At 61.2% G+C, this 111,168-nt stretch carries 111 protein-coding genes and 3 pseudogenes (1 of these 114 cut by a window edge); 57 read left to right on the top strand and 57 right to left on the bottom strand.

Annotation, left to right across the window (positions count from 1 at the left end):
• The 12 genes from fliD to NR164_RS13860 form a co-directional block, all read left to right on the top strand.
• Window positions 1-1,106: the 3' portion of a flagellar filament capping protein FliD gene (gene fliD, locus NR164_RS13915; protein WP_256822864.1), read on the top strand. It extends 301 nt beyond the left edge of the window; only the last 1,106 of its 1,407 coding nucleotides appear in the window; its start codon lies beyond the left edge, outside the window; its stop codon occupies window positions 1,104-1,106.
• A 23-nt stretch (window positions 1,107-1,129) separates the two neighbouring features.
• A complete protein-coding gene (gene fliS, locus NR164_RS13910; RefSeq protein ID WP_046382130.1) occupies window positions 1,130-1,531 on the top strand; it encodes a flagellar export chaperone FliS in 402 nt (133 codons plus the stop codon).
• A 2-nt stretch (window positions 1,532-1,533) separates the two neighbouring features.
• Window positions 1,534-1,905, top strand: coding sequence for a flagellar protein FliT (gene fliT / locus NR164_RS13905; protein WP_046382129.1), 372 nt, complete (start codon window positions 1,534-1,536; stop codon window positions 1,903-1,905).
• Window positions 1,906-2,235: 330 nt separating this feature from the next.
• Window positions 2,236-2,571, top strand: a complete 336-nt coding sequence (gene flhD, locus NR164_RS13900) for a flagellar transcriptional regulator FlhD (protein ID WP_046382128.1) — start codon at window positions 2,236-2,238, stop codon at window positions 2,569-2,571.
• Between the two features lie 3 nt (window positions 2,572-2,574).
• Window positions 2,575-3,126, top strand: a complete 552-nt coding sequence (gene flhC, locus NR164_RS13895; protein ID WP_046382127.1) for a flagellar transcriptional regulator FlhC — start codon at window positions 2,575-2,577, stop codon at window positions 3,124-3,126.
• A 609-nt stretch (window positions 3,127-3,735) separates the two neighbouring features.
• On the top strand, window positions 3,736-4,608 hold the full coding sequence (gene motA / locus NR164_RS13890) for a flagellar motor stator protein MotA (protein WP_256822863.1): 873 nt from the start codon (window positions 3,736-3,738) through the stop codon (window positions 4,606-4,608).
• A gap of 2 nt (window positions 4,609-4,610) precedes the next feature.
• Window positions 4,611-5,465 (top strand): flagellar motor protein MotB, encoded by an 855-nt coding sequence (motB, locus tag NR164_RS13885; RefSeq protein ID WP_046382125.1) that lies wholly within the window; start codon window positions 4,611-4,613, stop codon window positions 5,463-5,465.
• Window positions 5,466-5,567: 102 nt separating this feature from the next.
• Window positions 5,568-6,737, top strand: coding sequence for a flagellar biosynthesis protein FlhB (gene flhB / locus NR164_RS13880; protein ID WP_046382124.1), 1,170 nt, complete (start codon window positions 5,568-5,570; stop codon window positions 6,735-6,737).
• Window positions 6,734-8,830: a flagellar biosynthesis protein FlhA gene (gene flhA, locus NR164_RS13875; protein WP_079444662.1), complete on the top strand. Its 2,097-nt coding sequence runs from the start codon at window positions 6,734-6,736 to the stop codon at window positions 8,828-8,830. The genes flhB and flhA overlap by 4 nt, the downstream gene beginning before the upstream one ends.
• The gene (locus NR164_RS13870; RefSeq protein ID WP_256822862.1) at window positions 8,827-10,647 is read left to right on the top strand and encodes a flagellar biosynthesis protein FlhF; all 1,821 of its coding nucleotides are present in this window, start codon (window positions 8,827-8,829) and stop codon (window positions 10,645-10,647) included. The genes flhA and NR164_RS13870 overlap by 4 nt, the downstream gene beginning before the upstream one ends.
• Window positions 10,648-10,649: 2 nt before the next feature.
• On the top strand, window positions 10,650-11,117 hold the full coding sequence (locus tag NR164_RS13865) for a hypothetical protein (RefSeq protein WP_256822861.1): 468 nt from the start codon (window positions 10,650-10,652) through the stop codon (window positions 11,115-11,117).
• 100 nt (window positions 11,118-11,217) lie between these two features.
• The gene (locus NR164_RS13860) at window positions 11,218-11,910 is read left to right on the top strand and encodes an RNA polymerase sigma factor FliA (RefSeq protein ID WP_046382120.1); all 693 of its coding nucleotides are present in this window, start codon (window positions 11,218-11,220) and stop codon (window positions 11,908-11,910) included.
• Window positions 11,911-11,985: 75 nt separating this feature from the next.
• On the opposite strand, the gene NR164_RS13855 is transcribed toward NR164_RS13860, so the two are convergent.
• A complete protein-coding gene (locus NR164_RS13855) occupies window positions 11,986-15,354 on the bottom strand; it encodes a tetratricopeptide repeat protein (RefSeq protein WP_256822860.1) in 3,369 nt (1,122 codons plus the stop codon).
• Window positions 15,355-15,526: 172 nt separating this feature from the next.
• On the bottom strand, window positions 15,527-16,579 hold the full coding sequence (locus tag NR164_RS13850) for a FliC/FljB family flagellin (protein WP_079444666.1): 1,053 nt from the start codon (window positions 16,577-16,579) through the stop codon (window positions 15,527-15,529).
• 241 nt (window positions 16,580-16,820) lie between these two features.
• Between NR164_RS13850 and NR164_RS13845 the strand changes: the two genes are divergently transcribed.
• The 3 genes from NR164_RS13845 (at window position 16,821) to NR164_RS13835 (ending at window position 18,815) form a co-directional block, all read left to right on the top strand.
• Entirely contained in the window at window positions 16,821-17,645 is an 825-nt protein-coding gene (locus NR164_RS13845; RefSeq protein ID WP_046382118.1) for a motility protein A, read from the top strand.
• A complete protein-coding gene (locus tag NR164_RS13840) occupies window positions 17,642-18,412 on the top strand; it encodes an OmpA family protein (protein ID WP_256822859.1) in 771 nt (256 codons plus the stop codon). Before NR164_RS13845 ends, NR164_RS13840 begins: the two co-directional genes overlap by 4 nt.
• A gap of 73 nt (window positions 18,413-18,485) precedes the next feature.
• Window positions 18,486-18,815: a hypothetical protein gene (locus tag NR164_RS13835; protein WP_169881805.1), complete on the top strand. Its 330-nt coding sequence runs from the start codon at window positions 18,486-18,488 to the stop codon at window positions 18,813-18,815.
• 44 nt (window positions 18,816-18,859) lie between these two features.
• On the opposite strand, the gene NR164_RS13830 is transcribed toward NR164_RS13835, so the two are convergent.
• Complete coding sequence (locus tag NR164_RS13830; RefSeq protein WP_046382117.1) at window positions 18,860-19,495, bottom strand: LysE family translocator; 636 nt, start codon at window positions 19,493-19,495, stop codon at window positions 18,860-18,862.
• A gap of 166 nt (window positions 19,496-19,661) precedes the next feature.
• Here NR164_RS13830 and NR164_RS13825 point away from each other — a divergent pair, with 166 nt between their 5' ends.
• Window positions 19,662-20,033, top strand: coding sequence for a PH domain-containing protein (locus NR164_RS13825; protein ID WP_017846739.1), 372 nt, complete (start codon window positions 19,662-19,664; stop codon window positions 20,031-20,033).
• Window positions 20,034-20,233: 200 nt separating this feature from the next.
• On the top strand, window positions 20,234-20,746 hold the full coding sequence (locus tag NR164_RS13820; protein ID WP_079444668.1) for a type VI secretion system amidase effector protein Tae4: 513 nt from the start codon (window positions 20,234-20,236) through the stop codon (window positions 20,744-20,746).
• Between the two features lie 411 nt (window positions 20,747-21,157).
• On the opposite strand, the gene NR164_RS13810 is transcribed toward NR164_RS13820, so the two are convergent.
• Window positions 21,158-21,535, bottom strand: a complete 378-nt coding sequence (locus NR164_RS13810; RefSeq protein ID WP_201021521.1) for a cytochrome c family protein — start codon at window positions 21,533-21,535, stop codon at window positions 21,158-21,160.
• A gap of 42 nt (window positions 21,536-21,577) precedes the next feature.
• Window positions 21,578-21,919 carry a demethoxyubiquinone hydroxylase family protein gene (locus tag NR164_RS13805; protein ID WP_231589867.1) on the bottom strand — a complete coding sequence of 114 codons (342 nt, stop codon included), beginning with the start codon at window positions 21,917-21,919 and terminating at the stop codon, window positions 21,578-21,580.
• 181 nt (window positions 21,920-22,100) lie between these two features.
• Here NR164_RS13805 and NR164_RS13800 point away from each other — a divergent pair, with 181 nt between their 5' ends.
• The 5 genes from NR164_RS13800 (at window position 22,101) to NR164_RS13780 (ending at window position 27,429) form a co-directional block, all read left to right on the top strand.
• Window positions 22,101-22,481, top strand: a complete 381-nt coding sequence (locus NR164_RS13800; RefSeq protein ID WP_046382115.1) for a response regulator — start codon at window positions 22,101-22,103, stop codon at window positions 22,479-22,481.
• 204 nt (window positions 22,482-22,685) lie between these two features.
• The gene (locus NR164_RS13795; RefSeq protein ID WP_046382114.1) at window positions 22,686-22,880 is read left to right on the top strand and encodes a hypothetical protein; all 195 of its coding nucleotides are present in this window, start codon (window positions 22,686-22,688) and stop codon (window positions 22,878-22,880) included.
• A 123-nt stretch (window positions 22,881-23,003) separates the two neighbouring features.
• Entirely contained in the window at window positions 23,004-24,899 is a 1,896-nt protein-coding gene (locus tag NR164_RS13790) for an alkaline phosphatase D family protein (protein WP_256822858.1), read from the top strand.
• Window positions 24,900-25,033: 134 nt separating this feature from the next.
• Window positions 25,034-26,035 (top strand): diguanylate cyclase domain-containing protein, encoded by a 1,002-nt coding sequence (locus NR164_RS13785; protein WP_256822857.1) that lies wholly within the window; start codon window positions 25,034-25,036, stop codon window positions 26,033-26,035.
• A 143-nt stretch (window positions 26,036-26,178) separates the two neighbouring features.
• On the top strand, window positions 26,179-27,429 hold the full coding sequence (locus tag NR164_RS13780) for an aspartate aminotransferase family protein (RefSeq protein WP_046382111.1): 1,251 nt from the start codon (window positions 26,179-26,181) through the stop codon (window positions 27,427-27,429).
• Here NR164_RS13780 and NR164_RS13775 read toward each other — a convergent pair.
• On the bottom strand, window positions 27,426-29,450 hold the full coding sequence (locus NR164_RS13775) for a c-type cytochrome (RefSeq protein WP_126588800.1): 2,025 nt from the start codon (window positions 29,448-29,450) through the stop codon (window positions 27,426-27,428). The genes NR164_RS13780 and NR164_RS13775 overlap by 4 nt on opposite strands.
• Before the next feature lie 229 nt (window positions 29,451-29,679).
• Here NR164_RS13775 and NR164_RS13770 point away from each other — a divergent pair, with 229 nt between their 5' ends.
• The 3 genes from NR164_RS13770 (at window position 29,680) to NR164_RS13760 (ending at window position 30,966) form a co-directional block, all read left to right on the top strand.
• Complete coding sequence (locus tag NR164_RS13770; RefSeq protein ID WP_227778728.1) at window positions 29,680-29,913, top strand: type II toxin-antitoxin system Phd/YefM family antitoxin; 234 nt, start codon at window positions 29,680-29,682, stop codon at window positions 29,911-29,913.
• Window positions 29,880-29,957 (top strand): type II toxin-antitoxin system YoeB family toxin, encoded by a 78-nt coding sequence (locus NR164_RS13765; protein WP_141123716.1) that lies wholly within the window; start codon window positions 29,880-29,882, stop codon window positions 29,955-29,957. Before NR164_RS13770 ends, NR164_RS13765 begins: the two co-directional genes overlap by 34 nt.
• Window positions 29,958-30,249: 292 nt before the next feature.
• The gene (locus NR164_RS13760; protein ID WP_046382109.1) at window positions 30,250-30,966 is read left to right on the top strand and encodes a hypothetical protein; all 717 of its coding nucleotides are present in this window, start codon (window positions 30,250-30,252) and stop codon (window positions 30,964-30,966) included.
• Window positions 30,967-31,025: 59 nt separating this feature from the next.
• On the opposite strand, the gene NR164_RS13755 is transcribed toward NR164_RS13760, so the two are convergent.
• The 6 genes from NR164_RS13755 to cyoA form a co-directional block, all read right to left on the bottom strand.
• Window positions 31,026-32,120 (bottom strand): pyridoxal phosphate-dependent aminotransferase, encoded by a 1,095-nt coding sequence (locus NR164_RS13755; RefSeq protein WP_256822856.1) that lies wholly within the window; start codon window positions 32,118-32,120, stop codon window positions 31,026-31,028.
• 148 nt (window positions 32,121-32,268) lie between these two features.
• A complete protein-coding gene (gene cyoE / locus NR164_RS13750; RefSeq protein ID WP_017846726.1) occupies window positions 32,269-33,156 on the bottom strand; it encodes a heme o synthase in 888 nt (295 codons plus the stop codon).
• A gap of 11 nt (window positions 33,157-33,167) precedes the next feature.
• Window positions 33,168-33,503: a cytochrome o ubiquinol oxidase subunit IV gene (cyoD, locus tag NR164_RS13745; protein ID WP_017846725.1), complete on the bottom strand. Its 336-nt coding sequence runs from the start codon at window positions 33,501-33,503 to the stop codon at window positions 33,168-33,170.
• On the bottom strand, window positions 33,503-34,129 hold the full coding sequence (locus NR164_RS13740) for a cytochrome o ubiquinol oxidase subunit III (RefSeq protein WP_017846724.1): 627 nt from the start codon (window positions 34,127-34,129) through the stop codon (window positions 33,503-33,505). Before NR164_RS13740 ends, cyoD begins: the two co-directional genes overlap by 1 nt.
• 3 nt (window positions 34,130-34,132) lie before the next feature.
• Complete coding sequence (gene cyoB / locus NR164_RS13735) at window positions 34,133-36,151, bottom strand: cytochrome o ubiquinol oxidase subunit I (protein ID WP_046382107.1); 2,019 nt, start codon at window positions 36,149-36,151, stop codon at window positions 34,133-34,135.
• A gap of 3 nt (window positions 36,152-36,154) precedes the next feature.
• Complete coding sequence (gene cyoA / locus NR164_RS13730) at window positions 36,155-37,096, bottom strand: ubiquinol oxidase subunit II (RefSeq protein WP_026139992.1); 942 nt, start codon at window positions 37,094-37,096, stop codon at window positions 36,155-36,157.
• A gap of 27 nt (window positions 37,097-37,123) precedes the next feature.
• Here cyoA and NR164_RS30380 point away from each other — a divergent pair.
• Window positions 37,124-37,413: pseudogene (locus NR164_RS30380) on the top strand (hypothetical protein).
• Between the two features lie 473 nt (window positions 37,414-37,886).
• Here the strand turns inward: NR164_RS30380 and NR164_RS13725 are convergent.
• A complete protein-coding gene (locus tag NR164_RS13725; protein ID WP_017846721.1) occupies window positions 37,887-38,393 on the bottom strand; it encodes a disulfide bond formation protein B in 507 nt (168 codons plus the stop codon).
• A gap of 412 nt (window positions 38,394-38,805) precedes the next feature.
• Window positions 38,806-39,987 (bottom strand): NO-inducible flavohemoprotein, encoded by a 1,182-nt coding sequence (gene hmpA, locus NR164_RS13720; protein WP_046382105.1) that lies wholly within the window; start codon window positions 39,985-39,987, stop codon window positions 38,806-38,808.
• A 146-nt stretch (window positions 39,988-40,133) separates the two neighbouring features.
• On the opposite strand from hmpA, the gene norR reads away from it, so the two are divergent.
• Window positions 40,134-41,678 (top strand): nitric oxide reductase transcriptional regulator NorR, encoded by a 1,545-nt coding sequence (gene norR, locus NR164_RS13715; protein WP_057005278.1) that lies wholly within the window; start codon window positions 40,134-40,136, stop codon window positions 41,676-41,678.
• Window positions 41,679-41,873: 195 nt separating this feature from the next.
• On the opposite strand, the gene NR164_RS13710 is transcribed toward norR, so the two are convergent.
• On the bottom strand, window positions 41,874-42,785 hold the full coding sequence (locus NR164_RS13710; RefSeq protein WP_057005279.1) for a DMT family transporter: 912 nt from the start codon (window positions 42,783-42,785) through the stop codon (window positions 41,874-41,876).
• A gap of 138 nt (window positions 42,786-42,923) precedes the next feature.
• On the opposite strand from NR164_RS13710, the gene NR164_RS13705 reads away from it, so the two are divergent.
• Window positions 42,924-43,799: a helix-turn-helix domain-containing protein gene (locus NR164_RS13705; RefSeq protein WP_108524580.1), complete on the top strand. Its 876-nt coding sequence runs from the start codon at window positions 42,924-42,926 to the stop codon at window positions 43,797-43,799.
• Here the strand turns inward: NR164_RS13705 and NR164_RS13700 are convergent.
• The 8 genes from NR164_RS13700 to NR164_RS13665 all read right to left on the bottom strand — a co-directional run bounded on the left by NR164_RS13700 (window position 43,796) and on the right by NR164_RS13665 (window position 54,115).
• On the bottom strand, window positions 43,796-46,303 hold the full coding sequence (locus NR164_RS13700) for a LuxR C-terminal-related transcriptional regulator (RefSeq protein ID WP_256822855.1): 2,508 nt from the start codon (window positions 46,301-46,303) through the stop codon (window positions 43,796-43,798). The two genes, NR164_RS13705 and NR164_RS13700, sit on opposite strands and share 4 nt — an antisense overlap.
• Before the next feature lie 226 nt (window positions 46,304-46,529).
• The gene (locus NR164_RS13695; protein ID WP_046382101.1) at window positions 46,530-47,888 is read right to left on the bottom strand and encodes a DUF1329 domain-containing protein; all 1,359 of its coding nucleotides are present in this window, start codon (window positions 47,886-47,888) and stop codon (window positions 46,530-46,532) included.
• Window positions 47,889-47,914: 26 nt separating this feature from the next.
• Window positions 47,915-49,705, bottom strand: a complete 1,791-nt coding sequence (locus tag NR164_RS13690; protein ID WP_177033826.1) for a DUF1302 domain-containing protein — start codon at window positions 49,703-49,705, stop codon at window positions 47,915-47,917.
• Between the two features lie 483 nt (window positions 49,706-50,188).
• The gene (locus tag NR164_RS13685) at window positions 50,189-51,100 is read right to left on the bottom strand and encodes an SDR family oxidoreductase (RefSeq protein WP_017847774.1); all 912 of its coding nucleotides are present in this window, start codon (window positions 51,098-51,100) and stop codon (window positions 50,189-50,191) included.
• A gap of 118 nt (window positions 51,101-51,218) precedes the next feature.
• Window positions 51,219-52,121, bottom strand: coding sequence for an alpha/beta fold hydrolase (locus NR164_RS13680; protein WP_057005282.1), 903 nt, complete (start codon window positions 52,119-52,121; stop codon window positions 51,219-51,221).
• A complete protein-coding gene (locus tag NR164_RS13675) occupies window positions 52,121-52,903 on the bottom strand; it encodes a class II aldolase/adducin family protein (protein WP_057005283.1) in 783 nt (260 codons plus the stop codon). Before NR164_RS13675 ends, NR164_RS13680 begins: the two co-directional genes overlap by 1 nt.
• Before the next feature lie 149 nt (window positions 52,904-53,052).
• Window positions 53,053-53,739: an LrgB family protein gene (locus NR164_RS13670; protein WP_017847771.1), complete on the bottom strand. Its 687-nt coding sequence runs from the start codon at window positions 53,737-53,739 to the stop codon at window positions 53,053-53,055.
• Window positions 53,729-54,115, bottom strand: coding sequence for a CidA/LrgA family protein (locus NR164_RS13665; RefSeq protein WP_046385176.1), 387 nt, complete (start codon window positions 54,113-54,115; stop codon window positions 53,729-53,731). Before NR164_RS13665 ends, NR164_RS13670 begins: the two co-directional genes overlap by 11 nt.
• A gap of 98 nt (window positions 54,116-54,213) precedes the next feature.
• On the opposite strand from NR164_RS13665, the gene NR164_RS13660 reads away from it, so the two are divergent.
• A complete protein-coding gene (locus tag NR164_RS13660) occupies window positions 54,214-55,110 on the top strand; it encodes a LysR family transcriptional regulator (RefSeq protein WP_017847769.1) in 897 nt (298 codons plus the stop codon).
• On the opposite strand, the gene NR164_RS13655 is transcribed toward NR164_RS13660, so the two are convergent.
• Complete coding sequence (locus NR164_RS13655; protein WP_017847768.1) at window positions 55,091-55,546, bottom strand: flavodoxin; 456 nt, start codon at window positions 55,544-55,546, stop codon at window positions 55,091-55,093. The genes NR164_RS13660 and NR164_RS13655 overlap by 20 nt on opposite strands.
• A 129-nt stretch (window positions 55,547-55,675) precedes the next feature.
• Here NR164_RS13655 and NR164_RS13650 point away from each other — a divergent pair, with 129 nt between their 5' ends.
• Together NR164_RS13650 and NR164_RS13645 are read left to right on the top strand one after the other, a co-directional pair.
• Window positions 55,676-56,143, top strand: a complete 468-nt coding sequence (locus tag NR164_RS13650) for a PAS domain S-box protein (RefSeq protein WP_256822854.1) — start codon at window positions 55,676-55,678, stop codon at window positions 56,141-56,143.
• Between the two features lie 60 nt (window positions 56,144-56,203).
• A complete protein-coding gene (locus NR164_RS13645; protein ID WP_017847766.1) occupies window positions 56,204-56,809 on the top strand; it encodes a hypothetical protein in 606 nt (201 codons plus the stop codon).
• A 3-nt stretch (window positions 56,810-56,812) separates the two neighbouring features.
• On the opposite strand, the gene NR164_RS13640 is transcribed toward NR164_RS13645, so the two are convergent.
• Entirely contained in the window at window positions 56,813-57,772 is a 960-nt protein-coding gene (locus NR164_RS13640; RefSeq protein ID WP_177033829.1) for a MerR family transcriptional regulator, read from the bottom strand.
• Between the two features lie 217 nt (window positions 57,773-57,989).
• On the opposite strand from NR164_RS13640, the gene NR164_RS13635 reads away from it, so the two are divergent.
• The 6 genes from NR164_RS13635 to NR164_RS13610 are packed head-to-tail and all read left to right on the top strand — an operon-like array spanning window position 57,990 to window position 60,922.
• Window positions 57,990-58,550, top strand: coding sequence for an antibiotic biosynthesis monooxygenase (locus NR164_RS13635; protein ID WP_046382095.1), 561 nt, complete (start codon window positions 57,990-57,992; stop codon window positions 58,548-58,550).
• Between the two features lie 56 nt (window positions 58,551-58,606).
• Window positions 58,607-59,317: a dihydromonapterin reductase gene (gene folM, locus NR164_RS13630; protein WP_079444682.1), complete on the top strand. Its 711-nt coding sequence runs from the start codon at window positions 58,607-58,609 to the stop codon at window positions 59,315-59,317.
• Window positions 59,318-59,337: 20 nt separating this feature from the next.
• The gene (gene folE, locus NR164_RS13625) at window positions 59,338-59,898 is read left to right on the top strand and encodes a GTP cyclohydrolase I FolE (protein ID WP_017847762.1); all 561 of its coding nucleotides are present in this window, start codon (window positions 59,338-59,340) and stop codon (window positions 59,896-59,898) included.
• 2 nt (window positions 59,899-59,900) lie between these two features.
• The gene (folX, locus tag NR164_RS13620; protein ID WP_026140129.1) at window positions 59,901-60,272 is read left to right on the top strand and encodes a dihydroneopterin triphosphate 2'-epimerase; all 372 of its coding nucleotides are present in this window, start codon (window positions 59,901-59,903) and stop codon (window positions 60,270-60,272) included.
• Window positions 60,273-60,294: 22 nt separating this feature from the next.
• Entirely contained in the window at window positions 60,295-60,591 is a 297-nt protein-coding gene (locus tag NR164_RS13615; protein ID WP_017847760.1) for a DUF1244 domain-containing protein, read from the top strand.
• A complete protein-coding gene (locus NR164_RS13610; protein WP_017847759.1) occupies window positions 60,584-60,922 on the top strand; it encodes a HopJ type III effector protein in 339 nt (112 codons plus the stop codon). Before NR164_RS13615 ends, NR164_RS13610 begins: the two co-directional genes overlap by 8 nt.
• 209 nt (window positions 60,923-61,131) lie before the next feature.
• On the opposite strand, the gene trxB is transcribed toward NR164_RS13610, so the two are convergent.
• A complete protein-coding gene (gene trxB, locus NR164_RS13605) occupies window positions 61,132-62,088 on the bottom strand; it encodes a thioredoxin-disulfide reductase (protein WP_017847758.1) in 957 nt (318 codons plus the stop codon).
• 292 nt (window positions 62,089-62,380) lie between these two features.
• On the opposite strand from trxB, the gene cysZ reads away from it, so the two are divergent.
• From cysZ to NR164_RS13585, 4 genes are all read left to right on the top strand, one after another.
• A complete protein-coding gene (gene cysZ / locus NR164_RS13600; RefSeq protein WP_017847757.1) occupies window positions 62,381-63,136 on the top strand; it encodes a sulfate transporter CysZ in 756 nt (251 codons plus the stop codon).
• Window positions 63,137-63,757: 621 nt separating this feature from the next.
• A complete protein-coding gene (locus NR164_RS13595; protein ID WP_017847755.1) occupies window positions 63,758-64,936 on the top strand; it encodes a glycosyltransferase family 1 protein in 1,179 nt (392 codons plus the stop codon).
• Window positions 64,937-65,200: 264 nt separating this feature from the next.
• Window positions 65,201-65,722, top strand: coding sequence for a hypothetical protein (locus NR164_RS13590; protein ID WP_079444683.1), 522 nt, complete (start codon window positions 65,201-65,203; stop codon window positions 65,720-65,722).
• 241 nt (window positions 65,723-65,963) lie between these two features.
• Complete coding sequence (locus tag NR164_RS13585) at window positions 65,964-66,143, top strand: hypothetical protein (protein ID WP_032804636.1); 180 nt, start codon at window positions 65,964-65,966, stop codon at window positions 66,141-66,143.
• A 49-nt stretch (window positions 66,144-66,192) separates the two neighbouring features.
• On the opposite strand, the gene NR164_RS13580 is transcribed toward NR164_RS13585, so the two are convergent.
• The 7 genes from NR164_RS13580 to rplU form a co-directional block, all read right to left on the bottom strand.
• A complete protein-coding gene (locus NR164_RS13580) occupies window positions 66,193-67,296 on the bottom strand; it encodes an NADH:flavin oxidoreductase (RefSeq protein WP_017847753.1) in 1,104 nt (367 codons plus the stop codon).
• 219 nt (window positions 67,297-67,515) lie between these two features.
• Complete coding sequence (locus NR164_RS13575) at window positions 67,516-67,998, bottom strand: glutathione peroxidase (RefSeq protein ID WP_017847752.1); 483 nt, start codon at window positions 67,996-67,998, stop codon at window positions 67,516-67,518.
• 101 nt (window positions 67,999-68,099) lie between these two features.
• Window positions 68,100-68,564 (bottom strand): CreA family protein, encoded by a 465-nt coding sequence (locus tag NR164_RS13570; RefSeq protein WP_017847751.1) that lies wholly within the window; start codon window positions 68,562-68,564, stop codon window positions 68,100-68,102.
• 16 nt (window positions 68,565-68,580) lie between these two features.
• On the bottom strand, window positions 68,581-69,699 hold the full coding sequence (gene proB, locus NR164_RS13565; protein WP_057005288.1) for a glutamate 5-kinase: 1,119 nt from the start codon (window positions 69,697-69,699) through the stop codon (window positions 68,581-68,583).
• A 139-nt stretch (window positions 69,700-69,838) separates the two neighbouring features.
• Window positions 69,839-71,062, bottom strand: a complete 1,224-nt coding sequence (cgtA, locus tag NR164_RS13560; RefSeq protein ID WP_017847749.1) for an Obg family GTPase CgtA — start codon at window positions 71,060-71,062, stop codon at window positions 69,839-69,841.
• Window positions 71,063-71,255: 193 nt separating this feature from the next.
• Window positions 71,256-71,531, bottom strand: coding sequence for a 50S ribosomal protein L27 (gene rpmA, locus NR164_RS13555; protein WP_007901871.1), 276 nt, complete (start codon window positions 71,529-71,531; stop codon window positions 71,256-71,258).
• 34 nt (window positions 71,532-71,565) lie between these two features.
• Window positions 71,566-71,880 carry a 50S ribosomal protein L21 gene (rplU, locus tag NR164_RS13550; RefSeq protein WP_017847748.1) on the bottom strand — a complete coding sequence of 105 codons (315 nt, stop codon included), beginning with the start codon at window positions 71,878-71,880 and terminating at the stop codon, window positions 71,566-71,568.
• 239 nt (window positions 71,881-72,119) lie between these two features.
• On the opposite strand from rplU, the gene NR164_RS13545 reads away from it, so the two are divergent.
• From NR164_RS13545 to NR164_RS13535, 3 genes are all read left to right on the top strand, one after another.
• Entirely contained in the window at window positions 72,120-73,088 is a 969-nt protein-coding gene (locus NR164_RS13545; RefSeq protein ID WP_017847747.1) for a polyprenyl synthetase family protein, read from the top strand.
• 196 nt (window positions 73,089-73,284) lie between these two features.
• Window positions 73,285-73,626 carry a zinc ribbon domain-containing protein YjdM gene (locus tag NR164_RS13540; RefSeq protein WP_017847746.1) on the top strand — a complete coding sequence of 114 codons (342 nt, stop codon included), beginning with the start codon at window positions 73,285-73,287 and terminating at the stop codon, window positions 73,624-73,626.
• A 158-nt stretch (window positions 73,627-73,784) separates the two neighbouring features.
• On the top strand, window positions 73,785-74,042 hold the full coding sequence (locus NR164_RS13535) for a hypothetical protein (RefSeq protein ID WP_003194088.1): 258 nt from the start codon (window positions 73,785-73,787) through the stop codon (window positions 74,040-74,042).
• Between the two features lie 135 nt (window positions 74,043-74,177).
• Here the strand turns inward: NR164_RS13535 and NR164_RS13530 are convergent, their stop codons facing one another.
• Window positions 74,178-74,795: an FKBP-type peptidyl-prolyl cis-trans isomerase gene (locus NR164_RS13530; RefSeq protein ID WP_017847745.1), complete on the bottom strand. Its 618-nt coding sequence runs from the start codon at window positions 74,793-74,795 to the stop codon at window positions 74,178-74,180.
• A gap of 84 nt (window positions 74,796-74,879) precedes the next feature.
• On the opposite strand from NR164_RS13530, the pseudogene NR164_RS30560 reads away from it, so the two are divergent.
• Together NR164_RS30560 and NR164_RS30555 are read left to right on the top strand one after the other, a co-directional pair.
• Window positions 74,880-76,139 (top strand): annotated as a pseudogene (locus tag NR164_RS30560) (methyl-accepting chemotaxis protein); the annotation flags it as partial.
• Window positions 76,131-76,994: a methyl-accepting chemotaxis protein gene (locus NR164_RS30555; RefSeq protein ID WP_372340286.1), complete on the top strand. Its 864-nt coding sequence runs from the start codon at window positions 76,131-76,133 to the stop codon at window positions 76,992-76,994. The pseudogene NR164_RS30560 and the gene NR164_RS30555, both read left to right, overlap by 9 nt.
• 605 nt (window positions 76,995-77,599) lie before the next feature.
• Here the strand turns inward: NR164_RS30555 and NR164_RS13520 are convergent.
• From NR164_RS13520 to NR164_RS13505, 4 genes are read right to left on the bottom strand one after another with little or no spacing between them, the layout of a single operon-like run.
• Window positions 77,600-77,968: a glyoxalase superfamily protein gene (locus tag NR164_RS13520; RefSeq protein ID WP_017847743.1), complete on the bottom strand. Its 369-nt coding sequence runs from the start codon at window positions 77,966-77,968 to the stop codon at window positions 77,600-77,602.
• A gap of 29 nt (window positions 77,969-77,997) precedes the next feature.
• Window positions 77,998-79,461: an amidohydrolase family protein gene (locus NR164_RS13515; RefSeq protein WP_128192591.1), complete on the bottom strand. Its 1,464-nt coding sequence runs from the start codon at window positions 79,459-79,461 to the stop codon at window positions 77,998-78,000.
• 1 nt (window position 79,462) lies between these two features.
• Window positions 79,463-80,323, bottom strand: coding sequence for a MurR/RpiR family transcriptional regulator (locus NR164_RS13510; RefSeq protein WP_057005291.1), 861 nt, complete (start codon window positions 80,321-80,323; stop codon window positions 79,463-79,465).
• A 12-nt stretch (window positions 80,324-80,335) separates the two neighbouring features.
• Entirely contained in the window at window positions 80,336-81,685 is a 1,350-nt protein-coding gene (locus NR164_RS13505) for a gluconate:H+ symporter (protein WP_198718519.1), read from the bottom strand.
• Between the two features lie 248 nt (window positions 81,686-81,933).
• Between NR164_RS13505 and NR164_RS13500 the strand changes: the two genes are divergently transcribed.
• Window positions 81,934-82,314 (top strand): lysozyme inhibitor LprI family protein, encoded by a 381-nt coding sequence (locus tag NR164_RS13500; protein WP_201021530.1) that lies wholly within the window; start codon window positions 81,934-81,936, stop codon window positions 82,312-82,314.
• Between the two features lie 132 nt (window positions 82,315-82,446).
• Here NR164_RS13500 and NR164_RS13495 read toward each other — a convergent pair whose 3' ends face one another.
• The 5 genes from NR164_RS13495 to NR164_RS13475 all read right to left on the bottom strand — a co-directional run bounded on the left by NR164_RS13495 (window position 82,447) and on the right by NR164_RS13475 (window position 87,510).
• Entirely contained in the window at window positions 82,447-83,892 is a 1,446-nt protein-coding gene (locus NR164_RS13495) for a SulP family inorganic anion transporter (RefSeq protein WP_079444687.1), read from the bottom strand.
• Between the two features lie 215 nt (window positions 83,893-84,107).
• On the bottom strand, window positions 84,108-85,001 hold the full coding sequence (locus NR164_RS13490) for an NAD-dependent epimerase/dehydratase family protein (RefSeq protein ID WP_046382083.1): 894 nt from the start codon (window positions 84,999-85,001) through the stop codon (window positions 84,108-84,110).
• Window positions 85,002-85,104: 103 nt separating this feature from the next.
• Window positions 85,105-86,001, bottom strand: a complete 897-nt coding sequence (locus NR164_RS13485; RefSeq protein WP_017847736.1) for a LysR family transcriptional regulator — start codon at window positions 85,999-86,001, stop codon at window positions 85,105-85,107.
• Window positions 86,002-86,031: 30 nt separating this feature from the next.
• A complete protein-coding gene (locus NR164_RS13480) occupies window positions 86,032-86,622 on the bottom strand; it encodes an NAD(P)H-dependent oxidoreductase (protein WP_046382082.1) in 591 nt (196 codons plus the stop codon).
• A gap of 123 nt (window positions 86,623-86,745) precedes the next feature.
• A complete protein-coding gene (locus NR164_RS13475; protein ID WP_108524598.1) occupies window positions 86,746-87,510 on the bottom strand; it encodes a sulfite exporter TauE/SafE family protein in 765 nt (254 codons plus the stop codon).
• A gap of 184 nt (window positions 87,511-87,694) precedes the next feature.
• On the opposite strand from NR164_RS13475, the gene NR164_RS13470 reads away from it, so the two are divergent.
• Window positions 87,695-88,591 carry a LysR substrate-binding domain-containing protein gene (locus tag NR164_RS13470; protein ID WP_256822852.1) on the top strand — a complete coding sequence of 299 codons (897 nt, stop codon included), beginning with the start codon at window positions 87,695-87,697 and terminating at the stop codon, window positions 88,589-88,591.
• On the opposite strand, the gene NR164_RS13465 is transcribed toward NR164_RS13470, so the two are convergent.
• Entirely contained in the window at window positions 88,537-89,943 is a 1,407-nt protein-coding gene (locus tag NR164_RS13465) for an amino acid permease (protein ID WP_046488211.1), read from the bottom strand. The two genes, NR164_RS13470 and NR164_RS13465, sit on opposite strands and share 55 nt — an antisense overlap.
• A gap of 392 nt (window positions 89,944-90,335) precedes the next feature.
• A complete protein-coding gene (gene kynU, locus NR164_RS13460) occupies window positions 90,336-91,586 on the bottom strand; it encodes a kynureninase (protein WP_017849465.1) in 1,251 nt (416 codons plus the stop codon).
• A 144-nt stretch (window positions 91,587-91,730) separates the two neighbouring features.
• Between kynU and NR164_RS13455 the strand changes: the two genes are divergently transcribed.
• Window positions 91,731-92,204 (top strand): Lrp/AsnC family transcriptional regulator, encoded by a 474-nt coding sequence (locus tag NR164_RS13455; RefSeq protein ID WP_017849466.1) that lies wholly within the window; start codon window positions 91,731-91,733, stop codon window positions 92,202-92,204.
• A gap of 127 nt (window positions 92,205-92,331) precedes the next feature.
• Here NR164_RS13455 and catA read toward each other — a convergent pair whose 3' ends face one another.
• Genes catA through NR164_RS13440 form a run of 3 tightly spaced genes read right to left on the bottom strand, consistent with a single transcriptional unit; the run spans window position 92,332 to window position 94,733 of the window.
• Window positions 92,332-93,261 (bottom strand): catechol 1,2-dioxygenase, encoded by a 930-nt coding sequence (gene catA, locus NR164_RS13450; RefSeq protein ID WP_256822851.1) that lies wholly within the window; start codon window positions 93,259-93,261, stop codon window positions 92,332-92,334.
• Window positions 93,262-93,302: 41 nt separating this feature from the next.
• Window positions 93,303-93,593: a muconolactone Delta-isomerase gene (gene catC, locus NR164_RS13445; protein ID WP_017849468.1), complete on the bottom strand. Its 291-nt coding sequence runs from the start codon at window positions 93,591-93,593 to the stop codon at window positions 93,303-93,305.
• 12 nt (window positions 93,594-93,605) lie between these two features.
• Window positions 93,606-94,733 carry a muconate cycloisomerase family protein gene (locus tag NR164_RS13440; RefSeq protein ID WP_256822850.1) on the bottom strand — a complete coding sequence of 376 codons (1,128 nt, stop codon included), beginning with the start codon at window positions 94,731-94,733 and terminating at the stop codon, window positions 93,606-93,608.
• A 114-nt stretch (window positions 94,734-94,847) separates the two neighbouring features.
• Between NR164_RS13440 and NR164_RS13435 the strand changes: the two genes are divergently transcribed.
• Window positions 94,848-95,723 carry a LysR family transcriptional regulator gene (locus NR164_RS13435; protein WP_017849470.1) on the top strand — a complete coding sequence of 292 codons (876 nt, stop codon included), beginning with the start codon at window positions 94,848-94,850 and terminating at the stop codon, window positions 95,721-95,723.
• A 133-nt stretch (window positions 95,724-95,856) separates the two neighbouring features.
• On the opposite strand, the gene NR164_RS13430 is transcribed toward NR164_RS13435, so the two are convergent.
• Window positions 95,857-96,849 carry a helix-turn-helix domain-containing protein gene (locus tag NR164_RS13430; protein ID WP_046382074.1) on the bottom strand — a complete coding sequence of 331 codons (993 nt, stop codon included), beginning with the start codon at window positions 96,847-96,849 and terminating at the stop codon, window positions 95,857-95,859.
• A 312-nt stretch (window positions 96,850-97,161) separates the two neighbouring features.
• Here NR164_RS13430 and antA point away from each other — a divergent pair, with 312 nt between their 5' ends.
• The 4 genes from antA to NR164_RS13410 all read left to right on the top strand — a co-directional run bounded on the left by antA (window position 97,162) and on the right by NR164_RS13410 (window position 101,680).
• Window positions 97,162-98,553 carry an anthranilate 1,2-dioxygenase large subunit gene (gene antA / locus NR164_RS13425; protein WP_046382073.1) on the top strand — a complete coding sequence of 464 codons (1,392 nt, stop codon included), beginning with the start codon at window positions 97,162-97,164 and terminating at the stop codon, window positions 98,551-98,553.
• Window positions 98,553-99,044: an anthranilate 1,2-dioxygenase small subunit gene (gene antB / locus NR164_RS13420; protein WP_017849473.1), complete on the top strand. Its 492-nt coding sequence runs from the start codon at window positions 98,553-98,555 to the stop codon at window positions 99,042-99,044. Before antA ends, antB begins: the two co-directional genes overlap by 1 nt.
• A gap of 151 nt (window positions 99,045-99,195) precedes the next feature.
• Window positions 99,196-100,203, top strand: a complete 1,008-nt coding sequence (gene antC / locus NR164_RS13415; RefSeq protein ID WP_046488223.1) for an anthranilate 1,2-dioxygenase electron transfer component AntC — start codon at window positions 99,196-99,198, stop codon at window positions 100,201-100,203.
• A 73-nt stretch (window positions 100,204-100,276) separates the two neighbouring features.
• A complete protein-coding gene (locus tag NR164_RS13410; RefSeq protein ID WP_057005300.1) occupies window positions 100,277-101,680 on the top strand; it encodes an amino acid permease in 1,404 nt (467 codons plus the stop codon).
• An 82-nt stretch (window positions 101,681-101,762) separates the two neighbouring features.
• On the opposite strand, the gene kynA is transcribed toward NR164_RS13410, so the two are convergent.
• Window positions 101,763-102,620: a tryptophan 2,3-dioxygenase gene (gene kynA, locus NR164_RS13405; protein ID WP_046382070.1), complete on the bottom strand. Its 858-nt coding sequence runs from the start codon at window positions 102,618-102,620 to the stop codon at window positions 101,763-101,765.
• Complete coding sequence (gene kynB, locus NR164_RS13400; RefSeq protein WP_256822849.1) at window positions 102,617-103,267, bottom strand: arylformamidase; 651 nt, start codon at window positions 103,265-103,267, stop codon at window positions 102,617-102,619. Before kynB ends, kynA begins: the two co-directional genes overlap by 4 nt.
• A 302-nt stretch (window positions 103,268-103,569) precedes the next feature.
• On the opposite strand from kynB, the gene NR164_RS13395 reads away from it, so the two are divergent.
• Window positions 103,570-103,914, top strand: coding sequence for a cupin domain-containing protein (locus NR164_RS13395; RefSeq protein ID WP_010566207.1), 345 nt, complete (start codon window positions 103,570-103,572; stop codon window positions 103,912-103,914).
• A gap of 50 nt (window positions 103,915-103,964) precedes the next feature.
• Here NR164_RS13395 and mmsB read toward each other — a convergent pair whose 3' ends face one another.
• Together mmsB and NR164_RS13385 are read right to left on the bottom strand one after the other, a co-directional pair.
• The gene (mmsB, locus tag NR164_RS13390) at window positions 103,965-104,852 is read right to left on the bottom strand and encodes a 3-hydroxyisobutyrate dehydrogenase (protein ID WP_256822848.1); all 888 of its coding nucleotides are present in this window, start codon (window positions 104,850-104,852) and stop codon (window positions 103,965-103,967) included.
• A gap of 15 nt (window positions 104,853-104,867) precedes the next feature.
• Entirely contained in the window at window positions 104,868-106,385 is a 1,518-nt protein-coding gene (locus tag NR164_RS13385; RefSeq protein ID WP_057005303.1) for a CoA-acylating methylmalonate-semialdehyde dehydrogenase, read from the bottom strand.
• 131 nt (window positions 106,386-106,516) lie between these two features.
• On the opposite strand from NR164_RS13385, the gene NR164_RS13380 reads away from it, so the two are divergent.
• Window positions 106,517-107,467 (top strand): LysR family transcriptional regulator, encoded by a 951-nt coding sequence (locus tag NR164_RS13380; RefSeq protein WP_017849482.1) that lies wholly within the window; start codon window positions 106,517-106,519, stop codon window positions 107,465-107,467.
• Window positions 107,468-107,671: 204 nt separating this feature from the next.
• Here the strand turns inward: NR164_RS13380 and hxsC are convergent, their stop codons facing one another.
• The 4 genes from hxsC to hxsA2 are packed head-to-tail and all read right to left on the bottom strand — an operon-like array spanning window position 107,672 to window position 110,865.
• Window positions 107,672-108,835, bottom strand: coding sequence for a His-Xaa-Ser system radical SAM maturase HxsC (gene hxsC / locus NR164_RS13375; RefSeq protein ID WP_256822847.1), 1,164 nt, complete (start codon window positions 108,833-108,835; stop codon window positions 107,672-107,674).
• Window positions 108,829-110,286 (bottom strand): His-Xaa-Ser system radical SAM maturase HxsB, encoded by a 1,458-nt coding sequence (hxsB, locus tag NR164_RS13370; RefSeq protein WP_201021542.1) that lies wholly within the window; start codon window positions 110,284-110,286, stop codon window positions 108,829-108,831. Before hxsB ends, hxsC begins: the two co-directional genes overlap by 7 nt.
• A complete protein-coding gene (gene hxsD / locus NR164_RS13365) occupies window positions 110,279-110,581 on the bottom strand; it encodes a His-Xaa-Ser system protein HxsD (protein ID WP_256822846.1) in 303 nt (100 codons plus the stop codon). Before hxsD ends, hxsB begins: the two co-directional genes overlap by 8 nt.
• Window positions 110,581-110,865, bottom strand: a complete 285-nt coding sequence (gene hxsA2, locus NR164_RS30550) for a His-Xaa-Ser repeat protein HxsA2 (protein WP_350339034.1) — start codon at window positions 110,863-110,865, stop codon at window positions 110,581-110,583. Before hxsA2 ends, hxsD begins: the two co-directional genes overlap by 1 nt.
• Before the next feature lie 194 nt (window positions 110,866-111,059).
• On the opposite strand from hxsA2, the pseudogene NR164_RS13360 reads away from it, so the two are divergent.
• A pseudogene (locus NR164_RS13360) lies at window positions 111,060-111,168 on the top strand (LysR family transcriptional regulator); the annotation flags it as partial.

The raw sequence follows: 111,168 nt of genomic DNA, 5'->3' as shown, positions 1-111,168 counted from the left end.
AAGCCGGCACCTATAAACTGGAAGTCACCCAACTGGCCCAAGCCCAAAGCCTGAGCACCAGCGGTGTCGCCAGCAAGACCACCGCCCTGGGCACCGGCACCCTGACCCTGCAAGTGGGCACGGCGGACGCGGTGTCGATTACCCTGGACAGCAGCAACAACACCCTTGAAGGCATTCGTACCGCCATCAACGCCTCGGGGGCCGGCGTGACCGCCTCGATCGTCAACGATGGCAGCGACACGCCGTACCGCCTGGTGCTGACCTCTAACAGCACCGGCACCGAATCGGCAATGACCGTGACCTACACCGGCACCGACAGCACCGACCAGGCGTCCAGCCTGCTCGGCTACGACGGCAGCAGCGGCAACATGACCCAGACCGTGAAAGCGCTGGACGCCGAGCTGACCCTCAACGGCATCTCGATCACCAGCCAAAGCAACACCGTGGAGGGCGCACTGCAGGGCGTCACGCTGAACCTGTCCGCCACCAGCAGCTCGCAGACCCTGACGATTTCCCAGGACACCGACGCGATCTACGACGCCATCTCCACATTCGTCACCGCCTACAACAGCTACGTTTCCAGCGTGGATACCCTCACTGCCTACAATGCCGATTCCGACACCGCAGGCGAGTTGCTGGGCGACTCGACCCCCCGCCGCATCAGCACAGAATTGAGCAGCGACCTGTACACCGCCATTGGCAGCGGCACCTTCAGCTATCTGTCGCAATTGGGTATTTCCCTGGAGGTCGATGGCACTCTGCTGGTTGACGAAGACACCCTGACCAGCGCCATCACCGACAACATCGACGCCGTGTCGGAGTTCTTTATCGGTAGCGACGGCACCTCCGGCTTCATTGGCCAAATGACGGACGACCTCGACAACTACCTGGACGAAGACAGCGGCCTGATCGTCGCCAGGACCGACAGCCTGGAATCCAAACTGGTGCAACTTGAAGAGCGCTATGTCGAAAAGCAGGCGCTGATCGACTCCGAGATGGCGCGCTGGACCGACGAGTTCACCCAACTCGACACCTTGATCTCGTCGCTCAACTCCACGTCCGATTACCTGACGACCCAGTTCGATGCGCTTAACAGCGACGATTGACGACCACACCCGGAGCAAATCAGATGAGTTCCCTTCGAGACGCGAATGCCTACGCCAAGGTTGGCGTAGAAAGCGGCATTTTGGCGGCCTCCCCTCACCAAAGAATCGTGATGCTCTTCGACAGTTACCAGGCTTCGATCCGTATCGCGCGCCTGCATATGCAGGCCGGCCATACCGCCGAAAAAGGCAAGGCCATCACCAAGGCAATCAATATCGTCAGCCAGGGTTTACGCGCTTCGCTGGACCTTGAACAAGGAGGTGACATCGCCGTGCAACTGGACCAACTCTACGACTACGTGGTTCGTGTGCTGCTTCGCGCAAACCTGAACAATGATGAGACCGCACTGACCACGGCCGCCACGTTACTGGAAAACGTCGCCGCCGCCTGGCTGGCCATCGGTTCGCACATCGAGGAAGAGCGGTAGACATGATGCAAGCACAACTGATCGCCGCTTATGAACAACTGCTCGAACAATCCCAACGCCTGCTCGAATACGCCAAAAAAGCCGATTGGGACGGCATCTTCGCGTTGAAGTCCCAGGGGCTGATCGACGCCGCTTACTTACGCCGCGCGCAGGACCAAGTTGATCTTGATGCAAGCGGTCAGCAATACAAGCTTGAACTACTCAGCCAGATCCTGGCGCTGGAAGAACAAGTAAATTGGTTTTTGCATGCGCGACAAAATGATTTGGGCGAGTTGATGCAGATCAACCGCAAAAAGAGCAATTTAAACACGGCCTACCGAGCCTCATCCAACCAAGTGATACCAATAAGCCATTATTTGTATCGAAAAAAATAACAAATACTTACACGCTGTATCTACGCGAGACACATAATTATGAAACTATCGACTATGTACAGTAAAGTACTGAAAACAGACAAGAAATAACATTCCTCAGTCTGTTATCGTACAAATTACTTGATACTTTAGAAAAAATTAAAAAATTCGGTATTCACGGCCTGTGAGCACATGGCCGGGAGCATGGATAACCGAGTAGCGCTACAACCAGGCATTCGTTGTACAACTATAAAAGCCTGACTTTAGTACTTGTCGATTTGCAGCACTGTCTGCCAGAGGTCGCGCCATTAGGTGTGCCGAACTGTAGTACCCAACGGGAGGGGTGGAAAGTTGCCAAATACCAACACTGAGCTTGAAGACATCCAGGACCTGAATCTTTCGTATTTATTACTGGCCCAAAACCTATTGCGCAAAGACCGTGAGATCGCGATTTTTCGCCTGAAACTCAGCGAACAAATGGCTGACCTGCTGACCAAACTCAGCAGCAAGCAAATGACCCAACTGGCGCGAGTCAACCAGTTGATTTGTCGTCCGGTGTTCGAAGAGACCGATCGGCTATCCCGGGTGCTGGGTAACGCGCGCGAACTGGGCATGGTGGAAATTCATTCCGCACTGCTGATGGCCGCCGCCGACCGCACGGGCGATTTGCGCATCGGGGAAGGCTGATCCATGTCAGACAAAAGCCTTGTCACCGAAATGCAGCAAGTGCAACTGGCAATCGAACTGATTGAACTGGGCGCACGGCTGCAGGTGCTGGAAACGGAAACGTCGCTGAGCCGAGGTCGATTGATCCGGCTCTACAAGGAAGTTCGCGGCGCCTCACCCCCCAAAGGCATGCTGCCCTTCTCCACCGACTGGTTCGTGACATGGCTGCCGAACATTCACTCGTCGCTGTTCTACGGTATCTATCGCAGCTTGATGGAAATCAGTGGGCACCGTATCGACGCCTTCGTCAAAGCCTATCGCCTGTACCTGGAACAGGTGGGTGACCAGGAAGGAGAACTGGTGCTGGGACTTACCCGCGCCTGGACCCTGGTGCGTTTTTTTGAAAGCGACATGCTTGAACTGATCCGCTGCTCGTGCTGCTCCGGCGAATTCGTCGCCCATTCACACGCACCGGCGCAGCAGTATGTGTGTGGGATTTGCCAGCCGCCTTCGCGGGCGGGCAAGACCTTGAAGCGCCGGGATATCGACGCACAACTGCTGATACGCAAGGCTTAAGTCGAACCGGATCAAATGTGGGAGGGGGCTTGCTCCTGATGAGGGACTGTCAGTCAGTCATTGTTTGGCTGATCCCCCCATCGGGGGCAAGCCCCCTCCCACATTTGATCCGGTTGTTCTTTAGAGGTATTTGAACAGGGACATCTTCAATACCCTTCATGCATTACCGGGTCGACAACCTGCCCAGCCCTTGAGCTGTAAACCCAATCCAATGTGGGAGGGGGCTCGCCCCCGATGAGGGAGTGTCAGTCAGTCATTGTTTGGCTGATCCCCCCCATCGGGGGCAAGCCCCCTCCCACATTTGATCCGGTTGTTCTTTAGAGGTATTTGAACAGGGACATCTTCAATACCCTTCATGCATTACCGGGTCGACAACCTGCCCAGCCCTTGAGCTGTAAACCCAATCCAATGTGGGAGGGGGCTTGCCCCCGATGAGGGAGTGTCAGTCAGTCATTGTTTGGCTGATCCACCCCCATCGGGGCAAGCCCCCTTCCACATTGGATCTGTGGCGTTTTCAATTTCACCGTCTGCAAAAACCCCCTCAATTCGTCCCTCGCCATTGCCGATATTCAGCAAGTCATCCATTGCTTGAATCTAAGGAACGACCACGTGCTCATCGTATCCGGGCTTATCGTTGTACTGTTATCGGTGTTCGGTGGCTTTGTCCTGTCCGGCGGCGCCCTTGGCCCGCTGTATCAACCCACCGAGTTACTGATGATTGCCGGGGCCGGTGTCGGTGCGTTCATTGCCGCCAATAACGACAAGGCCATCCGGGCCACGCTCACCGCCGTGTCACGTTTCAAGCGCAGCGCCAAATACGACAAAACCTTGTACCTGGAATTGATGGCCATGCTCTATGCCTTGCTGAGCAAGGCCCGCCGCGAAGGCATGCTCGCCCTGGAACGGGATATCGAAGAACCCGCGCAAAGCCCGATTTTCGCCCAATACCCACGACTGATCGCTGACCCGCTGATCATCCTGTTCATCACCGATTACCTGCGCCTGTTGGTCAGCAGCGCCATGCAGGCCCATGAACTTGACGAGCTGATGCTGCACGAGATCGAAGGCTTCGAACACGAAGCCCACTTGCCTGCCGATGCCCTCTACAAAGTCAGCGACGCCCTGCCGGCCTTCGGCATCGTCGCGGCGGTGATGGGTGTGGTCAAAGCCTTGAGCGCGGTAAACGTCGGCCCGGACTTGATGGGCCAGATGATCGCTCATGCCTTGGTCGGTACGTTCCTGGGCATTTACCTGGCCTATGGGTTGGTCGCCCCCCTGGCCAGCCGCATCGACCGGCAAGCCGCCGAATCCGCCAAGATGCTGCAATGCATCCGCGTCACGCTGCTGGCCAGCGTGCAGGGCATGCCGCCGCAGTTGGCCGTGGAGTTCGGCCGCAAGGCGCTGCACACCAGCGAACGCCCTGGTGCCCTTGAGCTGGAAACTTATGTGCGCAGCGGCAGCGGCCAGCCGGGAATCGACTGAGCATGAGCGATCAACCGATCATCATCCGGCGTAAAAAAGCCGCCCGGCACGCCCACCATGGCGGCGCCTGGAAGATCGCCTTCGCCGACTTCATGACCGCGCTGATGGCACTGTTCCTGGTGCTGTGGGTACTGTCCAATGCCAGCAAAAACGACAAGGACGCGATTGCCGAGTACTTCAGCACGCCGTTGTTGGTGGCCATGAGCAAAGGCGATCGCAGCACGTCCAGCACCAGCGCGATCCCCGGCGGCGGGCCTGACCAACGCTTCTCCGAAGGCGAGCGCGCGCGCCAGACGACGCGCCCTTCGCCGCTTTCCGGTGATGAGCGGCGTCACCTGGAATCCCTCAAGCAGCGGCTGAACAACGCCGTGGATCGCGACCCGCAATTGCGCGAACTCAAGCAGCAGATCGCGATAGAACTGAGCCCCGAAGGCCTGCGCGTGCAGTTGATCGATACCGACAAGCGCCCGATGTTCGAGCTGGGCAGTGCCAACGTCGCGCCGTACCTGAGCAAGCTGCTCAAGACGTTCGCCCCGGTGCTCAACGAATTGCCCAACCGCATTCAAATCAGCGGGCATACCGACAGCCACCCCTACCCCGGCGGCGATGCCGGCTACAACAATTGGGACCTGTCCGCCGACCGCGCCAAGGCCTCGCGCCAGGAGCTGGTGGCCGGCGGCCTGGACTCCAACAAGCTGCTGCGCGTTTCCGGCATGGCCGACCGCATCCGCTTCCACGGCGCCGGCCCCTACGATGCCGCCAATCGCCGCATCGAAATCATCGTGCTCGACAACCGCGTGGCCGAACGCATCCTGTCCCAGGATGAATACGCGCCAGAGGAACCATCCGCTCATTAACGCGCGATTGTGCCGGGTGTTCGTGCGATCGGCGGCCCGGGCGCCTGCACACAATAGCGGCTTTGACAGGTCGCGCGGGTTGCCGCAGGCGCCCGGAGAGCCATGGCCGAGACCAGCAGAGAAGACAAGACCGAAGCGGCAACGCCGCGACGGATCGAAAAGGCCCGCGAAGAAGGCCAGGTTGCACGTTCCCGTGAAATGAACACCTTCGTCATGCTGCTGGCCGGCATTGGCGGGCTGTGGCTGATGGGCGGCACCCTCTATGACAACCTTGGCCAGGTGATGGAACAGGCGCTGTTGTTCGACCGCGCACAGCTGTTCGACACCGCACGCATGCTCAGTACGCTGTGGACATTGAGCCAGACCGCGCTGCTGACCTTGGCGCCGTTCTTTGCCCTGACGACCTTCGCCGCCCTCGCCGCGCCGGCCCTGCTGGGTGGGCTGGTGATCACCCTGAAGGCCGTGCGCCCGCAGTTTTCCCGGGTCAACCCCATGAGCGGGCTGGCGCGCTTGTTCTCAGTGCAGGTGCTGGTGGAGTTGGCAAAGGCCATCGCCAAGGCCAGCCTGATCGGTACGGTGATCTACTTCTTTCTGCGCAGCCATATCGAGCAGTTGCTCAACTTGCCGCACATGCCCGCGCCCAAAGCCCTGGCCGCCATGCTGAGCCTGACCGCCAGCGCCTGCACGATGTGCGTCGCGGCACTGATCATCGTGGTGGGCATGGACGTGCCTTACCAACTGTGGACTTACGCCAAGAACCTGCGCATGTCCAAGGAAGAGCAGCGCCAGGAACACAAGAACGCCGACGGCGACCCGCATATCAAGGCGAAGATTCGCCAGATGCAACAGACCCGCGCGCGGCGCCGCATGATGAGCAAAGTGCCCAAGGCCGACGTAATCGTCACCAACCCCAGCCACTTTGCGGTGGCCTTGTCGTACCAGAAAGAAAAGAACGGCGCGCCCCGTGTGGTGGCCAAGGGCGCGGATGATGTGGCGCTGCGCATTCGCGAGATCGCCGCGCAACATCACCTGCCGATGCTGGAAGCACCGCCGCTGGCACGGGCCCTGTATTTCCACGTCGACCTGGACCGAGAAATTCCCATCGAGCTGTACACCGTGGTCGCTGAGGTGGTGGCCTGGGCCATCCGCCTCAAGCGTGTCAGTGAACACGGCGGCGATCTGCCGCCGACCCCGGTGAACCTGACTGTACCGCCAGGCATGGACCAGCGTGGCCCGCGTACCCCGACACCTGAGGATGACCCGAACGCATGAAAGGCATGACCGATTTATTCGGCCCCGACTCCTGGCTGGCCACCACCGACCTCAAGATCATGACCGGCCCGGTGCTGATCGTGCTCATCCTGTCGATGATGATCCTGCCGCTGCCCACGTTCATCCTCGACCTGCTGTTCACCTTCAATATCGCCCTGGCGATCATGGTGTTGATGGTCAGCATGCTCACGGAAAAGCCGCTGGACTTCTCGGCGTTTCCCTCGGTGCTGCTGTTCACCACCTTGCTGCGCCTGTCGCTGAACGTGGCGTCCACGCGGGTGATCCTGATGGAAGGCCACACCGGCCCCGACGCGGCCGGCAAGGTGATCGAAGCCTTCGGCGAGTTCCTGGTGGGCGGCAACTTTGCCGTGGGCCTGGCGTTGTTCCTGATCCTGGTGACCATCAACTTCATGGTGATCACCAAGGGTGCCGGGCGTATCGCCGAAGTCGGCGCACGCTTCACCCTCGACTCGATGCCCGGCAAGCAGATGGCGATCGACGCCGACCTCAACGCCGGTCTGATCGGCGAACCGCAAGCCCGCCAGCGGCGCAAGGAAGTCGCCCAGGAAGCGGACTTCTTCGGCTCCATGGACGGCGCCAGCAAGTTCGTGCGCGGTGACGCCGTGGCCGGGCTGGTGATCATGGGCGTGTGCATCATCGGCGGCCTCGCCATCGGCATCCTGCAACACGGCATGGCCTTCTCCGACGCAGCCCACACTTACACCATGCTGACCATCGGCGACGGTCTGGTGGCGCAGATTCCCGGCCTGGTGATTTCGATTGCCGCCGGTGTCACGGTGTCGCGCGTGAACACCGAACAGGACGTCGGCCAACAGATGATGGGCCAGCTGTTCAGCCGCCCGAAAGTGCTGATGATGACCGCAGGCGTGATGGGCCTGCTCGGGCTGGTGCCGGGCATGCCCAACCTGGTGTTCCTGATCCTTACCGGGCTGCTGGCCGGGCTGGGCTGGTGGTTCTCCAAACAGGAGGAACTGGCCCCGGAGGGCTCACCGGTGCAGACCCTGCTGCCCAAATCCGCCTCGCAAAGCAGCGAAGCCTCCTGGGACGATGTGCACTTGGTCGACACCCTGAGTCTGCGCGTCGGCCATCGCCTGATCCAACTGGTGGATGCGCGCCAGCAAGGCGAGCTGATCACCCGGATCAAAAGCCTGCGCAAAAAATTCGCCCAGGACGTGGGCTTTCTGCCGCCGGTGGTGCATGTGCGCGACAAGTTGGAACTGGCCGCCAACACCTACATCATCAGCCTCAAGGGCGTGGAAATCGGCCGCGGCGAAGTGTTCCCCGGCAAGTGGCTGGCGATCAACCCCGGCAAGGTCACCCATGAGCTGGAAGGCACGGCGGCGGTGGACCCGGCGTTCGGGTTGCCGGCGATCTGGATCGAACCGAACCTGCGCGAGCACGGGCAGATCTATGGCTACACCGTGGTCGACGCCAGCACCGTGACCGCCACGCACCTCAACCACCTGCTGCATCAGCACGCCAAGGACATGCTGGGCCGTGGCGAAGTGCAGAAGCTGCTGGACAAGCTCGGCCCCGACAGCAAGGGCCTGGTCGACGAAGTGGTGCCCAAGCTGGTGTCGCTGACGGTGTTACAGCGCGTGCTGCAGAACCTGCTCGAAGAAAACGTCTCGATCCGCGACATGCGGACCATCCTCGACGCCCTGGCCGAACACGGTGGCGTGCAACAACCGCCGGATGTGCAAGAGCTGACGGCTGTCGTGCGCGTGGCCTTGGGACGCTCCATCGTCAATCAGCTGTTTGGCAACAAAACCGAACTGAAAGTCATCGGCCTGGACTTCAACCTGGAGCAGGTCTTGATGCAGGCGGTGGGCAACGGCGGCGCGCTGGAGCCGAGCCTGGCGGACAACCTCATGCAGCAAACCACCTTGACCCTCAAGCGCCAGGAAAACAGCACCGAGCCGCCGGTGCTGGTGGTGCCCAACAAGCTGCGCCCGGTGTTGTCGCGTTTCCTGCGGCGGCGTCTGCGCCAGCTCACGGTGATTGCCCTGAGCGAAATACCCGACGACCGCACCCTGCGCATGACTAACGTGATCGGAGGCAAACCCAAGTGAGCGCTCAACGATTTATCGGCGCCAACAGCCGCGAAGCCATGAACCAGGTGCGCCTGGCCCTGGGTGAAGACGCGCTGATCCTGTCGAGCCGCATGACCGATGTCGGGGTGGAAATCCTGGCGCTGGCCGAAGCGCCGCCCACGCCCGCCACGGCGGATTTCGCCGCGTTGAGTGAACGCCTGCTGAGTGAAATCCAGACTATGCGCCAGTTGATCGATGGCCGGGGGAAACCCTCGCCCTTGCTCAAATGGCTGCTCGACGCCGGTTTCAGCGCCAGCCTCAGCCAGGAGCTGCTCGACCACAGCCCGCCCCCGCTGCCCGATGCCACACCGGCACGGCTCAAGGCCTGGCTGACGCAACGGCTGGACAGCCAACTGATCCAACTGGCCGATGAAGCCGAGCTGTTCAGCGCCCCCACGATCATTGCCCTGGTCGGCCCCACCGGCGTGGGCAAGACCACCAGCACCGCCAAGCTGGCGGCGCGTTATGTCATGCGCCACGGTCCCGGCCCGGTGGCGCTGGTCAGCACCGACAGTTTTCGCATCGGCGCCCACGAACAACTGAACATTTACGCGCAATTGCTCGGGGTTGAACTGCACGCCCTGGGGCCGGATGCCGCGCTCGGGCCGCTGCTGGACAGGCTGGCCGACAAGCGCCTGGTGATCATCGACACCGTGGGCATGAGCCAGCGCGACCAACGCCTGCTCACCCAAATCAACCAGTTGGGCGCCAGCGGCCGGGCGCTGCGCCTGATGCTGGTGCTCAACGCCGCCAGCCATGGCGACACGCTCGATGAAGTGGTCCACACCTACCGGGACGCCGCGCATGCCGCCGGTTGCTGCCTGGACGATTGCATCATCAGTAAATGCGACGAGGCTGCCAGGCTGGGCCCGGTGCTCGATACGTTGATTCGACACGGCTTGCGATTGAACTACCTGTCGGCGGGCCAGCAAGTGCCGGAAGACTTGCAACTGCCCGGCGCTTCGAACTTTTTGCAGCAAGCGCTGGATACGTCCCGGCCTTCGCGGTTCGCCTCGGCCCCCGGCAAGCCGACGAGCCAACGCCTGAATGCGCTGGTGCGCGGGTTGGTGGGGCAGCGCAAGGCGATGCTGGCATTGCGCGACAGCCTGGTCGCACACGTCGACGGCTTCGGCCCATTGCTCGACGCCTGGCCGCTGATGGCGTTACCGGCGGCGCAGCAACCCGGGCGCTGGGACGCCTTTGTCAGCGCGCAAGCACCGTGCGCGCCCGTTACAGCGGCGAAAGCCGCCGCGACCCAGGGCAACCAGCACGTGGTGTATCGAGGTGAACGCCAACGCCTGGGCAACCTGGCCGGGCACGCTGAAGCCTTCGGCCTCCGCGAGTTGCGCTACCGCAACCGCACTGCGCGGTTGACCTTGAGTCATCTGCCGGTGGTGCTCAAAGACGGGGCGGTTCGCGCCTGGTTCGGCACCCTGCAGGACAGCCACAGCGGCCAACGCTTGGGGCAACGCTATTGGCTGGCCCGGGAACCCCATGGGTTGCATGAACAGGTCAGCGACCTCGTGCAGCAGTTGAAACATGATGAACTGGCCAGCTTGGCTGCGCGCGGCAAGACGCTGTTGCTCGACATGCACCCGCACCTGCACGCCGAACTGCAGCGGTACCTGGCCGCCGGTATCGCCGCCAGTGCCGTGCTCCTGAGCAATGCCAGTGATGACTGGGCCTTCCAGGCCCGTGCCCAACTATTGGGGCTGTTGCCGAAAAAAACCAGGGGCCACGCCGCTGAAATCCTCGAAGGCGTGCTGCACTTTTGCGCCATCACGGAAAGCCTCTGACCATGCACGATCAAGCCGCCGGCCTGCGCCATTGGGCCAGTCAGCGCCCGCTCCCCGTGGTGGATCGCACCTTGATGCTGTTCGGCGCGGCGCAGGCGGCTGTCCAGGCACACAACACCCTGGAGCGCTGGCACCGTCAAGGTCATCGCTGGGTGGGCGACCCCGCGTGCTGGCGCGTTCAGGCTGTGGATAACTATCACCGCGACCTGCCCGAACGCTGGGGCGTGTGGGTCGACAGCGACCTCGGCGCCTTCCGCCGCACGTTCGACACCTTGAGCCAGCTCCGCGAACAGAATGGCCCCCGGCAGGTATTGGCGCTGCACAGCGGGTTTTCCCAACACGGCCTGCTCAACAATTTGCGCGAAGCGGCGCAGCGGTATCTGGGGACACGATTGTTGTTGATCGACGAGACCTGCGCGCACCGCCAATCAAGCCGCCCCCCACATAGCATCGGTGTCGGCCCGGCTTAAAGGGCGAACACGTCACCTGGCGTACAGCTGTTCCGCGCTTAAGCGGCCAGGGCGAGCGGTAATAATCCCGTGGATTTTCTGTCTTTCGCAGGCGCGCACGATGTATACGGCACAGGGCAAGATTAACCAGCAGGAAGTCCTCCAGCAGTACCTCCCCATGGTCCGGCGCCAGGCACTGGGATTGAAGACCCGGCTGCCTTCCAATATTGAACTGGACGACTTGATTCAAGCCGGCAGCATCGGCCTGCTCGATGCCATGACGCGCTACGACGTGAGTGTGGGCGCAACCTTCGCCACCTTTGCTTCGCAACGCATTCGCGGGGCGATGATCGACGAGCTGCGCACCCGCGATTGGGTGCCCCGCAGCGTGCGCCGTAACGCGCGGGCGGTGGAGGATGCCATGCACCGCGTGGAGCAGAATCTCGGGCGGCCGGCGCGGGAGCGGGAAGTCGCTTCGGCCATGGGCCTGACGCTGGAGCAGTACCAGAAGGTGCTCGATGACACCAACGGCAGCCAGATGCTGCCCTTTGACGATGTGGACGAAGAGCACAGCGAGGGCTCCAGTTCGCGGCTGCGCACGCCGTTTGCCGAACTGATCAACGACCGCAACCGCGCCAACCTCACCCGCGCCATCGACGCCCTGCCGGCGCGTGAACGCCTGCTGCTTGCGCTCTGTCACCACGAAAAGCTCAACCTGCGCGAGATTGGCGTGGTGCTGGAGGTGAGCGAATCACGCGTGTGTCAATTGCATGCCCAGGCGATCGCGCGACTGCAGGTCAGAATGAAGGAATAGCGCCGACGATCCAAGGTGGGGGCAGGCACGCCAGCGCCCGCCTTTAATCGACGGCGTTCCCGAGCCTGCCTTGCATCAGGGCAGGTCTTCCCCCTCGGCGTAAGCCACTTCATTGAAACTGGCGATCAGCCAGGTCAGTTCCTCACGCGGCAGGTGCGTCAGCGGCTGCAGATCGAACCGCGCCATGCGCCCGACAAACGCGGTCGGGGCCAACAACCGTTCGACCACATGGTAGTGTCGGCGGTCCAGATAATCGTCGAACAACACGATGACCGGCTTGGTCGCCCGCAGGTACGCGGTGACAAAGCAGGCAATGCGAAATCGCCCATCGATCAGGATTACATCGGGCTGCTCGAAGAACGGCTCATCCCAGACCCTCAGCGGGTAGGTGTGGAATTTCTTCCAGTGCCGGGCGTTCTTCGGCCGTGCCCATTTACCGGTCTCGCCCACATCCACCGGGTAAATCATCGGCCGTGAGGGCAGCACCGCGTTGGCGATCCAGGCTTGCATGTCCTGCGCCCAACGGGCGTCGTTTTCCACCGAGATCACGGTTTTGTCCGGCATGTTGGCGGCCAGTAGGGTGGAACCGCCGCTGCCATATTCCAGAATCACCGAGGCCTGGGTGTAGAGTTTTTTCACATAGGCGGCCACTTCTGCCGGAAAGGTCACCTGGGGGGCCTGCATCGGCGCCCGCGGCAGTTCGAGCGGTTGCGGCATGGCGCTCGGGTTCCGGCAGTGCTTGAGGTACTGCGCGGCCAGGTCGCTATCGATTGTGTTGAGCAGTTGCGTCGCCACATCAAAGGCGGCGTAGACCGTGTGCAGTAAAAAGGCCAGCTTCAGGCGCTGGTTATCGGACAGTGCTGCCATACGTGTTGCGTCCGGCAAAAACAGCGCATCGGCACACACCAGGTGAGAAGCGCGCAATTGATCCAGGCTTTGCCCTTCGGCCGGATGGCTGATGTGCTGCAGGTTATTGAGCCGGTAAAAACTGAACCCGCGCCGCGCCAGGCAGCGGCTGATCAAGCCCACATCGGCCTGCTGATCATGCGTCGGCGCGAAGTTGACCCGCGCTTGCACCAACAGCGTATCGGCGAGGGTACGTTGGCCATGTTCGATCACGGCCAGGCTGTCGTTGAGGTTGTCGAGCAACAGCCAGTCCACCGACGGCAAGCCGTTGATCGCATCCAGCTTGAGGGTGGGCACCGCCAGTTTGGCCAGTACCGCGGATGCCGCCAGCGGTGCCAATGTGGCGCTCATGGCCGGATCGAGGCAGGCGTAGAGCGTGGCGGGCTGGCCATTGCCCAGCGCCGCATGGGGGTAGTAATGCAACTCACCCAGTTGCGCCAGTTGTCGGGCATTGTCGATACGGCTGGCGGGATCAAAGGCCACCGTGGAAAACGCCGCCATTTTTTGCAGCGCGACAAACTGCGCCGATGCGATCAGCGTGCCGCCGTGGTCCAGGGTCACTACTTTGCCCTGGAACTTGAAACCAAAACCCTCGTCCCTGGCCGGTGCCGCCGGGTGCTGAAGCACGACAGCGGTGGCCTCCCCCTCGAACCTGGCCAGCCCTTGCGGGTTCAATGTCAGGGCGGCAGCCGGCAGGCCCGCGCAGTAGCGCTGCCAGATAGCACGCATGGCGGTGCCGAAGTGGTTGGCGAAACGCTGGCTGTCGCACACCGGCGAGCCCATCAGTACCTCGCGCAGGTGGCTGCGAATGCGCGCCAGGCTGTCCAGGTCGTTGGCCAATTCAATGACGCGTTGCTGGTAGTGCGCCCAACTGTGCGCCACCAACTCCGGCAGACCGGCGTTGACCAAGTGGGTGGCCGAGTGGCGCCCGGCAAAGGTCGGCCCGGGGAAGGTGACCACCGGCACGCCCATCAACAGGGCTTCGCAGGTGGTCAGGCCGCCGGAATAAGGCCAAGGGTCCAGCGCGATGTCGATGCGGTTGTAGGTTTCCAGCAGGGTCTTGTGCCCCACCGGCCCTTCGATCAGCACCCGCTCCCGGGCGATACCGTGGGCAGCCATGATGCCGTGTACATGGGCGCGCAACTCGTCATTGCCAAAGGCTCCGCCCTTGAGCAACAGGCGCGAATCAGGTGCGGCCCGCAGCAATTCGGCCCAGCGCCCGAGCAGCACATCGTTGACCTTGCTCGGGTTGTTGAAGCAGCCAAAGGTGACAAAGCCGTTTGCCAGCGCGGGCAAGGGCTTGATGTCCGGTGTGTAGGGCGGCGGGTCGTAGCAAATGTAGTCGTCGGGCAGGCGGATGAGCTTTTCGGTGTAGAACGCGTCTTCCCCCTCCGGTGACTCGATGCGGTCGGTGAGCAGGTAATCGATGGCATCCAACCCGGTGGTGTTGATCAGGCCGCCGACCCATTTCACCAGCAAGGGCGCCGGCTGCAACGCCATGGTGCCCATGCGGTTGCCGGCATTATGGCCACAGAGGTCAATCAGGATATCGATGCGATCGTCGCGGACGCGCTGGGCCAACGTGACGTCGTCCATATGCTTGATCGCCAGCCATTGCTGCACCGACGCCTGGATGCGCCGGGTCAGGTGATCGCACACCTGACTGGTGCTGTAGGCGAACAACTGGAACTGATGACGCGGCAGTTTTTCCAGCACGCCCACGATCATGTTGCCCACCGGGTGCTGGCGCAGGCCGTCGGATACCAGGCCGATGCGCAAGCAACGGTCGGGCGCGCGGTCGAGCACTTCGGGGCGCGGCGGCACGGCTTTGGGGCCAAAGCGCGATTGCCATTCCTTGCACACCTCGAAGATAAACTCGCGGCTGCGCTCGGGGTCGTAGTGCAGCGAGGTCAGCCGGTTGGAATACGGCAGCACGTCCTTGCGCTTGGCCAGCGCCACAGCCTTTTGATAATAGGTGTCGGCGGTGGCCAGTTGGCCGATGTCCTTGTACAGGTTGGCCGCGTTGTTCCAGTGGCTGTAATCCCCGGGTTCGCGTTCGATCAGCTTGTCGAACACCTTGATGGCTTCGCCATGGCGTTCCAGGCGATTGAGGATCAAGCCTTTGCGCGAGAGCATATGACAGTCATGGGGCGCCAACGCCAGTGCCTGATCGATATGCGACAGGGCGTTGGCGAACTGGCCTTTCTCAAAATACAGCGTGGCCAGGCGGTGATGTCCGACGGCGAAATCCGGGTCGATGCCCAGCGCCTTGTGGACGAGTTCAAGGGCACGATCCGCCTGGCCGAGCTTTTGCGCGGCCTTGGCCACCCACTCCAATGCCTGAGGCTCATCGGGCAGCAACTGCAATGCACGCTCGAAACTGGCCAGCGCTTGCTCGGGGTCGCTGTGCAGTTGCTGATTGCCCAGGTCTTTCCATGCCTGTGGGTCACGGGGGCGTTGCTCGGTGCGTCGTCGCGCCTGGGCAAGCGTATGGGCAGCAATATGGCTGGGCGCGCCGTGGCGCGGGGATCTTGGCATTCAGGAGCAGCCTTGTGCAGAGAGATACTAGGCGAAATGCTATCGCGCCACCCTCCCCACCAAAGCCCGGATAAACCCACCTCAATGCCACGATTACCAAAGATTGTGCAGCGAACGCGCACAAAAAAGGGGCTCAGCGTGCGCTGGCCCCCTTCGTACCGCACCGTCGCGATTATTGCAGCAGCGACAGCATTTGCTCCGGCATGGAGTTGGCTTGGGCCAATACCGACGTACCTGCCTGTTGCAGGATCTGGGCGCTGGTCATGGCTGACACTTCGGTGGCGTAGTCCACGTCCTGAATGCCCGAACGCGCGGACGTCAGGTTAGTGGTCGTGGTGGAAATGTTGGTGATCGCCGAGTCGAAACGGTTTTGCACCGCACCCAGGTCCGAACGCATCGAGTCCACCGTGTTCAGGGCGTTGTCGAGGGTGGTCAGGGTGCTGGTGGACTTCTTGGTCACCTCGTTTTCGGTGTCGATGCTGATGCTGGCCGAGGTGGTAGTGCCGCTGGTGGTCAGGGTCACTTCCGCCGCGTAGGTCTTGCCGCCCACGGTCAGGAAGTAGTCGCCGTCGGCGTCGGCGGACAGCGTGCCGGTGGTGACCGTGGTACCGGACTTGTCGACATAGCTGGTGTTGGTCGACGTGATCGCAGTGCCCGAGGAATCCGACAGGGTGCTGGCCGTCAGGGTGGTGTCGTAGCCGTTCACGTTGAAGCTGTCCAGGCCCAGGGTCTTGGCATTGATTTCGCTGAGCTTGATGTCGATGGTTTCGCCATCGTTGGCGCCGACCTGGATGGTGATGGTCTGGTCTTTGGACAGCACGTCCACGCCGTTGAACGCGGTTTGCGAGGAGATACGGTCGATCTCGTCCAGACGCTGGGTGATCTCGTCCTGGATCGATTGCAGGTCGGACTGGGAGTTGGTGCCGTTGGACGCTTGCACCGACAGCTCACGGATGCGCTGCAGGTTGTCGTTCACCTGGTCCAGCGCGCCTTCGGTGGTCTGCGCCAGAGAGATGCCGTCGCTGGCGTTACTGCTCGCCTGCGACAGGCCGGTGATCTGCGAAGTCATGCGGTTGGCAATTGCCTGGCCCGCGGCGTCATCGGATGCGCTGTTGATTTTCAGGCCCGACGACAGGCGTTCGATCGAGGTGCTCAGGCTGTTCTCCGAGGAGTTCAGGTTTTGTTGAGCGATCATGGACGTGATGTTGGTATTGATAACTGACATGGTGCAGTTCCTTTTCGTGGGTGAGCCGCTTGAACAGATGAGAGGCCCGGCGTTGATGCCATCACCGCCGTTGCCGTACAGACAAAGCGAACATCGGCGATCCGATCAGGCGTCTTTAGGCAGCCCCCAAAAAAATTTGCGCAGCCGTCCGATTTCGCCACGCAAAGTGCCTGTATTAGCCGATTTGAATCAGCACCCACCGCGTTATAAAGCCTGCCTTGGCCCACAACAGGAGTGCTGCATGAACCCCTCAACCCTGATCGGCATGCTCGCCAGCCTGCTACTGCTGACGGTGCTGCTCATGTTCAGCGCGCAACAACCCGGCTTGTTCATTGACCTGCCGGCCCTCGGTATTGTGGTGGTCGGCACGTTTGCCGCGACCTTCATCAGCTACCCGCTGCGCGAAGTGCTGCACGTCTTCAGCCTGATCAAGACCGTGGTGCGTCACGAGCGCGAATACACCCAGGAAGACATCGACGAACTGGTGAGCCTGTCGCGCCTGTGGATCGACGGCGACCTGCGCGCGGTGGAGGACGTCCTCGACCGGGTGAAAAACCCTTTCCTGCGCTCCGGCGTGCAACTGGTGATCGACAAGACACCGCTGGACGACATCCTCGACCTGCTGCAATGGCGTATCGCGCGGCTGCGTGCCAAGGAACATGCCGAGGCCCAGCTGTTCCGGGTCATGGCCAGCTATGCGCCGGCCTTCGGTATGCTCGGTACCCTGGTAGGGCTGGTGAACCTGATGTTCGTGCTGGGCGACGGCGACATGGTGACCATCGGCCGACAAATGGCCGTGGGCCTGATGACCACGCTCTACGGCGTGTTGCTGGCCAACCTGCTGTGCAAACCGGTGGCGGTGAAACTGGAACGCCGCACCGAACAGCGCGTGGTGGTGATGAACATGGTGTTGCAGGGCGTGGCGATGATGGCCAACAAACGCAGCCCAGGGCTGATGCGTGAAACCTTGAAGTCGTTCGTGGCCCATTACCAGAACGACTTGCGCGACGAACCGTTGCGCCCGGCGCGCGCCCTGATTGCATTGAAGTGGAAAACCCGGGCATGACGACCATCACCCGCAACCAGGCGGCCGCGATCGCCAGCGGCACGCCGGCCGTCGAAGACCCCGGTGGCGAAACGTGGATGATGACCTACCTGGACATGATGACCCTGCTGCTGCTGGTGACCATGGCCATGCTGGCGTTGGCCGGCAAGAGCCATGAGCTTGCACGGCACAGTGCCAAGTCCAATGGCCCCGCCGTTTTCAGCGTAAAACGCCTGACCACGCTGGACCCGCCGGGTGCGTTGTTGCTGGTGCCTCAGGTGCCGGCCCCCGTTGTGGAACCTGAGCCCGAACCCGAGCCAGAACCCGTCGCTGTCGTTGAGCCCGAGCCGCCCAAGCCCACGACGCAAGACCTGCTCAACGAACTGCCACTGGACAAGCTGGGCAATGACATCGAAGTGGTCACCAACGACAGCAGCGTGAGCTTTCGGATCAGCAGCGAAATCCTGTTCCCTTCCGGCCAGTCCGACCTCAGCCTGGGCGGCCTCGCCGTGCTGCGCCATCTGATCCCTGTACTCGACAGCGTGCCGCACAAAATCATCGTCGCAGGCCATACCGATACTCAAGACATCCGCAACTCGCGCTTCCCCTCCAACTGGGAACTCTCCGGCGCCCGCGCCGGCAGCGTAGTCCGCTACTTGCAAAGCAACGGCATCCAGCCCAACCGTCTCGCCGCCATCGGCTACGCCGACACCCGGCCCCTGGCCGACAACGCCGTCGCCGAAGGCCGCGCCCGCAACCGCCGCGTGGAGCTGATCCTGGAGCGCTGACGCGTGGGTCTTTTTTTTCCGGCGCAGAACAGTGATCATCGCCCTCCCCACCAAACCCCGAGGAAGCGAGACCATGGAATTGACGCTGGAAGCGGTTGCGCTCTTCGCACTGAAACTGGTGTACGAGACCGACGGCAGCAGCCCGGTCTTGCGTGACGATCTGGTGATGGACGGGTACGAGCGGGAAGTGTTTGGGTTACTGGTGCGGCAGCGGGATTTGGCTGCGATTCAACGCAAGATCGAGGAATGCGTGGTGCAGGCGCTGGAGGCACTGGGCGGCGCCCACACGGTGCTGGGGCGGGAGTTGCGGCGGTTGGCGACTGACGTGCAAAACGTCCATCAACTCGACGCACTGCCCACGCCGCTAACCACCCTCAAGGACTATTTGAAAGACATCCTGTGAATCGCTGATCAGCGTGCCCGCCGCGGCCAAAAGCGCATGCCCGGTTAGCGCCGCCCTTCAACCGCCATCCGCACGGCCAAGCCCATCAGCACCGAGCCCATCAGCCAGCGCTGCACCACCTGCCAACCGGGCCGGGTGACGAAAAACACCGCGATGGAGCCCGCCATCATGGCAATCATTGCGTTGACGCTCACGCTGATGAAAATCTGCGTGAAGCCCAGCACCAGGGATTGCGTCAGCACACTGCCGTGGCCGTTCGGGTCGATGAACTGAGGCAGCAACGACAGGTACATCACCGCGACTTTAGGATTCAGCAGGTTGGTCACAAAGCCCATCATGAACAGCTTGCGCGGGCTATCCAGGGGCAGGTCCCGTACCTGAAAAGGCGAACGACCACCCGGCTTGACCGCCTGCCAGGCCAGGTAGACCAGGTACAACGCACCGCCAAGCCGCAGCGCGTCATACGCCAAGGGAACCGCCATCACCAATGCGGTGATACCCAATGCCGCGCACAGCATGTAAACGATAAACCCCAACGCCACCCCGCCCAGGGAGATCATCCCGGCCATGCGTCCCTGGCAAATCGAGCGGGAAATGAGGTAAATCATGTTCGGCCCGGGCGTCAGCACCATGCCGAGTGAGATCAGCGCGTAGGCAAGTAAGCTGGACATATCGGGCATTGTTTAGCTCCTGGATTTTTATTCTGCCGGCGTGAAATCCTTCGCCGACGTTGCAGTGTCAGGCGCCATGGTAGGGCGTTGAAAAGCAGGGCGTTAGATACAGATCCACGAGCAAAACGTCATACACCGGCTGACGATTACCGACTCACTCACCCAGGACAGGCACATGATCGACTTCAACAACAAAGGCTTCTTCAAACTCAAGCAAAACAACGAATACGCCGAACGCGTCGCCGCCCTGCTGCTGGACGGCGAAGAAGTGATCGATGCCTACAAAGCCATGCGCGACGGCGTGGTCTTCACCACCAAGCGCATCATCGCGGTGAACGTGCAGGGGATTACCGGCAGCAAGAAGGACTTCACCTCGCTGCCGTACAAAAACATCGTGGCGTATTCGGTGGAAACCTCCGGGACGTTCGATCTGGATTCGGAGTTGGAGATTTACTTTTCGTCACTGGGGAAAGTGAAATTCGAGTTCACGGGGAAGACTTCGATTGTTGAAATCTCGCGGATCATTTCCAAGCACCTGCTGGCGTGATCAGCGGGCAGAAAAAGACCTTGGCGTTCCAAGGTCTCTTATTACTGCATGCGCGGCTGATTCAATGGATACGGACCATGTGAGTTATACCCTGCAATCAAAACTGACAGGCAAGTAGGACCGTTCTGATTTTATCTGATCCCCCTCTTAAGCAGCAGAGCGTTTGCTATGGTCGCGAAAAAACGCAACGGAAATGCTGAATGCTGACGTTCTATACGCTATGGAAAAACCATCCGGAAATCTTCGGAGACGCCGCCCCGTGCCGAACCAACGGCGCGAAAAATTTCAGCGATCAATGCGCGATCAATCTAGGCGTGGCATTGCGCAGATCTGGTGCCGACCTAAGCAGATTAAGGGGGGTGCGCTATTGTTGGCAGCACCCCAAAAGTGAAGGTCACGTACTGGCCGCAGAGGAAATGGCCAAGGCATTAAGCAGCGCCAATATCCCTGGTATACAGCCCGTAAAGAAGGTAAAGCCTGAAGACTTTGAGGATATGTTGGTCGGGCAGCAAGGCATCATCTTCTTCAAAGATTTTTGGCGCAGGAGGAATGAGACGTTTGGCAATCGCAGTGGTGACCACATTGATTTATGGAATGGACGGCGATTAACGGATTGGCTGAGCTACCCACGAATTCAGTTGGGGTTCTCGATCGAAGGGACGTTCTCGGATTATCACGACTCCAGGGAAATATGGTTTTGGAGGGTTATATGAAGGTATGCAAGGCTGTCGTGTTCGTGTTTTTGGTGGTTGCCGTCGCTGTTGGGGTGTTTAACGGTGTGGTGATGGCGGTGGCGGCGTACTTTGGGCCGTTTTATGAAGGGGATGCGGAGCAGACTCGGAATTTTGGGATTTGGTTGGTGGGGAACGGGGTCACTGTTGTGGGGGCGGTTGTGGGTGGGGTGGTTTGGTATTGCAGGTATTTGGGGCGGGGCTGATGCACCGCGCCCACATTTGAGGGGATGTCCTTATCGGTGTAAGGGCTTCAGAACGACGCAGGTTTTATGTGGGAGTTGTCGAGCCCCAGCGAGGCTGCGATGCAGGCGCTGCGGTCTGGCAGGTGTCACGCGGTGATCCCATCGCAGCCTCGCCGGGGCTCGACAACTCCCACATGGGGTCAGGCGATCACTCAGGTTGAAACGTCGCCAGGTAGGCCAGGATGTTGTCGATCTTTTCCTGATCGCTGATACCCCAGAAGATCATGCGCGTGCCGCTCACCACCTTCTTCGGCGCCTCGATATAGGCCGCGAGTTTTTCCCGGGTCCAGACCACCCCGGAGTTTTTCATCGCATCTGAATACTGATAGTCGGGAGTGGTGCCGGCTGACCTGCCGATGATGCCGTTGAGTTCGGGGCCAAAGCCGCCGCGCGCGCCCTCGCCGATGCTATGGCAGCCGCCGCAGGTTTTGGCGAAGAGCTTGCCACCCGCTTCGGCATCGCCGGCGGCGAAGGCTGCGCCGGTGTTGAGGATCAGGACGAAGGTCAGTAACGCGCGGTATTTCATAAGGGCTCCACATCGGGTGATACGGGTAATTATGCCGGTTTGTCAGGAACGCATGCCCATCCAGATCACCGCTTCGGTCCACGCTGTCACCACCGGCGCCAGCGCCCTGAACCACGGGTCGTCCCGCTCGATCTGCGCGGCAGAGTGATCATGGTGGTGCTGTTCCTCCTCGACGATCGAGGCAATCGCGGCCACGGCCAGCGGGTCGATGTCACGCAATGTGTGGAGTTGATGGGCCAGGTGCCTGAGGACCACACTCTCGACCGCAACCGTGGTGGCAACAATTGCTTTGCGGCCGCACAGGCCGGTGATCAGCCCCAGTACCAGGCCGCCGAGACCGCATAGCCAGTAACTGCGGCAGCGGCGGTAACCCCGTCGTCGCAATTCGGCCTCAAGCAAGCGGACCGGGAGTGGGTGGAAAAGCGCCCGTATCGTGCAGCAGCACCCGGCAAATGCGCAACCTAGACGCGCAAAACGACCATCCATCGCTCAGCGCATATCGGATCGAACCTAATCCGCTCCGCCCCACTCCACCCTACTGAACCCTGATGGTGGAGTAAGGATCATGGCTCAGCCATCGATTTTAGTGCTGGAAGACGACGAAATCATTCGCACGTTAATGGTGGACGTGCTGGAGGATTTCGGCGCACATGTCACCTCGTTTCCTTCGGCGGATGAAGGCATGATCTACCTGGAGCGGGCCGATGACCCGGTGGACCTGATTGTGAGTGATATCCAGATGCCTGGTTTACTCAACGGCTATGACCTGAGTCGCGTGGTGGCCCATCGCTGGCCGTCGGTGCCGGTGCTGCTGACGTCCGGCAACACCGGGCTGGCGGCGCAGCTGGGGGGATCGGTACGCTTCCTGCCCAAGCCGTGGAGCACCGAACATCTGCTCGAATGCGTGCAAACCGCACTGACCCGGCAGGGCGCGTCGATGCATTGATAGCTTCGCGATATCGCTTTGCTCAACGTCACGACGGGCTGGCAGTGGGCTTCGATTTACGGTGCCCACGGTGAATGACGATTCCCACTCCTGAGTAGTCTCGTTTTGACTCAATAGGTTTATAGCGACTGCCTTCTTACCCGCTGTAAGTTCGGTTCGCGTCGACAGTGTTCGCCGCGAACCGAACTTACAGAGGAAACCGTGATGAATATTTTCTACAGCCATCTGAACTTCGAAAATTCGTTTCTGCCGACCTACTTGAACACACAGGTAGACCACCACTCCCCCTCAAAAACGCCCCCTCAGGGAGCGGCCATTGACGTCAATGGCGAGCAGTCGCCTAAAAAAGACCGCGCCGTGAGCGGGCTGGACAGCCTGGGTCGGGGAAACATCATCTGAGGCGCCCGACCAGAGGCTGCCGACCTGCAGCCTCTTCCTCCTTTCGATCCGCCCGGCCTTAACACAATACTGACATCCGCCGGGTTAACCTTCGTGATCATCCTGCGCGGAGCTTTCAACCCTATGCCTCACGCCGGCACCCTGCCCGACGTCCTCGCCGGCCCGCTGCTGCGGCGCCTTGAACCCCTGCGCCTGGTAATGTGGCTGGTGGGGACGCGGCAACTGCCTTTGACCCTCAGGCTGCACGTCGCCGGACAGAGCCGCGACATCGTGCTGGACCAAGGCCAGTGCCAAATCGTGCCGGTGGGGCGCCAGGCCTTTATCCACTTGATCGACATCCCGTTGGACGAGGCCCTGCCCCAGGACGCGCTGATCGGCTACGACCTGCTGATCGACGGGCGCGGCATCGCCCACTGGGCAGCGCACCTGCTCTATTGCGACGCGCAATCGCCGAGTTTCGTGCTGCATAGCCGTATTCATCAACTGGTCCACGGCTCCTGCCGCAAGCCCCATCACCCGGCGGACGAGGGCTTGCTGTGCGTCGATCGCCTGCTGGCCGACGCCCAGACCGCGGCCCAACGCCCGGCATTGTTGATGATGAGCGGCGACCAGGTGTACGCCGACGATGTCGCCGGGCCGATGCTGCGGGCGATTCATGGGCTGATCGCGCGCCTGGGGCTGTTCGACGAATACCTGGAAGGCGCCGTGGTGGACGACAGCACCAGCCTCTACGGGCATCACGCCAGTTATTACCAGCGGGCCGAACTGCTCCCCGCGCTGGACAGCAACGAGACCTTGCGCGAGCGTTTTTTCGGCGGCGTGAAGAAGCCGATTTTCACCAGCAGCACCGCCGACAATCATCTGGTGACCTTCGCCGAAGTGATGGCCATGTATTTGTTGGTCTGGTCCCCCACTCCCTGGACGCTGATCGCGCCACAGCCGCCGCAACTGAACGCCGACGCGCAACAGCGTTATGCCCGCGAACAGGTGCAGATCGATCGCTTCCGCAACGGCCTGCCCGGCGTCGCGCGGGTGTTTGCCCATCTGTCCACGCTGATGATCTTCGACGATCACGACATCACCGACGACTGGAACCTCAGCGCGCAGTGGGAAGAAACCGCCTACGGCCATCCGTTCTCCAAACGCATCATCGGTAACGCGCTGCTGGCTTACCTGCTGTGCCAAGGCTGGGGCAACCAGCCGCAGGTATTTGGCCCGCTGATCAACCAGACCCAGGCGCTTGTCGCCCAGGCACAGCACAACCACCTGAACGCGAGTGCGCAGGATCAACTGCTCGACACGCTGCTGGCCTTCCAACAGTGGCATTACGTGCTGCCGACCACCCCTGCGCTGGTGGTGCTCGACACCCGCACCCGCCGCTGGCGCAGCGAATTCAACCTCAAGCAACCGTCCGGCCTGCTGGACTGGGAAGCCTTGAGCGAACTGCAACAAGCGCTGCTGGACCACCCGTCGGCAATCATCGTCTCCCCCGCGCCGATCTTTGGCGTCAAGCTGATCGAGACCGTGCAAAAAGTGTTCAGTTGGTGCGGCTACCCGCTGCTGGTCGACGCCGAAAACTGGATGGCGCATCGCGGCGCCGCCCAGGTGATCCTGAATATCTTCCGCCACTCCCGCACACCGGGTAACTACGTCATCCTCTCGGGCGACGTGCATTACTCGTTCGTCTACGAAGTGCTGATCCGCCATCGCAACGCCGGCCCCAAGCTCTGGCAGATCACCAGCAGCGGCATCAAGAACGAATTCCCGCCGCGCCTGCTGGAATGGTTCGACCGCCTCAACCGCTGGCTCTACTCGCCGCGCTCCCCACTCAACTGGTTCACCCGCCGCCGCACCATGCAGGTGGTGCCGCATATCCCGGAACACGCCGAAGCCGGTGAACGCTTGTGGAACTCGGCGGGGATCGGCCAGGTATTTTTCAACGAGCAAGGCCAGCCCGAGGCCATTTACCAGCACAACGCCAACGGGAAGGCACCGACGAGGATGCGGGCGCCGAAATAATGGCCCATCGCCACACCTCGACAACCGCACAGTCGCTCTATTCAAAGCGTGCAAGCCCCGTTGTACAGTAGCGCCAGCCACGGAGTATCGGCGTCAATTTGACCGGCCTTGGGGCCCACGCAGGAAGCGCGCACATGGACGATACATCCGGCAACAAACCGTCAACTGACCTCAATGCGGACATGTTGCATGCCGTCATGGAACTGGTCAGCGACGGGGTCTGGGACTGGAACGCGAATACGGGGTTCGTTTACCGCAACCCGGGCTGGTACGAAATGCTCGGTTCCCCCCGCCACTCCCTGGAGAACAGCGTGTTCACCTGGGAGAATATCATCCACCCCGACGACTACTCCCGCGTGATGACGGTGTTCGATGACTACATCAACCGTCGCTCGCCCTATTACCAAACCGAATACCGTTGCCGCAAAAAAGACGGCAGCTACCTGTGGATCGAAGACCGCGGCTATGTGGTTGCGCGTAACCTCGACGGCTCGGTAGCGCGCATGGTCGGCGCCCATCGCGACATCAATACGCGCAAGTGCGCGATCGAACAGCTCGAACGACGCAACCAATCCCTTGAAGCCTTGGTTGCCGAACGCACACGCGAGTTGTCGCGGGTCAACCAGCAACTGCAGTTGCAACTGGACGAGAACCGCTCCCTGGCCGAGCGTGACGCCCTGACCCGCGTGGCCAACCGTTATCGCCTGGAGAAAGTGCTGCTGGAAGAATGTGAGCGCGCCCAACGCTTTCGCCTGCCGTTGGCCCTGGTCGCCATGGATATCGATGACTTCAAGCCGATCAATGATCGACACGGCCACGGCGTCGGCGACCAGACCCTGATGAGCGTCGTGGAGAGCCTGGAGGCCTGCGTGCGCCCCGGTGACTTGCTCGCGCGCTGGGGTGGCGATGAGTTCGTGGTGGTGCTGCCCAAAAGCACCCTGGAGAGCGCAAAAAACCTGGCCGAGCGCATTCGCCAAAGCATGAGCGAAGTCCCCACCGTGGGCGACTTCAAAATCACCCTGAGCCTGGGGGTGGTGGAGCGTCATGCGGGTGAAGGCCCCGACGCCCTGATGGCGCGGGCCGATCAGGCGTTGTATCGCTCCAAGGCGGCGGGGAAGGACATCGTCTCGGAATGAACGCACGGGTTTGTGGCCCCGAACGGCTGCTTGGCAAGCGCTCCTTCCGATTTGGAATGACCCGGCGACTTTATTTCGTTTGCGGCCCGGCCCGGCTCACGGCTTAGATAAAAAGACGCCCGCCATTGCCGAGTCCGAGATTCATGAGCCGCGAAACCATCAGCCAGTCGATTTCCATCGTCCACCCCATCAGCCTCAGCCACGGCAAGAACGCCGAAGTCTGGGACACCGCGGGCAAACGCTACATCGATTTTGTCGGCGGCATCGGCGTGCTCAACCTCGGGCACTGCCACCCGGCGGTGGTCGAGGCGATTCGCCAGCAGGCGACCCAACTGACCCACTACGCCTTCAACGCCGCTCCGCACAGGCCTTACATCGAGCTGATGGATCGTCTGAGTGCATTTATCCCGGTGGACTACCCGGTCAGCGGGATGCTCACCAACAGCGGTGCGGAAGCCGCGGAAAACGCCCTGAAGATCGTGCGCGGCGCCACCGGCCGCACCGCGGTGATCGCCTTCGACGGCGCCTTCCACGGCCGCACCCTCGCCACCCTCAACCTGAATGGCAAGGTCGCGCCCTACAAGCAAAAAGTCGGTGTCCTGCCGGGCCCGGTGTATCACCTGCCCTACCCCAGCGCCGATAACGGCGTGACCTGCGCCGAAGCGCTGAAGGCTATGGACCGCTTGTTCAGCGTGGAAATCGACGTCGACGATGTAGCCTGCTTCATCATTGAGCCGGTGCAGGGTGAAGGCGGCTTCCTCGCGCTGGATATCGCGTTCGCCCAGGCCCTTCGCCGCTTCTGCGATGAGAAAAACATCCTGCTGATCGTCGATGAAATCCAGTCCGGTTTCGGCCGCACCGGGCAACGTTTTGCCTTCTCGCGCCTGGGCATAACGCCGGACTTGATCCTGCTCGGCAAAAGCATCGCCGGCGGTGTGCCGTTGGGTGCTGTGGTGGGGCGCAAGGCGTTACTCGACAACCTGCCCAAAGGCGGGCTGGGCGGCACATATTCGGGCAATCCCATCGCCTGCGCGGCGGCGTTGGCCACCCTGGAGGTGATGACGGATGCACAGTTGCAGGCCTGGGGCACGCGACAGGAAGAGGCCATCCTGCGCCGCTACGAAACCTGGCGCGCGCAACGCCTGTCGCCTTACCTGGGCCGACTGACCGGCGTCGGCGCCATGCGTGGCATCGAGTTGGCCCACGCCGACGGCACGCCCGCGCCCCAGCAACTGAGCCAGTTGCTGAGCTTGGCGCGGGACGCCGGCTTGCTGCTGATGCCCAGCGGCAAGTCGCGGCACATCGTCCGCTTACTGGCACCGCTGACCATTGAGCCGGCGGTGTTGGAGGAAGGCCTGGACATCCTCCAGGCGTGCCTCAAGCAACTGGACTAGTAACGCGCATCCACCGGCTTGCCGCCGTTGGGCCAGTCTTTGACCTTGTCCGGGAAGTCCGGGCGAGGTTGCCCCGAGAAATACGCCGCGACGTCCACCGCTTCCTGGTCGGACAAACCGCCCTGGCCCAACGGGAATTGCTCGTGGAAGCCGATCGGCATGTTGCGTTTGACGAACGCCGCCGCCGTGTAGGTGCGTGCCATGCCGGCGCCGATATTGAACGACTGATCGCCCCACAGCGGCGGGTACACCCGCTCGCCGTCGGCACGCGCCAGGCCCTCACCGTTGTCGCCATGGCACACCGCGCATTGCTTGGCGTAGACCACCTTGCCATTGGCCAGGTCCGGTTTGATCGCCGGGTCGACCTTGCCTACACCGCGCCCGGCCACCTTGTCTTCGGGGCGGGTGTTGTTCTTCATCCAGTCGAAGTACGCAACCATCGCCTGCATATCCGCCGATTGCGGCGGCAACGGTTTGCCGTTCATCGAGCGCCGGAAGCAGCCGTTGATGCGTTCTTCCAGGCTCACCACCTTGCCCGCGCGCGGTGCATAGCTGGGGAAGAAGGCCGACACGCCGACGAAGGGCGAACCGTCCGCCACGGTGCCGGCGTTGAGGTGACAACTGGTGCAATTGAGCGCGTTGCCGACGTTGTCGGGCAGCAATGCCTTGGTTTGCAGGTGCAGGCGCATGCCGCGCACCACCTGGTCGGCGTTCGGCGCCGCGAGCAGGTCGGCCAGGCGCGGGGTTTCGAAAGTGGAGGAGTCGGTCGTGGCCGGGTTGAGCTGATCGCGCAATGTCTTGACCTGCGCGGCGCTGATCGACGTGCCCTGGTTGCCCCAGCGCGTGCGAACGAAACTGAGGATTTCGGCGACCTCCTGGTCCGCCAGCCGGGCAAACCCGGGCATGGTGTAGACCCGTGGGTGAGTGGCCGTTTGTGCGGTCTCCCAACCGGTGAGGGTGATGTGCAGCAGGGATGTCGGGTCGTTCGAGACGATGCTCGGGTTGCCGGCCAACGGCGGGAACAAGCCTTTCACCCCCGCGCCATCACTGCGGTGGCAGTCGCTGCAGAACTGCATATAACCCAGGCCGCCACGGCTGGTGAACAGGTCGGCGGGTGGCGCGGCCGGTGCGCGGGCCACCGACGGCATCGGCAGATCGTCCGGGCCGGGCGGCAGGGATTTCAGATAGCGGGCAATCGCGGTCAGGTCGTCGTCGCTGAAATGCTGGGTGCTGTGGTGAATCACATCGGCCATGTTGCCGGCGACGGTGGCAAAGCGGTTCTGCCCGGTCTTGAGCAGTTGCACGGTGTCTTCCACGGTCCACAGGTTGCGCAGGCTCAGGGCGCGCCAATGCTCGACGGTTTCGCCGGCCAGGTAATGCTGGCCGCCGCGCCCGTCGTCGCTCATGGCCTTTTCCTGGAAGGCGATGCCCCGCGGGGTATGACAGGAGCCGCAGTGGCCCAGGCCCTGGACCAGATACGCGCCACGGTTGAGCTGCGCGTCACGGCCGGGGTCGGGCTGGAACGCTTGCTTGTCGAGAAAGGCGAAGTTCCACAAGGCCAGGCCCCAGCGCTGGTTGAACGGGAAGCCCATGTCCGCCTCGAGGTTGGCCTGCCGCACGGGTTCCACGCCTTGCATCAGGTAGGCGTACAAGGCGCGCATGTCCTCCTCGCTCATCTTGGCGTAGGACGGATACGGCATCGCCGGGTACAGGTTCATACCCGCAGGTGTGACACCTTCACGCATGACCCGGTCGAACTGTTCGAAGCTGTAGGCGCCAATGCCGGTCTCGCGGTCCGGCGTGATGTTGCTCGAATAGATCGTGCCCATCGGCGTGCTCAGCTCCAGCCCGCCGGCCATCGCGTTGCCTGGCTTGGCGGTGTGGCAGGCAATGCAGTCGCCCAATTGCGCGACATATTTGCCGTGTTCGATCAGTGCGGTATCGGCGGAATTGGCGTGCAGGGGTAGCGTCAGACCAAACGTCGCTCCCAGCAAGGCCAGGCGTGACAGAGAAAGCGCCATTGCATTAGTCCTTTAATGACCTCGCGTGGGGAAGCCCCCTCGGCGCAGGTCCGTTGTCGTTTTTATGGGTTCATCAGACCTTTGTGTTGTAACGGGTTTGGCGCTGCGGGGTTTTGATGTGGGTCAGGCTCAAACCGTAAGGGTGCCACCCATTGACCGTTGATAAGGAAACCCTTGAACACATGTACGTATTTCTGGACGTTTCGTACCATCAAGCGAGGACATACCCATGGAAACAATCAACTACACCAATGCCCGTGCCCATCTCTCCGAGACAATGGATCGGGTCAATGACGATCACATCCCGTTGCTGCTCACCCGGCAAAAAGGTGAGCCCGTGGTGATGATCTCGCTATCGGAATTCAATGCCCTTGAAGAGACGGCCCCGAACCACTCAAATACAACCTCAGTGGCTTCTGGTCTCGGCGAATCACCGCCGAACATCGCTTGGTCTATGGCATAGAGGATGATGAGACTCAGGTCTTGATGTGTCGTTATCACTATTAACGAGGAATACCTGTTGAAGCCGACTGCCCTGGTCCGCGCCTGAAAACATCCGACGCTTTTCTGCAGGGAAGCACACTGGCGCTGGCACCATCGATAGTGTCGAGCGGTGCCTGGGCGGGCGGCATGGTGATCGGCAGCCTGTTGGGCATTCGGGTTGACCGTAGGTCTGTTTTGCGGGCGCTGGCCGCGTTGCGTCGCAATAAGGGCATTGTGCTGCCTTGACCTGCCCCCCCTCCCCGCCGAAAATGCCCGACGCTTTTTTGTCCCTGTTTACTGAAGTAGTGAAATTTCAATGCCCGATTCCTACACCGCTGAATCCGCCGAAGAATCCGTAGTCGCCTTGCAATCCAAAGCTGAATACGAAAACGCCATCAATCTTTCACAGCATGTGCCAGCGGCCAAGATCATCAGCGAGATGGTGCTGGACGCGTTCCACACCTCCAAGGAAAGCGACCAGATCCGCGAGTTGCGCGTGGCCATCCGCCAGGCCCACGATGCCTTCGACGACGACAAGGCCTACGACCTGATGGGCCAGCTCAAGCAGCTCAAGGACGCCGAAGCCGCCGACAACATTGCCCTGGAAGACCTGAGCAGCAAGTTCTCGATCAGCCGCATCCTGTCCAGCTTCAAGGACGACCCGGCGTTTCAGGAGCTGGTCTACGGCCTGGCCCTCAAGGTGTTGAACCAGTCCCACCAGGCCATCAGCAACCCGAGCGCCGGCAAGGGCAAGGCCGCGCGGCCGAAGAAAGACGCCGAAGTGTTTGTGATCAGCAAGGATGGCATCAGCGTCACCCTGCCGCTGCGCACGCCGCGCTCGAAGCTCAATGTCGACCGTGAAGCGTTCGAGTTCCTGGGTTTCAGCTTCGTGGGTGAAGGCGATGACGCCGAGCTGGAAGTCGAGAGCTTTGTGGATAACGCCGGCGCCGAACAGCCGTTGAGCCGCAAGAGCGTGATCACGGCGTTGCAGCAGCAGACCGCGTTCGATGGGTACAGCATCGCGCAGCAGTAGTACCGCAGAACCCAATGTAGGAGGGGGATTGCTCCCTCCCACATTGGTTTTGTGTTGGGTTAAACGCTGCGCTGGACCTGCGCCGCAAACACCTCGCGAAACCGCTCCATCTCGTGCTTGTTCCCCACCGTCACCCGCACCCACTGCGGCCAACTCTTCCATACGCGGCCGATCATCACACCTTGCGCGGCCAGTTTCTCGATCACTTGCTCCGCCGGTTGCTTCACGTCGATCATGAAGCAGTTGCTCTGCGACAGCGTGCAGGTGAACCCACGGGCCTTGAGCCAGGCGACGGTCTCCTCGCGCAGTTGCGCGTTCAGGGCCTTGCGTTGCGGCAACAGCTTGACGTCTTCGAGGCTGGCCTGCGCGCCGAGCAAGCCGCTGCCGGCAGGGACGTTATCGCCCCCGAACACCGCGAGGCGTGCCAGCAACGCCGGGGCGCCGATCGCCAGGCCCACGCGCGCGCCGGCCATGCCGTAGATTTTCGAGAAGGTGCGCAACACCAGCAGGTCGTCGTGTTCCTTGACCCAACTGACACAGCTGGGAGCGTCGGCGAAGTCGATGTACGCCTCGTCCACCACCAGCACGCTGCCTTGGGGTTTGTTCGCCAGCGCGTGGCGGATGGCCTCGGTGGACGTCAGGGTACCGGTGGGGTTATTCGGGTTGCACAGGTAGAGCATGCCCGCCTGGGGATCGGCGGCGAGCATCGCGGGGATGTCGTGGGCGTGCTCGGCCGTGAGGCTCACTTCCTGCACCGGCGCCCGGCTCGCCTCGGCCGCCTGGCGCGGCACCTCGTAGGACGGCGTGGCCATCACCAGGCCGCGGTTTTCGCCGGTAAACGCCAACACCGCGTAGCGCAGCGCCGCCATGGAGCCGGAAAACACCGCCACCTGTGCTTCGGCAATCCCCTGCTGCCGGGCAAACAACGCGGCCAGAGCGTACATGTGGCCGTAGGGATAACGCCCGGCCGTGGCAATCGCGTCCTGCATCGCCTCACGGGCGGCGCCCGAGGGGCCGTAGGGGCTTTCGTTATAGTTGAGCCGCACCTTCTCAGCCTTTGCCGGCGGTGGGCTGGCGACTGCCCAGTCCAGGCGCCCTAGCAAGGGCAAGGCCGCGCCCAAGGCGAGAAGGGACCGACGACTAACGCTGACCATGGTGACAACTCCTTGTACGCGGGTAATGGATTCGCACAGCTCGTACAGTGAGGTATGACGAGAAAGGCACCGGCCGATTTAATCCCGCGCCCAAGAAAAAGCCCCGCGCTTCTCACGAAGGCGGGGCTTGTTCACTGCTTGGAACCACTCAGGGCGCGTAGGTCAGCAACAGCTCTCTCGGCACCTGGAAATCCAGGGACATCATCACGCTGAGCGCGGTGATGGTGAAGATCGAGAACACGAACAGCTTGCGTGCCCAGACGGTGTCGTCCACCGCCTTGTAGCCGGTCCAGGCCATGTACAACCAGTACATGCCCATGGCGGCGGCGACGGCAAGGTAGCTCATGCCGGCGTAGCCACTGAAGGTCAACATCAAGGTCGCCACGAGGAAGGCCAGGATGTACAGCAGGATGTGTTTCTTGGCCACCTGGATGCCGCGCTTGACCGGCAGAACCGGAATCGACGCAGCCAGGTAGTCGTTGAAACGGAAGATCGCGATGGCATAGGAATGCGGCATCTGCCACAGGCTGAACATCACCAGCAGCACCAGCGCGGCCATGTCGAAGCTATTGGTCACAGCCACATAACCAATCACCGGCGGCATCGCCCCCGACAGACTGCCCACCAGCGTGCCGTGAACCGACTTGCGCTTGAGGTACAGGCTGTAGAGGCCGACGTAGATGACAAAGCCGATCACGGCAAACAGCGCCGCCAACGGGTTGGCCACCTTGTACAACAACACCACGCCGGCAACACCCAGGACGGTCGCGAACAGCAGTGCCAGTTTCAGGGAAATAAGGCCCTGGACCAGCACGCGATTCTTGGTGCGTTCCATCTTGATATCGATGTCGCGGTCGATGCAGTTGTTGAACACACAACCGGAAGCTACCACCAGGGACGTGCCGATCATGGCGGCCAGGAAGATGGCCAGATCGACATGTCCCTTGGAGGCCAGGAAGAAGCCGCCTGCCACAGAAAGCACGTTACCGAAAATGATCCCCGGTTTGGTGATTTGGATAAAGTGCTTAAGCGACATCGGGTCTTACCTCACTTCGCCATCATGTAGGTGTGGATGCTGAACATGATCCACAGCGACAGACCAACCAGCAGAACGATCACCAGGCCTGCGAACACGAACGCAATCACGTTCTCGCGCTGGGCCTCGGAGCGGTCCAGGTGCAGGAAGTACACCAGGTGAACCAGGACCTGAATCACCGCGAACGCCAGGACGATCATCAAGGTGATCGACTTCGGCAAGGTTGGGTACATCACCAGGCCGAACGGGATCAGGGTCAGGATGACCGACAGGATGAAGCCGATAGCGTAAGTCTTTACGCTGCCGTGACTCGCATCATGGCTGTCATGGGAGTGTGCATTAGCCATTACAGGGTCCCCATCAAGTAGACGACGGTGAATACGCAGATCCAGACCACATCCAGGAAGTGCCAGAACAGGCTCAGGCAGTTCAGGCGAGTCTTGTTGGTGTTGGTCAGGCCGTGTTTATTGACCTGATACATCATCATCGCCATCCAGATCAGGCCAGATGTCACGTGCAGACCGTGGGTCCCCACCAGCGTGAAGAACGCCGACAGGAAGCCGCTGCGGCTAGGGCCGTAGCCTTCGGAGATCAGCAGGTGGAACTCGTTGATCTCCATGCCGATGAAGCCCAGGCCGAACAGGAAGGTCAGGCCCAACCAGGTCAGTACGCCCTGCTTGTTGCCCTTGTAAAAGGACAACATGGCGAAGCCGTAGGTGATCGAACTGAACAACAGCAAGGCGGTTTCGCCGAGCACGTAAGGCAGTTCGAAGATGTCGTGGCCCGCCGGGCCACCCGCTACGTTGTTTACCAGTACCGCGTACACCGCGAAGATCGACGCAAACAAGATGCAGTCGGTCATCAGGTAGAGCCAGAAACCGTAGACGGTTACCGGGCCCGAGTCGTGGTGATGGTCATCGTGCCCATGGTCATCGACATGGGCGTGTCCAGCATTGGTCACTAAGTTCGACATGGTTTAAGCCTGTTCCAACGAGGTTTCTACACGGTTGGCCGGGATCTTCTTCTCGGCCACCAGGCGAGCGTGCTGCTCGGCTTCGATGCGCTCGATCGTTTCGACCGGCACCATGTAGCCTTGATCATCACGTGCAGCGTGGACAATGAAGTAGCCGATGGTGCCCACCAGGCTCACGATTGCCAGCCACCAGATGTGCCAGATCATCGCGAAACCGAACACGGTCAACAGCGCACCCATCACCACGCCAGTGGCGGTGTTGTTTGGCATGTGGATCGGTTCGTAGTGCTTAGGCCGCTGGTACGCAGTACCGTCTTCCTTGGCTTCGGTGAACGCATCGATGGTGTTCGCGGTAGGAATCACGGCGAAGTTGTAGAACGGAGGTGGCGACGAAGTCGACCATTCCAGGGTGTGGCCGTTCCATGGGTCGCCCGATTCGCACATGTTCTGCTTGCGATCACGCACGCTGACATACAGCTGGATCAGTTGGCAGGCGATACCCACCGCGATCAGCACCGCACCGATCATGGCGACGTACAGGTACGGCACCCACTCAGGGTTGGTGGTGGCGTTCAGACGACGGGTCATGCCCATGAAGCCCAGTGCATAGAGCGGCATGAACGCGACGAAGAAGCCCGAGATCCAGAACCAGAATGCAGCCTTGCCCCAACCGTCGTGCAGCTTGAAGCCGAACGCTTTCGGGAAGAAGAAGCTGAAACCAGCGATGTAACCGAATACCGCACCGCCGATGATCACGTTGTGGAAGTGAGCGATCACGAACAAGCTGTTGTGCAGCACGAAGTCAGCACCCGGGATGGCCAGCAGTACGCCGGTCATACCGCCGATGGCGAAGGTCACCATGAAGCCCAGTGTCCACACAACCTGGCTGGTCATACGCAGACGGCCGTGGTAGATGGTGAACAGCCAGTTGAATAGCTTCACCCCCGTCGGGATCGAAATCAGCATCGTCGCCAGGCCGAAGAAGGCGTTGACGCTGGCCCCCGAACCCATGGTGAAGAAGTGGTGCAGCCACACCATGAAGCCCAGTACCGAGATCGCACCGGAGGCGTAGACCATCGAGTGGTGACCGAACAGGCGCTTGCCGGTAAAGGTCGAGATCACTTCGGAGAAGATACCGAACGCTGGCAGGATCAGGATGTACACCTCAGGGTGACCCCATGCCCAGAACAGGTTCACGTACATCATTGGATTGCCACCAAGTTCGTTGGTGAAAATGTGGAAATCCAGGTAACGGTCAAGCGACAGCAGTGCCAGCGTAGCGGTGAGGATCGGGAACGAAGCCACGATCAGCACGTTGGCCCAGGTGCAGGTCCAGGTGAAGATCGGCATGTCCATCATCTTCATGCCAGGGGCGCGCATTTTCAGCACGGTGGCCAGGAAGTTGACCCCCGTCAGCGTCGTCCCGAGCCCTGATAACTGTAGCGCCCAGATGTAGTAGTCCACACCCACGCCCGGACTGTATTTCAGGCCCGACAATGGCGGATACGCAACCCAACCGGTCTTGGCGAATTCGCCGACGCCCAGGGATACGTTGATCAGCACCACGCCAGACACCAGCAGCCAGAAGCTCAGGGAGTTCAGGAACGGGTAGGCAACGTCGCGGGCACCGATCTGCAGCGGCACAGCAAGGTTCATCAGGCCGGTGAAGAAAGGCATCGCCATGAAGATGATCATGATCACACCGTGAGCGGTGAAGATCTGGTCATAGTGTTCAGGCGGCAGGTAGCCTGGCGCGCCCTCAGTGGCCATGGCCAACTGGGTACGCATCATGATGGCGTCGGCAAAACCACGCAGCAGCATGACCATGGCAACGACGATGTACATCACACCGATTTTCTTGTGGTCGACCGAAGTCAGCCACTCAGTCCACAAGTAGGTCCACTTCTTGAAGTAAGTGATACCCCCAACCAGTGCCAGACCACCCAGCGCGATCATGGCGATGGTAATCATCACAATCGGCTCGTGGAACGGGACCGCATCCCAACTTAATTTACCAAACATCGTTTACTCCTCTGCCCCAGCAGTTGAATGCGAGCCCGTGTCAGAACCTTCAACCGCAGCCACTTCTTTCTTCTCGTGCTTGACCGGCTTGCCTGGTTTCATGCCTTCGTACTTGTCGACGACTTTCTGAAACAGGTCAGGCGTGTAAGTGGAGTACAGCGCGACTGGGTTGTTCTGGCTTGGTTTGGCAAGGGCTTCGTATTCAGCTTGATCAAGCTGTTTAGGTGCGGCCTTGACTTCGGCTACCCAGGCGTCGAATTCTTCCTGGCTCGTCGAGATCGCTTTGAATTTCATGCCGGTGAAACCTGCGCCGCTATAGTTGGCGGAGATGCCGTCCATTTCAGCTTTCTGGTTGGCGATCAGGTGCAGCTTGGTCTGCATGCCGGCCATCGCGTAGATCTGGCCACCCAGGCCTGGGATGAAGAACGAGTTCATCACAGTGTCGGAGGTGATCTTGAAGTTAACCGGGGTATGTTCCGGGAACACGATCTTGTTGACGGTGGCGATACCCAGGTCCGGGTAGATGAACAGCCACTTCCAGTCCAGCGCGACCACTTCGATATTGATCGGCTTGACCTCGGAGTCCAGCGGACGGTACGGGTCCAGCGCGTGGGTGGACTTGTAGGTCACATAACCCAGGGCAATGATGATGAGGATCGGAACCAGCCACACCGCGATTTCAATCTTGGTGGAGTGCGACCACTTCGGCGCGTAAGTCGCCTTGGTGTTCGACGCGCGGTATTTCCAGGCGAAGGCGAAGGTCATGATGATCACAGGGACCACGACCAGCAACATCAGCAGGGTGGCAGTGATGATCAGGTTGCGTTCATCCAGACCGACCTGTCCTTTTGGGTCGAGCAAGGACCACTTGCAGCCTCCCAGCATTAACATCATGCCAAGCAGCGGCAAAAAGCCTAGTAATCGGGGGTACCTGTTTTTACTCATCTCACGACCTCTAAAGCAGCTTGCGCAATGCAGTTGGGTTTTGATCGCCAACACTTCACCCTGCCAAGGGTTGGCATTTCTCTTCGATTGAATAAGAGCCTGCCCGTGCGCCCTGATTGGACGGTTCGCGGACCTGCGGTGAGTTCTTATTCGATTTCGTGGTTAAAGGCCTTGTTACAGACCAATTCCATTTGGTGCGGATAGTTGAAAGGCTGCCGGAACCTGGGGTCGCACAGAGCCATCCATCTGCCCCTCGACCGCTCCAATGCTCAAATATTGAACAGCACCGGACATTCAGTGCGGGCGATTGTAGTTAGCTAGCGATCTATAAACCATGTCTTATAAAGAAATAATTTTTATCGATTCCAGCAATAATCCTTCACCTATTTTGCAAAGGTTCGCGATCTTATCGCGTTGGATTCTCAACAAAAACCACAAAAAATGCCGTGTTATAGGGCAAACTGCCACACCCCTTACCCGCCGTAAGGGCCTGAAAAAGCGCTCCAAGCCCCCATAAAACAGGGCACTCGCTGACCACCGAAAGCCGCGAACGGCGCGCTATTCGCGGTGTTGCTCAAACGATGAACTGACAGCACACATTAACGGCCATGGGCAAATTCACGCGGCGTTGCGACGGCTCGGAAACGCCCTGCGACAGCGCCTGTGTGACAACATGTCGCACACTGCGCGTCGTCAAAATTGTCCCGCGTCACTGTCACCTCACAAATCCCTACAAACAAAAACGCCCCGGCTTTCCCTTGAGAAAGACCGGGGCGTTTCAGTGAACGGCTCAGGCTTTGCGTTGGCGATTGCGATAGATACCCAGGGGCACCAGGATCACCGTCAGCACGAACGCCACCAGCGCCCATTGCGCCAGCGACAGGCCGAGCACCGGCGGGTACGGCGTGCTGCAGAAGCCGTCGACCTGGAATACCAGCGGAAACACCTTGGCCAGGGGCAGGCCGTCAACGATCGGTTGCAGCACATCCACGCCGCAACTGACCTCAGGGAAGAACTGGGTGTACACATGGTGACCGGCAGCCGCCACACCGCCCAAGGCACTGAGCACCACCAACCCTTCAAACAGCGTGATCGCCCCTTTGTTGCGCATAGCCGCACCAATAAACGCAAAAACGGCAATCAACAGCAAGGCATAGCGCTGCAGGATACACAGCGGGCACGGCGCTTCGCCCAACACCACCTGCATGTACAGCGCACCGCCGATCAGCGCCAGGCAGATGATGCCCAGCAACACCAGAAAGCGCCGCTCCCTGCCTAAACGCAATTCGTCACTCATCTCCGTATCCCTTTGTTTGGTTGTGCCTGTGGCGGCAAGTTTACACACAGAGAGTGGTTTAAACAGAAGGGGGTTAACGGCGGATTAATACGCCACTTGTAGGAGCGAGCTTGCTCGCGAAGAACTCAAAGACGCTGCGGTCATCCAGGATGCACGGGCGTTATCGTTGACGTTCTTCGCGAGCAAGCTCGCTCCTACAGGTGTAATGGGTGTGTGGGGGGCCGAAGAATTCGTAGCGGCTTTGTTTTTCGGGTACGCCCAAGGCCTTGAGGTGGCGCTTAATACGCCACTTGTAGGAGCGAGCTTGCTCGCGAAGAACTTAAAGACGCTGCGGTCATCCAGGATGCAGGCGTTATCGTTGACGTTCTTCGCGAGCAAGCTCGCTCCTACAGGTGTGTGGGTGTGTGGGGGGTTATTCGAGGGCGGCGGCTGGGCCGAAGAATTCGTAGCGGCTTTGTTTTTCGGGTACGCCCAAGGCCTTGAGGTGGCGCTTGACTGCGGCCATGAAGCCTTTAGGGCCGAGGAAGTACGCATCCAGGTCGCGCTGCTCAGGCAACCACGCCGCCAGTTGTTCCTGGCTCAGCAGGCCCACGGTGTCGCCTGCCGGGCTCACGCCATCGTCCTCGTCATAGCAGTAGAAGCGCTTGAGCTGCGGATGCTTGGCCGCCAGGGCGTCGACCCATTCCCGAAACGCATGCACCCCGCCGTTACGCGCGCAGTGGATAAAATGCACCGGACGCTGGGTGGCCAGGGCCGCTTCGAGCATCGGCAGTGTTGGCGTGATGCCCACCCCGCCGCTGATCAGCACCAGCGGTTTATCGCTGGCGGCCAGGGTGAACTCGCCCGCTGGCGGGAACAGGTCGATCGTCGCGCCGACCTGCAATTGATCATGCAGGTAGTTGGACACCCGCCCACCGGCTTCACGCTTGACGCTGATGCGGTATTGGCCGGCATCGCTGAGGGCCGACAAGGAATAGTTGCGGCGCACTTCTTCGCCATCGAGCAGCAGCGTCATACCAATGTACTGACCGGGCTCGGCGGCGAGGATCGGGCCGTTGTCCAGCGGGGCGAAATAGAAGGACGTGATTTCGGCACTTTCCTCCACGCGCTTGACCAGCTTGAACGGCCGCGCGCCCCGCCAGCCGCCCGGCGCCTGGGCTTTCTCGTCATAGATCGCGGCTTCGGCGCCGATCAGAATGTCCGCCAACTGACCGTAGGCCGCGCCCCAGGCGCTCATCACCTCGGGAGTGGCAATCTCGCTGCCCAACACTTCGGAAATCGCACGCAGCAGGCAGGCCCCCACGATCGGGTAATGTTCCGGCAGGATCTGCAAGGCCACGTGTTTGTTGATGATCTTCGCCACCAGATCACCCAGTTGATCCAACTGGTCGATATGTCGTGCATACATCAACACACCATTGGCCAGGGCACGGGGCTGGTCGCCGCTGGCCTGGTGCGCCTGGTTGAACAGCGGGCGCACCTCCGGGTACTCGGAGAGCATCATGCGATAGAAATGGGTGATCAGCGCTTCGCCGCCGCTTTCCAGCAGGGGCACGGTGGATTTGATGATGGCACGGTCTTGGGCACTAAGCATGGAGCCTCCTGGGCTTCTTTACTGATTGCCTTGGAGTACTCAGTATTCATGCCAACTAATAAATCGTTTGATTTCAATCAGTTAAATTACTTGTAGTCAGTAAGACCTCCTACAACTTATAGTCATAAGGACTACAAGGAGTCATTATGACTGCGCAATCGCTGCTCACCACCCTGCTCCCTCTGGTCGCCGACCTGTCCCGCGAACTGCCCGAAGGCGAGCGTTACCGCCGCCTGTTGCAAGCCATGCGCGCCCTGCTGCCGTGCGACGCCGCCGCGCTGTTGCGCCTGGACGGTGAGTCGCTGGTGCCGCTGGCAGTGGACGGCTTGAGCGCCGATACCCTGGGCCGACGCTTCAAGGTCAGCGAACACCCGCGTTTCGCCGTGCTGCTCGGCAGCCCCGGCCCGACGCGTTTCGACAGCGACAGTGAATTGCCCGACCCCTACGACGGCCTGGTGGACGGCCTGCACGGGCACCTCGAAATTCACGACTGCATGGGCTGCCCGCTGTATGTCGATGACAAACCATGGGGCCTGCTGACCCTGGACGCCCTCGACACCGAGCGCTTCGAACGGGTCGAGCTGGACGCCCTGCAAGCCTTCGCCAGCCTCGCCGCCGCCACGGTCAACGTCGCCGAACGCATTGAACACCTGGCATTGCGCGCCGAAGACGAACGCCAGCGTGCCGAGATCTACCGCCAGGCCAGCGGCCAGCAGCACAAAGAGATGATCGGCCAGAGCAAGCCCCACAAGCGCCTGGTCGAAGAGATCAACCTGGTGGGCGGCAGCGACCTCACCGTGTTGATCACCGGCGAAACCGGGGTCGGCAAGGAACTGGTGGCCCAGGCGATCCACGCCGCATCGTCCCGCGCGGACAAGCCGCTGATCAGCCTCAACTGCGCCGCCCTGCCGGAAACCCTGGTGGAAAGCGAGCTGTTCGGCCACGTGCGCGGCGCCTTCACCGGCGCGCTGAACGAGCGTCGGGGCAAATTCGAACTGGCCAACGGCGGCACGTTGTTTCTGGACGAAGTCGGCGAGCTGTCGTTGACGGTGCAGGCCAAGCTGCTGCGCGTCCTGCAAAGCGGTCAACTGCAGCGCCTGGGCTCGGACAAGGAACATCAAGTGGACGTGCGCCTGATCGCCGCCACCAACCGCGACCTGGCCGAAGAAGTGCGCAACGGCCGCTACCGTGCCGACTTCTACCACCGCCTCAGCGTCTACCCGCTGCAAGTGCCGGCGCTACGCGAGCGCGGGCGCGACGTGTTGCTGCTGGCCGGGTTCTTTCTCGAACAGAACCGTTCACGCATGGGCCTGGGCAGCCTGCGCCTGACCAGCGACGCCCAAGCCGCGTTGCTGGCCTACAACTGGCCGGGCAATGTGCGCGAGCTGGAACATTTGATCGGACGCAGCGCACTGAAAGCCCTGGGAAACTGTCGCGAACGTCCGAAGATTCTCAGCCTGAGCGCCCAAGACCTGGACCTGCCCGACGTCAGCGCAGCGCCGATCGCCCCCCCACCCGAAGTCACCGCCATCGCCGGCGGCGACCTGCGTCAGGCCACCGAACACTACCAGCGCCAAGTCATCAACGCCTGCCTGGAACGCCACCAACACAACTGGGCCAGCACCGCCCGCGAACTAGGCCTGGACCGCGCCAACCTAGGCCGCATGGCCAAGCGCCTAGGCCTCAAATAACCCAGATCCCCCAATCAAACCCAATAAATACTGAAATACTGAAATGCTGAAATGCTGAAATGCTGAAAATGTGGGAGGGGGCTTGCCCCCGATAGCGGTGGGTCAGTCACTTATTTGTAGCTGACCCACTGCTATCGGGGGCAAGCCCCCTCCCACCTAAAGCAATCCCCTCCCACCTTAACCCCCCTTCCCACCTCAGACTTGCTTCGCCCTGAACACCGCCTCCCCCGCCTGAACCACCCTAACCCTACGAAACACCAACACATTCCCCACCATCACCAACACCAACCCCACCAACGCCGGCGCAGTCCACTGATACCCCTCAGCAAACGCCGACACATTCAGCGCCACCACCGGAAACAACACCGTGCAATACGCCGCCCGCTCAGGCCCCATACGCCCGACCAGCGTCAGATACGCCGTAAACCCAATCACCGACCCCGGAATCACCAAATACCCCAACGCCCCGACATACCGCGCACTCCAGTCCATCTCGAACGGAATACCGCGCACCACGCAATAGGTCGCCAGCATCACCGCACCATATGCCATGCCCCAGGCATTGGTAGTCAATGGCCGCAACCCCGCCTTCTGCTGCAGGCTCGAAAGCATATTGCCAGCCGAAAAACACATCGTCCCCAACAGCGCCAAACCCAGCCCGAGCAAGGTCTGCGGGCTCGCGGTGTGCCCCGCCAGCTCCGGCCAGAACAACAGGCCCAAGCCCAGCAAGCCAAGGCCGCCGCCCATCAACACATTGCGCGCGACCCGCTGGCCAAAAAACACCCGCGCATTCAGGGCATTCCACAGCGTCGCCGTAGAAAACACCACCGCCACCAGCCCGCTGGGAATCCACTGGCTGGCCGTGAGAAAACACATGAAGTTCACACAGAACAGGCACAACCCCTGGGCCAGGCAGATCAGATGCCCGCGCCGGTTCATCACCTGCAACTTGCGGCTGAGCAGCAACAGCACAAACAACACCAACGCCGCCAGGGCGAAGCGATAGACAATCGACACGGGAATCGCCACCACGCCCAGTTGCCACTTGAGGGCGATCCAGGTGGTGCCCCAGATCAGCACGGTGAGTAAATACAGGAAAAGGTTCATAACAGGCTCCGCTGGTTGAGCCACAGTGTCGCCTTCAAGCCCTGGCCGGCGCTTGCAGATTCTTGCGCTTTTGTCGCACGGCAGGCTCACAGCGCCAGCGGCTCGGAGTAGGATGCAAGGCGTCGGAGAGTACACACCATGTCAACGTTGGAATCCCTGCAAGTCTTTCAAGCCCTCAACCGCTCGCCCCACGCTCGCCTCGAAGCCTGCGCCGAGCTCGGTGACGGCTTGTCTGCGGCGTTGTGGAGCAATCACCACGACTCCCAGGACTACCAGGCGCCCGGCCATCACACCTTGTCCTGCTACATCGGCGGCGGCACCGGCACGTTTCGTCGCGACCAGCCGGGCACCAAGGGCGGGCCCGACAAGTTGTGCATCCTGCCGGCCGAGCATCAGTCGGCCTGGGTGATCAACGGCGACATCCGCCTGGCCCATGTGTATTTCAGCCAGGCGCAATTCGCCCTGGGCTGCATCACCCTGCTCGACCGCGAACCGCGCGCGCTGCAACTGCAGGAAAGCACCTTCCTCGAAGACCCCAGCCAGGCGCAACGCTTTCACCAGTTGATCGCCCTCAACTGGCACGAGCCCGCCGAACGCCTGCTGACCAGCAGCCTGGCCCATGAAATGCTCAGCCACACCTTGCTCAGCCAAGTCGGCGCGCGCGACGGGCTGCGTTTGAAAGGCGGGCTGGCGGCGCATCAGCGGCGGTTGTTGGTGGACTACATCGACCAGCACCTGGACGACCCCATCAGCCTCGGGCAATTGGCCGGGATGTGTGCGCTGTCGGAATACCATTTTGCGCGGATGTTCCGCCAAAGCTTCGGCCTGCCGCCCCATCAATACCTGCTGGCCCGGCGCCTGGCCCGCGCGCAGAACCTGCTGCGCAGCGGCAGCCTGCCCGTGGGTGACATCGCGTTGATGTGCGGCTTCTCCAGCGCCAGCCACTTCACCCATCGCTTTCGCCAGGCCATGGGCGCGACGCCCGGCGAATACCGTCAGGCGTTCTGCGCTTAAACCATCAAGCCCAACGTCTTGGCCTTGGCCACCGCCTGGGTGCGTCGCTCCACGCCGAGCTTGCTGTGGATGCGCCGCGCGTGGGTCTTGACGGTGTGCAGCGAGATAAACAAGCGGCCGGCGATTTCCAGGTTGGAGTTGCCCAGGGCGATCAGTTGCAGCACCTCCAGCTCGCGTTGGCTCAGCGGGTTGTCCGCCGTGCCGGTCGGCGAGGCCTGCGGTTCCAGGCCCAGCTCACTCAACAGCCCGGGCGAGCGTAAACGCAGCTCGCGGATCGCTTGCTGCACCTGGCAACGCCCTGCCAGTTCCAGGCCGTGTTGCAGTGAACGACGCGCCATCGCCGGTTCGCCCAGTTGCCAGGCCACCTCTCCAAGCACCAGGTGCAATTCGGCCTCCAGGCACAGCATGCCGCGTTGGCGGGAAGCGTCCAGCAGTGCGTTGAGCCGCGCCAGAGGTTGATCGGCGACACCCAGTTTGACCTCGGCCAACACCAGCAGGTATTCAAGACGCGGGATCAATTCCAGCGTGGCCGGCGGCGCCTGCTTGGCGTCGGGCCCTCGGAAATGGCGGAGCACCCGGCGCAGCGCTGCCACCGTCAATTCGGCGCGGCCCTGTTGCAACCAGAAGTGCCCGCTGACCAGCAGCAACACCGCGCGGTACACCGTGTCCGGCACCTGGCGCTGCTGCATCAGGCGCTCGGCCTCGCGCAACTGGATAAAGGCCTGGGCGTAATCACCGTGATTGGCCGCCAACAGCGCAAGGCCCAGATAGCCATACAACACGCGCTTGTCCTGGCTGTGCAGGCACATGTTCAAACCCGTCTCGAAGCACTCGGCAGCCAACGCGTCCTGCCCCTGGCGCAGGGCCAGATGCCCACGCCGCAAGGCGATGCGTCCGACCAGCGGCCCAGCCTTCAGCCGCTGCTTGAGCAACATCGCCTGCACCTGCTCCAACAGGTTTTGCGCGCGGTACGGCGCGCCGCGCTGTTCGAGCAATTGCGCGTGATCCAGCTCCAGCAGGGCTTCGAGCAACAGCGAACCATGGGCCCGCGCCAGGCACAGCGCTTCGCGGTTCAGGGTCTGGGCCGCCTCCAGCTCACCGCGCAACAAGGCTTGCTGGGTCAGCCCCGACAAGCACATCAGACGTGATGTCCACGCACTGTCGGGCAACGCCTGCAAGGCCTCGAGGAAATGCTCGCGAGAACGTTGCGCATCACCCGCCAGATGCAGCAACCACCCCCACTGCGCCTGCCAGCGCGCCAACAACAGGCGTTGCTGCGGCGCCGACGGTTGCGGGGCGAAACGCGCCAGTTGGCCGATGCACAACGCGGCCTGCTCGAAGCGCCCGGCGAACAGCAACGCGGCCGTGACCAGCCCCACCAACTGCGCGGAACACAGCATCAGTTCGTCACCGTGTTGTTCATGCAGGCGCAACAACAGCACGGCATTCTGCTGGCGGAACAGGTCTTCGAAGCTGAAGTGCTGCAACAGGCTGACGGCCACTTCGTATTCTTCGGCCAGCAGCGCCTGCTCGAACGCGGCTTGCCAGTCGCCCTCGGCACTGAACCATTGGCAGGCCCGTCGGTGCCAGGAGCGTTTGGCCGGCCAGGGTTCATCCCGTATCAACTGCGCAAGCGGCGCGAAGACTTGCAGCCAGTCGGCGGCATCGTCCCAGGGCTGGATAAATGCGCCGAGCGCCTGCAAGTCCCGCAGGTACTGAGCGCCATCGCCAAAGCCGAACAGGTGCTCGCACAAGCCCGCATTGAAACGCGGCAAATGCGCCAGCACCCGCCAGGCTTCCTCCAGTTCCGCCGGCAAGGTGCTGAACAGCTCGTGTTGCAGGTAGTCGAGCAAGGTCTTGTCGGGATGGCCGTCGCCGAGCAAGGCGATGCGAACCCCGGCGCACCAACCGGCGCTGAACCGCATCACGCGCTCGACGCTGTGACCCGGCGCCTCGCCGAGCAGGGCCTGGACTTCCTCGGCGCTGAAGATCAACTCGGCCGCGCTGCATTCCAGCAGCTCATCGTCGAGCAGCAGCCGCGGCCAGTTGCACCCAGGGCGCCGCCGCGCACCCAGCCACCAGGTCAGCGCCGGGTGGCTGGCGCTGAGCAGGCGGTCGAGCAAGGCGTCCAGCTCGGGCGCGGGCAGACGGCTGAAATCATCGAGAAACAACCACGCCGACGTCTGCCAGCGGCTGAGATCCTGCAGCAGCGTGGCTTCATCGGTAAACGCCAGGTCCAGGTTGTGCGCCAGGCGCCGGCACAAATCCAGCGGGCTTAGCGGCACGCCATTGAGCGGTAGCCAGTACACCTGACAACCCGCCGGCGCCTGCAAGGCGCACTCGGCGAGCAACGCGCTCTTGCCACTGCCGCCCGGGGCACAGAGCAACTTGACCCGCGCCTGCGCCGCCAACAACGGCTCGGCCAGGCGCGGGCGCAACAGATGATGGGCGGACAGCCGTGGCATGAATCCAGGACGGTCCAGGCAGCGTGTCATGGCAGTCATTGCTGCATCCTGCGTTTTTATTGTTATGCAACCTGACACCTACCCTAGCCCCGTGCTCGGCGAATATTGAAGAAGTATTCAACGCAGTGATTAATAGCCATGCACAAAACCCAATGTGGGAGGGGGCTTGCCCCCGATGGCGGTGGATCAGTCAGCTCTCTGTAGCTGATCCACCGCTATCGGGGGCAAGCCCCCTCCCACATTAAGATTGCATTTCAAACAGGCATCAACGCACGCCCGAAGCCCTCAACGCCGCTGGCGTGTAGTCCGCCGCCTTGGCCGCAAACCCGAACACAAAACTGCTCTTCTCCTCATTCTTCATACCCAGGGCGATGTAGCGTCCGGCGATGAGGTCGTACAGGGTTTCCACGGTGTAGGCCGGCACCTGATGGTCGTAGTAGAACTGTGCATGACCTTCGGCGACACGCCACAGTTGGCCGCGGCCGTCATAGTGATCCACCAGCGCGACCTGCCAGCTGTCTTCGTCGATGTACATGTGGCGCTTGGCATAGATGTGCCGTTCGCTCGGCTTGACGGTGCCGACCACTTCCCACACGCGGTGCAGCTCATAGCGGGTCAGGTCCTGGTTGATATGCCCGGCCTTGATGATGTCGTCGTACTTGAGGTTCGGCGAATCGAGCTTGTAGCTGTTGTAGGGGATGTACATCTCTTTCTTGCCCACCAGCTTCCAGTCATAGCGATCGGGGGCGCCGGAGAACATGTCGAAGTTATCCGTGGTGCGCAGGCCGTCGGACGCGGTGCCCGGGCCGTCGTAGGACACTTGCGGCGCCCGCCGCACACGGCGCTGGCCAGCGTTGTAGATCCAGGCCAGGCGCGGTTCCTTGACCTGGTCGAGGGTCTCGTGGACCAGCAGCACGTTACCCGCCAGCCGCGCCGGGGCCGTTACCGATTGCTTGAAGAAACTCAGCACGTTGGCGGCCTTGGCGGCGTCGATATCCGGGATCGCCTGCGGCACCGCGACTTCTTCTTCAAAGCGGATCGGCGTGTAGCTGCCGTTCGTCTGCGGGGTGGCCTGGGTGATGATGCGCCGCAGGTTGCCGCCGTGGTAACGGGTGATGTGGTTCCACAGCACCTCCACGCCATTCTTGGGGATCGGGAACGCGTAGTAGCGGTTGCCGGTAAAGTTCTCCAGGCCGTTGCCGTCGTTGATCGCATGCACGTTCAGCGCGCTGCGCTTGATCGACTCGTAGATATCCGGCGGCAGGTTGACCGTGCGGTGGCTCGGGTACACCGGGATCTTGTAGGTCTCGGGGTAACGCTTGAACATCGCCACCTGGCCGTCGGAGAGTTTGTCCTTGTATTTGTCGACGGTCGCGGCGGTGATCACGAACAGCGGTTTTTCATTGGCGAACGGGTCGGCGAGGAAGCCCTTGCTGTCCACCGCACCGGCATTTTTTGGAATGCCGCCGGTCCAGGCCGGGATCGAGCCATCGGCGTTGCCGGCCTTTTCGGCGCCGACCGGGGTCAGGCTGGTGCCGAGCTTGGCGGCTTCTTCGGGCGACACGGCCGCCATGACGTTGGCGGCCAACACACTCAGGGCCATCACAGCAATTAACTTACGCATAGAGTCTTGTCCTTCTTTAAGCCAAATCAGAAGTTCACGCCGAAGCTGAGGGCGAGGAAGTCGCGGTCGGTCAGGGTGTTGTAGTCGCCACCAAAAAAGTCGGTGTAACTCAGGCTGGCGGTGTAGGTGTTGCGGTAGTCCGCATCGACGCCGACGCTGATCGCCTTGGCGCCCTGGTTGAACAGGCCGTTGGGGCCGTAGCCGTTGACGTCGTGGGACCAGGACAGGTTGGGCTTGAGGTTCACCCCGGCAAACACGTTGTTGTAGTCGAGGATGGCGCGGGCACGATACCCCCAGGAATTGGCTGTGACGAAACCGTCGGTGTCGCCACCGTAACCATAGGCGCCGTATACCGAGTCGCGGCCGTAGCGCAGTTTGCTTTTCGCTTCCAGCCCGCCGACGTGGACGAAGGCGGCCTCTCCCACCAGGGTCAGGCGTTCGGCCCCCAGTACCTGGTCGAAGAACTGAGTCATGGTGCTCTGGATCTGGGTGATTTCCTTGCGCCGGTAACCGGCATTGTCGGCGCCGAACGAGCTGTGGATCGGCGAGGCGGTGTTGCCGGCAATCGGGTTGATCAGGGCCAGGGTCAGGTCGGTGGTGTTGAGTTGCACCGGCGCATTCGGGCGGTAGCTGATTTCCCCGGTCCAGGCCGTGCCGGTGGGCAAGGTGGTGGAGAAGCTGGCGCCGTACAGGCGAATGTCTTCCGGGTAATCGAGATAGTACTGGCCACGGCCGAGCATGGTGCTCTGGGCCAGGGCCGAGCCGGTGCCTGGCGCAATGGCGTTGGCAGCGTTGACGATGCGCCCGATGGTGGCCAGGTTGGTGTTGGCGGTGAGGGTGCCGACGGTCGGCGTGCGGCTGTGGTAGTTCATGAAGTACAGGCCGTACTCGGTGTCGTCGCCCAGCCAGCGCAAGGCCGCGCCGAATTGGCCGCCATCGCGGGCATCACGGTCCTTGGCGCGCTGCACCACGACGCCTTCACGCGTGACCTCAAAGCCCTGGCCGAACGCTGCGGCCACCGGTTGCAACGGCGCAATCGCCGGGCTGCCGACCGTGTAGTTACCGTTGCAACCGTGGGCCGCCACGTCGCCACCAAAGAACGTGCCGCAGTTATCCAGCACGGTGTTTTCCCAGTTCAACTGGTAGAAGCCTTCTACCGTCAGTTGGTTGGTCAGGCTTTGGGAGGCGAACAGCATATTGACCGGTATCAGCCCTTCCTTGATCTCGGCGCCGGGGCGGCGGAAGGCCGATACGTCGATGGGGTTGATGCTGTTGATGGAGTTACCGATAAACGTACTCTCGCCCCAACTCACCACCTGCTTGCCGACGCGCACGTTGCCCGGCAGGTCGGCGATGGAATAGTTGTGATAGACGAACGCATCCAGCAGCTCGTAACCGGAGGAGCGCGCACCTTCGTCGCGATGGTGATTGCTGATCTGCTTGAACTCGCGGTCTTCGTCCTGCAGTTCGAAGTCGTACCAGTACTTGCCGCGCACGAACACGCCGCTGTCGCCGTACTTGAGTTCCAGGTCGTGGATGCCTTTGAAGATCTTGGAGAAGGTCTCGCCCTTCTTGAAGTTCAGTCGCCCGTCATCCCCGGTGGAAGCCTGCCCCGTGCCGCCATTGGACACGCCCACCAGTTTCTTGTCGGCATCGCGCATGCCCCAGCTGGCGCCGACCGACAGCGAGGAATCGAATTGCCCTTCGATCTCGCCGATGTTGAACGAAACAGCCTGTGCCTGGGCACAGCATCCCAACGCAACCGCGGCGGCTAGCGCCTGCGGCGTGAAGATGGCGCGCATTGTTGTTTTTGTCATGCGTCTTCCCCGGTGAGTGACAGAAGGCCCCACCCTACTGCCGCCCTTCGGGAGCGATAAGCGCACCAAGGAGGTATTCGTGTTGTCGCCCGAAAGGATTAACGCCGCTCTGGCGCGGCTCTGCGCGGGGGCATGCGCCCCATGGATGGCGGGTTATCAGGCCGGTGGATGGCGCCAGGGGGTGACTGTTGTCATATCCGTAACAGTCCTTGTCCTGAAGCGCTATTACTCATTTTGTTACAACCCTCTATTCTTGCCTGGCTTTCAGGGCAAACGGCCCGCTCCCACCTTCGGGAGAACAGCTGAAATTCGACGGATTGGCTACTGTATTCAATCTGTTACCGGTGTTCACTGACGTTGAGTCTGTCGCTCCTTGATCCAACGTCTTACTTCGGCCGCTGCTTTGCAGCGGCCTTTTTTATGCCTGAAAAAAAGCGGGGCGCCGTCAGCGCCCCGCAGTATTGAAGGTGTATCCGGCAATGATCAGAGGCTGAACTTCTGCAAATTGGCCATCATCTCCTTCAAAGCCTCGATTGTGTCCTTGGGATGCACCGCGCCTTCGAAGTCACAGATCTGTTGCCAGTGCGCGGCCACGTCGTCCGGCGAGAACCCGGCTTCCGGGTCGAAGCCCACACCCAGGCTGCGTTCCCAGCGGGTCTTGCCGATCCAGCCGCCGCCCACTTCGAACAAGCCTGAGGTTTCCTGGCACGCCTCGCTACCCAGGTACACCACCAGCGGGCTGACCAGTTCCGGCTTGAGGCGCTCGAACACCTGCGGCGGGATCAGGCCTTCGGTCATGCGCGTGCCGCCGGTGGGGGCGATGGCGTTGACCAGAATGTTGTTCTTGCGCCCTTCCAGCGCCAGGGTGCGGGTCAAGCCATACAGGCCGAGCTTGGCCATGCCGTAGTTGGACTGCCCGAAATTGCCGTAGATGCCCGACGTGGACGCAGTAAAAATCACCCGCCCATAGCTTTGTTCACGCAGATGAGGCCAGGCGGCGCGGGTAACTTTGTAGGCACCTTCGACATGCACCCGGTAAACCAGGTCCCAGTCGCTGTCGTCCATTTTGTGGAAGGTCTTGTCGCGCAGGATGCCGGCGTTGTTCACCACCACGTCGATACGGCCGAACGCATCCAGGGCGTTCTGTACGATTTTCTCGCCGTCGGTGACGGAATCATGGTTGGCTTCGGCGATACCGCCGGCTTCGCGGATTTGTGCGACCACACGGTCGGCCGCCGACGCATTGGCGCCCTCGCCCTGGGTGGAACCGCCGAGATCGTTGACCAGCACTTTGGCCCCGTGCCTGGCGAACAGCAGCGCATGGGCCCGGCCCAACCCGCCGCCGGCACCGGTGACGATCACGACCTTATCCTGGAACTGCACTGACTCACTCATACCGAACTCCAATGGCGACGATGGGAATGGCTCGAGTGTCAGGCACGGCGCCTGCGGTCACAATAAATACGGCCACGGCTGAATGGTGCGCGATAAGGCAGCAGGATGATCGCCTGTTTCAGGAATAGGCCATGCGCGGCGGCGCGTGCGCGATCTGCTGTCGGAACTCCAGGTAATGCTTGAGCACCTGCACCGGCGCTTCGATCTGCGGGTAGTGGCCGATATTGGCCAGCAATACCGTGTCGGCGTGGGGCACCAACTGGCGGTAACGCTCGACCATGTGCGCGCCGGAAATCGGGTCGAACTCGCCGTCGATCACCCGCAGCGGCACGTCGCCACGTTGCAGGGCGCCCACCCAACGCTCACGCAGGCGACGGCGCTGGGGAATGTAGTTGATCAGTTTATGCAGAATGCGCGGCCCGTCATTGCAGTCGATCAGGCTCCAGAAATCATCGAGGGCGCTCTCACTGGGGCGGGTCTGTGCGCCGAAGATCTGGCTGAAGCTGTCGGACAAGGCATTGCGCCCAAATGTGCGACCGATCATCCAGCCCAAGGGGCTGAGCAGCAGTTTCTGCACCAGGGCCAGGCGATGGGTTTCGGGGAACAACCCGCCATTGAGGAACACGCAACTGGCCATCTGGAAGCGGCCTTCGTGATGCCGCGCCAATAACTCCTGGGCGACGCTGTCCCCGTAATCATGGGCCAGCACATGCACCGGTTGTCGCACATGCAGGTGGTCGAGCAGCGCCTGTTGCAGATCCGCCTGTTCCAACAGGCAATAGTCGTGATCCAGCGGCTTGGCCGAATCGCCAAACCCGAGCATGTCGCAGGCGATCACCAGGTTGCGCTGGGCCAGGGGCTGCCACAGGTAATGCCAGTCCCAACTGGCGGTCGGGAAGCCATGGATCAGCAGCAGCGGCTCACCCTGCCCGGCCACCCAATAGCGAATGGTGTGGCCACGAAAAACAAAACTCTGGCCGCACTTGCGCCAGGCTCTGAGCGGAATTTCGGCGAGAGGCATCAACTTTTATACCCTGGATCTTGCAGGTCCAATTTACGCAGCAGCGCCGGCCAGGCCAGCGCGCCCCCCATACCTTGGGCGCTCTTTGTGACAGCCGCCACCATCGCCCTGGCCCCGGCGAGAATCTGCGGGTCGATGGCGATCAATTCAGCCCCGCCGTTGCGCGCAAGCACTTGGATATCACAGGCGCGCTGAAAGGTGAACATCATCAAGAAGGTGTCGGCGATGGTCGCGCCGCAGGTCAGCAGGCCATGGTTGTGCAGCATCAGGAAATTGTTGTCGCCGAGGTCGGCCTGCAAACGGGCTTTTTCCTCGTGGTTCAGCGCCACGCCTTCGTATGCGTGATAGGCCAGGCTAGACAACACAAACAAGGACTGCTGGCTGATCGGCAGTACGCCCTGCTTCTGCGCAGACACCGCAACCCCCGCCGCCGTATGGGTATGCAACACGCACTCCACGTCGTGGCGCACTTCGTGGATCGCGCTGTGGATGGTGTAGCCGGCCGGGTTGATGTCGTAGGGGCTGTCCATCCGTTTGTTGCCGGCCTGGTCGACCTTGATCAGGCTCGACGCCGTGATTTCGTGAAACATCATCCCATAGGGGTTGATCAGGAAATCATCGGTGCCCGGCACCTTGGCCGAGATATGCGTGAAAATCAGATCATCCCAGCCGTGCAGGGCGACCAGGCGATAGCACGCAGCCAGATCGACGCGCGTCTGCCATTCGGCGGCGCTGACCTGATCTTTGACACTCTGTGGCGATACAACGGGGGCTAGGCTCACGGCAACGACCTCCTTGACGCACTTTCTTATTATTTTTTAAGTGAAGGGTCAGTGTAGTCAGACGTCGTGGCGCAGGTAGTTGCCTTCGCAGCCAGCTTGATGGCCGCACGAGTCAGCCATGAGAATAGTTTAAATCTGTCCAAGTCGCGTCAGAGAAGTGCCGCCAACAAAGGCGCGGCAAACAGGTTGAGCAGCCCCGTCAACACCATCATCAGGCCTGCGACAGAGCCCTCTTCGCCCCCCACTTCATGGGCCCGGCTCACGCCCGCGCCGTGCGCGCCCACCCCAAACAATGCCCCGCGTGCCAAAGGCGTGCGCAGCGGCAGCCACTTGAGCAGCACACCCCCGAGCATGGCGCCGAACACGCCGGTGAACATCACGAACACCGCCGTCAGTTCCGGCACGCCGCCGAGGTCGGAAGACATCGGCATGGCAAACGGTGTGGTGATCGAACGCGGCACCAGCGACATCGTCACCGCACTGTCCAGCGCCAGCGCCTTGGCCAGGCCGAACGAGGTGCCGATGGACGCCGCGCTGCCGGCCAGCATCCCCAGCAGCAAGGCCGACCAATACCGCGCCAGCAAACGTCGCTGCTGCCAGATCGGCACCGCGAACGCCACCGTCACCGGGCCCAGCACCAGCATCAGCCAATGGGTGTCGCTGGCGTATTCGGCATAGGCGGTGTGCATCGGCACGGCCACCGCGAGCAGCAGCGCGGGCACCAGGATCAGCGGCGACAACAGGTAGCGCCCGGTCCGACGGTAGATCCAGCGACTGAAGAAATACGCGCCCAGGGTCAGGGCAAGCCAGAACACCGGCATCAGTTCAAGCTTCATGGCGCAGCTTCCAGCGACACACCATTTCCACGGTGAAGGCCGTCACCAGCATGACCGCCAGGGTGCTGAAGCCGATCACCAGCAGAATCCGCCAACCGTCATTGCGCACCAGGCCACCGTAGTCCAGCAGGCTCATCAAGGCCGGAATAAAGAACAACAACATTTCCGCCATCAACACGCCCGCCCCCAGTTGCAGGGCCGCCGGCTTGACCAGGCCGGTGGCGAAAGCCGCCAGCAACAGGCCCAGGCCCATCACCCCACCGGGGATGGGCCACGCCAACCAGGCCACCAGTTGCGTACCGAGCAGGTAGATGGCCAGCAGCACGACCAATTCAGTCAGCAGACGGCCGACGTGTTTGAAGCTTAAACGTTTCATGGGCTTTGGGTCCTCGTAGGCCTCCATTTTAGAGAGACCGCTTCCATCCCCACAGCGAATTGTTAGACTGCCAACTATTCCAAACTGGAATCGCACCCATGGAATTCAAACAGCTGCGCAGTTTTGTCGAAGTCATCCACCGCGGCGGTTTTACCCAGGCCGGGAAAACCCTGCACATCAGCCAGTCCGCCGTGAGCAAACAGGTCGCACAGCTGGAACACAGCCTGGGCACGCCGTTGCTCGACCGCATCGGCTCGCAGATCCGCCTGACGGCCGCCGGCCAGGTTGTGCTGCAACGCGCCGAAGCCATGCTGCGCCTGCAGAATGAGTTGCTCAGTGAGCTGGACGACATGCAGCACCTGACCCGTGGCGAGTTGCGCCTGGGCTTGCCGCAGTTGGGCGGCGATACGCTGTTTGCCGACTTGTTCGCCGAGTACCGCCGGCGCTATCCGAACGTCACCATCCAGTTGCTGGAGGGCGGCAGTCGCAGTATCGAGCAGGCGATTTTGAGCGGCGAGCTGGAAGTGGGCGGCAGCTTGAAACCCAGCGACCCGGCATTCGCCTGGCAAGACTTCTGCGATGAACCGCTGGATGCCTTGCTGCCGATGAACCACCCCTTGGCACAGAACGCCCAGGTGCGCCTGGAAGAATTGGCAGACACACCGTTCCTGATGTATCAGCGCAGCTTTGTCTTGAACGACCGCTTGACGCAGGCGTGTCAGCGGGTGGGCTTTACGCCGAAGGAAGGAGGCCGCAGCGGCCAGGCGGATTTCCTCGCGGCCCTGGTCGCGGCCGGTCAAGGCGTGGTGCTGTTGCCCAGCGTGGTCGCTCGCGGGCTGGTGCGGCCCGGGGTGGTGCGCCTCACGCTGAAGGCGCCCGACTTCCTGCGCTGGGACATCGCGTTTATCTGGCGTGAGGGCGCCTATCTGTCGAAAGCCGCCCAGGCCTGGCTGGCGTTGTTGCGGGAGTTTCCGGTCAGCCGCGCAGGGCAGTGATCAACTCCGCCAACCAAGGCTCGGCGTCGGTTTCCGGGGTGACGCTTTCGCTGGCGTCCAGGCGCAGCATCGGCTGCACTTCGCGCACGCCCAACTCACTGAACAGCTCGCGCATGTGCTCGCCGCCGGCGCAGAAGGTATCGCCATAGCTGGCGTCGCCCAGGCCGATGACCGCACCCGGCAAACCGCGCCAGGCCGCGGGCAACTGGTCGCGAATGCTCGAATACAGCGGTTGCAGGTTGTCCGGCAGTTCGCCCATGCCGGTGGTGGACGTCACCGCCAGCAACGCCTGCGGGGCAAAGGCCAACACGTCCGCCAGGGTCGCGCGCGGGTTGTGCCAGGCCTCGAAGCCGGCCGATGTAAGGATGCCGGCAGCGTGGCGGGCGACTTCTTCAGCCGTGCCGTACACCGAGCCGGAAAGAATGGCGACTCTCATCAATACTGATCCTGTCATTGAGCGAAAGCCTGGGATATTACCAGCTGGGGCAAATATTTCGGCGCGTGTCGTGCAACATTCAAGACTTGCCATAAACTGGCAGTTCAAGCACACGCCAGGGACCGCGCAATGATTAACGCCAAGCTGCTGCAAATGGTCGTCAACGCTTCCAACGACGGGATTGTCGTGGCCGAGCGGGAAGGCCGGGACAAACCGCTGATCTACGTCAACCCGGCATTCGAGCACCTGACCGGTTACACCCTGGACGACGTCCTGTATCAGGACTGCCGCTTCCTGCAGTCCGGCGACCGTGATCAACCGGCGCTGATGGCCATTCGCGAAGCACTGGACAGCGGCGGCGCCTGCCGGGAAATCCTGCGCAACTATCGCAAGGACGGCAGCCACTTCTGGAACGAGCTGTCGCTTTCAACGGTGTACAACCATGCCGACAAGCAGACCTATTTCGTCGGTGTGCAAAAGGACGTGACCTTGCAGGTCAAGGCCCAGCAGCGCGTCGCGCAATTGGAGGCGGAGTTGGCGCAGGTCAAGGCCGAGCTGGCAGCGATCAAGGCGACGAGCGGATCTAACAAAACTTAGAAAATGATGTCTTTAGAGCGGATAATGGCGTTTTAACACTCTCCCCCTTGAGCAAGATCAATGCAACGCGACGCGCTTCTGACTCAGGACGAGTTGGATTTCATTCAGGACATGCAGCACAACCCCCAACTCAACCTGCGGGATGCATCGTCGAGCCTGACCGTCAACGGCGCTGCGCAGCTTCGCGATTTGCTCACTCGGCTGGCCGCCCACGATCACGTCACCCTCCAGGCGCAATTCGACAACCAGCAACTCACCTTCCCGCTGCAGTTGGTGGAAGACGAGTTTCATGCCGTGCATTTACGCCTGGGCGTGCCGAGCATTTTTGAAGACGGGCCGATGATTCGTCCGTGGCGCCTGGCTCTTGAAACGCCAGTGGCGCTGGAAAATGTCAGGGGCAACCCGAGTGCGCTGTGGGTGCATGAGGTTTCGTTCAAGGGTGTGCTGGTGGAGATCCGTGGCCGGATCAAGACGCCGAAGACCTTTGCCCTGTGGTTCAGCCCTTCCGGCTATGAACGCATTGCGCTACGCGGCACGCTGGAGCGGGAAACCGCACGGGGACTGTTTGCCTATCGCCTGGGCCAGAACAACCCGGATGAGACCGAGCGCCTGCGCCAATTCATCCTGCACCAGCACCGCCTGGTACATCCGCAGATGCACGCCTGATCTTCAGGTATCCAGGTTACCGCTGAGAAATTGCTGCAAGCGCCGTTGCATCAAGCGTCCTTCATTGCCCAGGCAGCCAACGGCGGAGCCCGTCAGATCGGCCTGGGCCAGGTCTGACGCGGCACCGGCAAGAAACAGCGGGCAATCGAGGGTCAACGCCAGGCGGTTCAAACGCCCGGCCAACGCTTGGGTGTGTGAGTAATTGGAGAAGAGGACCAGCGCCTCGGGTTGCGTCTTTTCACACACCAGCGTCAATTCATCGAAAGGCTGACCCATCCCCAGCACCTTCACGGCCAGATCGTCTCGACCGATCAACAGCCCCGCCACCAGCAATTCCAATTTACGGCACTCGCCGGGAATGGCCGCGAGCAACACCCGTGGCGCCGCTGACGCACACGCCAGTTGCAAACGCTGCAACACCCGCACCCGCAGGAAGTTGTCGAAGAACAGCCATTCACTGGCTTGGCCGAAGCGCCCCTGATGACGCAACAGGTCGTTCCAAAGAGGCATCAGGATGTCCTGGAACGCGACGTTGAGCGGGTAGGTGGCGATCACCTGGTTGTACAGTTGCTCCAGTTGACGATCATCGAACGCGCCCACGGCCAGCACCAGGCGCGCCTGCCATTGCGGCCATTCGCCTAGCTCGACCGTGTCGTGCTCGACACGCACGGCGGCGGCCTGCTGATCGTCACGCGCAAGGATCTTGCCCACTTTGCTCACGGCCACGCCACGCTCGATCCAATCGACAATGCGATGAACCGTTTGAATATCGGCCCTGGAGTACAGACGATGCCCGCTTTCGGTGCGCGTGGGTTGAATCAGGCCGTAACGCCGCTCCCAGGCACGCAGGGTGACCGGGTTGATGCCCGTCAATCTCGACACGTCACGAATCGGAAACAACTCATCGGAATCGGCAGGGCTGGGGGCGGTAGATTCGCGAACAGGAGCAATGATTTCGGGCATCAGAGGTCATGAACGTCCGTTTGAAAGTGAGTCCCATTTAACGCCTTTACCGCGATGTATATCAAGGTGTGTACCTATCGGACCAATGCTGCTGGTGTATTTCTGCAAAACAGGAATAATCCTTGCTTACCGATAAAGCGTCGCTGCAACACCCCCGCAGCGTCGTCTGTGTGCCACCTACCCGGTTCAGCGCACCCGTTCTATTTGGAGATACACAATGTCTACCTCACCCGTCACCCTGATGGTTGCGCGCCGCGTGGCCAAGGGCCGCTACGAAGAGTTGATGGCCTGGCTGCGCGAAGGCGAGCGACTGGCCACTGACTTCCCCGGCTACCTGGGCTCCGGCGTCCTCGCACCACCGCCCCTTGATGATGAATTTCAGATTATTTTCCGCTTCGCCGACGAAAAAACCCTGCATGCCTGGGAATTTTCCGCCTCACGCAGCGCGTGGCTGAGCCGGGGCAGCGAGCTGTTTGCCGACCCGTCCGAGCATCGCGTGCGTGGCATCGATGGCTGGTTCGGGGCTGCGGGTACACGGCCGCCGCGCTGGAAACAGGCGGTGGCGATCTGGCTGGCGTTTTTCCCGGTGTCGTTGCTGTTCAACTTCGGCCTGGGGCCATTGCTCGGCGGGCTGGACCTGTTCAGCCGCGTGCTGGTCAGCACCTTGGCGCTCACTCCGCTGATGGTCTACTTGTTCATTCCACTCTCGACCCACCTGCTGGCCAACTGGTTGCACCCTTCGCCGCCACGCGCCAAGGCCAGCGAAGCCGCGGCGTGAGTACAGGGGGGCTCGTCACTGGTATGATTTGACCCTGCCAGCGACTTGAGCCTCCCATGACTGCAACGAACGCCCCGATCCTGATCACCGGCGCCGGCCAGCGCGTCGGCCTGCATTGTGCCGAACGCCTGCTCGACGAGGGCCACTCGGTGCTTTTCAGCTACCGCAGCGAACGCCCCGGCGTGCAGGCGCTACGCGAGCGTGGCGCGATCGGCGTGTTTGCCGACTTCTCCAGCGAAGCCGGGATTCTTGCGTTTATCGCCGAGTTGAAGCGTCATACCCAAAGCCTGCGCGCGATCATCCACAACGCTTCGGCCTGGATCGCGGAAACCCGAGGCGACGAAAGCCGTGCCTTTACCGACATGTTCAGCGTACACATGCTTGCGCCGTACCTGATCAACCTGCATTGTTCACCCTTGCTGCATCGCTCTTCACCCGCCGACATCGTGCATATCAGCGATGATGTGGTGCGCAAGGGCAGCCGCCAGCACATCGCCTACTGCGCCACCAAGGCCGGGCTCGACAGCCTCACGCTGTCGTTTGCCGCGCAGTTTGCGCCGCTGATCAAAGTCAACGGCATCGCCCCGGCGATGGTGATGTTCAACGAAGGCGACGACGCGGCCTACCGTACCCAAGTACTGGCCAAGTCGGCACTGGGCATCGAGCCCGGGCCCGAGGTGATTTACCAGAGCGTGCGTTACCTGCTGGACAACCCCTACGTCACCGGTACCACCCTGACCGTCAACGGTGGGCGGCATATCAAGTAAGCCGTTTGTGAGGATGTTGTATGACCTTATCCCTGCCCCACCACTATCGCGAGATCCTTAAAGGCCTGGGTGAAGACCCGGAACGCGAAGGCCTGCTCGACACCCCCAAGCGTGCCGCCAAAGCCATGCAATACCTGTGTCATGGCTATGAGCAAAACCTCGAAGAGATCGTCAACGGCGCGCTGTTCGCCTCCGACAATGACGAGATGGTGATCCTCAAGGACATCGAACTGTACTCGCTGTGCGAGCACCACCTGCTGCCCTTTATCGGCAAGGCCCATGTGGCCTATATTCCGACCGGCAGGGTGCTGGGCCTGTCGAAGCTGGCGCGCATCGTCGACATGTTCGCGCGGCGCCTGCAGATCCAGGAAAACCTCACGCGGCAAATCGCCGACGCCATCCAGGACGTGACCCAGGCCTCCGGCGTGGCGGTGGTGATCGAAGCCAAGCACATGTGCATGATGATGCGCGGCGTGGAAAAACAGAATTCAACCATGAACACCTCGGTGATGCTCGGCGCGTTCCGCGAGTCGAACACCACGCGCATGGAGTTCCTGCAACTGATTGGACGGAGCAAGTAGCAATGCCACAACTTCAACCAGGCATGGCGCGCATCCGGGTCAAGGACCTGTGCCTGCGCACCTATATCGGCATCAACGAGGATGAAATCCTCAACAAGCAGGATGTGCTGATCAACCTGACCATCCTGTATGCCGCCCAGGACGCCGTGCGCGACAACGATATCGACCACGCGTTGAATTACCGCACCATCACCAAGGCGATCATCGCCCACGTCGAAGGCAACCGCTTCGCCCTGCTGGAGCGCCTGACCCAGGAACTGCTGGACCTGGTGATGAGCAACGAGTCGGTGCTGTACGCCGAAGTCGAAGTGGACAAGCCCCACGCGCTGCGCTTTGCCGAATCGGTTTCGATTACCCTGGCGGCCAGCCGCTAACCCCTGGATTTACGTGAGCCCTATGACCGATCAACAACGCCTCGAACTCGAAGCCGCCGCCTTTCGGCGGCTGGTCGCACACCTGGACAGCCGCAAGGATGTACAGAATATCGACCTGATGAACCTCGCCGGCTTCTGCCGCAACTGCCTGTCCAAGTGGTACAAGGCCGAGGCCGACGAGCGCCAGATCGCGCTGAGCCTCGATGACGCGCGTGAAGTGGTGTACGGCATGCCGTATGCCGAGTGGAAAGCCCAATACCAGCAAGAAGCCAGCGCCGAACAACAGGCGGCGTTCGCCAAAGGAAAACCCCATGACTGACCTGAATACCCTGCGCGCCAGCCTCGACAGCGGCGAACATCTCTTCGCCGACACCTTGGCCTTCGTTGCCGCCGGTTACGACTACCAGCCGCAAGCCTTCACCAACGGCACCGTGGAAAACGCCGCCGGGCAGAACGAAGGTTCGTGCAAGACCCTGGGCCTGGCCTTGCTGGAAGGGTTGAGCGACCAGCACGCCTTGTTGGCGTTTGGCGAGCATTACCGTTCGGTGGTCGCCACGCCTGAGGGCAGTGACCATGGCAATATTCGGGCGTTGATCGCGCATGGGTTGGCGGGTGTGAAGTTTGACCAGCAACCACTGACTCGCCGCTGATCCAACGTGCAAACCCGATTTAATGTGGGAGCTGGCTTGCCTGCGATGGCGACGGTAAATCCTGCATAGACGTTGGCTGACACACCGCTATCGCAGGCAAGCCAGCTCCCACAGTGATTGGATTACCAAATTGAGATAGCGATGGATCATCAAATCCCGCGCAAAAAAAACCGGCTTTCGCCGGTTTTTTCATTTCAGCGGGTTCAGACCTAAGCGTTCTGCAAACCGTCGAGGTAACGCTCGGCATCCAGGGCCGCCATGCAACCGGCGCCGGCCGAGGTGATGGCCTGGCGGTACACGTGGTCAGCCACGTCACCGGCGGCGAAGATGCCTTCGATGTTGGTCGCCGTGGCATTGCCTTCGCGACCGCCCTGCACCACCAGGTAACCGTCTTTGGCGTCCAGCACGCCTTCGAACAGCGAAGTGTTCGGCGTGTGGCCGATGGCGATGAACACGCCGTCGACTGTCAGCTCGTCGAAGCTGCCGTCGTTGTTTTTCAGGCGCGCACCGGTCACGCCCATGTTGTCGCCGAGGACTTCATCCAGGGTGGCGTTGAGCTTGAGGATGATCTTGCCTTCAGCCACACGCGCGTGCAGCTTGTCGATCAGGATCTTCTCGGCGCGGAAGGTTTCGCGACGGTGAATCAGGGTCACGGTGCTGGCGATGTTGGCCAGGTACAGCGCCTCTTCCACGGCCGTGTTGCCACCGCCGACCACAGCGACCGGCTTGTTGCGGTAGAAGAAACCGTCGCACGTCGCGCAGGCGGACACGCCCTTGCCCATGAACGCTTCTTCCGACGGCAGGCCCAGGTAACGGGCGCTGGCGCCGGTCGCGATGATCAGCGCGTCACAGGTGTAGACGCCGCTGTCGCCGGTCAGGCTGTAAGGCTTTTTCGAGAAGTCGACCTGGTTGATGTGGTCAAACACGATCTCGGTTTCGAAGCGCTCGGCGTGCTCTTTCATACGCTCCATCAGCACCGGGCCGGTCAGACCGTGGACGTCGCCCGGCCAGTTGTCGACTTCAGTGGTGGTGGTCAACTGACCGCCCGCCTGCATGCCGGTGATCAGCAGTGGCTTGAGGTTGGCTCGGGCAGCGTAGACGGCAGCGCTGTAACCGGCAGGGCCGGAACCGAGAATAATCACTCGCGAATGACGGGTATCAGACATGACTCGCTCCTGTCGACCGCCCGGACAACAAGGCGGCTGGAATAAAAAAGGACCGCGAAGCACTTGGGGAAGGCTTGAACTCGCAGATCCTGAAAATAATGGGTGCAGCGTATAGAGGGGGGCAAGATTAAGGAAATACGGAATAACAATCCAGCTCATAGGCAGTATCTATGCAGCAGGCCCAGCTGATCGACGCGTTTGTTTCTGCTGATGTCCTGGCATTGCGCGTGCTTTCGTCCTGAAGGCAAAGCCGGTAAGGTCGGCGCGTTCGTCATTCTGCTCGGAGTTCTCCATGCCCGCCCCTGTTCTTTCCGGTCCGCAATACCTGCGTGAAGGCCTCAAACTGGTGTTGAGCCCCGGCCTGCGCCTGTTTGTGCTGCTGCCGCTGGCGATCAACCTGGTGCTGTTCGTCGGCCTGATCTATTTCGCCGGCCATCAGTTCAGCCTGTGGGTCGACGCGTTGATGCCGACGCTGCCCGGCTGGCTGAGTTTCCTCAGCTATATCCTGTGGCCGCTGTTCGTGGTGCTGGTGGTGTTGATGGTGTTTTTCACCTTCACCATGCTCGCCAATGTCATCGCTGCGCCGTTCAACGGTTTTCTCGCGGAGAAAGTTGAAGTGGTGGTGCGTGGCACCGACGATTTCCCGCCGTTCAGTTGGGCCGAGCTGGTGGCGATGGTCCCGCGCACCCTGGCGCGGGAGATGCGCAAGCTGGGCTACTTCCTGCCGCGGGCAATCGGCCTGTTTATCCTGTCGTTCATTCCGGTGGTCAACCTGATCGCCGCGCCGTTGTGGCTGCTGTTCGGCGTGTGGATGATGGCGATCCAATACATCGACTACCCGGCCGACAACCACAAGCTGGGCTGGAACGAAATGCTCGCCTGGCTGCGCCAGAAACGCTGGCAGAGCATGAGCTTCGGCGGCAGCGTCTACCTGGTGCTGCTGGTGCCGGTGGTCAACCTGCTGATGATGCCGGCGGCGGTGGCCGGGGCGACGTTGTTCTGGGTGCGCGAGCAAGGTGCCGAGACGGCGTTGAACACACCGCGATAACGGTACGCTGGCCGGTCGACCGGTGCCGGAACTGATTGTTTTTTGAGGCCACACAACCTGAGCCGACCTTGGGGCAACCGAGGTCGGCAATCAAACCCGTGACAACAGGAGCCTCACAATGATCAGCACGCTTCCCAACCTGCCAACAAACACAGGACTCAGGATCGACCCGCCTCCCAGCGGGCCACCCCGCACCCCACCCAGCGTCCCGCCATCAAAACCAGGACCCAGGTTCGGGCCAATGCTTCCCGACTTTCCATCCAGGGACCAGAATACAAAACCACCAGGCAGGCCCGGCCCGCTTCCCGACTTTCAATCCAGGGACCAGAATACAAAACCAACAGACAGTAGCTCGATCAGCGTACCCCCAAACGCGAACGGGACTCTGAACCCTGGCGACCGTGAATTCGGCCCGCAAAATAAAGTGCTCGGTGTGCAAGATACGAGCTATGTCACGCCGTCTAAAATCACCTTCTGAGCCCCCCAGGCCAGCGATCTGCACAGAGCCGAAGGGCTCTGTGCTTAAAGGATTGGCGCATTGCCGCCTGCCGCCAATGCCCGTCATAAATCCATCATCTGTATGACACATCGGCGACACAGCCCACAGCGACACTGTGGGTCATGACGACAGCTTCGCTTCACATCACTCTGATTACCGAAACCTTCCCGCCAGAGATCAACGGGGTGGCCAATACATTGGGTCGCCTGTGCGAGGGTTTGCGCGCGCGCGGCCATCAGGTCGAACTGGTGCGCCCGCGCCAAGGCATTGACCAAAGCCGCCCCAGCGACAACGAATTGCTGCTGTGCCGCGGTTGGCCGTTGCCCGGCTATCCAGGCCTGCAATGGGGCCAGTCGTCGATGCACAAGCTGCTGCGCCGCTGGACACGCCAACGCCCGGATGTGCTGTACATCGCCACAGAAGGACCGCTCGGGTTGTCGGCACTACGTGCAGCGCGTCGCTTGGGGATCAGCGTGGTCAGCGGTTTTCACACCAATTTCCAGCAGTACTCGAACCAGTACGGCCTGAGCATGTTGAGCCGCGTGGTCACGCACTACCTGCGCTGGTTTCATAACCGCTCGACCTTGACCCTGGTACCCAGCGCCAGCCAACGCCTGGAGCTGGAGCGCCGCCACTTCGAACGCCTGGGGATGTTGTCGCGCGGGGTCGACAGCCAGTTGTTCCACCCGGCCAAGCGCGATAACGCCTTGCGCGAAAGCTGGGGCCTGGGCAATGACGATATTGCAGTGCTGCACGTCGGGCGCCTGGCGCAGGAAAAGAACCTGGGCATGCTCAAGCGCTGCTTCGATGCCTTGCGCAGTACTTATCCACAGCGTCGCCTGCAACTGATCGTGGTCGGCGACGGACCGCAACGCGCGCTGCTCGAGCACGACCTGCCGCACGCCATATTCTGCGGCACCCAGCGCGGCGAAGAACTGGCGCGACACTACGCCTCGGGAGACCTGTTCCTGTTTCCCAGCCTGACCGAAACCTTCGGCAACGTGGTGTTGGAAGCCATGGCCTCCGGACTCGCGGTGGTGGCATATGACCAGGCGGCCGCAACCCAGCATATCCGCCACGGTTACAACGGCGTGCTGGCGATGCCCGGCGATGAGGAAGCGTTCTGCGACGCGGCCAATTGGCTGCTGGAAGATCGCGAACATTTGCGCAGGGCCCGCCTCAATGCGCGCCATCATGCCAGTCACCAGGGCTGGCCGGCGATCATCGAGCAGTTCGAGAACCAGTTACGCGATGTGTGCGCAGAACCGTTGGCCGCTCCAACGCAGCCTTATGTTCGTTGAACGATCTGCGAATAACGTCAGTTAGTTCGCCTTCCCTCCAGACTTCCCCCTGAATAACGGCTTCATCATTAGGATTTTTTACCTGAAGCCATCGGAGTCGGCGCGCCACAACAGGATATTTCCGGAACGTCGCGCGATTTATCGCCACCTACATGACACCTGCCAAGGAAGAGGTGTCTGTCTCTGGACGCACTCAAAAAAGGCAGGTCATTCATGATGAAACATTAATTAGAGAGCACTATGTCGACACTGATAAATGGATCAATGGCGCTGCGATTCCAACCGTTCAACACGCCCACTCAAGGGCCGACAGACACCTGCCCATCCAACAGCGCCCAGTACGATCACGGACGACCGTCACACCAACAACCCTATAACGCGAACCACGGCTGGAACCGCCCGCAGCCGGCACGTCCGGGCAACCAGTGGCAACGCCCGCAACCGTCGCACCCTGGAAACGATTGGCAGCCGCCGCAGAACGACTGGCAGCGCCCGCCACAGAACGGCGGCTATCGCCCGCAACCCACGCGCCCTGGAAACAACTGGCAGCCGCCGCAGAATGACTGGCAACGCCCGCCACAGAACGGCGGCTATCGCCCGCAACCCACACACCCTGGAAACAACTGGCAGCCGCCGCAGAATCAATGGGAACGTCCGCACAACGGCGGCGGCTATCGCCCACAGTTCACTGACCGCCCGTCAACGCATGACGGTCAAGCATCCTACGCCACCACGCAATATGCAGCGGTCCATTCCGAACCGGCGGAAGATGCCTACTACGGTTAATCCGGATAGGCCAACAACAAGACAATAGGCCTTGAAAAACCCAACGCGCTGAAAACCGGCGGGAGGCCGGGCGCTGTCTACCCGGCCTCCCGCCCGAGCTAGCGGACCGTGTTGCACACCGATTGCCATAGGTTGCGCAAGGTTTACTCGATATTTCCCCCTGGAACGGCGAACGGTGGATGACCAATCATTGATACCTGCTGCTAACGCAGGTCCCTTAGATCAATGGAGACCCTGAGATATGGCAATTTACGGAATGGGAGTGCGCAATGGCATCAACATGCCAACCGCAGAGTGGACGCGTCAGCAACAATGGCTGGATCAGTCTCGAGCAGCACCGCCCACTTATGACCAGGCTGCGCGCCAAGACGGGCACAAGACCGATCACCGCCAGGAGCTGCGCAAGTCAGTAGAGTATTGACCGCTCCAACTGAACAGCTCCCGGTGGCAACCACCGGGAGCCCGGCCCGTTACACCAGGGTCGTCAACGCCTCACGACTGAACGGCAGGATGTCGCCCTCGCGGTGTTCGCGGACCTTCACCGCCCAATCCGGGTCCACCAGCAGGGCACGGCCGACGGCGACCAGATCAAACTCATCGTTGTTCAAACGCTCCAGCAGCTTCTCCAGGCTGGCCGGTTGCGCAACCTTGTCAGTGTTAACCATAAACTGCAGGAACTCGCCATCCAGGCCGACGCTGCCGACAGTGATGGTCGGCTTGCCGGTGAGCTGGCGGGTCCAGCCGGCCAGGTTGAGGTTGGAACCTTCGAACTCCGGCTCCCAGAAGCGCCGGGTGGAGCAGTGGAAAATATCCACGCCGGCGTCGGACAGCGGCTTGAGAAACTCGCCCAAAGCCTCGGGGGTTTGCACCAGGCGCGCGGTGTAGTCCTGCTGCTTCCACTGGGAAAAACGCAGGATGATCGGAAAATCCGGGCCGACGGCGGCACGGATGGCCTGGATCAGTTCGATGGCAAAACGCGAACGGTTGGCCAGGCTGCCGCCGTATTCGTCGCTGCGCTGGTTGCTGCCTTCCCAGAAGAACTGGTCCACCAGGTAACCATGGGCGCCGTGGATCTCCACGCCGTCCATGCCGATGCGCTGGGCGTCCCTGGCCGCCTGGGCGAAGGCGGCAATCACGTCCTTGATGTCCTGATGGGTCATGCCGTGGACAACCACGTTGCCATCCTTGAGTTTTTCCATCGGTCCGTAGGCCGGTACGCTGGCATCCGGCTCGGTACCGATGCGGCGCACGCTGCCCACATGCCACAACTGCGGGACGATTTTGCCGCCTTCGGCATGCACGGCATCGACCACTTTCTTCCAGCCCGCCAGCGCCGCTTCACCATAGAAGTGCGGGACATTGGGATAGCCGTTGGACGCCGGGTGATCGACCACGGTGCCTTCGGTGATGATCAGGCCCACACCCGCCGCAGCACGGCGGCGGTAGTACTCGATGACTTTGGAATTGGGGACGCCGCCCGGGGAAAACGAACGGGTCATCGGCGCCATTACCACACGACTCGACAGTTGCAGCGTTCCGAGGTGGAACGGTTTGAACAAGGCTTGGACAGGCATGGCAACACTCCACGAAAGACGGTTTTTATGATGCCGATAATATGGCGCGTGCAGCGTGCTGAGTAGCACTATTGATCAGGGTGATTAAGGCTTAGAAATGCCGGACACCTGTAGGAGCGAGCTGGCTCGCGAAAATCGTCAACGATAACGCGTTCATACTGGATCAACGCGGTGCGCCTGGATTTTTCGCGAGCATGCTCACGCCTACAGGTCAGGGGATCAGCTCAGGGCTTTTTCGATGGCCTGGACGACGGCCGGATCATCCGGTGCCGTTCGCGGCGAGAAACGCGCAAGCACCCGCCCGTCTTTGCCCAGCAGGAATTTCTCGAAGTTCCAGGTGATGTCCCCGGGGAACTCGGCGCCCTCGCCCGCCAATAAGCGGTACAACTGGTGACGCTCAGGGCCGTTCACATCGAGTTTGCTGCCCAGCGGAAAGCTCACCCCGTAATTGAGGCTGCAGAATTCCTGGATGTCTTTCTCGGTCCCCGGTTCCTGGCCCGCAAACTGGTTGCAGGGCAGGCCGAGTACGGTAAACCCCTGGTCCTTGTACTGCTGATAGAGGTTTTCCAACGCCGCGTATTGCGGGGTCAAGCCACATTTGGAGGCCACGTTGACCACCAGCACAACTTTGCCCTTGAAGGGCGCCAGTGGCAGCTCTTGTCCGTCCAACGCTTTGAGTTTCAGGTCGTGGAAAGCACTCATGACGAACTCCAGATATCCCATGTTCTTTGCATTGCGGCTCTTCGAGATTACAACCCGCAAGCCTGCAATCATAGACGCCGATTACAAAACTCGCCTGCGGATCACTGCGCGGTCGGCCACGGCAAAATCGGAATCGCGGTAACGGCGTTCTGCGGGCTGCCTTCGATCAGGCGGTCGCTGTAGACCAGGTACACCAGGGTATTGCGCTTCTTGTCGAGGAAGCGCACCACCTGCATGGTCTTGAACACCAGCGACGTGCGTTCCTTGAACACTTCGTCGCCATCCTTGAGTTCTCCCTTGAAGCGGATCGGCCCGACCTGGCGACAGGCAATCGACGCCTCGGAGCGGTCTTCGGCCAGGCCCAGGCCGCCTTTGACGCCGCCGGTCTTGGCGCGGGACAGGTAGCAGGTCACGCCATCGACCTTGGGGTCGTCGAAGGCTTCGACCACGATCCGGTCGTTGGGGCCGACAAACTTGAACACCGTCGACACCTGGCCGATCTCTTCGGCCGACGCCAGCAACGGCATGGCCAACAGCAGGCCGAGCAATCCCTTCATCACACGCATCGTGTATTCCTTTCGTTTAAACCAGAATCAGGTTGTCGCGGTGGACCAGTTCCGGTTCCGCCATGTAACCCAACAGACCGACAATCGCCTCAGACGACTGCCCGATGATTTTCTGCGCTTCCAGCGCGCTATAGTTGGCCAGGCCGCGGGCGATCTCACGACCGTCCGGCGCCACGCACACCACCATCTCGCCACGGCGGAAGCTGCCCTGCACCAACTTGACGCCCACCGGCAGCAGGCTCTTGTGACCCAGGGACAACGCCGCCACGGCACCATCGTCGAGTACCAGGGTGCCGCGGGTCTGCAAATGCCCGGCCAGCCACTGCTTGCGCGCGGCCAGCATGCCGCGTTCCGGCGACAGCAGCGTACCGATGCGCTCACCGGCCTTGAGGCGGTCGAGCACGCGCTCCAGGCGCCCGCCGACGATGATCGTGTGGGCACCCGAACGCGCCGCCAGGCGCGCCGCACGCAGCTTGGTCTGCATGCCGCCACGGCCCAGCGCGCCGCCGACGCTGCCGGCCACGGCGTCCAGCGCCGGGTCATCGGCGCGGGCTTCGTAGATCAATTTGGCGTCGGGGTTGGTGCGCGGGTCGGCGTCGAACATACCGTCACGGTCGGTGAGGATCACCAACAGGTCGGCTTCCACCAGGTTGGCCACCAGAGCGGCCAGGGTGTCGTTGTCGCCGAAACGGATTTCGTCGGTGACCACCGTGTCGTTTTCGTTGATCACCGGGATCGCCTTGAGCTCCACCAGCGCGCGCAACGTACTGCGGGCGTTGAGGTAGCGCTTGCGGTCGGACAGGTCGTCGTGGGTCAGCAGGATCTGCGCGGTGTGAAGGCCGTGCTCGGCGAAGCTGGATTCCCAGGCTTGCACCAGGCCCATCTGACCAATGGCGGCAGCGGCTTGCAGTTCGTGCATCGCGCTGGGTCGCGCGGTCCAGCCGAGGCGGCTCATCCCGGCGGCAACCGCTCCGGACGAGACCAGCACCAACTCGACGCCGGCCTCATGCAAGGCCACCATCTGCTCGACCCACACACTCATGGCTGCGCGATCCAGCCCTTTGCCATCCGCCGTCAGCAACGCACTTCCGATCTTTACGACCCAGCGCTGCGCACCTGTCACTTTGCTCCGCATCATCTTCAACCTTAGTTAGAGGGCGGGACGCGACCCAGCGCCGCCCATAACGTTATTCGTGACTACATTCGTGACTGCAGGTATCCCCAGATACCAAAACGCCGCTCGAGTGAGCGGCGCTTAAGTTTACTGCAACGAATCAGTCGCGCACGTAAATGATTTCCGGACCGTCTTCATCATCCACGTCTTCTTCGTCCCAATCATCGTCGCCGATGTCATGGACCGACTTCACGCCGCTGCGGCGCAAGGCACGCTGGTCGTCCAGGGCTTGCAGCTGGGCGCGGGCTTCGTCTTCGATGCGCTGGTCGAGCTCGGCGAGTTCGGCCTTGAACACCGGGTCGGCCGCCAGGCGGTCGGCGCGGTCTTCCAGGTAACGCATGATGTCGCGGGTCAGGCGCTCGGTGCCTTCTTTGGCGATGGCCGAGATCACGTAGACCGGACCGGTCCACTCCAGGCGATCGACGATTTCCTTGACGCGCTCCTCGTGCTCTTCCTCGAGGATCTGGTCGCACTTGTTCAGCACCAGCCAGCGATCACGCTCAGCCAGGGACGGGCTGAACTTGGTCAGTTCGTTGACGATCACTTCGGCGGCGTCCGGTGCGCTGGTGTCATCCAGCGGCGCCATGTCGACGAGGTGCAGCAGCAAACGGGTACGCGACAAGTGCTTGAGGAAACGGATACCCAGGCCCGCACCTTCGGAAGCCCCTTCGATCAGGCCGGGAATGTCGGCGATCACGAAGCTTTTCCAACGGTCGACGCTGACCACGCCCAGGTTTGGCACCAGGGTGGTGAACGGGTAGTCGGCGACTTTCGGCTTGGCGGCCGAGACCGAGCGGATGAAGGTACTTTTGCCGGCGTTCGGCAGGCCCAACAGGCCCACGTCGGCCAGTACTTTCATTTCCAGCTTGAGGTCACGCTGCTCGCCCGGCTTGCCTGGCGTGGTCTGGCGTGGCGCACGGTTGGTACTGGACTTGAAACGGGTGTTACCCAGACCGTGCCAGCCGCCCTGCACAACCATCAGCTTCTGGCCGGCCTTGGTCAGGTCGCCGATCACTTCCTGGGTCGCGGAGTCGATGATCGTGGTGCCGACCGGTACGCGCAGCACCATGTCTTCACCTTTTTTACCGGTGCAATCGGTGCTGCCGCCGTTGGAACCACGCTCGGCATCGAAGTGCCGGGTGTAACGGTAGTCCACCAGGGTGTTGAGGTTTTCGTCGGCCATCATGTAGATGGAACCGCCGTCACCGCCGTCACCGCCGTTGGGGCCACCGTTTTCGATGAATTTTTCGCGACGGAAACTCATGCAACCGTTACCGCCGTCGCCTGCTTTTACTCGGATGGAAACTTCATCAACGAACTTCATAACAAAACGCCTCTCGCCGCACGGACGAGCTTAAGAAACCAAGACATAAGACTCTTGCAAAAATGAGCGCAGCGACCTCAATCAACGACCGCGAATCCAGCGCTTGAGCTCATTACAAACAGCTTTGCAAGAGACTCACTCCACAAACGAAAAAGCCCCGTCGCGAGACAGGGCTTTTCCAGCAACTACGTAATTATGCCGCGACGACGTCAGTCTTCGGGACGATGCTCACGTAACGGCGACCGAAGGCGCCTTTTACTTCGAACTTGATCACGCCGTCGATTTTAGCGAACAGAGTGTGATCTTTACCCATGCCAACACCGTAACCGGCGTGGAATTGGGTGCCGCGCTGACGCACGATGATGTTGCCCGGAATGATAACCTGGCCGCCATACATCTTCACGCCAAGGCGTTTGGCTTCTGAGTCGCGACCGTTACGGGTACTACCACCAGCTTTTTTGTGTGCCATGAGTCAATTCTCCTAGTGAGGAATTAGGCTGAAATTAAGCCTGAATACCGGTGATTTTGATCTCGGTGTACCACTGGCGGTGGCCCATACGCTTCATGTGGTGCTTACGACGACGGAACTTGATGATGCGGACTTTATCGTGACGACCTTGGGAGATCACTTCAGCCACAACGGTAGCGCCAGCAACAACTGGAGCGCCAATGTTCACGTCATCGCCATTGGCGACCAACAGAACGCGATCAAAAGTCACGGAGTCGCCGGTAGCGAGTTCCAGTTTTTCGATCTTCAGGTATTCACCTGGGGCGACCTTGTATTGCTTGCCACCAGTAACAATTACTGCGTACGACATGGTATTTCTCCGATAATCCTGCTCACCCAGCGCTTTATAAGAAGAGGTATTGGCTGGCATGGCTGCATGGGATGGACGTCCCGAATGCAATTGCGTAAGGCAGGTGCTGCCCAGGAAGTTCAGGGTGCGCGATTGTACGCAAGGCGCGGATACGTTGCAAGAGGCCGTCTATCGCGCCTTGACACTGCGGGGTCAGGGTCCTAGCATGCCGCGCAACCCTTCTGGAGCGACTGTCGCTGATGCAACCCCAAGCTTTCTACCGCGCGGTCGCGGACGATTTTAGCGCCGTCGACGGCATCATCAAGCAGCAGCTGACGTCTAAAGTGCCGCTGGTCTCCAAAATTGGCGACTACATTACGTCGGCGGGCGGTAAACGCCTGCGTCCTTTATTAGTGTTGCTGTGCGGCAAGGCCCTGGGCCGCGAAGGCGATGACCTGCGCCTGCTGGCCGCCACCATCGAGTTCCTGCACACCGCGACCCTGCTGCACGACGACGTGGTCGACATGTCCGGCATGCGCCGTGGTCGCGAGACCGCCAACGCGATGTGGGGCAACGCCCCGAGCGTGCTGGTCGGCGACTTCCTGTACTCGCGCTCGTTCGAAATGATGGTCGAACTGGGCTCGATGCCGGTGATGAAGATTCTTTCACAGGCCACGCGCATCATCGCCGAAGGCGAAGTGTTGCAGTTGTCGAAGGTGCGTGACGCCAGCACCACCGAAGAAACCTACATGGAAGTGATTCGCGGCAAAACCGCGATGCTCTTCGAAGCCTCGACCCACAGCGCCGCCGCCCTGTGCCAAGCCACGGCCGAGCAGGCCGAAGCCCTGCGCACCTTCGGCGACCACCTGGGCGTGGCGTTCCAACTGGTGGACGACCTGCTCGACTACCGTGGCGACGCCGAGACCCTGGGCAAGAACGTCGGCGACGACCTGGCCGAGGGCAAGCCGACCTTGCCGCTGATCTACACCATGCGCGAAGGCACGCCGGAACAGGCGGCCCTGGTACGCAAGGCGATCCAGAAAGGCGGGATCGAAGACCTGGAAAGCATCCGCGCCGCCGTGGAAGCCTCCGGCGCCCTGGACTACACTGCCCACCTGGCGCGTGACTACGTGGCCCGTGCGATCAAGTGCCTGGACGCCCTCCCCGCCAGCGAATACCGGGACGCCCTGGTCGAGCTGAGCGAGTTCGCGGTCGCGCGCACGCACTAGAAATACCAAATGTGGGAGGGGGCTTGCCCCCGATAGCGGTGGATCAGTCAACTTATGCTTAGACTGAAATACCGCCATCGGGGGCAAGCCCCCTCCCACATTTAGTTTGTATTACCAATCCAAGACCGCGCCCTGTCTTCCTACAATTCCCTATATAATGTGCGACTTTAGCCATCCTGACCTTTAAGGAGCTTTAGTGAGCACGTTGCCACCCTGCCCGAAATGCAATTCCGAATTCACCTACGAAGACGGCGCCCAACTGATCTGCCCGGAATGCGCCCATGAGTGGTCCGCCACTGGCGAGGCCGAAGTGGCCAGCGATGAAACCGTGAAGAAAGACTCTGTAGGCAACGTCCTGCAGGACGGCGACACCATCACCGTGATCAAAGACCTCAAGGTCAAGGGCACCTCCCTGGTGGTCAAGGTCGGCACCAAGGTCAAGAACATCCGCCTGTGCGACGGCGACCACGATATCGACTGCAAGATCGACGGTATCGGCCCGATGAAACTCAAGTCCGAGTTCGTCCGCAAGGTCTGATCCTGCTGCTTCCATCCCGCGCCCGCCGCGGGATGGCGTTTCGCCCTGGCTGTTGATCCCTCGCACGACCCACGCAGAAAAATCCGCAAACCGCCAATAGGCACTTGCTATTCTACGAATAAGAATTATTCTCATTGAAACCCATCAAGGAGAACGACATGACTTATTTGATAGATGCCTGGCTGGACCGCCCACACCCTTACCTGCGCATCCTCCATCGGGAAACCGGGGAAGTCTGTGCGGTGCTGGAGGAAGAAGCGCTGAACGAACTGCAGGACCAGGGCGACCTGGACGTGAATGGCCTGAGTTCCAGTGAACCCGGTGTACTGAAGGAAGTGGTGCGCAACCTGTTTCTGTTCTGCTATGCCCGAGCATTGCGCCCGGCGACGGAACTCAATGGCAAGTTTCACCCATGAGCGACCGCGCAAAACCCTGTAGGAGCGAGCTTGCTCGCGAAGAACGCACAAGCAACGCGTTCATCCAGGATGCTCGCGTCATCGTTGACGTTTGTCGCAAGCAAGCTCGTTCCTACAGGTAATCAAAAGCAGGTCTTACAGAACGTCGAGCAGCTCGACGTCGAATACCAGAACGCTGTGCGGCGGAATGCTGCCAACGCCTTGAGCGCCGTAAGCCAGTTCGCTCGGCACGAACAGGCGCCATTTGCTGCCGGCATTCATCAGTTGCAGGGCTTCGGTCCAGCCGGCGATCACGCCGCCAACCGGGAATTCCGCAGGCTGGCCGCGCTCGTAGGAGCTGTCGAACACCGTGCCGTCGATCAGGGTGCCGTGGTAGTGAGTACGCACTTGGTCTTCACGGGTCGGCTTGGCGCCTTCACCGGCAGTCAGCACTTCGAATTGCAGGCCGGAAGCCAGAGTGGTGATGCCGTCACGCTTGGCGTTTTCCGCCAGGAACGCCAGGCCCTCGCCTGCAGCCGCTTCCGCCTTGGCAGCCGCTTCGGCTTGCATGATTTCGCGGATGACCTTGAAGCTCGCGGCCATTTGCTCTTGATCAACACGGCTTGGCTTGCCGGCGAACGCGTCGGTCAGGCCGGCCAGGATTGCGTCCAGGCTCACGCCCGGTGGCGGGTTGTCGCGCAGTTGGTCGCCCAACTGACGGCCGATACCGTAGCTGACGCGGGTTTCGTCGGTGGACAGATTAACTTCGGACATGAAGAGGCTCCGCTGTAGGGCAGCGCTGAAAACACGGTTTTCCCGCACCGCCCAGAACTAAAAGGGCCAGCAGACTAGCACAGAATGCGCGTGCGGAATGAGCCCCGCCCACGTCATGCCTGCCTGGCGCCGATGCTCGGTGATGCAGGGTCCCGTACATCGCGCGGACTAATTAATCGTTTCAGTTTCCCCTGTGCCCGCCGATATGGCCTAAACACCTTGGCTGGCTCAAACAACAACACCGTCCAGCAGACAAACATCATTTTTGCGGAGCACTCGATGAACAGCTGGTTCGGTAACATCAGCGTCAACCTCAAACTGGGCCTGGGCTTCGGCCTGGTGCTTGTCCTCACCTCGATCCTGGCGCTGACCGGCTGGACCAGCCTCGGCGGCCTGATCGACCGTAGCAACTGGATGAGCGACATCACCCAGCTCAACGCCTCCCTGACCAAGCTGCGCATCGTGCGCCTGCAATACATGCTGGCCAACGGCGATGAAAGCGTGGCGCAGAACGTACAAACCAGCCTGGATGCCTTCGCCGCCCAGCAGCAAACACTCCTGGACAGCTTCAAGAGCCCGGACAACGTCAAACTGCTCAACGAGCAGAAAACCGTCATCACGGCGTATCAGCAATCGCTGAACAAAATGCGTGAGGCCTACCGTGCCGGCAATGCTGCGCGCCAGGTCATGGGCGATAAGGCCGACATCGCCAACGCCCAGATCGACGCACTGGACAGCAGTGTGCAGCAGACGCCCGACAACCCCGAGCGCTTCACCCAGTACCAGGCCGTGACTCATGCCAAACAAGAGTTCCAGTTGGCCCGCTACGAAGTGCGCGGCTACACCGGCAACGTCAACGCCGACACCGAAGCCCGCGCCGCCGCCCAGATCGAAAAAGCCATCACCGGCTTGAAAGGCCTCGGCGCGGCGTTCGGCGGCAGCCAACAGGTCGCGCTCAGCGCCCTGGAAAGCGCGCTCGGCGCCTATCGCAGTGCGGTGCAGAACTACAAGGCGGCTAACGCCAATATCGTCGCCGCGCGCGCCGAAATGACCACCCAAGGGGCGGATATCGTCACCATCAGCGACAAGCTCTACGACATCCAGCTCACCCGCCGCGACGCCGAAAGCGCCCAAGCCCGCAGCCTGCAATTGATCAGCACGCTGCTCGCGTTACTGGTCGGCATCGTCGCGGCACTGGTGATCACCCGCCAGATCACACGCCCGATCCAGGAAACCCTGGCCGTGGTCGAACGCATTGCCTCCGGCGACCTGAGCCACAATATCCAGGTCACCCGCCGCGATGAACTGGGCGTACTGCAACAAGGCATCCAGCGCATGGGCACGACCCTGCGCGAGTTGATCAGCGGCATTCGTGACGGCGTGACCCAGATCGCCAGCGCCGCCGAAGAGTTGTCGGCCGTGACCGAACAGACCAGTGCCGGGGTGAACAGCCAGAAGATCGAAACCGATCAAGTCGCCACCGCCATGCACGAAATGACCGCCACCGTGCAGGAAGTCGCACGCAACGCCGAGCAAGCCTCCCGGGCCGCTGCCGATGCCGATGGCCAAGCCCGCGCAGGCGACAAGGTGGTGGCCGAAGCCATCGCCCAGATCGAACGCCTGGCCGCCGAAGTGGCGCGTTCCACCGACGCCATGAGCCATCTGCAACAAGAGAGCAACAAAATCGGCAGCGTGATGGACGTGATCAAGGCCGTGGCCGAGCAGACCAACCTGCTCGCGCTCAACGCCGCGATTGAAGCGGCGCGTGCCGGTGAAGCCGGTCGCGGCTTTGCCGTCGTCGCCGACGAAGTGCGTGGCCTGGCCCAGCGCACGCAGAAATCCACCGAAGAAATCGAAGGCCTGGTGGCCGGCTTGCAGAACGGCACCCAGCAGGTGGCCGCGGTGATGAACAACAGCCGCAGCCTCACCGACAGCAGCGTCGAACTGACGCGCAAGGCCGGCGTATCCCTGGAAAACATCACCCGCACGGTGTCGAACATCCAGTCGATGAACCAGCAGATCGCAGCGGCAGCCGAAGAGCAAAGCGCCGTGGCCGAAGAAATCAGCCGCAGCATCATCAACGTGCGTGACGTGTCGGAACAGACCGCTACCGCGAGTGACGAGACGGCCAAGTCGAGTGTGGAACTAGCGCGCTTGGGCAGCCAGTTGCAGCAGATGGTCAGCCACTTCCGGGTGTAAAAACCAAAAAGCCGCCTCGGTATGCACCGGGGCGGCTCCACTTCTCAGACCTTAGCGGTCATCGAAGCTGTCTCGCAGGAATGTCCATACGTGATAAACACGCAAGGCATTCATGACGAGGTTCCACGCATGTCGTGCAAACTTAGACATACTCGGCCCTCCATGAGTTGGGCCTTGCCTCCAGCGCACTTACCGGAACATGTGAGCCTTTGGATGCACGTCAGTGCTCCTGTGAGGCGGCTGGGTTTATGGTCCTCTTGCATGAATCCGGCACGGATTACTAGCCCGTGGCAGTCGGTCCAAAATTTGCGCGCGAACCCAGCCAACCTACCTCACGATGAACGCAGAACGAGGGCGATACTAGCTCACTCCCCTACGCCAAGGTGTGACAAGCAACGGCCAATTCCCCTTAAAAGTTGTTGCTGTTTTTTGCGGGGCTCAAGTGAAAGACCACCTATCGTCAGGCCTTGCATAAAGCCCCGAAGCGGCAGTAGTATCGCCAACACGTCAGTGCTTCCTGTGAGATCGCAACCCCAACCGCAAACCGGGTTTGCACAAAAAAACCGCCCTACTAAGGCGGTTTTTTATTGCCTGCGATTTACCCCTCAGCCCTCGCCTTCCTCGACAAACACCAGCCGATTGCCAAACGGATCGTGGATGCTCATCTCCCGCGAACCCCAGGGCATTTCTTCAACGCCTGGCTTGGCAAAACGATAGTCCTTGCCCTGCAATTGCTGCTGATAGGCGTCTACACCCTGCGCCTGAATCCGCACCGCCGCACCCGGCGATGCATCGCCATGGTGCTCGGACAAATGCAGTACGCACTCACCCAACGACACCTGCAGGTACAACGGAAAATTCGCCTCGAAGCGATGTTGCCAATCGACCTTGAACCCAAGGAAGTCGACATAAAACTCCAACGCCTTGGCCTCGTCGAAAATCCGCAGGATGGGGGTGACTTTTCCTAAGTGCATGGCAACCGCTCCGTGTGTAAGAGCGCCCACTATAGAGTCGAAAACCCAGCCCGCAAATCCCCACTGCGCGCCAGGAACCGCCCCGGCCGCTGACCATTCGGCTGCCCGTCGCTGTAGCTCAACACGCCGTTGACCCACACGCCATCAATCCCTTCTGCCGCCTGCTGCGGCGCCTTGAAATCCGCCACATCGCGCACGCGCAACGGATCGAACAGCACCAAGTCGGCCCAGTGCCCTACACGGATTTCGCCCCGCTCCGACAAGCCGAATCGCGCCGCCGACAAGCCGGTCATCTTATGCACCGCCGTGTGCAGCGGGAACAGCCCGACGTCCCGACTGAAGTGGCCCAACACCCGTGGAAACGCGCCCCACAAGCGCGGATGCGGGAACGGATCTTCAGGCAACCCATCCGACCCGACCATCGACAGCGGATGCGCGAGGATACGGCGCACATCCGCTTCGTCCATGCCGTAATACACCGCCCCCGCCGGTTGCAGGCGACGGGCCGCGTCCATCAGCGAAACATCCCACTCGGCGGCGATCGCCTGCAAGTCGCGCCCGCCCATTTCCGGGTGCGCTGTCGACCAGGTGATGGTGATGCGAAATGCATCGGTGACTTGCTTGAGATCCAGGGTCGAAGAACTCGCCGCATAGGGATAACAATCACACCCCACCGGATGGGTTTTCGCCGCCTGCTCCAGCGCCGCCAACAGCTGCGGACTACGCCCCCAGTTACCCGCGCCGGCACATTTGAGGTGGGAAATGATCACCGGCACCTGAGCATGCCGACCGATCAGAAACGCCTCGTCCATGGCCGCCAGCACCGGTTCGAACTCACTGCGCAGATGGGTGGTGTACACCGCGCCGAACGCCGTCAGTTCTTCGCTCAGTTGCAGCACTTCATCGGTCTCGGCATTGAACGCGCTGGCGTAGGCCAGGCCGGTGGATAAGCCAAGGGCGCCATCCTCCAGGCTCTCGCGCAACTGCGCGCGCATCGCGGCGATTTCATCGAAAGTGGCGCTGCGATGCAGGTCGTCCATATGGTTGCTGCGCAGCGCCGTGTGGCCGATCAGCGCCGCGACGTTGACCGCCGGCTGGGCGCGTTCCACGGCGGCGCGGTAATCGGCAAAACGCGGATAGGTGAACGCTTCACGCGGGCCCAGCAGGTTCATCGGGTCCGGCGGCTCAGCGCGCAAACTTACGGGCGAGGCGCTGATACCGCAGTTGCCGACAATCACCGTGGTCACGCCCTGGCTGAGCTTGGGCAGCATCTGCGGCTGACGGATCACCACCGTGTCATCGTGGGTGTGTACATCGATAAACCCCGGCGCCAACACCCGGCCGCGGGCGTCGATCACCTGCGTGGCCAGCGCGGCCGACAAGTCGCCGATCGCCTCGATACGCCCGTCGCGCAGCCCCACATCGGCGACATACCCAGGCGTGTTGCGGCCATCCATGACCAGCGCCTGGCGGATCAGCGTGTCGTACTGCATATCAGTCTCCCAGCGGCAGGCTGTCGGGCCCACCGCGATAGTCGTCGAGGGCCAGCTTGATGCGGCGCAGGCGTTCCTGGTTGTCGTCCGGCATGGCCAGCGCCAGCTCGGTGGCGAGCAGGTCGATGGCCAGCAGCATGCCGTAGCGCGCCGCCGTGGGTTTGTAGATGAAGCTGGTTTCGGCCGGTTGCAGCGCCAGCACCACATCCGCCAGCCCGGCCAGGGGTGAAGCGGCCAGGGTGATGGCGACGATGGGCGTGTCGTAGTTGCGCGCCAGGGCCACCACGTCCAGCAACTCCGGGGTGAGGCCGCTGAGCGAACAGACGATCAGCGCCTGCTCGGGCCCCAGCGTCGCCGCCGTGACGCGCATCATCACCGGGTCATGGCAGGCGGCAATCGGATAGCCCAGGCGCACCAGACGCACTTGCAACTCATCGCTGCACAGGCTCGATGGGCCGCCCATGCCGAACGCGTGGATCATCCGCGCCTTGCCCAGCAGGCTGACCGCATCGACGAAGCCGGCCTGATCGAACCCCGACAAGTGCTGGCGCAACGTCGCCTCGATATCACCGAGAATCTGCCGATGAAACCCCGACTGCTCAGGCTTGCCCGCCGGGTCGAGGAAGCGGCTGCCCACGCCACTGGCCTGAGCCAGTTGCAGGCGCAAGTCGCGCAAATCCCGGCACCCGACGCTGCGCGCAAACCGCGACAACGTCGCGGTGCTGACCTCGGCGCGTTGGGACAACGCCTCCAGGCTAGCCGACGCGGCAAAGCCCACGTCATCGAGCATCAGCTTGGCGATACGCCCTTCGCCGGCACTGAAAGACGCCTGGCGGGCGCGGATCTGGTAGAGGATGTCCATGGAGGCTCCGGGTTACAGGACGCAGGACAGACCATACGTCAGACCGAAGGCGACCAGCGAAATCAGGGTCTCCAACACGGTCCAGGTCTTGAAGGTCTGGATCACAGTCATATTGAAGTATTCCTTGATCAGCCAGAAGCCGCCGTCGTTGACGTGGGAAAAGATCACCGAACCCGCCCCGGTCGCCAGCACCAGCAATTCAGGGTGTGGATAACCCAGGCCCAGCGCAACCGGCGCAACCACCCCGGAAGCGGTGGTCATGGCCACGGTGGCCGAGCCGGTGGCGATACGCATCAACGCGGCGAACAACCAGCCCATCACCAGCGGCGACAGGTTGAACGCGTGGGCCAGGCCGAGGATTTCGTTGGTCACGCCGGCGTCCACCAGAATCCGGTTCAACCCGCCGCCCGCGCCCACCAGCAAGGTGATACTCGCGGTCGGCGCCAGGCATTCGTTGGTGAACTTGAGGATCGACTCGCGGTTGAAACCCTGCGCCAGGCCGAGGGTCCAGAAACTCACCAGGGTCGCCACCAGCAGCGCGATCACCGAGTTGCCGATAAACAACAGGAACTGGTTGAAACCGCTGCCGGGCGTGGAAATCAGATTGGCCCAGCCGCCGATCATCATCAGCACCACCGGCAACAGAATGGTGCCCATGGTCAGGGCGAAACTCGGCAAACGGCTGCGTGGCTCGCGCTCGATGAACTGGCGCTCCAGCGGGTTTTCCGCCGGCAGGTGAATGCGCGGCACGATGAACTTGGCGTACAGCGGGCCGGCGATGATCGCCGTGGGAATGCCGATCAAAATCGCATAGAGCACGGTCTGCCCGACCGAGGCGTTATACGCCAGCACCGCCATCATCGCCGCCGGGTGCGGCGGCACCAGCGCATGCACCACCGACAGGCCGGCAACCATCGGCAAGCCGACCATCAGGATCGACACCCCCACACGCCGCGCCACGGTAAAGGCGATCGGCACCAGCAACACAAAACCGACCTCGAAAAACAGCGGCAGCCCCACCAGAAAGGCAATGCACACCATCGCCCAATGGGCATTGCGCTCGCCGAACCGGTTGATCAACGTGCGTGCCACCTGCTCGGCGCCGCCGGATTCAGCCATCATCTTGCCGAGCATGGTGCCCAGCGCGACCACCAGGGCGATATGCCCCAGGGTTTTGCCGACGCCCGCTTCGTAGGAGCCCATGATGGTGTCCGCCGGCATCCCGGCCATCAGCGCCAGGCCGATGGACACCAGGGTGATGACGATAAACGGGTTGAGTCGGTAACGTGCAATCAGCACGATCAAAGCAATGATGGCGATGGCGGCGTATGCCAATAGCCCGAAGCCCGGTGATGCGGCCATGCGGTACTCCTCGGAAAGGGTCACGTCGAATTGGTTGTGAAACTCATAAATCATTACCGAGGAGCATTTTCAATTTTTATGAAAGTAATTTTCGCCCACAGATAAGCGCTGTCGCGTTGGGACATGCCCAACGGCCGCGCATGAAAATTCGGGGGGTGTTCTTACATCAAATTCAGAAAAGACCGGAAACTCAACGCGCACGCTTGAGTCTTAAAATGCGCCCCCACGAACATCCAGGACACTCGATCATGACCCGCACCTCTCTCACCGCCTGCGCCCTGCTGCTCGCCCTGTGCGGCAGCGCGTCGGCCGCCGACAACGCCGCACTGAAGAAATGCATGGACAGCGCCAACACGACCGTGGACATGGTCAAGTGCAACACCCAGCAGGCCAAGGTGCAGGACAAACGCCTGAACACTGCCTACCAGGCCGCCCTCGCCGCCCAGGAAGGCGCGCGCAAGCAGCAATTGCAGGACGTGCAGCGCCTGTGGATCAAATACCGCGATGCCAATTGCGCCTTTGCCGGCAGTGCCACCGGCGGCAGCATCGATCAGGTCAACGGCTCCGCCTGTGTACTGGACATGACCCAGACCCGCGCCCAGGAACTGGAAGACCTGGTCGGGCCGTAATGAATGAAAACCCTCGCCCTCCCGTAGGAGCGAGCTTGCTCGCGAAAATCGTCAACGATGACGCGTGTTGCCTGGATAGACGTGGCGCTCTCGGGTTTTTCGCGAGCAAGCTCGCTCCTACAGGGGTTGCGGTCAGTCGTGATGGACCTTGGCGCGCTTGAGCAGCTTCTTGCAGCGCTCGGACAAATGCAGCACGCGCAGATGCTTGCCGGCCTTGCTGTAACGCTCGCGCAAGGTCATCAGCGCGGCAATCGCGGAGTAGTCGACAACGCTCAGGTGGCGGCAATCCAGCGTCACCGCGGCCGGGTCGTTGGCCGGGTCGAATTGATTCAAAAACGGCGTGGTCGAGGCAAAGAACAACGTGCCATGCACGCGGTAGAGTTTGCTGCCGTCCGCTTCCAGATATTCATCGGCGTACAGTTCACGCGCCTGTTGCCAGGCGAAGTTCAGCGCCGCGATCACGATCCCGCAGAGCACCGCCGTGGCCAGGTCGGTGAACACGGTGATCACGGTCACCGCAATGATCACCAGCACGTCATTGAGCGGCACCTTGTTGATCACCCGCAGCGACGCCCAGGCGAAGGTCTGCTGCGACACCACGAACATCACCCCGACCAGCGCCGCCAGCGGGATGCGCTCGATCAGCGGTGACAGAAACAGAATGAACAACAGGATCATCACCCCAGCCAAGACCCCGGACAAACGTCCGCGCCCGCCGGAGCTGAGGTTGATCACGGTTTGCCCGATCATCGCGCAACCGCCCATGCCGCCGAACAGGCCCGAGAGCATATTCGCCGCGCCCAGGGCCATGCTTTCGCGGTCGGGGTAGCCGCGGCTCTCGGTGATTTCGTCGGTGAGGTTGAGGGTCAACAGGGTTTCCAGCAGGCCGACCATCGCCATCAGAAACGCGTAGGGCGCGATGATGCCGAGGGTATCCAGGCTCCAGGGGATCTGCGGCAGCGCGAAGCTCGGCAGGCCACCGGCGATGTGGGCCATGTCGCCCAGCGTGCGCGTCGGCAAGCCCAGCAGGTACACCGCCAAGCCCACGCCGAGGATCGCCACCAGGGCGGGCGGCACGGCACGGGTCAGGCGCGGCAGCAGGTAGACAATGGCCATGGTCACCAGCACCAGGCCGCTCATCACATACAGCGGCGTGCCGCTGAGCCAGGTATCACCGCTCTTGAAATGCTCCAACTGCGCCAGGGCGATGATGATCGCCAGGCCGTTGACGAACCCCAGCATCACCGGGTGCGGCACCATCCGCACCAGCTTGCCCAGGCGCAGCAGGCCGAAGACCAGCATGATCAGCCCGCCCAGCAGCACCGTCGCGAGCAAATACTCCACGCCGTGTTGCACCACCAGCGCGACGATCACCACCGCCATCGACCCTGCGGCGCCAGAGACCATCCCCGGCCGCCCGCCGAACAATGCCGTGAGGGTGCAGATGATGAACGCGCCGTAGAGCCCCATCAGCGGGTTGAGATGCGCCACCAGGGCAAAGGCGATGCACTCGGGCAGCAAGGCAAAAGACGTGGTGAGGCCGGCCAGGGCGTCGGCGCGAAGACGGGTGAGGTTCATGAGGTACCGGGCATTGCGGGGAATAAGGCGGGGAATGGTACGGAAATGCGGGCGGTGGGGCCAGTGAAGCGTCAGGGCAGATTGACCGGGATGCCCCGTTCGCGGGCAAGCCCACTCCCATGGTTTGATCGGTGCACCCGTTATCGAGGTGTGAACACCGTCAAATGTGGGAGTGGGCTTGCCCGCGAAGGGTGCACCACGGTCTCACGCCGACATCAGACCATTTCGCGGCGAATCCACTCCACCACCGATGTGCGCTTGGGCGCCCACCCCAACAATTCACGGGCATGCTTGCCGCGCACCCGGCTGTTGGAACCCAGGCCGTAGTTGGCCATTTCATAGCCCCATTCGGCTTCTGCGGCGGCCAACGGCCAGTCCTGCGGCTTGCCCAGGTTCAGGGCTTCGGCGATGGCGGTGGTCATGTCGATGAACGCCGCTTCACCGCTTTCCACGAAGTAGAACGTGCCCGGCACATTCTTCTCCAGCGCCAGCAGATAGAGCGCGACCACGTCCTCGATATGCACATTGGACCAGATGTTCTGCCCCGTACCGACATGACGCACCACCCCGCTCTTGCGCGCCTGCTTGAGCAAGCGCGGCAGTTGCACGCTGTCGCGCTTCACGCCCAGGCTGTGGCCGTAGATCAGGGTGTTGCAGATCACCGCCGAGTTCACCCCGTCTTGGGCGGCTGCCAGGATCAGGTTGTCGATGGCGACACGTGCGGCCTTGTCGACGGTCGGTTCCGGCAGGTGGTCTTCGAAGTAGATGACATCGCTGGCCTTGCCGCCCGATGCATCGCCGACGATGCTCGAACCGCTGGTGTGCAGGAACGGTTTGTTCGAACCTTTCAAGGCGGCCAACAGCGTTTCCACCGCCGCGCGATGGTCGCTGCTGGCGGCGTTGATCACCGCGTCGGCCTGCCGGGCCTGTTCGGTCAACACCGCACGGTCATCCAGGGTGCCGATGACCGGGGTGATGCCCAGGGCCGTCATCTCGGCGGCTTGATCGGCGCTGCGCACCAGGCCCGTCACATGGTGGCCGGCCTTGACCAGGCCGGTGGCGATGGAGCCGCCGATAAATCCGGCGGCGCCGGTAACGAATACGTTCATGGAGGTCTCTCCTGACTGAGTAAGTGATGGGCCCAGTATCAAGCCCCCATCCCTGGCGAATAAGACCGTGTTGCCCAATTCAATCTTGCGCGCAGGTCACGAATCAGCAGGCGTACCGCGCCAGCTTGGCCTGGATGAAGTCCAGGAAGCATTGGATGCGCAAGGCCAGTTGCGAGTTGCGGTAAAACACCGCGTGGATCGGCTGGCGATAACCGCTGTTGAAGGCCTCCAGCAGCGGCACCAGGCGCCCGGCGTCGATGTCGTCGCTGGTCATGAAGTTCGACAGGCAGCCAATGCCCTGCCCTTCGAGCGCCAGTTGGCGCACGGTTTCACCGCTGGACGCGGCAATGCCGGGCTCGATCAGCCAGCGGTCACCCGCCACGTGGCGCAACGGCCAGTGGTTGAGCGTCTCGGTCTGGGTGAAGCCGAGCAAGGTGTGCTCGGCCAACTCGGCGACCGTCGTCGGCGTGCCGTACTGCTTGAGGTAAGCGGGGCTGGCGAGGATATGCAGCGGGGTGCAGCCCAGGGACCGCGCATGCAGGGTGGAATCGGCCAGCGCGCCGATGCGAATCGCAATGTCGGTGCTCTGCTCCAACAGGTCGATGATCAAGTCATCACTGTTCAACTCCAGCTGGATCTCTGGGTACAGCCCGCGAAATTCGGCGATGTACGGCACGATCCCATGCAGCATGAACGGCACGGCGGCGTTGATGCGCAAGCGCCCCGCCGGTTTCTTCTGGCGCGACGACAAGCGTTCCTCCAGATCATCCATCTGCGCCAGGATCACCTTGGCCTGTTCGAAGAAGTACTTGCCCTCCTCGGTCAGGTCCATGCGCCGCGTGGTGCGGTTGATCAGCGTGGTGTCGAGCTTGGCTTCCAGGCGCGACAAGGTGCGGCTGACCGCCGACGGCGTCTGCCCGACCTGCTCCGCCGCTGCCGAAATCGAGCCGCACTCAATCACGTTGACGAAGATCTGTAGCTCATCGGATCGGGCTTTCACAGGCTGTCCTCTTTCTCGGTTCAGCGCAGCTTACACCGAGAGGTCGAACACCTGCGCCAGATGCTGCTCGTAGCGCGCCACGTCGGCGTCGATGGCCGGGCGCTTCATGACGTCCACGCAGAGGAACGTCGGCAAGGCCGTCATGCCGAGGAACTCATTGGCCTTGTGAAACGCGAAGTACACCGCGTCCACACCTTTGCCCTCAAAGAAATCGCTCGGGTCGTCGAAGGCTTGCTGCGGGGCGTTCCAGGTCAGCGACAACATGTATTGCTTGCCGTGGATCAGGCCGCCGCTGCCGTATTTCTGCGAGGCGTCGGAACGGGTACGGCCATCGCTGGCGTAGAGGCTGCCGTGGCCTTCGGTGAAGACTTCGTCGATGTACTTCTTCACGATCCACGGCGCGCCCATCCACCAGCCGGGCATCTGGTAGATGATCACGTCGGCCCAGAGGAATTTGGCGACTTCTTCGGCGACGTCGTAGCCTTCATCGATATGCGTGACCTTGACGTCGATACCGCCACGGTCGAGCACAGCCACGGCGGCGTCATGCAGGGTGCTGTTGTAGCGACCGTCGGAGTGGGCGAATTTTTTACCGCCGTTGAGCAGCAGGACTTTTTTCATGGGGGAGCGCCTTGAGATTAAAAATGTCTGAAGGCAGGGTATCGATGTGCCTTGCGCGGAATAAGCCTTGGCGCGGCAAAATACATTTGACTGAAAATCACGAATCAAACTCTATTATTGCCTTTATCCACTGATCAACAGATGCGCGCCCAACAGCGCCATGCCGATAAAAAACACCCGCTTGAACAACACGGCACTGATCCGTTGGCGCAACGCCTGCCCCAGCCACATGCCCAACAAGGCCGGCGCCAGCGCCAACAACGAGGCATTGATCTCGCCGCCGCCGAGGCTGCCGCGCCAGGCCAACCCGGCCGCCAGCGCCAGTGTCGACACGCTGAACGACAGCCCCAACGCCTGCACCAACTGATCGCGATTCAACCCCAGCGCTTGCAGATACGGCACCGCCGGAATCACGAAGACGCCGGTGGCCGCGGTGATCAGGCCGGTGACCAGCCCACACACCGGCGCCAACCAACGCTCGGTCGCGGGCGTCACCTTGAATGCGGGCAGGAACAGCCCACTCAACGCATACACCAGCAAGGCCGCGCCCAATGCGCGCACCACCCCGGCGCCACTGCCCATTCCCAGCCACAGCGTGCCCAACCCGGTGCCGAGGACAATCAACAGCAACAGCGGCCACAAGCGCTTGAGCAACACGCTCAAGTGGCCGCCGAAGGCCAGTTGCCAAAGGTTGGTCACCGTCGAAGGGATGATCAGCAACGCCGCAGCCTGCGCCGGCAACATAGCCAGGCCGAGCAAGCCCATGGCGACGGTGGGCAGGCCCAGGCCGATCACACCTTTGACGGTGCCGGCCAGCAGGAAGGTGCCGATCACCAGCAGGGTCAGGGCGGGGCCGAGGTTTTGGTAGAACGCGAGGAAGGTTGTCATCGGCCGAGTGTGGGGCTTTTCGCTGGGCGCGAAAATTCACCATATACTGAGGCAGCCTCTTGTTTTGCATGAGGCTGATGCCGCCATCGCGGGCAAGCCCCCTCCCACTGTTGAAATGCATTCCAAGTGTGGGAGCGGGCTTGCTCGCGATAGCGCCAGTCCAGCGAAAGGAAATCTTCCAGCCATGCACTTTGACCTGATCGACCTGCGCCTCTACCTGCACGTCCTCGATGCCGGCAACATCACCGCCGGCGCCAGCCGCAGCCACTTGTCCCTGGCCGCCGCCAGCGCGCGCATCCGCGCGATGGAAGCTGCGCTCGGGGTTGAATGCCTTGAACGCGGCCGTCGTGGCGTCACGCCGACGGCTGCGGGCCAGGCCTTGGCGCGTCATGCCCGGCTGTTGCTGCAACAGGCCGAGCACCTGCAACAGGACCTGGCGGAATACGCCAACGGCGTCAAAGGCCAGGTGCGCCTGCTGTGCAACACCACCGCCCTCAGCGAATACCTGCCGGAACTGCTGGCGGATTTCCTGCGCGACCACCCCAACCTGGACATCGACCTGCAGGAACTGCCCAGCCTGCGCATCACCCAGGCCTTGCGCCAGGGCACCGCAGACCTCGGGATCATCTCCGACGCGGTGGACACCCACGGCTTGCAGACCCTGGCGTTTCGCGACGATCCGCTGGTGCTGGTCATGCCGCTGGAGCATCCGTTGGCGGCAAGTACGGTGAGTTTTATCGACAGCCTGCATTACGACTATGTGGGCCTGGCCGCCCACAGCGCGCTGGCGGTGTACCTGGAAGAACAGGCGTTGCACGCGGGGTTTCGCTTGCACACGCGGATCCGCGCCGAGGGTTTTGACGGCGTGCTGCGCATGGTCGCACGCGGTGCGGGCCTGGGGATCGTGCCCCAGGCGGCGCTGGCGCGCTGGCCGTGGGCGCAGCGCGTCAAGCCCCAGCCGTTGCGAGAAGCTTGGGCCTGTCGAACGCTGCTGTTATGCGCGCGCTCGTTCGAACACCTGCCGGGTTATGCCAGGGCCTTGCTCGACGCCTTGGCCCTGCCCTTGCGGAAAAATCCGTAATACACCGCCGACAGAATCAGCAGGAACGGCACGCCGAACACCAAGGTCATCTTGAACGCGTCGGTGAAATACGTGGTGATCATCACCGCGCCCATCAGCACCAGGCCCAGCAGCGTGCTGTAGGGAAACAGGCGCAGCTGGAACGACAACTTCGCCCCGCCATGACGCTTGCGATAACGGCGGAAGAACAGGTGCGTCAGGAAGATCATGAACCAGGTGAAGATCGCGCCGAACATCGAGATCGCCATCATCAGCGTGAACGAGCTTTCCGGGTAGACCACGTTAAGCAAGGTCGCCAGGCCGATGCCCGAGCTGGACAGCAACAAGGCGTTCAGCGGGATGCCGCTCTTGCTCAACGCGCCCATGGACGTGGGCGCAAAGCCGGCGCGGGACAGGCTGAACATCATGCGCGTGGTGATGTAGAGCTGGCTGTTCATCGCTGACAGCGCCGCGATCAGGATCACGAAATTCATCACCCCGGTGGCGCCGGGAATGCCGAGGGTCTGCATCACCGTGACGAACGGGCTCTGCGTCTGCCCGGCCTGGTTCCACGGCACGATGGCCAGCATCAGCGCCAGGGTCAGCAGGTAAAACACCACCAGGCGCACGATGGTCGCGCGAAAGGCTTTCTTCACCGCCTGCTCCGGGTCGGCCGCTTCACCGGCGGCGACGGCGATCATCTCTACGCTCAAGTAGCTGAAGATCGAGACGATCACTGCGATCCACATACCGCTCAAGCCATGCGGGAAAAAGCCGTCGTGGGCCGTGTAGTTCTGCACCCCGTACTGCGGGTTACCGGAGCCGAACACCACGTACACCGCGAGGAGGATGAAACCGACGATGGCGCTGATCTTGATCGTCGAAAACCAGTATTCGAAGTTGCCGAAGGTTTTCACGCTGATGGCATTGAGCAGGATCAGCACGCTGGAGAACGACACGATCCACACCCACTCCGGCACGTTGGCGAACCAGTACTTCATGTACATCGCCACCGCCGTGACCTCGGCGCCCACCGCCAGCACAATCGCCGCCCAATAGGCGTAGCGCACCAGGAACCCGGCCAGCGGGCTGATGTAGAACTCGGCGTAGGCCCCGAAGGAGCCGGAGGTGGAATGGGCCACCGTCATCTCCGCCAGGCAGCCCATCAGCAGCAAGGTGATCAACGCTCCGATGGCGTAACTCAGCAGCACGCTGGGCCCGGCATAGCCGATGGCATAGGCGCTGCCCATGAACAGCCCGGTGCCGATGGCGCCACCGATGGCGATCATGCTCATCTGGCCGGAAGTGAGCTGGCGCCTCAGGCCCAGTTCGCGGTGGGTGATTTCTGCAAAGCCGTCGTTTGGCGTGGTCACGTGGTGTGCCCCTTATTGTTGTGATTGCACGATTTGTCTGTTGCCGCAGATCCCCTGTGGGAGGGGGCTTGCTGGTGATAGCAGTCTTTCAGTCGATACCTAGGTGACTGATCCGCCGCCATCGGGGGCAAGCCCCCTCCCACATTGAGCCTGCGTCAGACACTCAGCCGCCGCCATCGGGGGCAAGCCCCCTCCCACATTGAGCCTGCGTCAGGCACTCAATGGATGAACACCGCAGACCCCATATAGCAGTCTTTCAGTCGATACCTAGGTGACTGATCCGCCGCCATCGGGGGCAAGCCCCCGATGGCGGTGTGTCGGTCGCCGGATTCACACGCTGATACAGCGCTATCGGGAGCAAGCTCCCTCCCCCCATTGTTGTCTGTGTTTATTCAAGTGACGCTGTTACGGACTTTGAATTGCGCCTGGTCCCAGGTGCGGTTGTCGAGGATCTCACCGAGGATTTCCACGGCGTCCCACACTTCGGTAAAGCAGGTGTACAGCGGCGTAAAACCAAAGCGCATGATGCGCGGCTCGCGATAGTCGCCAATCACTCCACGGGCAATCAGTGCCTGGATCACTGCATAACCTTCAGGGTGTTCGAAGCTCACATGGCTGCCGCGTCTGGCGTGTTCACGCGGGGTGATCAACACCAGGCCATGGGCGGCGCAGCGGGCTTCGACCAATGCGATAAACAGGTCGGTCAAGGCCAGGGATTTACTGCGCAGGCTGGCCATGTCGGTCTGTTCGAAAATCTCCAGGCCACATTCCACCATAGCCAGCGAGGTGATCGGCTGGGTGCCGCACAGGTAACGGGCGATGCCGGCACTCGGTGCATAACGCGTCTCCATGGCGAACTGCCGGGTATGCCCGAACCAGCCCGACAACGGCTGGCGCACCACGTCCACCAGCGCCGGGTTGACCCACACGAACGCCTGGGAGCCAGGGCCGCCATTGAGGTATTTGTAGGTGCAACCGATCGCATAATCGGCGCCGGCCCGATGCAGGTCGATGGGCACCGCACCTGCCGAATGCGCCAGGTCCCAGAGGCTCAGCGCGCCGCACTCGTGGCTCAACGTGGTGAGCGCGTGCATGTCGTACATGTAGCCGGTCTTGTAGTTGACGTGGGTGAGCATCACCACCGCCACGTCCGGGTCGATGGCCTGGGGCAGTTCGTCCGGGCTGTTGACCAGGCGCAGCGAATAGCCCTGTTGCAGCAGTTCGGCGAGGCCTTCGGCGATGTACAGGTCGGTGGGGAAGTTGCTCGCTTCGCTGACGATCACCTTGCGCTGCGGCGCGCGTTGGCGCTGCACGCTCAAGGCGGCGCTGAGCACCTTGAACAGGTTGATGGAAGTGGTATCGGTGATCACCACTTCGCCCTCCCCCGCGCCGATCAACGGCGCCAGGCGATTGCCCAGGCGCTGGGACAAGTCCGCCCAACCCGCGCTGTTCCAGCTGCGAATCAAGCCATTGCCCCACTCCTCGGCGATCACCTGCTGCGCCCGCGCAAGCGCGGCCACCGGACGTGCGCCGAGGGAGTTGCCGTCGAGGTAGATCACCCCCTGCGGCAAGGCGAACTGGTGGCGCAGCGGCGCCAACCGGTCCTGGTCGTCAAGGGCTTGGCAATGGCTTCGAGTGATCATGGGCTGTCCTGGTTTTTATAAGTGAAGATGCCGTAAATAATGAGCGAAGTTTTAGAGAATTTTCGTGCAAAGTTGTGGGCAACAGGCTAATTAAGCTGTAGGAAATTCGAAGTTCAACCGAAAACACGCGGATTTATTCTAAGCATGATTCTCGACGCCACCGACCTGCGCCTCCTGCATTTCCTGCAACAGGACGGCCGTATCAGCAACCAGGAACTCGCAGAAAAAGTCGCGCTGTCGCCCTCCGCCTGCCTGCGCCGTCTGCGCCTGTTGGAAAGCGAAGGCATCATCAGCGGCTATCGGGCGGTGTTGAATGCCGAGCGGTTGGGGATCGAACTCGAGGCCATCGTCCACCTGTCGGTGCGCCAGGACGTGGAGGACTGGCACGAGACGTTTATCCAGAAGGTGCAAGGCTGGCCGGAAGTGGCCAGCGCCTACGTGATCACCGGCGCCAGCAACTACGTGCTGCGGGTGCAGGCGCGCAACCTCAAGCACTTTTCGGACTTTATCGTGAACCACCTGAACCGCACGGCGGGGGTGATGGATATCCGCTCGGAGATCGTGTTGCAGAAGATCAAGGATCGCGATGAAGTGTTGGACCTGGTGTTGCGCAAATAGTCAGCCACACCGCAAAACAACGTGGGAGGGTGGCTTGCCCCCGATAGCAGTGTGTCAGTCACTTAAATGTTTACTGATCCGCCGCTATCGGGAGCAAGCTCCCTCCCACATTTTTTGACCGCGTTGATCAATCTTCCAATGCACGAACCCGCTGCATGCGCTTTTGCTCCAGCGGCGCATCGGCAAGCTGCACCTCGAAGTCAAAATCGATCTGCGCAAAGCGCCCTTCCACACCCAGTTCCCGCGCCAGGTGCTGATCGTCGCTGAAGCGAATTTCGGCAATCAATTCATCCCGTGTCGCGTAGGCAAAATCATCGTGCAGGTACGGGTCGTCCGACAGGTTGATCTGCGTGGTCAGGTGCCGATGCCCCGGCGCCGAGATGAAGAAGTGAATATGCGCCGGCCGCTGCCCGTGGCGTCCCAACTGATTGAGCAACTGCTGGGTCGGCCCGGTCGGCGGGCAGCCATAACCCGACGGCACGATGCTGCGAAAACGGAAGTTGCCCTGGGCATCGGTCTCGATGCGGCGGCGCAGGTTGAATTCCGACTGCGCGGTGTCGAACCAGGAGTAAGTGCCGCCTGTATTGGCCTGCCACACATCGACAATCGCCCCGGCCAACGGCTTGCCCTGCGTGTCCCGTACCTGGCCGCGCATGAACAGCGGCACGCCCGGGTCCTGGCCGTCGTCCAGGCGCGCTTCGTATTTCGACAGCGGCGCCCCCGCCACATACAGCGGGCCTTCGATGGTGCGCGGGGTGCCGCCGGTTTTGCCGGCCTCTTCGTCGGCGGCGTCCATCAACAGGTCCAGGTAATGCTCCAGGCCGAGCCCGGCGGCGAGCAAACCGGCTTCCTGGTGTTGACCCAATTCGTTGAGGTAGTTGACCGCCGCCCAGAACTCTTCGGGGGTGACTTCCAGGTCTTCGATGATGTTCACCGTGTCCCGCAGGATCCGGTAGATCAGCGTCTTGGTGCGCGGGTTGCCGCTTTCGCTGCGGTGGCCGCTGGCTTCTTCGAGAAACTGTTGGGCATGGGCAGTCTGGGACAGTCGGATGGACATGGTGCAATCCTCATCTTGTAATTATTGGGGATAAAACAGGCTCAGCGGTCGTCCGCGTGGATCGACGACGGGTGCCGGCACAGCGCATTCACTTCGATGGCCATGTAGGGATAAAGCGGCAGTTGCATCAGCAGGTCGTGCAGTTCCTGCACGCTGTCGACATCGAACACGCTGTAGTTGGCGTAAAGCCCGGCGATGCGCCACAGATGGCGCCATTTGCCCTCTTGCTGCAGGCGCTGCGCCAGGGCTTTTTCGTCGGCCTTGAGGCTGGCGGCACGTTCGGGGTTCATGTCGACGGGCAGGTGTACGCTCATTTTTACGTGGAACAACATGGCAGGCGCCTCTTAGTGGTTGTCACGACGGAAGAACGCCAGGCGCTCTTCATCGATGGCCAGGCCCAGGCCCGGTGCGGTGCTGACATGCAGCTGGAAATCGCGGTACACCAGCGGCTCGGTGAGGATGTCTTCGGTGAGCAGCAGCGGGCCGAACAGCTCGGTGCCCCACGTCAGTGTGTCCAGGGTGAGAAACGCATGGGCCGAGGCCAGGGTGCCGAGGCCGCCTTCGAGCATGGTGCCGCCGTACAGGCCGATCCCGGCCGCTTCGGCAATCGCAGCCGTGCGCAACACCGCGCGCGGGCCACCGTTCTTGGCGATCTTGAGGGCGAACACCGACGCCGCGCCTTCGCGGGCCAGGTTGAAGGCGTCCTCGACACATTCGATGGATTCGTCGGCCATGATCGGCACCGGGCTCGACAGCTGAAGCCGGGCCATGCCGCCGCGGTTGTTGCGCGAGATCGGCTGTTCGATCAGGTCGATAGCGTTGTCGCCGAGCACCTTGCAGGCGCGCAGGGCAACGGCTTCATCCCAGGCCTGGTTGACATCGACGCGCACGCTGGCGCGCTCGCCCAAGGCTTTTTTGATCGCGATCACATGGGCCAGGTCGGCACTGACCTCCCCGGCGCCGATCTTCAATTTGAAGACGCGGTGACGGCGCAGGTCGAGCATCTTCTCGGCTTCGGCAATGTCCTGCTCGGTGTTGCCGCTGGCCAGGGTCCAGGCCACCGGCAACGCATCGCGCACGCGGCCGCCGAGCAGTTCGCTGACCGGCAGGTGCAGGCGTTTGCCCAGCGCATCGAGCAAGGCGCTTTCGATGGCGGACTTGGCGAAGGTGTTGCCGCGAATGCTGCGCGCCAGGCGCAACATGGCGGCATTGATGTTGTTCGCGTCCTGGCCGATCAGCAGCGGGGCGAAGTGGCGGTCGATGTTGATCTTGATGCTGTCGGGGCTTTCGTTGCCGTAGCTCAGGCCGCCGATGGTGGTGGCTTCGCCGAGGCCTTCGATGCCGTCGGCGCAACGCAGGCGGACGATCACCAGGGTCTGGTTCTGCATCGTGTGCATCGCCAGCTTGTGCGGGCGGATAGTGGGGAGGTCGACGATGATGGTTTCGATCGACTCGATGGCACAAATCGGCATGGCTATACCCGTTGGGTTCTTTATAGATTTGAGCCGATTCTGTGCCGCATTTTTCGTGGCTTCCAATATAGAATTGGTCTCGCACAATACCTTTAAGGTATCAAAGGAGCTGTCATGGAACTGCGACATCTGCGCTATTTCCAGGTGCTGGGCGAAACCCTCAACTTCACCCGCGCCGCCGAACGCCTGCACATCGCCCAGCCGCCGTTGAGCCGGCAGATCCAGCAATTGGAGGATGAATTGGGCGTGATACTGCTCGAGCGCGGCCGACCGCTGCGGCTGACCGAGGCCGGGCGGTTTTTCTATGAACACGCCACTGTGCTGCTGGAGCAGTTGGGCAAGGTCTGCGACACCACCCGGCGTATCGGCCAGGGCGAGAAGACCTGGCTGGGCATCGGCTTTGCGCCGTCGACCTTGTATGGCGTGCTGCCCGAGCTGATTCGGCGGCTGCGCAACCACGACGCGCTGGAACTGGAACTGGGGCTGTCGGAAATGACCACCTTGCAGCAGGTCGAAGCGCTCAAGGCCGGGCGGATCGACGTGGGCTTCGGGCGGATTCGCATCGATGACCCGGCCATCGTCCAGCGGGTGCTGGTCGAGGACCGCCTGGTTGCGGTGTTGCCCGCCGGCCACGCCTTGCTGGGCGCGCCCGCCACCCTCGCCCAATTGGCCGCCGAGCCGTTTGTGCTGTACCCCGGCAACCCGCGGCCCAGTTATGCCGACCATGTGATCGCGCTGTTCGACGCCCACGGTTTGAGCCTCAAGGTGGCGCAGTGGACCAACGAGTTGCAGACCGCCATCGGCCTGGTCGGCGCGGGCATGGGCGTGACGCTGGTGCCGGCGTCGGTGCAGGTGCTGCATCGCGCGGACATCGGCTACACGCCGGTGGTGGAAGCCACCGCGACCTCGCCGATTATTCTCAGCCGGCGGGTGAATGATCAGTCGCCGGGGCTGAATCATTGTTTGCAGTTGGTTGAAGAACTGATCTGAAATCTCCCAGGCACTGCAAATCTAATGTGGGAGGGGGCTTGCCCCCGATGGCGGTGTGACAGCCCACACATCTACTGACTGACACACCGCCATCGGGGGCAAGCCCCCTCCTACATTTGATCTGCGGTGTTTTTTAGACAGTGCGCAGGCGCTTGCGCTGCAAAGTTTGGCTCGGCGACTCATCGAACAGCTTTCTGTACTCCGCCGAGAACCGCCCCAGGTGGGTGAAGCCCCAGCCCAGGGCAATCTCGGAGATGGTGCGGGTGGAGCCGTGTTCGAGGATCTCCTGGCGCACCGCCCCCAGCCGATACTTTTTCAGGTAAGCCATCGGCGACAGCGCGAAGTATTTGCGAAACGCATCGAACAGCTTGAACCGCGAGACCCCGGCGGCGGCTTCCAGGTCTTCCAGATGCACCGCTTCGCGGGCGTTGTCGTGAATGTGCTGGCGGGCGCGGATCAAGTAGTGCGGCAGCTTCACGCCAAGCACGTCGCGCAATTCCTCTGAATAATTATTCGGCTGGGCAAGGATCAGGCCCTTGATCAACGAGCTTTCCAGGTCGCGGGTAAACGCCGCCTGCTCGTACAACTCGCTGCTGCGCGCAAGCTCTGCGATAAAGTAACGCGCCATGCGCCACCACGAGGCCGGGGCGCCGTCCACCGCGTCCATCACCGGTTCGAAACGCAGCGGCGCCTCGATCGGCCGTTGCAGCAAGCCTTCCAGCGACTCGCTCATCGCCGCCCGCGTAATCACCACCTGCAACTTGCGGCAATCGCCGGAAATCGCCAGCACCTGGTGCTCATTGGGCGAGATGATCACGCCTTGATCGCGGTTGGAACTCAGGCGCTCGCCGTTCTTGCTCAACTCCTGCTCGCCTACCAGAGGCAGGCTCAGGCTGTAGCTGCTGAAGTGTTCGGCGTCCTCGATGTCGATGGTCACGTCGGTGCCGTATTCGATCACGCCCAAGGTGGTGGCGCGGGACTTGAACACGTTGGCGCTGTGATGGAAACGCAGGCGCTCGGGCGTGGCCGTCGCCAGGCGGTGTGGCCCGCAGATGCCGGACATCCAGCTGCGGGCGCCCTCCAGGTCGAAGCGTTCGATACGGATATCGCGTGTATGGCTACTCATCAGGCTGCACCCACGGCGGTTAGGCGGTTGCGCGCTCTGGCGGCGCGTCGTGACAGATCGACAGCAAGTTCTGCGCCACGGCGGCAGTCTCGCTGCTGGGTGGATAACAACGCTCGACTATGTGGATAAACCACCGACTTCTGCGCGCACCGCCCTGCATGACAGTAGCGCATTGCGTCACCGCCCTGCACCGGCGTGGGTATTTCATGCCCAACTATCCGGCCCGCCTTCGCCCATTAAGCGGATAGCCCGCCGTCTCGGCGCAGTCGCTTAATGGCTGACCCGTTCAGCCATTATCAAAAGGTGCGTCCCATGAGTGGTGCAAGAAGCGTCGAGCAATGGAAAAGCTTCATCGACAGCTGCCTGGATTTCCGCCCCGCCGATGAAGTGTTCCGCATCGCCCGCGACATGTTCACCGAGCCGCAACTGTTCGACCTGGAGATGGAACTGATCTTCGAGAAGAACTGGATCTACGCCTGCCACGAAAGCGAACTGGCGAATAACCACGATTTCGTGACGATGCGCGCCGGGCGCCAGCCGATGATCATCACCCGCGACGGCGACGGCCAACTCAACGCGCTGGTCAACGCCTGCCAGCATCGCGGCACCACCCTCACCCGCGTCGGCAAGGGCAACCAGTCGACCTTCACCTGCCCGTTCCACGCCTGGTGCTACAAGAGCGACGGCCGGCTGGTGAAGGTCAAGGCGCCGGGGGAATACCCGGAAGGTTTCGACAAGGCCACGCGCGGCCTGAAAAAGGCGCGCATCGACAGCTACAAAGGCTTTGTGTTTATCAGCCTGGACGTGAACGGCACCGACAGCCTGGAAGACTTCCTCGGCGACGCCAAAGTGTTTTTCGACATGATGGTCGCCCAGTCCGCCACCGGTGAGCTGGAGGTGCTGCCGGGCAAGTCCGCCTACACCTACGACGGCAACTGGAAGCTGCAGAACGAAAACGGCCTGGACGGTTATCACGTCAGCACCGTCCACTACAACTATGTGGCCACGGTGCAGCACCGCCAGCAGGTCAATACCGCGAACGGCACCGCGGCCGGCACGACGCTGGACTACAGCAAACTCGGCGCCGGCGACGCGAATACCGACGACGGCTGGTTCGCCTTCAACAATGGCCACAGCCTGTTGTTCAGCGACATGCCCAACCCCACGGTACGCTCCGGCTACGCCACCATCATGCCGCGCCTGGTGGCAGAACACGGCCAGCCAAAAGCCGAGTGGATGATGCATCGCCTGCGCAACCTGAACATCTACCCGAGCCTGTTCTTCCTCGACCAGATCAGCTCGCAGTTGCGCATCATCCGCCCGTTGGCGTGGAACAAGACCGAGATCATCAGCCAGTGCCTGGGGGTGAAGCACGAGTCCGACGCCGACCGGGAAAACCGCATCCGCCAGTTCGAGGACTTCTTCAACGTCTCGGGCATGGGCACGCCGGACGATCTGGTGGAGTTTCGCGAGGCCCAGCGCGGTTTCCAGGGCCGCCTGGAGCGCTGGAGCGATATCTCACGCGGCAGCCACCGCTGGGCCACCGGGCCAACGCCGAACAGCGAAGCCCTCGGCATCCAGCCCGCCATGACCGGCACCGAATTCACCCACGAAGGCTTGTACGTCAACCAGCACCGCAACTGGCAGCAGTTCCTGCTCAACGGCCTCGACCAACGCGCGCTGAAGCTGCGGGAGGTGGAATGATGAATGCGCCATTGCAGTACCGGATCGAGCAATTTTTCTATCGCAAATCCGAGCTGTGCGACGCCCAGGACTGGGACGCCTACGTGCAGCTGTTCGACCCGCAGAGCGAATTCCACCTGCCGCAATGGGACTCCGAACACGTCTACACCCGCGACCCCAAGCGCGAAATGTCGCTGATCTATTACGCCAACCGCTCGGGCCTGGAAGACCGCGTGTTCCGCCTGCGCACCGGCAAGGCGGCGTCGGCCACGCCCATGCCGCGCACCTTGCACCTGATCCACAACGTGCGTATCGCCGAGCAGGCGGACGGCACGCTGGAGGTGCGCTTGAACTGGCACACGCTGTTCTATCGCCTGGCCACGTCGGAGCAGTTCTACGGCCACGCGACCTATCGCCTCAAGCCCCATGGCGACAGTTGGCTGATCACCCGCAAGCACGCGTTGTTGCTCAACGACACCATCAACTCGGTGCTGGATTTCTATCACCTGTAACGCTGGCGAACGCCCCCTTGTAGGAGCGAGCTTGCTCGCGAAGGACGTCAACGATGATGCGGGCATCCTGAATGTACGCGGCGTCCTTGAGTTTTTCGCGAGCAAGCTCGCTCCTACAAGGGTTCACACATGAACCCACGGAGTACTGGGGATGAATCACAAAGTGGCCTTCAGTTTTGCCGACGGCAAGACGCTGTTTTTCCCGGTGGGCGCGCATGAAATCCTGCTGGATGCGGCCCTGCGCAATGGCATCAAGATTCCGCTGGATTGCCGCGAAGGCGTGTGCGGCACCTGCCAGGGCCGCTGCGAGAGCGGCGAATACAGCCAGGACTATGTGGACGAGGACGCCCTCTCCAGCCGCGACCTGCAACAGCGCAAGATGCTCAGTTGCCAGACCCGGGTGAAGTCGGATGCGACGTTCTACTTCGACTTCGATTCCAGCCTGTGCAACGCGCCGGGGCCGGTGCAGGTGCGCGGCACGGTGAGCGAGGTGCGGCAGGTCTCGACCGGCACCGCGATCCTGCAAGTGCAGCTGGACCAGGCGCTGGACTTTCTGCCGGGCCAATACGCCCGCCTGGCGGTTCCGGGCACCGACAGCTGGCGCGCATATTCCTTCGCCAACCGGCCGGGCAATCAGCTGCGGTTTCTGATCCGCCTGCTGCCCGACGGGGTGATGAGCAACTACCTGCGCGAACGTTGCCAGGTCGGCGATCCGCTGCTGATGGAGGCGCCGCTGGGTGCGTTCTACCTGCGCCATGTCAGCCGACCGCTGGTGCTGGTCGCCGGCGGCACCGGGTTGTCGGCGCTGCTGGGCATGCTTGATGAACTGGCGGCCAACGCCTGCGAACGGCCGGTCCACCTGTACTACGGCGTGCGCGGCGCCGAGGACCTGTGCGAAGCGGCGCGCATCGAGGGTTACGCGTCCACGCTCGCGGATTTTCGCTACACCGAAGTACTGAGCGACCCGCCGCCCGCATGGTCCGGCAAGCGTGGCTACCTCACCGAGCATTTCGACCTGGCCGAATGGCGGGACAGTTCGGCCGATATGTACGTGTGCGGGCCCCCTCCGATGGTCGAATCCATCCAACAATGGCTGGTGGATCAGGCACTTGATGGCGTTCAGTTGTATTACGAAAAGTTCACGCAGAGTAATATCTGACCCCTCAGCACTTCTGAGGGGTTGGGCGCGGCGTGCAATCAACCCCGAGAAAAACAAGTAGAAGGGAATGTTAATGGCGGATGACATGGTTAACCCGGTAGGCCTCAAGCGTGGCCTGAAGAACCGGCATATTCAGCTGATTGCCTTGGGCGGCGCGATCGGTACGGGGCTGTTCCTCGGCTCGGCCGGCGTGCTCAAGTCGGCGGGGCCGTCGATGATCCTCGGCTACGCGATTGCCGGTTTTATCGCGTTCCTGATCATGCGCCAGCTCGGCGAGATGATCGTCGAGGAGCCGGTGGCCGGTTCGTTCAGCCACTTTGCCCACAAATACTGGGGCGGTTACGCGGGCTTCCTGGCGGGCTGGAACTACTGGGTACTCTACGTGCTGGTGGGCATGGCCGAACTGACGGCCGTGGGCAAGTACATCCAGTTCTGGTGGCCGGAGATTCCGACCTGGGTCAGCGCACTGGTGTTCTTTGTCGCGGTGAACCTGATCAACACCCTGAACGTGAAGTTCTTCGGTGAGACCGAGTTCTGGTTCGCGATCATCAAGGTGGTGGCGATTGTCGGCATGATCGTGCTCGGCTGCTACCTGCTGTTCAGCGGCACCGGCGGCCCGCAAGCGTCGATCAGCAACCTGTGGAGCCACGGCGGTTTCTTCCCCAACGGCGGCATGGGGTTGTTAATGTCCATGGCGTTCATCATGTTCTCGTTCGGTGGCCTGGAGCTGGTGGGCATCACCGCCGCCGAGGCCAACGAGCCGCGTAAAGTGATCCCGAAAGCGATCAACCAGGTGGTGTACCGCATCCTGATTTTCTACGTCGGCGCGCTGACCGTGCTGCTCTCGCTGTACCCGTGGGATCAACTGCTGCAAACCCTCGGCGCGTCGGGCGATGCCTACAGCGGCAGCCCGTTTGTGCAGATCTTCTCGCTGATCGGTAACGACACCGCCGCGCACATCCTCAACTTCGTGGTGCTGACCGCGGCGCTGTCGGTGTACAACAGCGGCGTGTACTGCAACAGCCGCATGCTGTTCGGCCTGGCCGAGCAAGGCGACGCGCCGAAAGCGCTGATGAAACTCAACAAACAAGGCGTGCCGCTGCGGGCCCTGGCGATTTCGGCGCTGGTGACGCTGCTGTGCGTGGTGGTCAACTACGTCGCGCCGCACAGCGCGCTGGAGTTGCTGTTCGCGCTGGTGGTCGCCTCGCTGATGATCAACTGGGCGCTGATCAGCCTGACCCACATCAAGTTCCGCAAGGCCATGGCCGAGCAAGGCGTGGTGCCGTCGTTCAAGACCTTCTGGTTCCCGTTCAGCAACTACCTGTGCCTGGCGTTCATGCTGATGATCATCAGCGTGATGCTGGCGATTCCGGGCGTTCGCGATTCGGTGTATGCGATGCCGGTTTGGGTGGGGGTGATCTACATTGCCTACCGCTTGCGCGTCAAAAACGCGAAAGCGGTAGCCGCCGCGCAGTAATACTCCTGTGGGAGGGAGCAAGCCCCCTCCCACATTTGGTTGCATTCCAAATGAAAAGCCCCGGTGATCCGGGGCTTTTTGTTTAGAGCGTGGAACGTACTCGCCACAGCTCGGGGAACAGCACCGTGTCGAGCATCTTGCGCAGGTAACCCACGCCCTCGGTGCCGCCGGTGCCGGGCTGGAAGCCGATGATCCGTTCCACCGTAGTCACATGGCGAAAGCGCCATTGGCGGAAGGAGTCTTCCAGGTCGATAAACTTTTCGGCCAACTGGTACAGGTCCCAATAACGGCTCGGGTCACGGTAGACCTCGCGCCACGCCGCTTCCACGGAGGCATCGTGAACCGTCGCCGCCGTCGGGTCGCGTTCGGCGCGTTGCGGGTCGATCGTCAGGCCGGCCTTGACCATCAGGTTGATCGCCTCGTCGTACAGCGACGGCGTGGCAATCGCCACCTGCAGTTCTTGCAACAATTGCGGGCGATGGGCGTGGGGCCGCAACAGCGCCGGGCTTTTGTTGCCGAGGATGAATTCAATCTCACGGTACTGGAACGACTGGAACCCGGACGATTGGCCGAGGAACGGGCGAATCGCCTTGTACTCCGACGGGGTCATGGTCGCCAGCACCGCCCAGGCGTGTACCAGTTGATCGAAGATCCGCGAGACCCGCGCCAGCATCTTGAACGCCGGCGGCAACTGGCCCAGGCGCAGGTGTTCGCGGGCGGCCTTGAGTTCGTGGAGCATCAGTTTCATCCACAGCTCGGAGGTCTGGTGCTGGATGATAAAGAGCATCTCGTTGTGGTCCGGCGACAGCGGGTGCTGGGCGCTGAGGACTTTGCCCAGGTCCAGGTAGTCGCCGTAGCTCATGGACTCGGAAAAATTCAACTCGGCGTTATGCCATTCTTCCGGCGGCTGGTAATCCTCTGAGAAGGGACATTGGCTCATCGTGCGGGCTCCACAAGCGGGCGCAGGATTGCGCGGACAGGGCTGGCGTCGAGGTGGGCAAACCGCAGCGGCAGGGCGATCAGTTCATAGTCGCCCTCCGGCACGTCATCGAGCACGATGCCTTCGAGTATCGCCATGCCATGACGGGCCACGGCATTGTGAGAATCCATGGTCTTGGACTGTTGCGGGTCCAGGGACGGCGTGTCGATACCAATCAGGCGCACGCCCAGGCTGGCGAGCAGCTCGATGGTCTGCGGGGCGATGGCGGTGAAGTTCGCATCCCATTCGGTCAGCGGCGCCTGTGGATAAGTGCGCAGCAACACACGTTCCGGCAAGTTATCCACACGCCCTTGCAACTGCTGCGGCTGCACCAGCGCGCCGCTGTCCAGGCAATGCAACACACGGCACGGGCCCATGTACACGTCCAGCGACACCTCGCCGATCGGCGCGCCGTCCGCGCTGTAATGCAGCGGCGCATCGACATGGGCGCCGGTGTGCGGCGACAAGGTAACGCGCCCGACATTCACCGGGCACTCCGGGCCGAACTGCCACACGCGCTCTTCCTGGAACGGCGTATCCCCCGGCCAGGTCGGGGTCGCCGTACTCAAGGGCGGGCTGATGTCCCACCACGTTTTTATTGGGTTCATATCAAGGCTCTCGGTCGTGACTGAAGTGAATGATACGAGGGCCAGCCGTGAATTTTCTTGCGAATTCCTGCGACAAGCGGGAAATCTTTCGCACTTAATGCGAAGAAGTGACTCATTGACGCTCAGAAATATCGTCAAGCTACGCTGAAGCGTCCACCCGAGCCCCCTCCCACATGAACTGCACTTGGCCTGAGCAGTGGTATTCGCCTGCGCTTCTGGGCATCCCGATGTCGAGTTCAGACCATTGACCCTGCCTGCGACGCTATAGGGTTCGACTCTCGTTCACTTGCCTCGGAGTCATCATGTCCAAGCCCATCACCGTACTGCGCGACACCCACCCCTTGCCGGTCCTGGATGCCTGCAAATGGGAAAAGCTCGAAGGCGACCCGCACACCGTCAACCTCAACGCCTACACCAGCGAAGACGGCAGCAAGATCATGGGCACCTGGATCTGCACACCGGGCAAGTGGTACGTGGAATACGTGAAGTGGGAATACTGCCATTTCCAGGAAGGCTACTGCGTGATCACCCCAGAAGGCCTGGAGCCGATCCACTTGCGCGCGGGGGATATCTTTGTGGTGGAGCCGGGGATGAAGGGGACGTGGGAAGTGGTCGAGACGGTGCGTAAGTATTTTGTGTTTGCCTGAACCGCAATAAATAGTGGCGAGGGAGCAAGCGCCCTCGCCACAGGCGGTATCTATTTGGGCTTGCGGTAGCTGTTGATGATCGCCGAGAAGTCCTTGCCCCCTTCCCCGCGCTGGCTCATCGATTGATACAACTGCTGGGCCACAGCGCCGAGGATCACCGGCTGGTGCGCCTGGCGCGCGGCTTCGGTGGCCAGCCCCAGGTCCTTGAGCATCAGGTCGGCACCGAAACCACCGGTATAACCCCGCGATGACGGCGCGGTTTCGATCACGCCCGGCCACGGGTTGTACGTGTCGGAACTCCAGCAGCGCCCGGTGGAACTGTTGATGATGCCAGCCAGCACCTGAGTGTCGATGCCCAGCGCATCGCCCAGGGCCATCGCTTCGCTGACGCCGACCATGCTGATGCCCAGGAGCAGGTTGTTGCAGATCTTGGCGATCTGGCCGGTGCCGACGTCGCCGCAACGCACAATGTTGCGGCCCATCTGCGCCAGCATCGGTTGCAGGGTGGCGAACAAGTCCGCGCTGGCGCCGACCATGAAGGTCAGCGTCCCGGCTTGCGCGCCGCCAGTGCCACCGGAGACCGGCGCATCGGCGACGGCCACGCCTTGCTTGGCCGCCGCCGCCGCGACATCGCGGATGGTCTGCGGGTCGATGGTGCTGCAATCCACCGCCGGCACGCCTTGGCCGATACCGGCCAAAACGCCGTCTTCACCCAGCCAGACACTGCGCACATGGGCAGCGGCCGGCAGCATGGTAATCACCAACTCGGCACCGGTGGCCGCATCGCGCGGTGAACCGCTGACGCTGCCGCCCAGTTCGGCCAGTTCCTTGAGTACCGCCTGGTTCAGGTCGAACAGGTTCAGCGCGTGGCCGGCCTTGATCAGGTTGCGGGCCATGGGCGCGCCCATGTTGCCCAAGCCGATAAATGCAATCTTCATGCTCGTCTCCCGGAATCAGCGCAGGTTGATGGTGGTGTTGACGCCATCGTTGACCGTGTCGTCATCGAACCAGCGGCTGGTGACGGTTTTGGTCTGAGTGTAGAACTGCACCACTTGCTTGCCATACGGGCCGAGGTCGCCGAGCTTGGAACCGCGCGAACCGGTGAAGCTGAAGAACGGCACCGGCACCGGGATCGGGATATTGATGCCGACCTGGCCGACGTCGATTTCGCTCTGGAACTTACGCGCCGCCGCCCCGCTCTGGGTGAACAGGCCGGTACCGTTGCCGAACGGGTTGGCGTTGACCAGCGCGATGGCCTCATCGAGGGTGTCGACTTCCAGCACCACCAGCACCGGGCCGAAGATTTCCTGGGTGTAGATCTGCATGTCGGTGGTCACGCCCGAGAACAGCGTCGGGCCGACGAAATTGCCTTGCTCGAAGCCCGGCACCTGGATGTCACGCCCGTCCAGCTCCAGCTTGGCGCCTTCTTTCACGCCGCTTTCGATCAGTTCCAGGATGCGCGCCTTGGCACGCTTGGAAATCACCGGGCCGACATCCGTACCCGCTTCGCTGCCGGCATTGACCTTGAGCTTCTGCGCCAGCGCCTTCAGATCGGGCAGCCATTGCTTGGAAGCGCCCACCAGCACCACCACCGAAGTGGCCATGCAACGCTGGCCCGCCGCGCCGAAACCGGCACCGACCAGGGCGTTGAGGGTGTGTTCGCGGTTGGCATCCGGCAGCACCACCGCATGGTTCTTGGCGCCCATCATCGATTGCACGCGCTTGCCGTGTTTGCCGGCCAGGTCGTACACATGGGTGCCCACGGCGGTCGAACCGACGAACGACACTGCCTTGATGTCTTTATGCGTGCAGAGCGCATCCACCACGTCCTTGCCGCCGTGTACCACGTTGAGCACGCCGGCCGGCACACCGGCTTCCAGCGCCAGCTCCACCAGCAGCATCGTGGACAGCGGGTCTTGCTCGGAAGGCTTGAGGACGAAGGTGTTACCGCAGGCAATCGCCATCGGGAACATCCACAGCGGAATCATCGCCGGGAAGTTGAACGGAGTAATCCCGGCGCACACGCCGATGGGTTGGCGCAGGGTGTAGGTATCGACACCACCGGCGACGTTTTCAGCGAACTCGCCCATTTGCAGGGTGCCGATGGAGCAGGCGTGCTCCACCACTTCCAGGCCACGGAAAATATCGCCCTCGGCATCGGCAATGGTCTTGCCCTGCTCGGCGCTGAGGACCACGGCGATGCGCTTGGAGTGCTCGCGGATCAAGGCTTGCAGCTTGAGCATGATACGCATGCGTGCGCCGATCGGGGTCAGCTTCCAGGTCTGGAAGGCGCGATGGGCGGCGTCGATGGCAGCGTTGACTTCTTCAGCGGTGGCAAACGGGACTTTGGCCAGCACTTGCTGGGTCGCCGGGTTGACGATGTCTTGCCAGTGGGTGGTCTTGGACTCGACCCATTCACCGTTGATCAACAACTTGACCTGTTGCACGGAAATATCGGCAGATGCGTTCATGTGGTCTCCAATTTGTATTTATAGGCAGAGAACCAAGGCGTTGAATCGCCTTGAGGATGAGGCGTTCGGACTGTTTTTGGAGTATAGATGTGCAAACTTCTAATAAGAACGCACATAAAAGCCGGTCCAATATGCAAAAAAACATCACATCACTGGGTTCCCTGAACTGGGACGACCTGAAGTTTTTCCTCGAAGTGGCCCGCACCCGCAAGGCCAGCGTCGCCGCCAAGCGGCTGGCGGTGGACTACACCACCGTGTCGCGGCGCATCAGTTCACTGGAAGTATCACTCGGCACCCTGCTGTTCGAAAAATCCCGGACCAGCGGTTTCGTCCTCACCAACGAAGGCCAGCGCTTGCTCGGCTACGCCGAATCCATCGAAAGCACCTTGCACATGGCCTGCGAACAAGTCTCCGGCTCCGGCGTGGCGCTGTCCGGGCATGTCCGCATGGGCTGCACCGAAGGCTTCGGCAGCTTCTTCGTCACCCCGCAGTTGAGCCACTTCGTCGACACCTACCCGGCGATCTCGGTCGACATCCTGCCCCTGCCCCACTTCATCAGCCTGTCCAAGCGCGAAGCCGACATCGTCATCGCCCTGGAACGCCCGGAACACGGGCCGTATGTGTGCTGCAAACTGTGCGACTACAAGTTGCAGTTGTACGCGACCCAGGACTACCTCGACCAACACCCACCCATCCACCGCCCGACGGATCTGGCCGAGCATCCGTTCATCAGCTACGTCGACGACCTGGCCTTCAGCTCGGAGCTGTTGTACCTGGCCAACGTAGTCCCCGGCGCCAGCGCCAGCCTACGCAGCACCAGCGTGATCGCGCAGTACGTGGCAGCGCAGCAAGGACGGTCGATGGCGATTCTGCCGTGCTTTTTGGCGGCGCAGGATCCACGGTTACTGCCGGTGCTCGGGGAGCAGATTGCGGTTACGCGGCAGTTCTGGATGTATTGCCGGGAGGATTTGAGGAAGTTGAAACGGATTACGTTGTTGTGGGACTACATACGCGAGGTGACGGAGCAGAATCGGGGGTTGTTGATGGGGGAGACGCGGGAGATGCGGTTTGCCAGTCAGTAAGTCTGCGAGGACTCAGGCGGGCAAATCCTGACGAGGTCTGAGGGGGGTTGCCAGGTTTTGTAACTTGAGTTGGTCCTTGAGCCCTGAGTATTTCTGAGGACCACTCCGCAGAACTTACTGCCCGAAAACGCCTGCGCGAACGAAGCGAGTAAACCCGCTGCTTACATAGAGGACGCTGTGCGGCTTAGCCATCTGAGGCCAAAATCAAAATGGGGTTAGGTGCTTGCTGTAGCCGAATTTAACACCTGATGCGAAAAAGCCCCCGCACTCTCGTTGTTTTGCGCAGTTCTGGCACTCAGGCGCGTACTCATTCTTCCAGTCGCTGATTGACTTGCGGTAGTAGGGCTGAATGTCTGAATTCACCAAGCACAGCTGATGGTTATAGACCGAGATATTCATACCGTACTTGGCCAAAATGCCAACCGATCTGCTGAGAGTGTCTTTGTACTCGACCGGGTCGATCCACAGCTCATCAAGATTGGCCCTGGTGAAGCCCATCATCTCAAGGCCCATCAGCGCCACATGGTCAACAAACAGCAGATTGCGTGCGATGAACTCACACAGTTCAGGCAGGCGCTGCACCGATAGCTTGTGAATAACAACTCGGATCTCAACCTTTTGGCCCAAGCGCTTCAGATTGAGAATGCCCTGAATGGTTTCATCGAATGCGCCTTGGGCCTGGACGATGTAGTCATGCAGCATCGGATCGTCTGAATAGACAGGGATTCCGATCATCGCGTCGGGCAATTCAATCTGCGCATACCTTTCAGCGAATGCTGGGTCTTTGAAGCTGCGCCCATTCGAAAGAATATGGATTGCGGTCCTTGGCAGATAACTTTTGGTCAAGCTGATGATTTTCAGGAAGCGCTCCCGATTGGTCGTCGGCTCGCCCCCAGTAAACCCCAGCTCGCGGGTATCTTTTGGAATAAGCGGAATTAGACTCTCGATTTCGTCAAGTATCCACGAGTCATCAGCGGCCTTAGGTGGTTGTGAACACATAAGACAGTAATGATTGCATTGCTCAGTGACCAGAATGCTGTTGTGAGGCGACGATGCTCGAAACAGTACGCTAATGCTCTGACGATCTGCTGAAAGCCGGATGATGTCACCATCACCGATGTAGCTGTAGTCATTCGGTAAGATTGAGTAATCAGAGTCGGAAGGCAGCACCTCAACAAACTGCCGATGTTTCTCAAGCAAGAGGTAGTGCGCAAATCCTAGGGGGATCTGTTGATCGGAAACCAAGTAGGCCATTTCCCGTCGCAAGACTTCGGGCAGATTTCGGCTGGTCGACACCTTGAGCAGAGTGAGGTCCCTATGAACATCAACCGCGTGGATACGGATAATCTTTCCGCCGAGTTTCAGCATCGGTTGGCCCAACCCATAAAAATCCGCTTTGTTTGCTCATCACGCCCCATCAGCTCAATAAGATGCTTGAAAATCCCCATGTTTCTCTTGCAGAAAGAAGACTCAGGTTTTCTTGCTACTACGTCCTTATGAATGGCGTGATGGTAGACGGGCTCAGCCCCACAATAAGGTTCAAATGCACAATCAGAGCACATTGGAGCACTTAAGGTGAAAGAGTTTTCCAGTGCATCCAGAAGCTGATCAGAGAGAATGATTTCTTCATATGAGTGCTCAAGAATGTTACCCAGACGGAACGTATGATCCCCCATTTCAGCAAGCATACGGCTTTCATCTGAGGCGTAGACCGATCCGTCGTAGTTGAACACGATGGCTGCGATACCAGCACCCGCAGGGTTCATCAAATCAACGAACCCTGGGTCCCCTGATGTCAGCATTTTTGTCAGCACGAGTGAAGAATATTGCTCTACAAATCGTATGCCTACCTTGTTTAGCTCAATGATGTACTCAAGGCCCTCCTTGTAGAATTCCAGCCAGCGCTCCGTATCATACGACATGAATTTTTTGGTCTTGATCGCAAAGCCGTAAGGGGAAAGGGAGCGAAGGAATATCCCATCAAAGCCCAGGCGCAAGTATTCATCAATAATATCGCGTGCTCGTGGCAGGCTCTTATCTGTAGTTGTCATCAGTGCTGACACTTGGTCATAGCCGAGGGCTACACGGGCTTTCTTCAAGCCTTCCTCAAAACGCTGATGGCTATCTCGGCCTGGTCGTGGGCGATTTGCATTATGCAGCTCCATTGGCCCGTCGAGCGAAGATGAAAGCACGATGTTGTGCTGTTTACAGAAGTCGAGCACGTCATCGGTCAGTAGCGAAAGCGTGGTCGCAATGACAAACTGAAGGTCACGGCGTTCCTTGATGTTACGTTTTTTGGCCTCAAGAACAACGTACCTCACCATCTCGAAGTTCAGCAGCGGCTCGCCACCCTGAAATTCAATTTTGATGGCTGGATTGGGAGACCTAAAGACGAAGTCCAGTGACTTGTCTGCCATCTCTGTGGTCATATCGAATTCGCCTTTGCTCTCCGTCTGCCTTGAAACCTGACAGTACGGACAGCTATGGTCGCAGCGAAGAGTCACTACAAAGATATGCAGATTGGTGAACTCGGCCAGCCTGGACAATCGCGTGCGAATCTTTAGTGCCAGGAGCTGAAGTGGTGCTTGCTCATTGGGGAAGCGAATGAACTGCTTGGACCGAAGCGAAGGGATCAACTCTGACGAGAGCGGAAGTGTCTTGCGAATGATCGGCTCCAACATCGGCACCGGTATGACATGAAATTCGCCTGCCATGTTGGTAATGACGTACTCGTGGTCATTCAGGCGATCGAACTTAAAGGGCAGCAACTCATAAGAACGTTGCTGCGCGTAGAATTCCAGCTTTTGGAATTTACTCACTAATAAGCCCGGTTTTTGAAAAGGCCAGTCCGAGGATCAGGTTCTTGATCGTCTGCGTCTCAACTGCCAATCGGTGGCGTAACTGATAGTCGAGCACATCCTTCTTGAACTCTTGGATGGCAGACAGAAAGGACGGCTCGTCCATGCCGATATTCGATGACAACACACAGATAAACTGTCCCTCATCGGATGTGATATCAACCGTGAAAGCATTGATCGACCGATAAGCAGCTTTCTGCAAAACCTGTGCATCATAAAGCCGCTCATCAAAGACGATCATCTGAGAGAAAGCCATTATCGACCCGAATAGTGGGAGCTGTGGGAGCTGTGCGAAGAGTGGGAGCTATGGGAACTGTGGTAAGCCATCAGTTGTCCCTGATCCCCGCGCTTGAGGACGAACGAGAACAGATCATTGCCTCCGCGAACAGTAAGGTTCTCGCTTTGAGCTTCAGCTTGAAATGTGTTCTTGGCTTCCGAGCTGGGCTCGACAATGTCATGCGAAGTTAGGGCGGAAGCCTGTTCTGTAGCTACGGCTGCGGCCAGAGTGGCCAGAGGAACCAAGAAGGAACGCTTTCTCATCACGGTATATCCTTATAGATTTGATGGTTATTTGTTGAGTGTCGGTGACGTGCATTCATGATGTCAATGTGGAATCGACTGATGGCCTTTTACTCATCTCAATCCGACAGACGGCCCCCTCCTCAGCTTGGACTTATTCAATGGAGTTCAAGGCGCCCGCTAAATAAATCGCAGAGCATCCCAGCGATGACCTCGACTTGAGGAAGTTGAAACGGATTACGTTGTTGTGGGACTACATCAGGGAAGTGACGGAGCAGAATCGGGGGTTGTTGATGGGGGAGACGCGGGAGATGCGGTTTGCGG

This window comes from Pseudomonas sp. Pse79, from assembly GCF_024519615.1.
In the GTDB taxonomy this organism is placed as follows: Bacteria; Pseudomonadota; Gammaproteobacteria; order Pseudomonadales; family Pseudomonadaceae; genus Aquipseudomonas; species Aquipseudomonas veronii.
This window is presented reverse-complemented; position numbering and strand designations above follow the sequence as displayed.

Excerpts from the sequence above, each read along its gene's own strand:
- NR164_RS13680 (WP_057005282.1), bottom strand. The coding sequence starts at position 52,121 with ATGCCTCTCGCCGAAATTCCGCTCAGAGCCTGGCGCAAGTGCGGCCAG.
- NR164_RS13650 (WP_256822854.1), top strand. The coding sequence starts at position 55,676 with ATGATTAACGCCAAGCTGCTGCAAATGGTCGTCAACGCTTCCAACGAC.
- NR164_RS13780 (WP_046382111.1), top strand. The coding sequence starts at position 26,179 with ATGAGCCGCGAAACCATCAGCCAGTCGATTTCCATCGTCCACCCCATC.
- NR164_RS13515 (WP_128192591.1), bottom strand. The coding sequence starts at position 79,461 with ATGCAGTACGACACGCTGATCCGCCAGGCGCTGGTCATGGATGGCCGC.
- NR164_RS13665 (WP_046385176.1), bottom strand. The coding sequence starts at position 54,115 with ATGAAACGTTTAAGCTTCAAACACGTCGGCCGTCTGCTGACTGAATTG.
- NR164_RS13865 (WP_256822861.1), top strand. The coding sequence starts at position 10,650 with ATGCACGATCAAGCCGCCGGCCTGCGCCATTGGGCCAGTCAGCGCCCG.
- norR (WP_057005278.1), top strand. The coding sequence starts at position 40,134 with ATGACTGCGCAATCGCTGCTCACCACCCTGCTCCCTCTGGTCGCCGAC.
- NR164_RS13760 (WP_046382109.1), top strand. The coding sequence starts at position 30,250 with ATGCCCGATTCCTACACCGCTGAATCCGCCGAAGAATCCGTAGTCGCC.
- NR164_RS13800 (WP_046382115.1), top strand. The coding sequence starts at position 22,101 with ATGGCTCAGCCATCGATTTTAGTGCTGGAAGACGACGAAATCATTCGC.
- NR164_RS13475 (WP_108524598.1), bottom strand. The coding sequence starts at position 87,510 with ATGACAACCTTCCTCGCGTTCTACCAAAACCTCGGCCCCGCCCTGACC.
- NR164_RS13410 (WP_057005300.1), top strand. The coding sequence starts at position 100,277 with ATGGCGGATGACATGGTTAACCCGGTAGGCCTCAAGCGTGGCCTGAAG.
- folX (WP_026140129.1), top strand. The coding sequence starts at position 59,901 with ATGCCACAACTTCAACCAGGCATGGCGCGCATCCGGGTCAAGGACCTG.
- cyoD (WP_017846725.1), bottom strand. The coding sequence starts at position 33,503 with ATGGCTAATGCACACTCCCATGACAGCCATGATGCGAGTCACGGCAGC.
- rpmA (WP_007901871.1), bottom strand. The coding sequence starts at position 71,531 with ATGGCACACAAAAAAGCTGGTGGTAGTACCCGTAACGGTCGCGACTCA.
- NR164_RS13480 (WP_046382082.1), bottom strand. The coding sequence starts at position 86,622 with ATGAAAAAAGTCCTGCTGCTCAACGGCGGTAAAAAATTCGCCCACTCC.
- NR164_RS13575 (WP_017847752.1), bottom strand. The coding sequence starts at position 67,998 with ATGAGTGCTTTCCACGACCTGAAACTCAAAGCGTTGGACGGACAAGAG.
- NR164_RS13495 (WP_079444687.1), bottom strand. The coding sequence starts at position 83,892 with ATGAACCTCACCCGTCTTCGCGCCGACGCCCTGGCCGGCCTCACCACG.
- NR164_RS13395 (WP_010566207.1), top strand. The coding sequence starts at position 103,570 with ATGTCCAAGCCCATCACCGTACTGCGCGACACCCACCCCTTGCCGGTC.
- NR164_RS13595 (WP_017847755.1), top strand. The coding sequence starts at position 63,758 with ATGACGACAGCTTCGCTTCACATCACTCTGATTACCGAAACCTTCCCG.
- NR164_RS13850 (WP_079444666.1), bottom strand. The coding sequence starts at position 16,579 with ATGTCAGTTATCAATACCAACATCACGTCCATGATCGCTCAACAAAAC.
- flhC (WP_046382127.1), top strand. The coding sequence starts at position 2,575 with ATGTCAGACAAAAGCCTTGTCACCGAAATGCAGCAAGTGCAACTGGCA.
- catC (WP_017849468.1), bottom strand. The coding sequence starts at position 93,593 with ATGTTGTTCCACGTAAAAATGAGCGTACACCTGCCCGTCGACATGAAC.
- NR164_RS13580 (WP_017847753.1), bottom strand. The coding sequence starts at position 67,296 with ATGCCTGTCCAAGCCTTGTTCAAACCGTTCCACCTCGGAACGCTGCAA.
- folE (WP_017847762.1), top strand. The coding sequence starts at position 59,338 with ATGACCTTATCCCTGCCCCACCACTATCGCGAGATCCTTAAAGGCCTG.
- antC (WP_046488223.1), top strand. The coding sequence starts at position 99,196 with ATGAATCACAAAGTGGCCTTCAGTTTTGCCGACGGCAAGACGCTGTTT.
- cyoA (WP_026139992.1), bottom strand. The coding sequence starts at position 37,096 with ATGAGTAAAAACAGGTACCCCCGATTACTAGGCTTTTTGCCGCTGCTT.
- hmpA (WP_046382105.1), bottom strand. The coding sequence starts at position 39,987 with ATGCTTAGTGCCCAAGACCGTGCCATCATCAAATCCACCGTGCCCCTG.
- fliT (WP_046382129.1), top strand. The coding sequence starts at position 1,534 with ATGATGCAAGCACAACTGATCGCCGCTTATGAACAACTGCTCGAACAA.
- NR164_RS13610 (WP_017847759.1), top strand. The coding sequence starts at position 60,584 with ATGACTGACCTGAATACCCTGCGCGCCAGCCTCGACAGCGGCGAACAT.
- NR164_RS13570 (WP_017847751.1), bottom strand. The coding sequence starts at position 68,564 with ATGCGTGTGATGAAGGGATTGCTCGGCCTGCTGTTGGCCATGCCGTTG.
- NR164_RS13820 (WP_079444668.1), top strand. The coding sequence starts at position 20,234 with ATGCTGACGTTCTATACGCTATGGAAAAACCATCCGGAAATCTTCGGA.
- flhA (WP_079444662.1), top strand. The coding sequence starts at position 6,734 with ATGAAAGGCATGACCGATTTATTCGGCCCCGACTCCTGGCTGGCCACC.
- NR164_RS13500 (WP_201021530.1), top strand. The coding sequence starts at position 81,934 with ATGACCCGCACCTCTCTCACCGCCTGCGCCCTGCTGCTCGCCCTGTGC.
- hxsD (WP_256822846.1), bottom strand. The coding sequence starts at position 110,581 with ATGGCTTTCTCTCAGATGATCGTCTTTGATGAGCGGCTTTATGATGCA.
- folM (WP_079444682.1), top strand. The coding sequence starts at position 58,607 with ATGACTGCAACGAACGCCCCGATCCTGATCACCGGCGCCGGCCAGCGC.
- flhB (WP_046382124.1), top strand. The coding sequence starts at position 5,568 with ATGGCCGAGACCAGCAGAGAAGACAAGACCGAAGCGGCAACGCCGCGA.
- NR164_RS13535 (WP_003194088.1), top strand. The coding sequence starts at position 73,785 with ATGACTTATTTGATAGATGCCTGGCTGGACCGCCCACACCCTTACCTG.
- NR164_RS13505 (WP_198718519.1), bottom strand. The coding sequence starts at position 81,685 with ATGGCCGCATCACCGGGCTTCGGGCTATTGGCATACGCCGCCATCGCC.
- NR164_RS13790 (WP_256822858.1), top strand. The coding sequence starts at position 23,004 with ATGCCTCACGCCGGCACCCTGCCCGACGTCCTCGCCGGCCCGCTGCTG.
- catA (WP_256822851.1), bottom strand. The coding sequence starts at position 93,261 with ATGTCCATCCGACTGTCCCAGACTGCCCATGCCCAACAGTTTCTCGAA.
- NR164_RS13440 (WP_256822850.1), bottom strand. The coding sequence starts at position 94,733 with ATGCCGATTTGTGCCATCGAGTCGATCGAAACCATCATCGTCGACCTC.
- NR164_RS13660 (WP_017847769.1), top strand. The coding sequence starts at position 54,214 with ATGGAATTCAAACAGCTGCGCAGTTTTGTCGAAGTCATCCACCGCGGC.
- NR164_RS13635 (WP_046382095.1), top strand. The coding sequence starts at position 57,990 with ATGTCTACCTCACCCGTCACCCTGATGGTTGCGCGCCGCGTGGCCAAG.
- proB (WP_057005288.1), bottom strand. The coding sequence starts at position 69,699 with ATGCGGAGCAAAGTGACAGGTGCGCAGCGCTGGGTCGTAAAGATCGGA.
- mmsB (WP_256822848.1), bottom strand. The coding sequence starts at position 104,852 with ATGAAGATTGCATTTATCGGCTTGGGCAACATGGGCGCGCCCATGGCC.
- NR164_RS13860 (WP_046382120.1), top strand. The coding sequence starts at position 11,218 with ATGTATACGGCACAGGGCAAGATTAACCAGCAGGAAGTCCTCCAGCAG.
- NR164_RS13845 (WP_046382118.1), top strand. The coding sequence starts at position 16,821 with ATGAACCCCTCAACCCTGATCGGCATGCTCGCCAGCCTGCTACTGCTG.
- NR164_RS13530 (WP_017847745.1), bottom strand. The coding sequence starts at position 74,795 with ATGTCCGAAGTTAATCTGTCCACCGACGAAACCCGCGTCAGCTACGGT.
- NR164_RS13655 (WP_017847768.1), bottom strand. The coding sequence starts at position 55,546 with ATGAGAGTCGCCATTCTTTCCGGCTCGGTGTACGGCACGGCTGAAGAA.
- kynB (WP_256822849.1), bottom strand. The coding sequence starts at position 103,267 with ATGAACCCAATAAAAACGTGGTGGGACATCAGCCCGCCCTTGAGTACG.
- NR164_RS13685 (WP_017847774.1), bottom strand. The coding sequence starts at position 51,100 with ATGAGTGAGTCAGTGCAGTTCCAGGATAAGGTCGTGATCGTCACCGGT.
- cyoE (WP_017846726.1), bottom strand. The coding sequence starts at position 33,156 with ATGTCGCTTAAGCACTTTATCCAAATCACCAAACCGGGGATCATTTTC.
- antA (WP_046382073.1), top strand. The coding sequence starts at position 97,162 with ATGAGTGGTGCAAGAAGCGTCGAGCAATGGAAAAGCTTCATCGACAGC.
- cgtA (WP_017847749.1), bottom strand. The coding sequence starts at position 71,062 with ATGAAGTTCGTTGATGAAGTTTCCATCCGAGTAAAAGCAGGCGACGGC.
- NR164_RS13380 (WP_017849482.1), top strand. The coding sequence starts at position 106,517 with ATGCAAAAAAACATCACATCACTGGGTTCCCTGAACTGGGACGACCTG.
- NR164_RS13545 (WP_017847747.1), top strand. The coding sequence starts at position 72,120 with ATGCAACCCCAAGCTTTCTACCGCGCGGTCGCGGACGATTTTAGCGCC.
- NR164_RS13855 (WP_256822860.1), bottom strand. The coding sequence starts at position 15,354 with ATGCCAAGATCCCCGCGCCACGGCGCGCCCAGCCATATTGCTGCCCAT.
- NR164_RS13740 (WP_017846724.1), bottom strand. The coding sequence starts at position 34,129 with ATGTCGAACTTAGTGACCAATGCTGGACACGCCCATGTCGATGACCAT.
- NR164_RS13755 (WP_256822856.1), bottom strand. The coding sequence starts at position 32,120 with ATGGTCAGCGTTAGTCGTCGGTCCCTTCTCGCCTTGGGCGCGGCCTTG.
- kynU (WP_017849465.1), bottom strand. The coding sequence starts at position 91,586 with ATGATCACTCGAAGCCATTGCCAAGCCCTTGACGACCAGGACCGGTTG.
- NR164_RS13455 (WP_017849466.1), top strand. The coding sequence starts at position 91,731 with ATGATTCTCGACGCCACCGACCTGCGCCTCCTGCATTTCCTGCAACAG.
- NR164_RS13795 (WP_046382114.1), top strand. The coding sequence starts at position 22,686 with ATGAATATTTTCTACAGCCATCTGAACTTCGAAAATTCGTTTCTGCCG.
- NR164_RS30555 (WP_372340286.1), top strand. The coding sequence starts at position 76,131 with ATGGGCACGACCCTGCGCGAGTTGATCAGCGGCATTCGTGACGGCGTG.
- cyoB (WP_046382107.1), bottom strand. The coding sequence starts at position 36,151 with ATGTTTGGTAAATTAAGTTGGGATGCGGTCCCGTTCCACGAGCCGATT.
- NR164_RS13695 (WP_046382101.1), bottom strand. The coding sequence starts at position 47,888 with ATGCGTAAGTTAATTGCTGTGATGGCCCTGAGTGTGTTGGCCGCCAAC.
- NR164_RS13470 (WP_256822852.1), top strand. The coding sequence starts at position 87,695 with ATGCACTTTGACCTGATCGACCTGCGCCTCTACCTGCACGTCCTCGAT.
- NR164_RS13590 (WP_079444683.1), top strand. The coding sequence starts at position 65,201 with ATGGCGCTGCGATTCCAACCGTTCAACACGCCCACTCAAGGGCCGACA.
- NR164_RS13585 (WP_032804636.1), top strand. The coding sequence starts at position 65,964 with ATGGCAATTTACGGAATGGGAGTGCGCAATGGCATCAACATGCCAACC.
- NR164_RS13645 (WP_017847766.1), top strand. The coding sequence starts at position 56,204 with ATGCAACGCGACGCGCTTCTGACTCAGGACGAGTTGGATTTCATTCAG.
- NR164_RS13700 (WP_256822855.1), bottom strand. The coding sequence starts at position 46,303 with ATGACTGCCATGACACGCTGCCTGGACCGTCCTGGATTCATGCCACGG.
- rplU (WP_017847748.1), bottom strand. The coding sequence starts at position 71,880 with ATGTCGTACGCAGTAATTGTTACTGGTGGCAAGCAATACAAGGTCGCC.
- NR164_RS13615 (WP_017847760.1), top strand. The coding sequence starts at position 60,295 with ATGACCGATCAACAACGCCTCGAACTCGAAGCCGCCGCCTTTCGGCGG.
- NR164_RS13710 (WP_057005279.1), bottom strand. The coding sequence starts at position 42,785 with ATGAACCTTTTCCTGTATTTACTCACCGTGCTGATCTGGGGCACCACC.
- NR164_RS13775 (WP_126588800.1), bottom strand. The coding sequence starts at position 29,450 with ATGGCGCTTTCTCTGTCACGCCTGGCCTTGCTGGGAGCGACGTTTGGT.
- NR164_RS13825 (WP_017846739.1), top strand. The coding sequence starts at position 19,662 with ATGATCGACTTCAACAACAAAGGCTTCTTCAAACTCAAGCAAAACAAC.
- NR164_RS13510 (WP_057005291.1), bottom strand. The coding sequence starts at position 80,323 with ATGGACATCCTCTACCAGATCCGCGCCCGCCAGGCGTCTTTCAGTGCC.
- NR164_RS13490 (WP_046382083.1), bottom strand. The coding sequence starts at position 85,001 with ATGAACGTATTCGTTACCGGCGCCGCCGGATTTATCGGCGGCTCCATC.
- fliS (WP_046382130.1), top strand. The coding sequence starts at position 1,130 with ATGAGTTCCCTTCGAGACGCGAATGCCTACGCCAAGGTTGGCGTAGAA.
- kynA (WP_046382070.1), bottom strand. The coding sequence starts at position 102,620 with ATGAGCCAATGTCCCTTCTCAGAGGATTACCAGCCGCCGGAAGAATGG.
- NR164_RS13520 (WP_017847743.1), bottom strand. The coding sequence starts at position 77,968 with ATGCACTTAGGAAAAGTCACCCCCATCCTGCGGATTTTCGACGAGGCC.
- antB (WP_017849473.1), top strand. The coding sequence starts at position 98,553 with ATGAATGCGCCATTGCAGTACCGGATCGAGCAATTTTTCTATCGCAAA.
- cysZ (WP_017847757.1), top strand. The coding sequence starts at position 62,381 with ATGCCCGCCCCTGTTCTTTCCGGTCCGCAATACCTGCGTGAAGGCCTC.
- NR164_RS13810 (WP_201021521.1), bottom strand. The coding sequence starts at position 21,535 with ATGAAATACCGCGCGTTACTGACCTTCGTCCTGATCCTCAACACCGGC.
- NR164_RS13435 (WP_017849470.1), top strand. The coding sequence starts at position 94,848 with ATGGAACTGCGACATCTGCGCTATTTCCAGGTGCTGGGCGAAACCCTC.
- trxB (WP_017847758.1), bottom strand. The coding sequence starts at position 62,088 with ATGTCTGATACCCGTCATTCGCGAGTGATTATTCTCGGTTCCGGCCCT.
- NR164_RS13430 (WP_046382074.1), bottom strand. The coding sequence starts at position 96,849 with ATGAGTAGCCATACACGCGATATCCGTATCGAACGCTTCGACCTGGAG.
- hxsC (WP_256822847.1), bottom strand. The coding sequence starts at position 108,835 with ATGCTGAAACTCGGCGGAAAGATTATCCGTATCCACGCGGTTGATGTT.
- NR164_RS13830 (WP_046382117.1), bottom strand. The coding sequence starts at position 19,495 with ATGCCCGATATGTCCAGCTTACTTGCCTACGCGCTGATCTCACTCGGC.
- NR164_RS13640 (WP_177033829.1), bottom strand. The coding sequence starts at position 57,772 with ATGCCCGAAATCATTGCTCCTGTTCGCGAATCTACCGCCCCCAGCCCT.
- NR164_RS13725 (WP_017846721.1), bottom strand. The coding sequence starts at position 38,393 with ATGAGTGACGAATTGCGTTTAGGCAGGGAGCGGCGCTTTCTGGTGTTG.
- NR164_RS13835 (WP_169881805.1), top strand. The coding sequence starts at position 18,486 with ATGGAATTGACGCTGGAAGCGGTTGCGCTCTTCGCACTGAAACTGGTG.
- NR164_RS13785 (WP_256822857.1), top strand. The coding sequence starts at position 25,034 with ATGGACGATACATCCGGCAACAAACCGTCAACTGACCTCAATGCGGAC.
- NR164_RS13840 (WP_256822859.1), top strand. The coding sequence starts at position 17,642 with ATGACGACCATCACCCGCAACCAGGCGGCCGCGATCGCCAGCGGCACG.
- NR164_RS13670 (WP_017847771.1), bottom strand. The coding sequence starts at position 53,739 with ATGAAGCTTGAACTGATGCCGGTGTTCTGGCTTGCCCTGACCCTGGGC.
- hxsA2 (WP_350339034.1), bottom strand. The coding sequence starts at position 110,865 with ATGAGAAAGCGTTCCTTCTTGGTTCCTCTGGCCACTCTGGCCGCAGCC.
- motB (WP_046382125.1), top strand. The coding sequence starts at position 4,611 with ATGAGCGATCAACCGATCATCATCCGGCGTAAAAAAGCCGCCCGGCAC.
- NR164_RS13385 (WP_057005303.1), bottom strand. The coding sequence starts at position 106,385 with ATGAACGCATCTGCCGATATTTCCGTGCAACAGGTCAAGTTGTTGATC.
- NR164_RS13705 (WP_108524580.1), top strand. The coding sequence starts at position 42,924 with ATGTCAACGTTGGAATCCCTGCAAGTCTTTCAAGCCCTCAACCGCTCG.
- NR164_RS13690 (WP_177033826.1), bottom strand. The coding sequence starts at position 49,705 with ATGACAAAAACAACAATGCGCGCCATCTTCACGCCGCAGGCGCTAGCC.
- NR164_RS13770 (WP_227778728.1), top strand. The coding sequence starts at position 29,680 with ATGGAAACAATCAACTACACCAATGCCCGTGCCCATCTCTCCGAGACA.